83 protein-coding genes, 1 tRNA gene and 2 pseudogenes (1 of these 86 running past the window's edge) are annotated in these 81,449 nt (G+C 46.0%); 26 read left to right on the forward strand and 60 right to left on the reverse strand.

Translation table 11 applies throughout. From position 1 onward, the window contains the following. The 5 genes and pseudogenes from ICC18_RS18770 to ICC18_RS18790 form a co-directional block, all read right to left on the reverse strand. Window positions 1–182, reverse strand: the start of a protein-coding gene (locus ICC18_RS18770) for a polysaccharide deacetylase family protein (RefSeq protein WP_188175963.1). It extends 736 nt beyond the left edge of the window; the window shows 182 of its 918 coding nt (coding positions 1–182); it begins with the start codon at window positions 180–182; its stop codon lies off the left edge, out of view. Beyond that, window positions 151–1,458: an MFS transporter gene (locus tag ICC18_RS18775; RefSeq protein ID WP_188175964.1), complete on the reverse strand. Its 1,308-nt coding sequence runs from the start codon at window positions 1,456–1,458 to the stop codon at window positions 151–153. The genes ICC18_RS18770 and ICC18_RS18775 overlap by 32 nt, the downstream gene beginning before the upstream one ends. A 125-nt stretch (window positions 1,459–1,583) precedes the next feature. Next, a pseudogene (locus tag ICC18_RS18780) lies at window positions 1,584–2,173 on the reverse strand (DNA-3-methyladenine glycosylase). A gap of 26 nt (window positions 2,174–2,199) precedes the next feature. Continuing rightward, window positions 2,200–2,769 (reverse strand): uracil-DNA glycosylase, encoded by a 570-nt coding sequence (locus ICC18_RS18785; protein WP_188175965.1) that lies wholly within the window; start codon window positions 2,767–2,769, stop codon window positions 2,200–2,202. A gap of 243 nt (window positions 2,770–3,012) precedes the next feature. After that, window positions 3,013–3,708, reverse strand: coding sequence for a 3D domain-containing protein (locus ICC18_RS18790; protein ID WP_188175966.1), 696 nt, complete (start codon window positions 3,706–3,708; stop codon window positions 3,013–3,015). Between the two features lie 198 nt (window positions 3,709–3,906). Here ICC18_RS18790 and ICC18_RS18795 point away from each other — a divergent pair, with 198 nt between their 5' ends. Further along, window positions 3,907–4,704 (forward strand): helix-turn-helix domain-containing protein, encoded by a 798-nt coding sequence (locus ICC18_RS18795; protein ID WP_188175967.1) that lies wholly within the window; start codon window positions 3,907–3,909, stop codon window positions 4,702–4,704. 182 nt (window positions 4,705–4,886) lie between these two features. Beyond that, window positions 4,887–6,290 (forward strand): MFS transporter, encoded by a 1,404-nt coding sequence (locus tag ICC18_RS18800; RefSeq protein WP_188175968.1) that lies wholly within the window; start codon window positions 4,887–4,889, stop codon window positions 6,288–6,290. A 78-nt stretch (window positions 6,291–6,368) separates the two neighbouring features. On the opposite strand, the gene ICC18_RS18805 is transcribed toward ICC18_RS18800, so the two are convergent. Then, the gene (locus ICC18_RS18805) at window positions 6,369–7,319 is read right to left on the reverse strand and encodes a helix-turn-helix transcriptional regulator (RefSeq protein WP_188175969.1); all 951 of its coding nucleotides are present in this window, start codon (window positions 7,317–7,319) and stop codon (window positions 6,369–6,371) included. A 181-nt stretch (window positions 7,320–7,500) separates the two neighbouring features. On the opposite strand from ICC18_RS18805, the gene ICC18_RS18810 reads away from it, so the two are divergent. After that, on the forward strand, window positions 7,501–8,664 hold the full coding sequence (locus tag ICC18_RS18810) for an epoxide hydrolase family protein (RefSeq protein WP_223192684.1): 1,164 nt from the start codon (window positions 7,501–7,503) through the stop codon (window positions 8,662–8,664). A 61-nt stretch (window positions 8,665–8,725) separates the two neighbouring features. On the opposite strand, the gene ICC18_RS18815 is transcribed toward ICC18_RS18810, so the two are convergent. The 5 genes from ICC18_RS18815 to ICC18_RS18835 form a co-directional block, all read right to left on the reverse strand. Beyond that, window positions 8,726–10,282, reverse strand: coding sequence for an ABC-F family ATP-binding cassette domain-containing protein (locus ICC18_RS18815; RefSeq protein ID WP_188175970.1), 1,557 nt, complete (start codon window positions 10,280–10,282; stop codon window positions 8,726–8,728). A 149-nt stretch (window positions 10,283–10,431) separates the two neighbouring features. Then, on the reverse strand, window positions 10,432–10,890 hold the full coding sequence (locus ICC18_RS18820; protein WP_188175971.1) for a hypothetical protein: 459 nt from the start codon (window positions 10,888–10,890) through the stop codon (window positions 10,432–10,434). Between the two features lie 52 nt (window positions 10,891–10,942). After that, entirely contained in the window at window positions 10,943–11,332 is a 390-nt protein-coding gene (locus tag ICC18_RS18825) for a hypothetical protein (RefSeq protein ID WP_188175972.1), read from the reverse strand. Further along, window positions 11,329–12,522: a ParM/StbA family protein gene (locus ICC18_RS18830; protein WP_188175973.1), complete on the reverse strand. Its 1,194-nt coding sequence runs from the start codon at window positions 12,520–12,522 to the stop codon at window positions 11,329–11,331. Before ICC18_RS18830 ends, ICC18_RS18825 begins: the two co-directional genes overlap by 4 nt. Window positions 12,523–12,763: 241 nt before the next feature. Further along, entirely contained in the window at window positions 12,764–13,483 is a 720-nt protein-coding gene (locus ICC18_RS18835; RefSeq protein ID WP_188175974.1) for a Crp/Fnr family transcriptional regulator, read from the reverse strand. 93 nt (window positions 13,484–13,576) lie between these two features. On the opposite strand from ICC18_RS18835, the gene ICC18_RS18840 reads away from it, so the two are divergent. Next, window positions 13,577–13,927 carry a DoxX family protein gene (locus ICC18_RS18840; RefSeq protein WP_312029557.1) on the forward strand — a complete coding sequence of 117 codons (351 nt, stop codon included), beginning with the start codon at window positions 13,577–13,579 and terminating at the stop codon, window positions 13,925–13,927. 68 nt (window positions 13,928–13,995) lie between these two features. Here ICC18_RS18840 and ICC18_RS18845 read toward each other — a convergent pair whose 3' ends face one another. From ICC18_RS18845 to ICC18_RS18870, 6 genes and pseudogenes are all read right to left on the reverse strand, one after another. Further along, complete coding sequence (locus ICC18_RS18845) at window positions 13,996–14,175, reverse strand: hypothetical protein (protein ID WP_188175976.1); 180 nt, start codon at window positions 14,173–14,175, stop codon at window positions 13,996–13,998. After that, the gene (locus ICC18_RS18850) at window positions 14,172–14,852 is read right to left on the reverse strand and encodes a hypothetical protein (protein ID WP_188175977.1); all 681 of its coding nucleotides are present in this window, start codon (window positions 14,850–14,852) and stop codon (window positions 14,172–14,174) included. Before ICC18_RS18850 ends, ICC18_RS18845 begins: the two co-directional genes overlap by 4 nt. Window positions 14,853–14,883: 31 nt before the next feature. Next, window positions 14,884–15,651, reverse strand: a complete 768-nt coding sequence (locus ICC18_RS18855) for a GNAT family N-acetyltransferase (RefSeq protein WP_188175978.1) — start codon at window positions 15,649–15,651, stop codon at window positions 14,884–14,886. Window positions 15,652–15,792: 141 nt separating this feature from the next. Beyond that, window positions 15,793–15,888: pseudogene (locus ICC18_RS18860) on the reverse strand (PhnA domain-containing protein); the annotation flags it as partial. A 24-nt stretch (window positions 15,889–15,912) separates the two neighbouring features. Next, entirely contained in the window at window positions 15,913–16,212 is a 300-nt protein-coding gene (locus tag ICC18_RS18865) for a putative quinol monooxygenase (protein ID WP_188175979.1), read from the reverse strand. A gap of 118 nt (window positions 16,213–16,330) precedes the next feature. Continuing rightward, window positions 16,331–16,561 carry a winged helix-turn-helix transcriptional regulator gene (locus ICC18_RS18870; protein WP_188176063.1) on the reverse strand — a complete coding sequence of 77 codons (231 nt, stop codon included), beginning with the start codon at window positions 16,559–16,561 and terminating at the stop codon, window positions 16,331–16,333. A gap of 189 nt (window positions 16,562–16,750) precedes the next feature. Between ICC18_RS18870 and ICC18_RS18875 the strand changes: the two genes are divergently transcribed. The 3 genes from ICC18_RS18875 (at window position 16,751) to ICC18_RS18885 (ending at window position 20,064) form a co-directional block, all read left to right on the forward strand. Further along, window positions 16,751–17,545: an SDR family oxidoreductase gene (locus ICC18_RS18875; RefSeq protein WP_312029558.1), complete on the forward strand. Its 795-nt coding sequence runs from the start codon at window positions 16,751–16,753 to the stop codon at window positions 17,543–17,545. Window positions 17,546–17,601: 56 nt separating this feature from the next. Beyond that, window positions 17,602–18,312 carry a ThuA domain-containing protein gene (locus ICC18_RS18880; protein WP_188175980.1) on the forward strand — a complete coding sequence of 237 codons (711 nt, stop codon included), beginning with the start codon at window positions 17,602–17,604 and terminating at the stop codon, window positions 18,310–18,312. Between the two features lie 93 nt (window positions 18,313–18,405). Further along, window positions 18,406–20,064, forward strand: coding sequence for a GMC oxidoreductase (locus ICC18_RS18885; RefSeq protein ID WP_223192685.1), 1,659 nt, complete (start codon window positions 18,406–18,408; stop codon window positions 20,062–20,064). A 156-nt stretch (window positions 20,065–20,220) separates the two neighbouring features. Here the strand turns inward: ICC18_RS18885 and ICC18_RS18890 are convergent, their stop codons facing one another. The 4 genes from ICC18_RS18890 to ICC18_RS18905 all read right to left on the reverse strand — a co-directional run bounded on the left by ICC18_RS18890 (window position 20,221) and on the right by ICC18_RS18905 (window position 24,977). Continuing rightward, entirely contained in the window at window positions 20,221–20,898 is a 678-nt protein-coding gene (locus ICC18_RS18890) for a GNAT family N-acetyltransferase (protein WP_188175981.1), read from the reverse strand. 297 nt (window positions 20,899–21,195) lie between these two features. Further along, window positions 21,196–22,620, reverse strand: coding sequence for an L-arabinose isomerase (gene araA, locus ICC18_RS18895; protein ID WP_188175982.1), 1,425 nt, complete (start codon window positions 22,618–22,620; stop codon window positions 21,196–21,198). Between the two features lie 42 nt (window positions 22,621–22,662). Further along, window positions 22,663–23,358: an L-ribulose-5-phosphate 4-epimerase gene (locus tag ICC18_RS18900; RefSeq protein WP_188175983.1), complete on the reverse strand. Its 696-nt coding sequence runs from the start codon at window positions 23,356–23,358 to the stop codon at window positions 22,663–22,665. 2 nt (window positions 23,359–23,360) lie between these two features. Continuing rightward, the gene (locus ICC18_RS18905) at window positions 23,361–24,977 is read right to left on the reverse strand and encodes a xylulokinase (protein WP_188175984.1); all 1,617 of its coding nucleotides are present in this window, start codon (window positions 24,975–24,977) and stop codon (window positions 23,361–23,363) included. Between the two features lie 369 nt (window positions 24,978–25,346). On the opposite strand from ICC18_RS18905, the gene ICC18_RS18910 reads away from it, so the two are divergent. Continuing rightward, entirely contained in the window at window positions 25,347–26,438 is a 1,092-nt protein-coding gene (locus tag ICC18_RS18910) for a GntR family transcriptional regulator (protein WP_188175985.1), read from the forward strand. 235 nt (window positions 26,439–26,673) lie between these two features. On the opposite strand, the gene ICC18_RS18915 is transcribed toward ICC18_RS18910, so the two are convergent. Together ICC18_RS18915 and ICC18_RS34790 are read right to left on the reverse strand one after the other, a co-directional pair. After that, window positions 26,674–27,447: a MeeY/MeeF family manganese export membrane protein gene (locus tag ICC18_RS18915; RefSeq protein WP_188175986.1), complete on the reverse strand. Its 774-nt coding sequence runs from the start codon at window positions 27,445–27,447 to the stop codon at window positions 26,674–26,676. A 345-nt stretch (window positions 27,448–27,792) separates the two neighbouring features. Next, the gene (locus ICC18_RS34790; protein WP_446673944.1) at window positions 27,793–28,983 is read right to left on the reverse strand and encodes a hypothetical protein; all 1,191 of its coding nucleotides are present in this window, start codon (window positions 28,981–28,983) and stop codon (window positions 27,793–27,795) included. Between the two features lie 181 nt (window positions 28,984–29,164). On the opposite strand from ICC18_RS34790, the gene ICC18_RS18925 reads away from it, so the two are divergent. The 4 genes from ICC18_RS18925 to ICC18_RS18940 all read left to right on the forward strand — a co-directional run bounded on the left by ICC18_RS18925 (window position 29,165) and on the right by ICC18_RS18940 (window position 34,019). Further along, window positions 29,165–30,217: a YheC/YheD family endospore coat-associated protein gene (locus ICC18_RS18925; protein WP_188175987.1), complete on the forward strand. Its 1,053-nt coding sequence runs from the start codon at window positions 29,165–29,167 to the stop codon at window positions 30,215–30,217. 116 nt (window positions 30,218–30,333) lie between these two features. Then, window positions 30,334–31,284 carry a glycosyltransferase gene (locus ICC18_RS18930; RefSeq protein WP_312029561.1) on the forward strand — a complete coding sequence of 317 codons (951 nt, stop codon included), beginning with the start codon at window positions 30,334–30,336 and terminating at the stop codon, window positions 31,282–31,284. A 9-nt stretch (window positions 31,285–31,293) separates the two neighbouring features. Beyond that, entirely contained in the window at window positions 31,294–32,367 is a 1,074-nt protein-coding gene (locus ICC18_RS18935; protein ID WP_188175989.1) for a glycosyltransferase family 2 protein, read from the forward strand. 14 nt (window positions 32,368–32,381) lie between these two features. After that, the gene (locus ICC18_RS18940) at window positions 32,382–34,019 is read left to right on the forward strand and encodes a glycosyltransferase family 2 protein (protein ID WP_188175990.1); all 1,638 of its coding nucleotides are present in this window, start codon (window positions 32,382–32,384) and stop codon (window positions 34,017–34,019) included. 407 nt (window positions 34,020–34,426) lie between these two features. Here the strand turns inward: ICC18_RS18940 and rlmH are convergent, their stop codons facing one another. From rlmH to ICC18_RS18955, 3 genes are all read right to left on the reverse strand, one after another. Beyond that, the gene (rlmH, locus tag ICC18_RS18945) at window positions 34,427–34,906 is read right to left on the reverse strand and encodes a 23S rRNA (pseudouridine(1915)-N(3))-methyltransferase RlmH (protein ID WP_188175991.1); all 480 of its coding nucleotides are present in this window, start codon (window positions 34,904–34,906) and stop codon (window positions 34,427–34,429) included. 338 nt (window positions 34,907–35,244) lie between these two features. Next, window positions 35,245–35,412, reverse strand: a complete 168-nt coding sequence (locus ICC18_RS18950; protein WP_188175992.1) for a CxxH/CxxC protein — start codon at window positions 35,410–35,412, stop codon at window positions 35,245–35,247. Window positions 35,413–35,573: 161 nt separating this feature from the next. Then, window positions 35,574–36,800 carry a S1C family serine protease gene (locus ICC18_RS18955; protein ID WP_188175993.1) on the reverse strand — a complete coding sequence of 409 codons (1,227 nt, stop codon included), beginning with the start codon at window positions 36,798–36,800 and terminating at the stop codon, window positions 35,574–35,576. 142 nt (window positions 36,801–36,942) lie between these two features. Between ICC18_RS18955 and ICC18_RS18960 the strand changes: the two genes are divergently transcribed. Then, window positions 36,943–37,152, forward strand: a complete 210-nt coding sequence (locus ICC18_RS18960) for a hypothetical protein (RefSeq protein ID WP_188175994.1) — start codon at window positions 36,943–36,945, stop codon at window positions 37,150–37,152. Here the strand turns inward: ICC18_RS18960 and ICC18_RS18965 are convergent. The 6 genes from ICC18_RS18965 to ICC18_RS18990 all read right to left on the reverse strand — a co-directional run bounded on the left by ICC18_RS18965 (window position 37,121) and on the right by ICC18_RS18990 (window position 44,318). Continuing rightward, window positions 37,121–37,921, reverse strand: coding sequence for an MBL fold metallo-hydrolase (locus ICC18_RS18965; RefSeq protein WP_188175995.1), 801 nt, complete (start codon window positions 37,919–37,921; stop codon window positions 37,121–37,123). The genes ICC18_RS18960 and ICC18_RS18965 overlap by 32 nt on opposite strands. 51 nt (window positions 37,922–37,972) lie before the next feature. Then, window positions 37,973–38,797 carry a two-component system regulatory protein YycI gene (gene yycI, locus ICC18_RS18970; protein ID WP_188175996.1) on the reverse strand — a complete coding sequence of 275 codons (825 nt, stop codon included), beginning with the start codon at window positions 38,795–38,797 and terminating at the stop codon, window positions 37,973–37,975. Between the two features lie 32 nt (window positions 38,798–38,829). After that, window positions 38,830–40,119 (reverse strand): YycH family regulatory protein, encoded by a 1,290-nt coding sequence (locus tag ICC18_RS18975; RefSeq protein ID WP_188175997.1) that lies wholly within the window; start codon window positions 40,117–40,119, stop codon window positions 38,830–38,832. Beyond that, the gene (walK, locus tag ICC18_RS18980; RefSeq protein ID WP_188175998.1) at window positions 40,116–41,945 is read right to left on the reverse strand and encodes a cell wall metabolism sensor histidine kinase WalK; all 1,830 of its coding nucleotides are present in this window, start codon (window positions 41,943–41,945) and stop codon (window positions 40,116–40,118) included. The genes ICC18_RS18975 and walK overlap by 4 nt, the downstream gene beginning before the upstream one ends. Before the next feature lie 2 nt (window positions 41,946–41,947). Then, window positions 41,948–42,667, reverse strand: a complete 720-nt coding sequence (gene yycF, locus ICC18_RS18985) for a response regulator YycF (RefSeq protein ID WP_188175999.1) — start codon at window positions 42,665–42,667, stop codon at window positions 41,948–41,950. A gap of 112 nt (window positions 42,668–42,779) precedes the next feature. Further along, the gene (locus tag ICC18_RS18990; protein WP_188176000.1) at window positions 42,780–44,318 is read right to left on the reverse strand and encodes a M23 family metallopeptidase; all 1,539 of its coding nucleotides are present in this window, start codon (window positions 44,316–44,318) and stop codon (window positions 42,780–42,782) included. A gap of 412 nt (window positions 44,319–44,730) precedes the next feature. Here ICC18_RS18990 and ICC18_RS18995 point away from each other — a divergent pair, with 412 nt between their 5' ends. Further along, the gene (locus tag ICC18_RS18995) at window positions 44,731–44,994 is read left to right on the forward strand and encodes a hypothetical protein (protein WP_188176001.1); all 264 of its coding nucleotides are present in this window, start codon (window positions 44,731–44,733) and stop codon (window positions 44,992–44,994) included. Window positions 44,995–45,002: 8 nt separating this feature from the next. Here ICC18_RS18995 and ICC18_RS19000 read toward each other — a convergent pair whose 3' ends face one another. The 11 genes from ICC18_RS19000 to rpsF form a co-directional block, all read right to left on the reverse strand. Next, window positions 45,003–45,686, reverse strand: coding sequence for a hypothetical protein (locus tag ICC18_RS19000; RefSeq protein WP_188176002.1), 684 nt, complete (start codon window positions 45,684–45,686; stop codon window positions 45,003–45,005). A gap of 158 nt (window positions 45,687–45,844) precedes the next feature. Continuing rightward, window positions 45,845–47,131 (reverse strand): adenylosuccinate synthase, encoded by a 1,287-nt coding sequence (locus ICC18_RS19005; RefSeq protein ID WP_188176003.1) that lies wholly within the window; start codon window positions 47,129–47,131, stop codon window positions 45,845–45,847. Window positions 47,132–47,773: 642 nt separating this feature from the next. Then, window positions 47,774–49,138, reverse strand: a complete 1,365-nt coding sequence (gene dnaB / locus ICC18_RS19010) for a replicative DNA helicase (protein ID WP_188176004.1) — start codon at window positions 49,136–49,138, stop codon at window positions 47,774–47,776. Between the two features lie 47 nt (window positions 49,139–49,185). After that, window positions 49,186–49,632: a 50S ribosomal protein L9 gene (gene rplI / locus ICC18_RS19015; protein ID WP_188176005.1), complete on the reverse strand. Its 447-nt coding sequence runs from the start codon at window positions 49,630–49,632 to the stop codon at window positions 49,186–49,188. Then, window positions 49,629–51,590: a DHH family phosphoesterase gene (locus ICC18_RS19020; protein ID WP_188176006.1), complete on the reverse strand. Its 1,962-nt coding sequence runs from the start codon at window positions 51,588–51,590 to the stop codon at window positions 49,629–49,631. Before ICC18_RS19020 ends, rplI begins: the two co-directional genes overlap by 4 nt. Window positions 51,591–51,608: 18 nt before the next feature. Then, window positions 51,609–52,523, reverse strand: a complete 915-nt coding sequence (locus ICC18_RS19025) for a DUF2232 domain-containing protein (RefSeq protein WP_188176007.1) — start codon at window positions 52,521–52,523, stop codon at window positions 51,609–51,611. Window positions 52,524–52,529: 6 nt separating this feature from the next. Continuing rightward, window positions 52,530–52,841: a MazG-like family protein gene (locus ICC18_RS19030; RefSeq protein ID WP_188176008.1), complete on the reverse strand. Its 312-nt coding sequence runs from the start codon at window positions 52,839–52,841 to the stop codon at window positions 52,530–52,532. A 73-nt stretch (window positions 52,842–52,914) separates the two neighbouring features. Then, window positions 52,915–53,271, reverse strand: a complete 357-nt coding sequence (locus ICC18_RS19035; RefSeq protein ID WP_312029559.1) for a cupin domain-containing protein — start codon at window positions 53,269–53,271, stop codon at window positions 52,915–52,917. Window positions 53,272–53,349: 78 nt separating this feature from the next. Further along, window positions 53,350–53,634, reverse strand: a complete 285-nt coding sequence (gene rpsR, locus ICC18_RS19040; RefSeq protein ID WP_188176009.1) for a 30S ribosomal protein S18 — start codon at window positions 53,632–53,634, stop codon at window positions 53,350–53,352. 21 nt (window positions 53,635–53,655) lie between these two features. Continuing rightward, entirely contained in the window at window positions 53,656–54,141 is a 486-nt protein-coding gene (ssb, locus tag ICC18_RS19045; RefSeq protein ID WP_188176010.1) for a single-stranded DNA-binding protein, read from the reverse strand. Between the two features lie 36 nt (window positions 54,142–54,177). After that, window positions 54,178–54,465, reverse strand: coding sequence for a 30S ribosomal protein S6 (gene rpsF / locus ICC18_RS19050; RefSeq protein ID WP_188176011.1), 288 nt, complete (start codon window positions 54,463–54,465; stop codon window positions 54,178–54,180). Between the two features lie 238 nt (window positions 54,466–54,703). Here rpsF and ICC18_RS19055 point away from each other — a divergent pair, with 238 nt between their 5' ends. The 3 genes from ICC18_RS19055 (at window position 54,704) to ICC18_RS19065 (ending at window position 56,640) form a co-directional block, all read left to right on the forward strand. After that, the gene (locus ICC18_RS19055) at window positions 54,704–54,892 is read left to right on the forward strand and encodes a YjzC family protein (RefSeq protein ID WP_188176012.1); all 189 of its coding nucleotides are present in this window, start codon (window positions 54,704–54,706) and stop codon (window positions 54,890–54,892) included. 25 nt (window positions 54,893–54,917) lie between these two features. After that, window positions 54,918–55,184: a hypothetical protein gene (locus ICC18_RS19060; protein WP_188176013.1), complete on the forward strand. Its 267-nt coding sequence runs from the start codon at window positions 54,918–54,920 to the stop codon at window positions 55,182–55,184. A gap of 136 nt (window positions 55,185–55,320) precedes the next feature. Continuing rightward, window positions 55,321–56,640, forward strand: coding sequence for a right-handed parallel beta-helix repeat-containing protein (locus ICC18_RS19065; RefSeq protein ID WP_188176014.1), 1,320 nt, complete (start codon window positions 55,321–55,323; stop codon window positions 56,638–56,640). A 50-nt stretch (window positions 56,641–56,690) separates the two neighbouring features. Here ICC18_RS19065 and ICC18_RS19070 read toward each other — a convergent pair whose 3' ends face one another. The 5 genes from ICC18_RS19070 to ICC18_RS19090 all read right to left on the reverse strand — a co-directional run bounded on the left by ICC18_RS19070 (window position 56,691) and on the right by ICC18_RS19090 (window position 58,876). Continuing rightward, a complete protein-coding gene (locus tag ICC18_RS19070; RefSeq protein WP_188176015.1) occupies window positions 56,691–57,128 on the reverse strand; it encodes a hypothetical protein in 438 nt (145 codons plus the stop codon). 244 nt (window positions 57,129–57,372) lie between these two features. Next, window positions 57,373–57,460 (reverse strand) — tRNA-Ser (locus ICC18_RS19075). A gap of 69 nt (window positions 57,461–57,529) precedes the next feature. After that, a complete protein-coding gene (locus ICC18_RS19080; RefSeq protein WP_188176016.1) occupies window positions 57,530–57,745 on the reverse strand; it encodes a DUF951 domain-containing protein in 216 nt (71 codons plus the stop codon). Further along, window positions 57,746–58,621, reverse strand: coding sequence for a mechanosensitive ion channel family protein (locus tag ICC18_RS19085; RefSeq protein WP_188176017.1), 876 nt, complete (start codon window positions 58,619–58,621; stop codon window positions 57,746–57,748). Between the two features lie 18 nt (window positions 58,622–58,639). Beyond that, window positions 58,640–58,876 (reverse strand): putative Se/S carrier protein, encoded by a 237-nt coding sequence (locus ICC18_RS19090; RefSeq protein WP_188176018.1) that lies wholly within the window; start codon window positions 58,874–58,876, stop codon window positions 58,640–58,642. 115 nt (window positions 58,877–58,991) lie between these two features. Here ICC18_RS19090 and yyaC point away from each other — a divergent pair, with 115 nt between their 5' ends. Further along, window positions 58,992–59,612: a spore protease YyaC gene (gene yyaC / locus ICC18_RS19095; protein ID WP_188176066.1), complete on the forward strand. Its 621-nt coding sequence runs from the start codon at window positions 58,992–58,994 to the stop codon at window positions 59,610–59,612. Here the strand turns inward: yyaC and ICC18_RS19100 are convergent. The 12 genes from ICC18_RS19100 to rpmH form a co-directional block, all read right to left on the reverse strand. Next, on the reverse strand, window positions 59,587–60,078 hold the full coding sequence (locus ICC18_RS19100; protein ID WP_188176019.1) for a DUF4446 family protein: 492 nt from the start codon (window positions 60,076–60,078) through the stop codon (window positions 59,587–59,589). The two genes, yyaC and ICC18_RS19100, sit on opposite strands and share 26 nt — an antisense overlap. A 19-nt stretch (window positions 60,079–60,097) precedes the next feature. Continuing rightward, entirely contained in the window at window positions 60,098–61,255 is a 1,158-nt protein-coding gene (locus tag ICC18_RS19105; RefSeq protein ID WP_188176020.1) for an aminotransferase class V-fold PLP-dependent enzyme, read from the reverse strand. A gap of 81 nt (window positions 61,256–61,336) precedes the next feature. Continuing rightward, window positions 61,337–62,197, reverse strand: a complete 861-nt coding sequence (locus ICC18_RS19110) for a ParB/RepB/Spo0J family partition protein (RefSeq protein WP_188176067.1) — start codon at window positions 62,195–62,197, stop codon at window positions 61,337–61,339. Between the two features lie 8 nt (window positions 62,198–62,205). Continuing rightward, window positions 62,206–62,964: a ParA family protein gene (locus ICC18_RS19115; protein WP_188176021.1), complete on the reverse strand. Its 759-nt coding sequence runs from the start codon at window positions 62,962–62,964 to the stop codon at window positions 62,206–62,208. Window positions 62,965–63,248: 284 nt separating this feature from the next. Then, window positions 63,249–64,067 (reverse strand): nucleoid occlusion protein, encoded by an 819-nt coding sequence (noc, locus tag ICC18_RS19120; RefSeq protein WP_188176022.1) that lies wholly within the window; start codon window positions 64,065–64,067, stop codon window positions 63,249–63,251. 249 nt (window positions 64,068–64,316) lie between these two features. Further along, a complete protein-coding gene (rsmG, locus tag ICC18_RS19125) occupies window positions 64,317–65,045 on the reverse strand; it encodes a 16S rRNA (guanine(527)-N(7))-methyltransferase RsmG (protein ID WP_188176023.1) in 729 nt (242 codons plus the stop codon). A 9-nt stretch (window positions 65,046–65,054) separates the two neighbouring features. Beyond that, window positions 65,055–66,944, reverse strand: coding sequence for a tRNA uridine-5-carboxymethylaminomethyl(34) synthesis enzyme MnmG (mnmG, locus tag ICC18_RS19130; protein ID WP_188176024.1), 1,890 nt, complete (start codon window positions 66,942–66,944; stop codon window positions 65,055–65,057). Window positions 66,945–66,980: 36 nt separating this feature from the next. After that, window positions 66,981–68,357 (reverse strand): tRNA uridine-5-carboxymethylaminomethyl(34) synthesis GTPase MnmE, encoded by a 1,377-nt coding sequence (gene mnmE / locus ICC18_RS19135; protein ID WP_188176025.1) that lies wholly within the window; start codon window positions 68,355–68,357, stop codon window positions 66,981–66,983. 155 nt (window positions 68,358–68,512) lie between these two features. Beyond that, window positions 68,513–69,130 (reverse strand): RNA-binding cell elongation regulator Jag/EloR, encoded by a 618-nt coding sequence (jag, locus tag ICC18_RS19140; RefSeq protein WP_188176026.1) that lies wholly within the window; start codon window positions 69,128–69,130, stop codon window positions 68,513–68,515. Then, window positions 69,127–69,897, reverse strand: coding sequence for a membrane protein insertase YidC (gene yidC, locus ICC18_RS19145; protein ID WP_223192686.1), 771 nt, complete (start codon window positions 69,895–69,897; stop codon window positions 69,127–69,129). The genes jag and yidC overlap by 4 nt, the downstream gene beginning before the upstream one ends. A gap of 71 nt (window positions 69,898–69,968) precedes the next feature. Next, window positions 69,969–70,328 carry a ribonuclease P protein component gene (gene rnpA, locus ICC18_RS19150; RefSeq protein WP_188176027.1) on the reverse strand — a complete coding sequence of 120 codons (360 nt, stop codon included), beginning with the start codon at window positions 70,326–70,328 and terminating at the stop codon, window positions 69,969–69,971. A 135-nt stretch (window positions 70,329–70,463) separates the two neighbouring features. Next, window positions 70,464–70,598, reverse strand: coding sequence for a 50S ribosomal protein L34 (rpmH, locus tag ICC18_RS19155; protein ID WP_163947939.1), 135 nt, complete (start codon window positions 70,596–70,598; stop codon window positions 70,464–70,466). 628 nt (window positions 70,599–71,226) lie between these two features. Here rpmH and dnaA point away from each other — a divergent pair. The 8 genes from dnaA (at window position 71,227) to ICC18_RS19195 (ending at window position 81,216) form a co-directional block, all read left to right on the forward strand. Continuing rightward, window positions 71,227–72,591: a chromosomal replication initiator protein DnaA gene (gene dnaA / locus ICC18_RS19160; RefSeq protein ID WP_188176028.1), complete on the forward strand. Its 1,365-nt coding sequence runs from the start codon at window positions 71,227–71,229 to the stop codon at window positions 72,589–72,591. A gap of 179 nt (window positions 72,592–72,770) precedes the next feature. Continuing rightward, window positions 72,771–73,913, forward strand: coding sequence for a DNA polymerase III subunit beta (dnaN, locus tag ICC18_RS19165; protein WP_188176029.1), 1,143 nt, complete (start codon window positions 72,771–72,773; stop codon window positions 73,911–73,913). Between the two features lie 54 nt (window positions 73,914–73,967). Then, window positions 73,968–74,183, forward strand: coding sequence for a S4 domain-containing protein YaaA (yaaA, locus tag ICC18_RS19170; protein WP_188176030.1), 216 nt, complete (start codon window positions 73,968–73,970; stop codon window positions 74,181–74,183). 28 nt (window positions 74,184–74,211) lie between these two features. Continuing rightward, window positions 74,212–75,330, forward strand: a complete 1,119-nt coding sequence (gene recF, locus ICC18_RS19175) for a DNA replication/repair protein RecF (protein ID WP_188176031.1) — start codon at window positions 74,212–74,214, stop codon at window positions 75,328–75,330. A gap of 5 nt (window positions 75,331–75,335) precedes the next feature. Further along, on the forward strand, window positions 75,336–75,584 hold the full coding sequence (gene remB / locus ICC18_RS19180; protein ID WP_188176032.1) for an extracellular matrix regulator RemB: 249 nt from the start codon (window positions 75,336–75,338) through the stop codon (window positions 75,582–75,584). Between the two features lie 36 nt (window positions 75,585–75,620). After that, the gene (gene gyrB, locus ICC18_RS19185) at window positions 75,621–77,537 is read left to right on the forward strand and encodes a DNA topoisomerase (ATP-hydrolyzing) subunit B (RefSeq protein WP_188176033.1); all 1,917 of its coding nucleotides are present in this window, start codon (window positions 75,621–75,623) and stop codon (window positions 77,535–77,537) included. A gap of 51 nt (window positions 77,538–77,588) precedes the next feature. Beyond that, entirely contained in the window at window positions 77,589–80,069 is a 2,481-nt protein-coding gene (gene gyrA, locus ICC18_RS19190) for a DNA gyrase subunit A (RefSeq protein WP_188176034.1), read from the forward strand. Between the two features lie 85 nt (window positions 80,070–80,154). Beyond that, window positions 80,155–81,216 carry an HD-GYP domain-containing protein gene (locus ICC18_RS19195; RefSeq protein WP_188176035.1) on the forward strand — a complete coding sequence of 354 codons (1,062 nt, stop codon included), beginning with the start codon at window positions 80,155–80,157 and terminating at the stop codon, window positions 81,214–81,216. Window positions 81,217–81,449: the final 233 nt, after the last annotated feature.

Here is an 81,449-nt window from a genome sequence, read left to right on the forward strand (position 1 = left end):
AGTCCGATATTGGACTGCCCTCTGCGTTTGCACCACTCGGCGGCTTCTTCAAATCCGGGAGCCGGCGCCATAATCGTAGCCGATGACACCTTACGCTCCTCGAGCAGATGCATAATGGCTTGATTCATTGGTGAACTTTGGCCGAAGTCATCACAATTTATAATTAAGAATTTGGGATTCATGCTTGGGCGTCCTCTCCAATTTGACAAATAATGAAACGATAAAAGAAATGACAAGCAGCGTAAGCGGCACTATGCTAACCAAATAGCGGAACGTCGTCTCCGGGTCAGCCCCCGGGTTATCGCCGCTCTCATAGCCAAAGATCATCCCTACAAGGAGAAAAGCCAGCGCGGAAATAAGGCCGCTCGACCGGGTTATAAATCCGCCAATCGCCGTATACATACCCTCGCGTCGGCGGCCCGTTTTCGCAAAATCCTGATCGATAATGATACTACTTACAACAGGCGGCGTTACGAGGAATCCTGCGAGACCGAATCCGAATAAAATACCGGCAACTATCCCGCTGATTAGGCTCGTACTGAACCATAGCGGTATGACGGAAAGTGCATACGCAAGGAGCGAGAGACGCCATCCTCGGACTTGGTCCATTTTGCGAATGAGCCAGTACCATACACCGACGAGCGGAATGACCGAGATAAAAATAGAACCTAATAGAATGGACACTTGATATTCGGGGATTTGGAGCACATATTTGGCATAAAAGGGGATCATCGAACTAATGAGGCCGTTGACGGTCTGAGCAAAGGAATTTGCGATGTTGAAGATCCAGAACGGTTTGTTCTGGAGCGTCTCCTTGAACGATTCTTTGAAGCCCATCGGCTGCACGCTGCGTGCTTGTTCATTCTCTTTGACCGACCACATACATAAAAGCATAAATAGGGCAAAAGCTACCGCGAATATCATGGACATACGGCTGAAGCCCATGGCTCCAAATAAAATCGGCGTGAGCGCCGTACCGATCAGGAGGGCGATAATTTGAAATCCTTGCTGAATGGCGGAGGCTTTGGCCCGCGGCCGGTCACCTTGGAACAATTCAGGGAACAGGGCTCCATAGTTGACCCAAAGTACGGTCGCTACGGCTTCAAACAAAACCAATGCAATCAGGAACCATGCGAACAGCGCATAGCCCGCCAAACCCGGGGGAACCGTAAAGATGAAGATAAAGGAAAGCATAAACAGCGGAATCGCTCCGATAATCCAAGGCCGTCTCCGCCCATATCGGGTATTCGTCCGGTCCGATAAATAACCGAATAACGGTTGATTGACCGCATCCCATATGAGATAGATGGTTCGTGCTAATGTCGCCAAACCAATACCTAGCCCTAGTTTTTCTACATAAAAATAACTGTAAAAGGAGCCGAATGCCGTACTGGGAATCATCATGGCCAGCATCCCGAACGCGTACATGACCGGGGAGTTCCTAAGCCTTTCTCTCATCGCATAACCTCCGCCCACAAAATAAACCGCTTTCATAAATATGATATCGTTTCTGGGTAAGAGTCACAATTAGAATTTACAGCTGGAACAAGCTGCCCCCGCTACCATGCTGGTTCGTCTCGATCTTATCTTAAAACAAAAGGGTTGCCCTGTTCCCAATAACGCCAAGGGTACTCTTTGGCTTCGCCGCTATTCTCTATGCCTATTCTTGGACCGGCTGCAATAGCCCCTATTTCTCTTCCTTCCGCTATAAAAAGCGGCTGTTCGAAAAAGGCCCGGCCATAATCCTCTCTCGTTATCCCCAGAGCTTTGGTGAGCTTGCCCGGACCGTTCGTAAGATCGGTCAGCTTTTTTTCTTTTCCCCTGCGCTCATACATCCGTTCGATACCTGTGCAGGGTTCAACCGCTCGAATCAATACCGCTTCCGGGTGACCGGCGCCTTCCCGCTCACTACATTCACAAGGCAATGCGTATGCATCACATACGTATAAACATAGCCGGGAGGACCAAACATGACTTCCGTTCTAGGCGTTCTCCGGTTTCCAAAACTATGCGCAGCACGATCCTCAGGACCTATATAAGCTTCCGTTTCTACAATCCATCCCGACGAAGTGCCTGAATCCGTCTCCTTAACAAGCAGCATCCCTAGCAACGATTGAGCCAATTCCAATGTCGGCTGTTCGAAAAATGATGCATCTACAGGTCGAAACGTCAACTTGCTCCCCCCTTATGGCGGACTCATCAGAAGTTCTTCATCTGCTCGGCAACTAACTTCATATCTTCAACGAAATATTTCATAAGATTAGGTCTTCGGCGCACCGCCAACGGGTGATAGGAAACGGCTGCAGGTATACCTTGGACTGTATGCCACCTGCCCCTATAGCTCTTCACATCGGCCTCCTCCTCTGGGAACAAGGACTGGACAACGACATTGCCTAATCCAAATAGTAAGCGGGGCTGCTTCTCTTGAAATTGCAATTTTAAGTGCATTGAGCATGCTTCTCTGGCTGCCGGTTTATCGTATGCTCGTATCGGACGGCATTTCAGCAGGTAGCTCACATATACCAAACTGATATCTAATCCGGCCACCCGCATCCCATACTGAAGCGTTTCCCGAGTACCGCAAATAAATGAGTTGCCTTCCCGATCTTCCCTGGCTCCGGGATTATCTAACAAGATAAAAATCGGTGCCCGAGGATTACCTTCGCCCCAAATCACCCGATGGCGCTGCATGGAAAGCTCACATCGCCGGCACTCTTTGGCATGCGGGGGTGCAGATTCTTCTTCCAGAATTACCGGTTTGAAATCCATTATACTTCTGACTCCTTAGCCAACCAAAATGAGACTAAGTCTCATTTTTCCCTTTCCAATGCAGCAATATCCAAGTATTTCACCGTTTTGTTCTAAATAAACTTATCAATCGCTCGGCTGTAGCCGGTGAAGCGGTAAAAAAAATATCTATGGTGTCTAGGTTATCGAGGGCGATCGCGCTGATAACAGTCTCAATAAAAATAGCGGCAATCCAGATCATCCAGGCTGCCGCTGTTTTTATATTCAAACATTCCCTTTTTCCAACAAATAGACTTTCACGTTCTTCTTTACCCCGAATTCCTGAGCTTCGCTTAGATCGTTCATGAATACATCAATTCTCGATCCGCGAATAGCCGAACCGATATCCTCCGCTTTACGAATGCCGATACCTTCAATGAACACTGTAGAGCCCAATGGGATTACTGCTGGATCAACTGCAATCGTACGCCCTTCTTTTGCTTTTATGCCACTATATGTAATGCCGTACATGGGATGGGATTCCTTTTTACCTGTCGATTCAACTCCCGCCGTATAAGCAGTTAGGGTTGTGTTTAACACTTTTTTAATGACTTTACGTTGTCCGTCCGGCAAATCAATCCCTGATCCGCTTAACGGGATACTCAGAATCTGACCGATCATTAGCTGACGCGGATCCAGAATCGCATTGGCGGCCATAAGGTCATTGACGGAGACCCCGAAACTAAGCGCAATTTTGTACAAGGTATCGCCTCGGTTCACCTGATATTGCGACGCCGGAGGTAGCACAGTTTCAGCAGCTCCTCCCGCCGACTCCGCAGGACTTGCATAGGATGACCTGCTGTACGCAGGGGACAATTCTCCGCCATCTTCACTCGCAGGGTACGAATATGCCTTTTCAACATGAAATATACCGAGCAGCAAAGGAAGCACCAAAGTAATACTAATAATTTTACGAAACATAGTAGCTCCTCCTCTTAAAAAATTAATAGAGTTATAGCTACTAGATTCGTCCAATTTATTTATTTATATACGCTTCATTGACGATTTCTTAAAAATTAAGCCGTTCCCTAATCATGAAATATGTGGTAAAATGAAAAATGTAGATGCGAACAATTGTTCTGTACGAAAGCAATAGTTAAGTGTAAGGATGGTGTAGAAATGGTGACAGCCCTGCATTCGGAAATTGATGAGGTGATCGCATATATTCATCGACATATCTATGAACCGCTGCCGCTTTCACAATTAGCCAGCTATGTAGCCTATAGTCCGTACCACTTCACGCGCATTTTTAAAGAAAGAATCGGTCTACCGCCTCTTTATTATGTTTCTTCCCTCCGATTGCAAAAGGCAAAAGATTTGTTGCTGCGCACGAATTTGAGTATACGCGATATCGGATTGGAGATCGGGCAACAAAGTCTGGGAACCTTCACCACCCGATTCACCGAACGGGTAGGCGTGACGCCGTCCGAATTTCGGAGCTCGGCCTTGCAGGCAGATAACCACTTGCGTTCATTGCAGAAGCTTAATGATTGGCGTACGACGGATCTTGTTTTAAATCCATACTCCCGAATAGAAGGGATCGTTCAAGCGGAAACTCCTTTTGAGGGTATCATTCTGATCGGCTTGTTTGCCAAACCGATTCCTGAAGGACTTCCCCTGTATGGAACGCTGCTTGGTTCTTTAGGGGAGTTTTGTTTTACGGACGTCAAACCGGGCACTTATTACCTGATGGCTACATCGGTCTCTTGGGGGATGCAGGCCATGGATGTTCTGCTGCCGCAGGCAACCTTGCGCACCCGATCGAAGGAACCTATTATCGTCGGCCCCTATTCCAGCGTCCCGCATCAGAAAGTCACACTCTATCCTCCCCGTCTGGACGATCCGCCCATCCTGATCTCCCTGCCCCTGTTGATGAATAATTTCCTCGATAGGGTTCTCCAACACAGCAATCGATAAGAAATCATGACATAGGCTACATGTTAATATAGGGGGAATCTGTGAATCATACATAAATCAGGGAAACCAAATATCCATTGAGAGGAGAATTTCATGACAACGGGCACAATTGAGCAGTCCCAAAACCGTACAGCTAAAATCAAGCTTATCTATACCAAGAAGAAGGAAGGAAGTATGAAGATATGAATATTGTGGAGAGTAATACCAAACCTGCAGCGCAGTCTTCCGACATAAAGAAAAGTGTGCTGTGGATTTATTACGTCATCTTCTTTGCCGTACTGAACGAATCTGTATTCAACGTATCCACCCCAAACATTGCTAATCAGTTCGGGCTGGATGCTTCCGGTGTAAGCTGGGTGGTTACCATCTTTTTTATCGTATTCGGTATGGGAATGGTCATTTTCGGAAAACTTTCCGATATGTACAGTGTCAAGAAACTGATTACAATCGGAATCGTCCTGTATAGTCTGGGGTCTTTGCTGGGTTTTGTTTTGCAATCTTGGTACCCAGGAGTCGTCCTATCCAGGGCCATTCAAGGGGCAGGCGGATCCGCCATCCCGGCATTGGTCTTTGTCATGGTAGCCCGATTCTTTACGGCGGAAGAACGCGGAAAAATGTTTGGTATCATCACATCGACCGTATCCTTCGCAATTGGAATCGGTCCGGTACTTGGCGGCTATATCGCAGGATCATTCCACTGGGCCTATTTGTTTCTCGTTCCGCTTCCCGTGCTCGTCGCTATTCCTTTTTTCCGGAAGCTTCTGCCGCAGGAGCAGCGCGGAGCAGGAAAATTAGATATTATTGGGGCGGTTCTGCTGGGCATTGTAATATCCATGCTGGTTTTATTTACAACAGAAGCAAACTGGGTTTATCTGCTCGCAGCTCTTTTAGCTTTGATCTTATTTATTGTTCGAATTCGAAGCGCGAAAGATCCGTTTGTCGAACCCGCCCTTTTCACCAACCAGCTATACCGGAACGGACTTATCATCGGCTTCCTCATATTCGGCACCGTGATGTCTGTGATGTTCGTGATCCCACTCATGTTAAGCAAAATATATGGGTTGAACACGGAGAATATCGGGCTCATTATGTTTCCGGGAGCCATTAGCGCGGTCATTTTCGGAAGGGTCGCCGGCAATTTGACGGTCAAACGAGGAAGTCATTTTGTCGTTTACCTGGGGCTGTCCTTAATCGCGCTGAGTCTATTGATTCAATCTTCATCAATCGGGCTCTGGGTATGGTACATCGGGGTTGCCCTCATTATGATGTATATCGGATTTTCCTTCGTTCAGACGGCATTAACGGAAAGTGTAACGCAAATATTACCGGTTCACCAAATCGGCGTCGGTATGGGCTTTTTCAATATGACATCGACAATTTCCGGGGCAGTCGTGACGGCACTAGTCGCCAAAGCAATGGAACAAGAGTTGTTCGCTTTCCCGCTCCATCCATTGATTGCGGACTCTAGTTCATACTTGTACGGCAATCTCATTCTGATATTAAGCTTAGTTGTTGTTGCGAGCGCGATTCTGTATTTGTTATCATTCGGTAAAAAAGCCCCGCAGCCGGTCCATGAACCGGCCTAACATCGAACTAAGTAATAACGGCCTTTGTCCGCAATGATAGCGGAAAAGGCCGTTGTTTGTTTTTCACTGCTGCAAGGTTTAGGATTTCGCGATCTCATAACATTTATAAATCTGTTCAGCCTGGCTTTTGATAAATTCAGCGACAAAAGTCGGCTCCAGGACCTGGACATCTGGCCCATAGCTTAACAGCATGCCGTACATCCATTGACTATCAGGATAGCTGACCGTTACCTGAAGGGATCCGTCCTCTTGGACTTCGACAGCGTCCTGTCCAAATGCTTCCTCCACTCGTACCCTTACTCGCGCTCGAAATCGCAGAACAAGTTGTACGGTAGGGCCTGGCTCTTGAGTTCCCCATTTGGCATCAAGCTCCTCCAAGCGGACCCCTCTATTCTTGAATTGCTCCAAGCGAACCTGCAATTCTCTTATCCTCGAGAGCCGGAACGTCCGGTAGTCGTTGCGGAGCCTGCAATATGCATAAAGGTACCAAGAGTACCCTTTCCAAGCTATACCGATAGGCTCGACGGACCGCTGCTCTCCGATCCCTTCGGAATTCGTATATAAAAACGATACGACAGTACGATTTTTGGCAGCTTGCCGGAGTGCTGCCAACATCGACTTATCTCTAAGTCCACCGCCATGCCATAGATTCGTATCAAAAATGAGAGTCTCGCCAGACTCTTCCATCCGGTTTTGCTCAGACTTTGCCACTAGCGCTTTGACCTTGGTTAATAAGGTATCCATATCCTGATCGTTAAGCGAAGACTGTACCCCTTTTAATGCAGTCAGGATCGATTGCAGATCATCAAGTGTAACGATTTGTCGATCGATACGGAATTGCTCCATGATCTCGTATCCGCCGTCAGCGCCAGTATAAGAGACGATGGGAATACCCGCGGAATTGATCGTCTCCAGATCACGATAGATCGTGCGAATCGATACTTCGAACTTATCAGCGAGTGCCGGTCCGCTAATCCTCCGTTGGCTTAACAATAGCATAGTGATGGCGAGCAGACGTTGGATTTTCAAGCTCAATTCCTCCTCACGATTCATTCAACCATAATTTTATTTTACTTTTGGTCAAGGAGATTGTCGATGAAAAAAATTCAATCTTCTTTTTACTTATTAAAAACCCTGACAATTTGCTGTCAGTAAGGAGACAGTAAAATCTAAATATAAAGGCGAAACAATATATCTTCAGGAGGAAAAAATGATGAATTCATTTGATAAAACAATCCGTCCATTCCGCGTCGATATTCCACAAACTGAGTTGGACAGCTTGAAAGAGCGACTTGCTATGACGCGATGGCCCGATGAACTTCCAGGTGTTGGCTGGAATTACGGCGCACCTCTTGGCTTCGTTAGGGAGATAGCGGAGTACTGGCGAACCTCTTATGATTGGCGTAAGCAAGAGGCTCGCTTGAATGAGCTTCCACAGTTCACAACAACGATTGACGGAGCCCATATACATTTCTTGCACGTTCGCTCTCCAGAGCCGGATGCTATGCCGCTTATTCTAACCCATGGGTGGCCGGGATCGATTGTCGAATTCCTGGATGTGATCGGACCGCTCACGGATCCAAGCTCTTATGGAGGCGATTCGGCCGATGCTTTTCATCTGGTTATTCCCTCCATTCCAGGCTTTGGATTTTCCGGTCCAACGAAGGAAACAGGATGGACATCAACTCGTGTAGCCGGCGCATTCGCTGAGCTCATGAAACGATTGGACTACGAACGTTACGGTGCCCAAGGCGGGGATATGGGAGCGATCATATCACCGGAGCTCGGTCGTATAGCGACTAACCAAGTCGTTGGGGTTCATGTAAATGCAGCCACAGTAGGATTTATTCCTTTTGGTCCAGTCGCAGAAGAGGTACTTGCTACGTTTACGAATGCGGAGAAAGTACGTTTGGAACGCTTGACCCATTTCATGAGGGAACGGTTTGGATTCAATGCGATTCAATACACGAGACCACAAACCTTAGCCTACGGATTGACGGACTCTCCAGTTGGTTTGCTCGCTTGGAACTGTGAATTATTCTATGGATTTGGAGATGCTATAAAAGCGGTTGATCGTGATCAATTTTTAACTAACCTGATGCTTTATTGGTTGACGGGTACGGCTAATTCTTCTATTCGCATGTATTATGAGGGAGCTCATGATCCTAACGCATGGGCACCGAAGGAACCATCGAAAACACCCGTGGGCGTTGCTGTTTTCCAGTTAGCTGACGTTGCAATTCGTCACTATGCAGAGCAAAACAATCACATCATACACTGGAACGAGTTCGACAGAGGTACCCATTTCGCTGCCATGGATGCTCCGGACCTGCTTATAGCCGACATTCGCAGATTTTTCCGCCGATTGCGTTAAGACGAAGAAAAGCTTGCCTAACCACATAACGGATTAGGCAAGCTTTACGGTTAAATATCAATTAAAAAACCTTCGTCGTCCAAGACTCGCAATTCCATGTGTCTGTAACGACGTCGCGGTAAAATTCCGGTTCGTGGGAAATCAGAAGAACGCTGCCTTTGTACGCTTTGAGTGCACGTTTCAGCTCATCCTTGGCATCCACATCCAGGTGGTTGGTCGGCTCATCGAGCACCAGCAGGTTCGATTCGCGGTTGATCAGCTTGCAGAGGCGAACCTTTGCCTTCTCTCCGCCGCTAAGCACGACAATTTTGCTCTCGATGTGCTTGGTCGTGAGTCCGCACTTGGCCAGCGCAGCCCTAACTTCGAACTGCGAGAAAGAAGGGAATTCCTTCCACACCTCTTCGATACAGGTATTGTTATTGGCATCTTTCGATTCCTGCTCGAAGTAGCCAATATTCAAGTTCTCTCCGAGCTGAACGGTGCCGGACAAAGCCTTGATCTCGCCTAGAATACTCCGCATTAGCGTTGTTTTACCGATCCCGTTCGCACCCACGAGCGCAATCTTCTGACCGCGTTCCATGCGGAGATTCAGCGGTCTTGATAATGGATCCTCATAACCGATGACGAGATCCTTAGCTTCGAAGATCAGCTTACCGGACGTTCTCGCCTCTTTGAAATTGAATTGCGGCTTTGGTTTTTCCTTCGCCAGCTCGATGACTTCCATCTTATCGAGCTTCTTTTGCCTGGACATCGCCATGTTCCGTGTCGCGACGCTCGCTTTATTACGGGCTACGAAGTCTTTCAAATCCGCAATTTCCTGCTGTTGGCGCTTATAGGCAGATTCAAGCTGTTGCTTTTTCATTTCGTAGACCTGCTGGAAATAGTCATAATCGCCGACATAGCGGTTTAACTCTTGATTTTCCATGTGGTAGATGAGATTAATGACGCTGTTCAGGAACGGAATGTCGTGGGAGATTAGAATGAATGCATTCTCATACTCTTGCAGGTAACGTTTCAACCATTCGATATGCTGCTCATCGAGATAGTTCGTCGGCTCGTCGAGGAGCAGGATGTCCGGCTTTTCGAGCAGCAGCTTCGCGAGTAATACCTTCGTTCGCTGTCCGCCGCTAAGATCGTTGACGTCCTTTTCCAGGCCAATATCAGTAAGTCCCAGTCCGCGGGCGGTCTCTTCAATCTTGGCATCGATCAAATAAAAATCTTGATTCGTCAGTGTATCCTGAATCGTTCCGACATCTTCAAGCATTTGCTCAAGTTCTTCCGGAGAGACCTCTCCCATTTTGGCGTACATGTCGTTCATCTCTTGTTCCATATCGAACAGGTATTTGAATGCTCCCTTCAGGACGTCGCGGATCGTCATCCCCTTGCTAAGCACCGCATGTTGATCGAGGTAGCCAACGCGCATGCGTTTGGACCATTCGATCTTGCCGTCATCCGGCTGGAGCTTGCCCGTAATGATGTTCATGAAAGTGGATTTGCCTTCGCCGTTCGCTCCGATGAGTCCGATATGCTCGCCTTTGAGCAAGCGGAAGGATACATCGTTGAAGATAGCGCGATCTCCAAAGCCGTGGCTAAGTCGTTCTACGTTTAATATGCTCATGATCGACACCTTTTCTATTAAACTTGATTCTCGTTATATTATAAGCGCTAAGGAGCGCACAACTCAATGCGGGAAACGATACAAAAATCTTGGAAGGGATACAAAAAAGAAGACCGACAAAGTCAGCCTTCCTTGTTATGTTCATATATTTAGTTAGCAATTTGACGCCACTCAGGGTACTCTTCCAGGTATCCGTACTGGCTTAGCTCCCTAAGAGCCTTTCGAATGCTATGCTCATCCTCACCCGATTCGCCTGCCAATTCCAGCAGGTCATGCATATGAATCTGCGGATTCTCTTTGCAAAAGATGAGCAGACCTTTTGCAGCCCATGAGAGCCGATCATCCTGAAAATCGCCGACCATCCGCCGGAATAATTTATGCGGCAAAATTTTCAGCTCTACAAGACTTTGCAACGCCTTCATCGTCTGCTTCTCATTCATTCGCCCAAGTTTGGCAATGTCCGACAGCTCAGGCAAACCTGATTCGGATGAGAAGCTTCTCAAAATAATGAACACCATTTGCGAGTAGATATCTAATCCGGGCTGACGAAATATATCATCAGAAAGTGTAAAATTACGCGTACCCGTGTTTGCTTGTTCGGTAGACATTCGATGTCCTCCTTCTCATCATGATTGGAGTTCACCCCTTTAAACCATTCCTTCAATTCTCTATATCATTCAAAAGTTTACCGGCATTCCGCCCGGCTTGACGAAAGATTTGGTCCAGACTGAAGTTGTTCTGGCTGATAGCAGCCGGTTCAACTATAGATTCATGGTCTCCCTGATCTTCGAAAGATCCTGTTAGATCAACAGCCGTTTCATCCAGATACGATCCGCTGTCATTAGCCATAGCATCCCTTTCGGATAAAGCCGTGATAGCGCGGTCCTGGAGAATATATCTGGTCAAAATATCCATGATGCCATGGCTAAACATCCCGTCTGCTTTCAATTGGTTCATATAATCGATAACCTCTGGCCGCGTGTCGGTAGGGATATAAAGGGTCACATCCTTGCCCGGACTTACCAAAACCGTCGATCTCCGTTTCTTCAATCCGACCCGCTCCCACCCTCGGATCCTCTCTCGGTTTCAACGCTTGCCGCCGTTTCGACCGCATGTTTCAAGGCATGCTCCAGCAAAAAGAAAGTGCCGCGGGCATTGCGGAACTGGCTGTATGCGGAGTTATCAAAACGAATCGGCAACCCCAACTCGGCATTTAATTTCTCGATCCAAGGTTGAAGGACGATCGCGCCGCCGCCGATAAACCAGAACTCATTGGCATAGCGGACATGCTTCCAAGAGTTACGGGCGTATTTCAGCACCTTCTCCGCCAAGATACGCATATGGCGGTTGACAAGGTTGGTCATATCAAAGGCAACCTTACCCTCTGCGTATATTTCGTATTCCTTGTTGATGAGCATAAGCGTCAGCTCCGCCGTGCTTCCGATTAGTTCCTCACCTTGAGCATTGACCTCATTCCGGATGCTTTCCAAGGCATCGTTTAGATAGATTTTGGCGCCTGTAGAATGCCGTTGATCCAGATCAAGCCCAGGTCTAAAAAAGGCGATATCCATATCCACACCGCCAACATCCGCTATACCAAAACCTTTGTGCGACAACTGTGTCTTTGAAGTGGCTTCCATGTCATAAACACCGGACACATCATCAATGCTGATTCCGGTTGGGAGCGCGAACTCCATTTCAACGGTCACACCTTTAAATAAAGGGGTCGTCACAAACGTGATGGAATGAACGCCCCCCGTTATTTTTTGTGCAAATTCTTCACTGAATTTGGTGATCTCTCGGATCGGCAGTCCCGTACCTAAGTTCACCGCAGCCTTAATACGATTCTTGCCGCGTTTAATAGCATCCTCATGTTTGGTGGTAATCGCATAAGCTGCTGCCGTCAGGAGGGTAACCATCGTCTCAGGTCGCTGAGCTTTCTTTTGTACCGCTTTATCGCCAACGATTTCATGAACGATACCTTCGTCACCGATCGCCAAGTTACCTACATAGACGTGACGGTATTGCTCCATATCAATCGCAGGCGATGTGATCAGAACATCCAGGAAATCCAAAGGATCTCCTTGTTCCATCAGTAAAAAACGTTCCCCAAACGGTTGTGCCACCACATTAGGAAAAATAAAACTGTTATTCAAGTCATCATAAATGCCTTTGATATGACTACTGCCGTTATCAATGGATAAATCAATGGTTGTGGTAAGAATATCGTGCTTGGCCATGTCTATTTCCTCTCCCAACCTATCTGAGTTAGTATACAAGGTTCGATGAGTGGTATGAATTTGGGAGGGTTATTAGAAGTTTTTAACATTATTGTTTAGAGGGAGGCAATAAAGTTTAACATTTAAAGTTTAAGGTTTGAAGCTTAACATTCACGTTTAAATCTTAAACTTTAAAGCTTAAAGTTTAAAGTTTAGTTCCAATCTGGGCATGTTTTTCTCCTACTGGAGAAACAAGGCTTCATCATTTAGAAGCTTGCAAAGCCGTTTTCAAACTCTCGGGTTGTATCGATAAGGACCTTCGAGAACCTGACTTTTTCACGATACCTTCCGCAGCGAACTCATTGATTAAATGCGTTACGGTTTCACGTATGCTTCCCAACATGCTGGCTAACTCTTCGTGCGTAAGTTTCACATTAAGATCCAGCCAAACCGCATCTCCCTTTCCACCCTCGGCTATAGGTGAACGTACTCCGAATTTTTGTGAAAGTTTGTATAATAAAAAAAGCAGGCGCTTTCTTACACTGCCATATGCCAAATGTTCAAGCATCTCTTGAACTTCCCTTAGGCGAGAGGATACAATTTCTATAAATTTTAAAGCCATCACCGGCCTTTCTCGAATCAAATCTTTAAACTGTTCATTGTCAATGGTGCAGATGACGGAGTCCTCCAGCGTTTCAGCGTATGTATTATCAGACCCTGTCGTGAAGGACCCGATTTCACCAAACAGATGGCCTGCGCCCAACACGTCAAGTGTAAGCTCTTTACCGTCTTCCGTTAGCTTATATAAACGAACCGTCCCCGATTTTACTAAATATAAGAGCTTTTGATCCATATGGGGGGACGCGATGACGCTCCCTTTTTTGATAATATTCATAGGGGTAACGGGTTCAAGCCGCTTTAATTCTTCCATGGTCATCCCTTGAAACAGATCAATTCTGGATAGATACTTGGCCTTATCCACATCGCTCACTCCTTTTTGCTGAATGTAGTCTGCACCACATATTATAAGGTTTCAACTCGCTATACTTCTATTTGTCATTTCAAAAAGAGGAGCGTGGACGACTTGAGCCTAACACTAGTCATTCTTAAATGGATTGTAATCTGTATGTTTGCTTTTTCTTCCGCAATCAAATTTTTGCGAACTAAATCGATGGTCCGGCATTGGAACGAATATCGGTACCCGATGTGGTTTATGCATGTGACGGCGATATTAGAGCTTATCGGCTCGTTCGGCATCTTGATATCATCATGGGTCCCCGCAACGTTAATCTACGCTGCAGCCCTGCTTGCCGTGCTTATGCTTGGCGCCATTCATGCCCATCTGGCTCGTGCCAAGCACAGTCCGTTCATGGCGATCAATGCATGCCTAATGCTTATATTATCGATTACGCTTATCGTAGCATAGGCACTGACGCAATATGCAAAAAAGGATGGTCCCCGTTGAATCCTGGAACCATCCTCTTAAGAGTTCGTTTAAAACGGGTTCAATACATGGAAGAAGACGTTCGGCGGCGCCATCCGGTTATAATAACTGCACCAGCCTACACCTTTGAGCTGTAGAAATGCGTCGGCCGCGCATATACCCGAAATAAGGTTCTCCGCTGATGGCGTAAGATCGTATCGAATTGCTGTTTTCCCGAATTTGAAAATCACTTGTCCCCTTTTTTTTGTAACTGCAAATATCTTTCCGCATAGGACTTTAGGGTCTCCAACGGGTTCCCGATGCTGCTGTTTGTTTCTTTTTCAATTTGTCTAGCTGCATCCACCATGGATAATTGGGCTACGGAAATCGTTGTATTCTTGTCGGTTTCCAACAGATTATGCATGTATCCGGATAAGACCTGGAGATACTCCTCTTTCAACCCCTGCATGATGAGTTCGAATGTACCCTCAATGACTTGCACTTCTACTTGCGGGGATTTTCCAAGTGCTCCGGCATGTTCTTCAAGGCGTTTCATCGTCCCTTCGACCGTGGCGGGATTCGTAAAAAGCAAGACCTGAGGCTCTTCTTGTTCGCATATGTAGGTAAAGAAGGGCTCATCGATTTTAATAATGGGAATATTTATGGAGAGCCGGTCTTCCTGGAGCAACGCGATGTAATTCGTACAAGTGATCAGGATAGCGTCTACATTGCATTGGGCGATCCATGCGATCTGCTCTTTCACCTTGCGCTGTGCTTCCTCTAAACTAAAACTCTCGTCAGAAGTGACTCTGCCCACCAAACCAGGATCGACAAAATGAAGCAGTTCAGCGTCATAGGCAGAAAATGCCTGTTCAATATAAGCAATATTTGAATAATGAGCATGTAAGCAACCGATTCGTTTTTTCATAAAACTTCTAACCTCCGATAGGTATGTTTTACTAGTTTACCTTGATATTTAATAATCGGGTCCTCGTAACCATGCCCGCACTTTCTAAAGTCCGTTTGGATGACTCGTTGTAATACCAGCATCCGCTGATCGGTGTTAACGCGTGGTCGTAACACCACGTTTTTAATTTAAGAATGATATTTCGCCCAATGCCTTGCCTTCTATGGACTTCATTCGTAAACATGCCTATACTCGCCACTCCCTCAAGCATGCTGCTTTTTTCAAAGACTCCGATTCCAAGTAAGACGGACCCTCGATAATAGGTGAAGAGTTCTCCGTTCTCAATCCTTCTTTCATACTGATCAAGAAAATCCCCGCATATTTGCTGTATGTGCAAGAGATCCTCCAAGCCGGCAGGGCTAAAACGATCTTCTTTACATGCGTCATCCTCCGGTATATGAACCCGACTGTCTTGAAAAAAGTACGCCTGCTTGGTAATGGTAAAGTCTTTATCTAAAGCTAAGCTTATGAACAGTTCATCACAAGTCGGAACGAAAAGAGCTTTCACTTCATGATCGGCAATTACCCGATCAAAAAGCTCTTGAGCATGCTTTTGATAGGATGGACGGATGAAAAATTGAGTCAGCAGCCGATTATTGTGAATCGCATAATAACCGACTTCTTCCTGCTCATCAAGAACCATATAAAACGTAGATGAGCGAATATGCTCTTCCAAAAAAGAATCAAAAGGCGAAGATAACGTACGGATATATGCTTGAATGTGATGCTGCACTTCATGAATAAGACATTCTTTGATCATCAACCGGACCACCCTCTCACGATATTCACATTCAACATAGCGCAAACCGGATATCATGATCAATGGAGAGTATGGCTATAGTTATTTTGGATCTACGATGGCAAGCGTGTTGCAAACTCATTCGGTATATTAAAACCGCAATTATATCTTTTTTACAAACTCCGATTTTAATTTCATAGCTCCAAATCCATCAATTTTGCAGTCAATATCATGATCTCCATCGATCAAACGAATATTTTATAAAACTTATTCGGGTCTTGTTCATCTGGAGTTTTCAATAACGCTATAATGCTTCATCTCTAAGATCGCATTAAAGAAGGGTTTAACCAAGGCGAAGAAAGGCTGAAACTCAGGTCCCGCTCTAAACCCTTTCATATGCCCCTCTACCGAATCCCACTCTATTCTGACGATAAAATGACCAGGTTCCTCGATGCCTTGTACGACTTCGTAAGACAAACAATGCGTAGAGCGTTTTAAATACGTCCCGGCCTCTTTATACGCTTGGATAAAATGCTCTACTGATTCTGATGCGATGTCATACCGAATGATTTCCACGACCATGGGATATCCTCCTTCATAATATCTTTCAAACCTTTCGATTCTCCAAAATTATACAGTTCCTAACCATGGCCAACAATATGGCACATTATTGTTCGTTAAACTTCACCTTGGCTGCCGACTATCCGTCAGAAGCCTCCAACGACCTCACTTGCAAGTCGAATTCTTTCATTCGCCGTTTGCCCCATTCGCACAAGAACACAAGAATCGGCTCAACGCCCTTGCCATACTCGGTAAGAGAATATTCGACTCTTCTAAGTCGTTCGTCATACACGGTCCTTTCAATCAAACCATCCCGCTCCAACTCCTTCAATTGAAGGGTCAATATTCGCTGTGTAATATGCGGTATCAGTGGCTATCACCACAAATTGAAAATGGGCATATATTGATGGTATCCAACTTCCAAATACAATAATTGAGTTTAACCAAAAGGGGATTGTATATGATGAAATCTAAATATGGAAGCTACTCCAAATGCCAAGAAGTACCTATTTTCCACCCGCCACAATATCAGCCTTAGCAGCCCGGAATTGAATCCATCATGATTCCAAGACCCATTTCCGAAAAGCCTACATATCTCGGATCCGGAAAGTTAATCGACAAAGTGGCGATTATCACTGGTGGAGACAGCGGAATAGGGAGAGCGGTATCGTATGCTTATGCCAAGGAAGGAGCAGACATCGTCATTGTTTATTACAATGAACATGGCGATGCCGAGGAGACGCGGAATAGAGTGCAGGAGCTGGGGCAACGGTGCTTGACGATCGCCGGGGATATCGGTGATGAAGAATTTTGCAGGCAGATCGTGGATCAAACAGTAAGCACATTCGGGCGAATCGATATTTTGGTCAATAATGCAGCCGTGCAATTTTATCAATCCAGCATCGAACACATTACGCGAGAACAACTTGAACTTACGTTTCGAACCAATATTTTTGCCATGTTTTATCTCACCAAAGCGGTTCTCCCCTACTTTAAACCAGGAAGTGCGATCATCAATACCAGTTCCGCTACTTCAACAAGAGGCTTTAAAGAATTAATTGATTATTCGGCAACCAAAGGTGCTATCAGCACGTTTACCCGTTCCTTGGCATTATCACTCATTGATCGTGAAATCCGTGTTAATGCTGTTGCCCCCGGAGCAACGTGGACTCCCCTTGTTCCGGCATCATTGCCGCCAGATTATTATATGTCTGCCGGTTATAATAATCCCATTAAACGGGGAGGCGAGCCTACGGAGCTTGCACCGGCTTACGTATACTTAGCTTCTGATGACTCCTCCTATGTGGTCGGGCAAGTTATACATGTAAACGGCGGTGAGTACTTCAGTCAATAAAACTCTATCGATGAGAGCGCCACAATTTGTTTTGGCGCAACGGAGGAAGAATCCTAATGAAAAATCATTCTTTAATAATTAATATAAACTCGCAACCAACCCGAAATGGTTATCGCAAGCACAAAAAGGCGTTAATCATACAAGGAGGATATCAGCCGCATAAACCAAAAGAAATTGCAGCGATTCTGGCGGAATTACTGCGTCAGGAAAACTTTGAGGTGGAAATTTCGGATACATTGGACATTTTGCTTGACCGGGAGAAATTAATGCGGACGGATTTGATCGTTCCCGATTGGACGCTGGGAACGATCACGCAAGAACAATTGCGTTCCTTCCTTGACGCTGTCAACAACGGAACCGGTGTGGCCGGGATGCATGGCGGTATGGGAGACGCGTTTCGCTGCGAAATCGAATACCAGCTCATGGTAGGGGGACAATTTGTCGCTCATCCCGGAGAAGCGGGAGTAACCTACCAGGTCCACATTTGCAATCGGGATCACCCAATAATGGCAGGAATTCGTGATTTTACCGTTACTTCCGAGCAATACTACATGCTTGTCGACCCGGCCAACGAAGTGCTTGCAACCACTTTATTCAAAGTGCATCCCCCGGAAGTTTGGAGAGAAGTGGTCATGCCCGTCGTATGGACAAAAAAATACGGAAGAGGCCGGGTTTTTTATTGTTCTTTAGGACACTCTTTGGACGTTGTCACCATGCCAGAAGTTCTGACAATGATGAAACGGGGAATGGTTTGGGCTGCCCGATGAATGATCCGATCCGACAAGATTTGGCAAACAAAAAAAGCTGGATACTCTGTAGCGGCCGTAAGGTACAGAAGCAGCTCGAAAGGAAGTGATCGAATGAGAATATTCATTGCGAATGACGGGTATACCCTGCGGAAAATCGCGAATCAACATCAGAAGATTCCAGTCACAGAGCTATTGGCGCTGAACCCGAACATCGAGGATCCTGATCAGAACATTGGCGGCAAACCGGTGAGGCTCCCCTCGTTAAACGCGGCTGGCATGAGCCGACTATATATTCCTCCCACTTGTCCGCCTACCCCTCCGACAGGATATCTGGATCAATGGATCCCGCTTACCCCCATAGAGGAGATGGAGAAAACCGATTATGACGTACTCATCATCGGTACCGGGGCGGGAGGCAGTGCGGTTCTTTGGAGGCTATGCGAACAATTGGTGGCGAGCGGCAAACGGATCGGCATCATTGAAGCGGGCGATCTTTTATTGCCCATGCATGCACAGAATCTCCCTACGATAAATGTGGAGCGTTACGTACAATTATTTACAAACCCTAAAATTTCGATACCGATTGGCAAGGGAATCCCGGACTTTCCGGCGGCAACGCTTCTTTATGCGCTTGGGGGGAGAACGTTGTTTTGGTCTGGCGTCTCTCCTCGCATGCACCCTTCTGTGCTGAGCAAGTGGCCGCTTTCATTGAAAGAGATGAATTATTACTACAATATTGCCGAAGAGGTGATGAATGTTAGTCGGGATTACACCAAGGGTTCTTCAATCACGGAAGTCCTCGTGAACCGGCTTAGGAGAGGCGGTTTTATTGAAGCAGCGGGTTTTCCGCTAGCGGTTGATCTCGCACAGACAAAATATGGACGAATCCATTCCAATGTATTTTTCAGCGCCATGGATTTATTTGCGTATTCATTAAACCGCAGGTCTTTTGATTTGGCTGTGAATGCCCGAGCAGTGAAGGTACTCCACGAAAATGGGAAAGCTGTCGGCGTAGAAGTGATGAACCCTGACAAGAAATCATTTTTTCTCAAATCCAGGAACGTGGTCTTTTCGGCAGGGGCTCTTGATACTCCGCAAATTCTTCTTCATTCAGGAATTCAAGGAAGAGCAATCGGTCATTATCTTACCAATCATTCTTTTCTTATGGCGCATGGAGTCCTGGACAGAGCGGATTTTTCCGAGCTTTTAGGGACGCTAGGCATTTTAATCCCTCAAACGAACGAGCAGCCCTTTCAAATTCAACTCTACGGACCTGGGGTCGACTTTTGGTACAGTTATGAAGAACCGCCTTTGCGAAAGGAATTGGAGGTTCGTTTTGAGGGTTTTGGGATCGTGGAATCGCGGTTTGAGAATCAAGTGTATTTGAATCCGAATATCCGGGATGAATACGGGGTGCCGAAAATACAAATCGATTTCTCCTATAGTGAAAAGGATAAAGAAATTATTGATCGGGTTGCGCAGGGGATCAAACAAGTTTCTGAAGTCATTAAAGCGCCTTTGATTACTAGGAACGGCCAGTATGATCTTTGTCTGATGCCTGCGGGACAAGATAATCACGTTTCAGGAACTTGCCGGATGAGTCTTGACAGCTACGATGGAGCGACGAACCCCTATGGCGAGGTGTTTGGCGTGACCGGTTTATTCGTGGCCGATAATAGCATGCTCCCTCCCATGGGTGCCTCTAATCCGACTTTATCGACAATAGCGCTTGCCATACGTACTGCAGATTACATTATGACGAAACTTTGAAACATGCTCGCATTGCATGACCAGATAACAGCTGCGGCCAGCAACCGTGTAAAGGCTAATATTTCGCCTTACCGGTTCTCCGCGCTATCTGAAAACGGCAAGTTTAAGGCCATCCTTTGCGGGATGGCCTTTCTGTAAAATACACTTTTGCAGATCTTAATATATAGAAATATCCGTTCCATAAAGGTGCAACCGAAGGCGTTTTGCAACGGACTGCGAAGAGTAATTATCCCATGATGTACTATATAAAGGAATTCTTTGAGACTGGCGTATAGCTTGGGCCCAGGAAGATGCTACACGAATGGCATATGCTTTTCCTCGATAGTCCTCCAATGTCTCCACCCCGGCCTCTGCAGCTTTATCGCTATTTCTTGCGCTAAAGCAGACAGATACCGCTATGTTGTTTTCCGTCACCATATAACATGGTTCTCGAAACTTTAGTTCCGATAATAGAGAGGAAAATCCGTGTTCCAAGAAAAATTTATTGTCCTCAGTGACCAAGGTAGCGTCCGTGTAATCCGTTACGATTTCATTAAATGCATAAGCAGGGCCAATCCAAAAGCCGCTAATTCCTTTATCCTTTTCTAACACGTTAATCACATTGGCCAGCTGCTCAGTCGGTTCGTCCCTATCCATTATTTGCAATATGTCACGGACTACCTTATTTGGAACATCGCTTCGGAATCTTATAACGCGGCCAGTATTGGTTTGCCCCCAAAAAAATCGAGGTGCTGGCTGGTTCACATGCTCATTAATTGTTATGATACGTCCAGCATGATCATGAACATATAGAACTTCTGCTTGAATTTTCATTAATTCTAAATGGTTGTACAAAAACATTACCTCCTCTTTTGTGAGTCATTCACCCTTTCCCAGTATTTAATAATCATCAAAAATCACTCGCCCTCTCCATAGGGCGTAGCACCGCCCCCGCTTACAGTAAAAACAAAGAAACCGTTTCTTAGTAAATTGGCGTGCGATCAGCCATTTACGAAAGAAACGGTTTTTGTACATTGGGCTCAAGGAAGCGGCGACGGTTCCAGCTAGTCCGGTATTCCATTACGGGATCCGCCATCAGTTCTGAACTCCTCGATTGTCTCGGGTCCGCCTTCTTTTCGCCTTAATTATAGACTACTTAATAACGACGTATTCCAAGTTAACCAGCTTGGCGTAAGTTACGATTTGGTCTGTCGTCAGGTTCAAGGAAACGACGGTATGATGGCCGCCGCCATTCTCGATCCAAGCTTTCACGCCATCCTGGAAGTTCGGCTTCACCGTCCACAGGACGCGAGCGACAGGAAGGTTAGGAGCCGGAACCGTCGGCTCGAATGCGGAAACCTCGTTGATCAGTAATTTATAATGAGTGCCGAAGTCCGCCATGGATACGACGACGCCTTCGCCAGCTTTGCCGTCGAATACGAGGCGCGCTGGATCTTCACGATCGCCGATTCCGAGCGGGGAAACAATGATTTTCGGCCTGTTGCTTGCCAAGGACGGATCTACCTCTAGCATATGGGATTGTAGGATGGCTTCCTGACCGGCTGCCATCTCGTAGGTGTAATCCTCCATGAAGCCCGTGTTTTGATTGCGGCTCATCACTTTCAGCAAGCGATCGAGCGCTGCCGTCTTCCAGTCGCCCTCACCGGCAAAGCCGTAGCCCTGCGCCATTAGACGTTGGACGGCAAGACCGGGAAGCTGTTTCATTCCATGCAAATCTTCGAAGTTCGTCGTGAAGGCATTATAACCTTTCTCGTCGAAGAAACGTTTGAGGGCGATTTCATAGCTTGCTTGGACTCTTACGCTTGCTTCCCAGGCTTCTTTGCTGTTCGTGCCGTAATCGAATTCGTAGAGCTCCGCATACTGGGCCATCAGATCATCGACTTCCTGCTCTTTAACAGCATTCACGTATTGCACGAGGTCGCCGATGCCGAAGTAGTCCACGGTCCATCCGAATTGAATTTGGGCCTCGACCTTGTCCCCTTCCGTTACGCCAACATTGCGCATGTTGTCGCCGAAACGAGCGACTTTGATATTGAAGCTTTCATTATAGGCAACCGCTACATCCATCCAATCCGCAATCTGCTGCTGCACTTCCGGACGTTCCCAGTAGCCTACGACGATTTTATTTTGTTTCTTCAGACGGGCATTGATGAAGCCGTATTCGCGATCGCCGTGAGCGGCTTGGTTCAGGTTCATGAAGTCCATGTCAATCGTTGCCCAAGGAATGCTTTCATTGAACTGGGTTGCCAAGTGAAGCAGAGGCTTCTGCAGTAATTTCGTACCGCGAATCCACATTTTGGCAGGCGAGAACGTATGCATCCATGTGATGACACCCGCCACTTCGTCGCGATAGTTGACCTCTTTCATGATGCTTGTAATTTTATCGGCGCTGACAGCCAGGTCCTGCAAGACAAGCGGATAAGGGAGCACACCGCTATTATTTAAGGCATCAGTCATCGTCTGCGCGTGAGCTTTCACTTCCGCCAGCGCTTCTTCCCCATACAGATGTTGCGAACCTACGACGAACCAAAACTGTTTAGCTGCTGTTGTTGACATCTTAATCATCCTCTTTTCTGTATTTTATATTGGCTAAGGCTATTACTTCTGCCCGTAGTAGGCATCTTTCCCGTGCTTCCGAAGATAGTGCTTATCCAGAATGCCTTGCGGGAGTTCTTTGGCAAAATTGTTCAATTGCCGCGCGTACAGATTCATTTTGCACACTTCCTCCAGCACGACGCTGTTCACGACCGCCGACTTCACGTCTTTCCCCCAAGTGAAAGGCGCATGTCCCTGGAGCAGGACGGCCGGGATCGCCATGACATCCAATCCGCGCTTCTCGAACGTTTCGATAATAACTTGACCCGTCTCCGCTTCGTATCCCCGGTCAACCTCCTCTTGGTTCAAGAAACGGGCGCAAGGCACGGCGCCATAGAAGGTATCCGCATGCGTCGTTCCCATGACGGGTACGTCCAGTCCCGCTTGCGCCCAGATAGTTGCCCAGGTCGAGTGGGTATGCACAATGCCGCCGATTTGCGGATAATGTTTGTACAACACGGCGTGAGTCGCGGTATCGGAGGAAGGTCTCAACTCTCCCTCGACCACCTTACCGTCAAGATCCACAACTACCATGTCGCTTGGTTTCATCTTTTCATAGCTGACTCCGCTCGGTTTGATCACGAACAGGCCGCTTTCCCGATCGATGGCGCTCGCATTGCCCCAAGTAAATTTTACGAGTCCGTGCTTCGGCAAATCCAGATTCGCTTGATATACCTCTTCTTTCAGTTGTTCTAACAACGTTAGTCCCTCCTGTTCTCTAGCAGATGGTCTACTGCGGCCTGTTCGATGGCTAACCCTGCTTGGTATCGTTTGATGAATGCTTGGAACCCTTTTACATCCGTTGCATCCGGAGCAATCTCCTGTCCTTCGACATCTTTAAAGACCTTCTGCTCGAGGAAGTTATCCAGGCTCTCTTCTTGATCCTTGTTGATCATATAAGAAGCCAGAAGCGCCATGCCCCATGCCCCGCCTTCGCCAGCCGTGGACATGACCGAGATCGGTACGTTCAGCGCGCCCGCTAAGATTTTTTGTCCGACGACAGGAGTCTTGAATAAGCCGCCATGTGCTAAAATGCTGTCAATGGCCACTTGTTCGTTTTCGGTCAAAATGTCCAATCCGAGCTTCAATGCTCCGAAAGCAGTGAATAAGTGCGTTCGCATAAAATTAGCCAGATTAAAGTTGCTTTCCGGCGAGCGAACGAACAACGGCCGACCTTTGTCGATTCCCGTAATATTCTCGCCCGAGAGATAACCGTAGCTAAGCAAACCTCCGCCATCCGGGTCGGCTTCCAATGCCTTATTCAACAGCACGCTGAACAATTTGCCGGAATCTACGCCGTATCCCATGGCTTCGGAGAATTCACGGAACAATCCCATCCAGGCGTTGAGATCGCTGGAGCAGTTGTTGGCATGCACCATGCCAACCGGACTGCCGTTCGGCGTCGTGACCATATCGATCTCCGGATAAACCTTGGATAATTCTTTCTCCAATACAATCATCGCAAAAACGGAAGTGCCTACGGAAATGTTACCCGTACGCTTTCTGACGCTATTCGTCGCAACCATGCCTGTGCCGGCATCGCCCTCTGGAGGACATAGCAGAATACCAGGCTGCAGATCCCCGGCCAGGTCCAGAATGCCGGCTCCCGTCTCCGTAAGTTCACCAGCTTGCTCGCCGGAGAGACATACTTTAGGAAGAAGATCCTCAAGCTTCCACGGATAGCCTTTGGCTGCGATAAGTTCATCGAATTGCTTAACCATCGATGGATGGTAATTACGGCTTGCTTCATCAATAGGGAAGATACCGGAAGCATCTCCGATGCCGATCGCTTTATTGCCGGTCAACAGCCAGTGAATATATCCAGCCAGCGTCGTTACGAAATCAATGCGAGGCACATGTTCCTCTTGATTTAATATCGCTTGGTACAAATGAGCGATACTCCAGCGCTCGGGGATATTAAATTGGAACAAGTCCGTTAATTCCCTAGCTGCCGCGCCAGTTGTTGCGTTGCGCCAAGTCCGAAACGGCACCAGCAGCTCACCCGTGCTGTCGAATGCCATATAACCGTGCATCATAGCGGAAAACCCAATCGAACCCACGGTCCGGAGGGTGACCCCGTAATTCCGTTCCACTTCCTGCTTCATTTCACGATAAGCGGTTTGGAGGCCTTTAATAATATCCTCCTGGTTGTACGTCCAATATCCGTCTTTCAACAGATTTTCCCACTCATAACTTCCCGATGCGATGGTCTCGAAACGACCATCGATCAACACCGCTTTGATCCGCGTAGATCCGAATTCGATACCTAGCGAAGTTTCACCCTTGGTTATCGCTTCTTTCAAGTCTACATGACTCATAATCACGTATCTCCTCTCTCTGTTCGTGGCTTAAACCCAAACGATTGCGAATCGTATAATAGCCTGATTCCGATCGAACCGGTCACTCGATGAGACAAACGGACGATTTCGATCGAAAGAAGGCGCTTTCTCTTACTGATAGCCTTAGTATATTTTCTGTACGTACATTTGTCAATATAGTCTAATAGTTATACTAACATAAGCTGCAATTCCACCCCTATTCGTCTCACCATAGTGTCTTCCTGAGGATAAGTATAGAACTTGTACCATTGAAATCATAAATAAATATGACTTCATTTGCATTCCATGCAATTTATGTTAGAATATGTACGTACAACTTATTGAACAACGATGAAAGAAGTGGATTTCATGAAGCCAAAGTACCAGATCATCATAGATGATATCAAAAGTTATATCCTCTCGGGGACGTACAAAGCAGGCGAGAAAATCCCTTCGGAATTCGCTTTGCAGGAGGACTACAACGTTAGCCGGCAGACGGTTAGAAAGGCTATTCTGGAGTTATCGAACGAGGGTTTCCTAAGAAGCGAGAAAGGATCCGGCACGTACGTCAGCACCCAATACCGGTCCAGAACGGGTGGGAAAGCCATGAATAAAACGATTGGCGTCATCACGACCTATATCTCGGATTACATCTTTCCCTCCATTATCCGCGGCATTGAAAGCCGATTAAATGAAGATAACTATTCCTTGCTGTTAGCCAGTACAAATAACGATATCTCCCAGGAAAAAAAGGCGTTAGAAATGATGCTGTCCTACGGTGTGGATGGACTGATTATAGAACCTACCAGAAGCAATGTATACAACCCCAATATCGCTTACTACCTGTCTTTTAAGGAGCAGGAGGTTCCGTTCACGATGATCAATGCCTATTATGAAGAGTTGGAGGTTCCTTTCTTCTGTCTGGATGACGTGCAGTCCAGCTATCTAGCAACTCGGGAGCTGATTGCTAAAGGACATACCCAGATCGGCATCATCGCGAAAATGGATGATTTGCAAGGGAAGTATAGAATGAAGGGATTTATCAAGGCTCTTGGGGAAGCCAAATTACGGTTCCAGCAAGAGCATGTGCTTTCTTTCGATACGGCGACGAAGTCGGACCTGTCCGCTAACTTGGAAGTGTATCTGAATGACAATCGGGATGACTTGACTGCGCTTGTGTGTTACAACGACGAGGTAGGCTTAGAAGTCGTACATGTCTGCAGAAAACTGGGTATCTCCATTCCAGACGAGCTATCCATCATTGGCCAGGACAATTCATATATCGCCAAAAACGCGAATATCAAACTAACGACGCTGACCCATCCCCAAGAACAAATGGGACGCGACGCAGCTGACTGGGTCATTAAGAATTTACAAGGCAAAAAAGACTTGCCCACCAACACCTACTACCAGCCCGTATTAATTGAGGGCGAAACCGTAAAAGCGATCGAAGTGGAATAGTCATGGCTCATAAAGTGCATCGATATCTTTTTTATGATTGGAATAGAAAAAATGATCTTCTCGTTTTTAGAGAAGATCATTTTTCTGCTGGCGGAAAGCTTATTCTGTAAGGCTTTATTGAAAAATTTCGCTAACGGCAAGTTTTCAGTCTGTCGAAATAAAGCCCTCCGTACTTATACAAAAGGTACTCCTAAGGAGTACCTTTTCAACCCAACGACTCAGCACGAATCCTCCATTAGGCATTACCTGCCCTAGAAGGTTTGTTGCTGGGTGCAAACCACCCAAGTAGGGCTATCGCCACTAAAACAATATAGAAGACGGAAGTCCAGCCCGTGCTGTGGGGAAAATGATGATCCAGAACCCCAATATCCTCATGGGCAAGCGTAATTACAGCAAGCTTGACCCCAACCCAGGCAACAATTACATAAGCCGTTGTCTCAAGTGCCGGGCGTTGGCTAAGAAGCTTTACAAACCAAGTAGCTGCATATTTGATCAAGACCAACCCCGCGATCCCGCCAAGCACCACGACGATAAATTGGCCTCCGTCCATCCCGCCGAACTCGTCGAGCGGCGAATCCGGCAATCCGAGTGCGAGCGCGACCGCGGCGAGTATGGAATCGATCGCAAAGGCGAGATCGGCCAGGGCGATCTTTCCTACGGTCGGCCAAAAGCCCTTCCCTGCGGCTTCTTTCTCGTCCTCCTTGTGAATATCCTCGTTTTTCTTCCCGAATCGCGCCTTGATGATGTGCTTCAAGCCTAGGTACAGAAGATAGGCTGCGCCGATCGCCTGCACCTGCCACACGTTTGCGATAAAGGATATCGCAAAAAGAGCGGCAAAACGAAAAGCAAACGCCATTATGATTCCGTAATTAATCGCCTTTTTCTTCTGGTCATCCGGCAAATGCTTCGCGATCACCGCCAACACGAGCGCATTGTCAGCAGACAGCAATCCTTCCAATCCGATAAGAATTAGCAAAGCCCACGCATACTCCAACCACAATGATTCCAATTAGAATTCTCCCTTCTGCAACCATGTATGTAGATAATGTTTACTTGTCAGTAATGATATACGTAAAAAGTCGCCGAATGGGTTCAACCTGCACGCGACTTCGATAAAAAACTTGCCGTTACTTGTGGTATGGTTCAGCGTATCACAAATGAGGCGAATTTTTTTGGTGGCAGAATAAGTGCATCCGGAACAAGGTTGTCCTTATCAAGAATGTTCATGAACGACCACTCTTTCGTAATAATGGTTGGGTGATTTTTATTAAACAAAAAGATGAGTACTTCCCAAGATTCACAAAAAAAAGCGATTGCTCCCTGGTTAATACCAAGGAGCAATTACAGATTTATTTTATGGAATCAAATAACGAACGGAAACAGAGGTGAGGCCGACGAAGTTTGGATAACCACCCGCAACCGAGACTCTGTTGAACGTAAAGAATGCCCAGTCTCTTGGGTTTACTACACCGGGTGCAGTGTTGATAGTAAACGTTAAGAGATGATGCCTTACGCTCAATCCGCCGGCTGTTCCAGTAGGCTCAGTAACAACTACACTTGATAGAAGATTGTTTACTTCATAATTGACGTTGCCGGTACCTTGCCCCCATTGATCACCGTTGGATCGGAAGTCAGCCCGAAGTCTTAGTTGCACACTTCCGGATAATGGCGCCGCTTGATTTCTTTGTACCAAAAGGTGAACATCTACGGTGATCGGTGTGCCAGTTATATAGGAATTTGGAATTTGAAATTCAAGGTTTACTACTTCACTTGTAGAAGAAGGCGGCAAAGTCCAATATGCAATTCTTCCTCCCTCAGCAGTAGTCGGAGCAGGCGCATTATTGTACAAATCTTGGCTGAATGCTGCATCCGGATCAAAGCTTCCGTTTTTGTAAAGATCTTGAACCGTAAACACTAGGTCAACTTCTCCCAGACCCCTCGGCCCCGTTGGCCCTGTTGGCCCTGTTGGTCCCGTCGGCCCCGTTGGTCCCGTTGGCCCTGTTGGCCCTGTTGGTCCCGTCGGACCCGTTGGTCCCGTTGGCCCTGTTGGTCCCGTCGGCCCCGTCGGCCCCGTTGGTCCCGTTGGCCCTGTTGGTCCCGTCGGCCCCGTTGGTCCCGTTGGCCCTGTTGGTCCCGTTGGCCCTGTTGGTCCCGTCGGCCCCGTTGGTCCCGTTGGCCCTGTTGGTCCCGTCGGCCCCGTTGGTCCCGTTGGCCCTGTTGGTCCCGTTGGCCCTGTTGGTCCCGTTGGCCCTGTTGGTCCCATTGGCCCTGTTGGTCCCGTTGGTCCGGTTGGCCCCGTCAGTCCGGTCGGCCCCGTTGGCCCCGTCAGTCCCGTCGGCCCCGTCGGTCCGGTTGGCCCCGTCAGTCCCGTCAGTCCCGTCGGCCCTGTTGGTCCAGTAAGCCCTGAAGCGCCCGTCAGTCCTGTTGGTCCAATCAGCCCAGTAGCGCCAGTCGCCCCCGTCATCCCCTTCATACCAGTTGGTCCTATTGGCCCCTGAGGTCCCTGTGGCCCGGGAGGTCCCGGAGGACCAGGTTTTTGTCCCATTCATTTTCAGCCCCTCTCCAAACTTCTGCAATTAGTATATTGATGTATCGAACAACTTGTCTGGATTTTTACCTAGCTGCTATTGAAAAAAATTTTGGTAGATGTTAACCCACACTTCACCTAGGGATTGTACATATGCATATACAATATGTGTTGAACTCCCATTGATAAGGTGATCAATATGAAAATCGGCACTACCGTAGGCATTATGGTTCCTCGAAAAAGACAGAGAAAAGCGGTTTTGAGAACATATAATAAGTACAATAATCTCGACATCAGTCTTGCTTGTTTCATTCCAGAGGATATTAATTGGAAAAAGAAAAAAATACTTGCTCTATGTATGGATAAAGGTGTCATCAAAGAAAGAGTTATTTCTTTTCCTCAAGCCGTATACAACTGTTGTTATCTAAATCAACGAAAAACAATAGAACGTATGGAAAGAATCATTGGCAAGAACAAAACGTTCAATTATTTGAACCGGTTAAATAAGTGGGAAGTATACAGAATTCTGGAGAGTACACATCTAAGGAGGTTTCTTCCTCATACGTGTATATATAAGAGAGAACAATTACAAAAGACTTTTGATAAACACAAGCTTGTCTATCTCAAACCATGCCTAGGACATCATGGAAACGGGGTATTCCGTCTTGAGTTATTAAATGAAAATTTGAGGATTTCAGAAGACAGCTTACCACCGAGGTATATATGGCGACTAGATGACAAACAGCTTGCAGGGAAAGTGGAGAGGTTGTTGAAAGGAAAACAGTACATTGTTCAAAGCGGCATCTCAATGACACTATTCAATGACAAATACTTTGATCTAAGAGCACTTGTCCAAAAGAATGAGCAGGGGGACTGGGACATCACAAGTATTGTCAGCCGATTGGCATACAAACAATATTACAACACGAGCGTCTACGAAGAGGTTCATATCACTGAAGTCATCATGCACTCATTATTTCCTCCTGATGAATCTATAAAAATTATGAAAACAATCCAGGATGTAAGTATCCAGGCAGCTGCAGAATTAGAGAAAGGAATCGGTTTGATGGCAGAGGTAAGCGTTGATTACGGATTAGACATTAATGGGGCCTTGTGGATTATTGAGATGAACGGGAAACCTCAAAAAAAAATATATAACGATGTCGCAGGTATTGGAGATCGAAGTGCGATGTATCGACGGCCATTGGAATATGCATCTTATCTAGCGGCACAATCAACAACTTCTATTTGAGCAGGCGAATGCCTGCTTTTTTGTTATTTGCAAGCAGTTACAAGCCTACTTTAATACAATGAATAAGCAAGCAAACATCCGATTTTTTATAAGGAGGATAGAACGCATTGAAAATCGTGCAAATTGCTCCCGCTTTTTATCCAGTTCCACCTAAGCAATATGGCGGCATAGAACGAAGCATTTTCGACTTAACAGAAGAGCTTGTCAAGCTTGGACACGAAGTGTATCTATATGCGCTTAAGGGAAGCCGAAGCAGCGCAACAATTATCCCTTATGAACACGACGGCTTTAATGATACTGAGATAGCAAACTTCGTAATTCAAACACTGCGTGAAGACATTGATGTCATTCATGACCACACACATCACTCGGTCGTTGGCAAATTGAAACTGTCCGTTCCGACTGTTTGTTCGATTCGGATTCCAATAAATAACGGAGTAGAACATCCGATTTATTTAAGCGTAAGGGCACTTGAACAATATGGCGAAAATAAAGGGACATACGTATATAACGGGGTAAACCCGCAAGATTATCAATTTAGTGATCAAAAGCAAAATTATCTCCTTTTCTTAGGCATCGTAGGTTGGCATAAAGGAGTTCATCATGCTATGGAGATCGCTGTAAAGACAAAGAACAAACTTATTATCGCCGGACCTATTTGGGATAAAGATTTTTATAGTAAGCATGTAGTACCGGAAATAAATAATCATCCTGATTTAAGTTACATCGGGGAGGTAGGAGGACAAGAGAGACAGTATTTGTTGAAGAATGCAAAATGCGTCATATTCCCTACATTATGTGACGAGCCTTTCGGCCGGGTAATGATAGAGTCGATGGCTTGCGGCACTCCGGTAATTGCATTACCCAACGGTTCTGTTCCTGAGGTTCTCGCAGGTTTTCCCAACCTTATTTGTGACACTGTTGACGAAATGGTTCAGAAGGTGGAAAAGGACTCTTATCCCCCACCTAGCGAATTGCGTGAATACGTCCAAAAACATTTCTCCGCAAGTCTCATGGCCTCTCGGTACCTGGAAACATATAAAAGTGTAATTGAACTAAAGAGGTGATTTGATCCTGTGATTACGATTAGCCTGTGCATGATAGTGAAGAATGAAGAAAAAAGCATAGGAAATTGCTTGGAATCTGTAAAAGATATCGCTGATGAAATTATTATTGTCGATACCGGTTCTACAGATCGTTCAATAGAAATTGCCAAAGAATACACAGCACGAATAATTCCCTTTCAATGGATCGAAGATTTTTCAGCTGCACGAAATTTTTCATTCCGTCATGCATCCATGGACTATATTTTATGGCTTGATGCGGATGATGTACTATTGCCGGAGGATCAAGGGAAACTATACGGTTTGAAGAAAACGCTCAACTCATCTTTTGATGCCGTATCGATGATTTACCACTATGCCTTTGATGATTTCGGCAACGTTTCGCTTAGCTTCCGACGAAATAGGCTTGTTAGGAGAGATAAGCGGTTTCAGTGGAATGACGCAGTTCATGAGTATTTAGATGTTTACGGGAATGTGCTGGATTCGGATGTTACTGTCACCCACAGAAGAATCAATTCTTCTATGGGCAGAAATCTTGCAATTTATGAAAAGCGTATGGATAAAGGGGAAACATTTTCGCCCCGAGATCTTTACTATTATGCAAATGAGCTTAGAGACAATCATTTTTACGAAAAGGCCGTTCAATACTACGGAATGTTTTTGAATTGTGATCAAGCGTGGGTTGAGGACAAAATTACGGCTTGTGATAAAATGGCTGATTGTTATTATCAGTTGGGAGATCAGGAAAAGGAGAAAGAGGCGATTTACAAGTCATTCTCCTACGATTCACCTCGGGCGGAATTTTGTTGCAGGCTAGGCTTTCATTTTCTTAATAAAAGACAGTTTAAGACAGCCGCCTATTGGTATCGTTCTGCGATTCAATTAGAGAGACCTATAGATGGCTACCGATTTTGCAATGAGAGCTGCTGGACTTGGCTGCCTCATATACAACTATGCATTTGTTATTTTCATTTGGGTGATTACGAGAAATCAAATTCTCATAATGAGATTGCGCGAACGTATCGCCCTGCAGATGAGAATATTATTAATAATAAAGCATTGTTGGAACCATTGTTGGAAAAGTAAAAGGAGGTGGGTGAATGGATGTGAAATTTAGCGTTGTAATCCCTGCCCATAACCGTTCTCATCAATTATTGCTTACCTTGACGTCTTTTGAGAATCAAACTTACCCTAAAGATCAGTTTGAGGTCATCGTTGTGAATGACGGCTCAAATGACGTTACGAAAGAGGTTGTCGAAAACTTTAAGGCACCATTTCCATTAAAATACACTTCTACCGGGACTAGAAAAGGCAGGTCTACAGCACGGAATTTCGGCGTAAAGAATGCGCGAGGCGAGTATATCATCTTTTGCGATGCCGATTTTTTGGTATTGCCGAATTTTATTGAATCGTTCAATCGATATCACGTTCGATACGAAAATACAAGTGTATCCGGAGTTCCCGAATCATGGATTGGGGTCTATACACATTTGTATCCTGATTTTTCAACTGACACCAAAAAAGCCGCTCGAAACATATTATCCTACAATGATTTGTGGGAGGAATCTTATGAAGAAGCCGATAAGATAATAGAGATCATTACGCAAGAGGACGTTCGCAACAACTTGGATAAATTAAAGAAAGTCATTGCATGGAGAATGAGTCAAGATGTCAAGGCTGAATGTAAGAGAACGGATGTTGCACCATGGCTTCTATTTATTACACGATGTGTCTCTATAAGTAAGGAGCATTTTGATCTAGTAGGGGGATTTTACGAAGGGTTTGTAAAGTACGGTCTTGAAGATTGGGAATTAGGATACCGACTTCACCGTCTTGGAATACAATTTGTCAGTATTGATGAGACAATCGGCTACCACCAAGAACACCCTATCAGCTATAGAGGGGAAGACGGGAACGAAGAGAATCTGAAACTCATTTATAACATGCACGGTATTCAAGACCCTGAATTAACGATTATGGCTGTATGCCCTCCATGGTCGGATTATTACAGGTTCAAGAACACTTTACGAAAGTTGAAAAATGCTATAGAAGCTGCAGAGGCTACCCCAGTTGTAAGCACTACTACAAATGAAACAATGGATCTGGCAAGAAATCAACAATTCCAAATACCGCCACTGCAATTTGACACGAAGACACATACCCCCTTTTACTATTGGTCCAACCTCCCGGATATTCAATTAACAAACTTCAATTCTTCTGTTGTATCAGCCAAAAATGAAGAGGAGAATTGTATGTGGCTTAATCAACCGCCCTATGGAGGATGGGGAGAACCCAACGGATTGGTCGTTTATCGGAATACATTTCATTTGACAGCACAAGCTCTGATTAAGATTCAGATTCCTTATGCGGATGATATGGCAATTGCCTATATTGATAACAATCCGGTTGCTTATAACGGCACTATTGATTTACCTGCTCAATTAGATAAGGTTTTACTTGAAGAGGGGGAGCATAGCGTTATCGTCTTTGCTGCAAACGTATTTATTCCTATCGAGCAAAATAGAGCAGGTGTTCATGTACACGTCGTAAATCTTATTACGCGAGAAGTGTATGTGACATCTTCGAATCCTACGCAATGGCTGAGCACTGGCTACTTATCAACACTACCGATAAGCTCGTACGCGAATCCAGGGAATTATACTGTGGACCAACTATTGATAAATAACAGTACAGGCAGAATAGATCAGTGTAATAAATGGAACATTACAGTCCATTAATTGTTCCAATCATAATTACGCTTACAATAAGAAAAAAATGTTCACTACTCATAGTAAATCGCTGTGAAGCCAGCAGGCTCATAAGCTGAGTGAAGCGATGGTAGACTGCCTGGATTGGCTCGGAAAGGCCTTGAATAATCGGGAAGACAAGAGGCTAACGGAGGTTTTCTACGAAAGGAGAACCGAAGCGAACCGTCTGAACGTGCATGGCAGACATATAGAGGCAGTATCTTGTCTTACACAAAGGTCTAGAGTATGCCATACTCATCTTCAAGCTACCCCATCCATGCCACTCAATCCAACACAAGAGACCCTGCTCAGCAACCTTCCCCTGTGGCCTCACCCCCATCCTACCTTCGGGGGCAACTTTCCGTACCCAGCAAGCGGTTAAGGTCATAAATTTCGCCTCACTTATGATATGGTTCTCCCCGATTGATCCGCATCGCTCGATAAATCTGCTCCACCAGCACCAGCCGCATCAGCTGGTGCGGCAGCGTCATGCGGCCAAACGATAGCCGCATATCCGCACGGCGCAGCAGCTCGCTCGATAGTCCGAGCGAGCCGCCGATGACAAAGGCCACCTGGCTGCGCCCGTAGGTGGCCAGCTTATCGAGCGAGCCCGCCAGCTGCTCGCTCGTCCACATCTCGCCGTCGATGGCCAGCGCCACGACGTATGCATCCGGGGCGAGCTTCGCCAGAAGCCGCTCGCCTTCCCGTTCCCGTACCTGCCGCTCCTCGGCAGGCGACATGTTCTCCGGTGCCTTCTCGTCCGGCACCTCCACGATCTGCACCTTGGCATAAGGCCCAAGGCGCTTCACATACTCCGCGATCCCGTCGACGAGATAGCGTTCTTTCAATTTCCCTACGGTAAGTATCTGTATATGCATGACACTGATCCCCTTTTCTTTACAGCGGACCATTGAACCAAGTCCGCGCTTCGCTAACCTGCATTTCCTGCATGATATTCCACCGAAAACCGCTCTTTTCGGTCCACCACCTGTTTTTCCTACAGGTAATTTCCCCGAATCTACCCCAAATCGTGCGATTTCACTCTATTTACCTGCATGTTTTGCAGGACGATTGCCTCCAAGCAGCAAACCCCAGCAAATAACATGCACTTTTTACATCTTGACCAGCCGCCTTGGATGGGTATATGCAGCTGCAGCTCTGCATGTAAGTGATAATCCCAACATCCAAAAAACAAAAAAGGAGGCCTCCGCCTCCCTCATACAACTAGAAATCGCGCTGACTCCTTACAGTGATCGCAATGCGTCGGTGGTTCCCAATTGGCAAAGTAAGTCTTTTGCAGATCCACAATGTCCGGCGCTTCTTCGTATTCATCGACGAACTCATCGATCGCGATTTCGACATGATCTTTACATACTACATACATGCAAGTACCTCTCTCATCCACGTTGTCATTCAGTCACGTTTATCTCTCATTCGATCATCCATGTTGTCATTCACACACGTCCGTCTCTCATTCGATCATCCACGTTGTCATTCACTCACATTTATCTCTCATTCGATCATCAGCCGTTATCACTCACTCGTTTATTTATCGCTCGCTTCCGCAAGGGTAACCGAAGTGCTCAATTTTTTGCCGCCGCGATAGTAAATCACGTTGACTTTGTCGCCGATTTGCTTCTCATTGTACAAATACTTACGAAGCGAAATCGTGCTGTCGATCTTGCGGTCGTCCAGCTGAACGATGACGTCTTGTGCCTTAAGACCAGCATCTTTGGCAGGACCGGAGACGTCGAAGACGATAACTCCAGTTTTCACATCTGCAGGGAGCTTTAATACATCCGTCCCGGTAAAAGCTTGCAGCTCCTGTGTGGAAACCCCCATCAACGGGCGTTTCACCTTATGATCCTTGATCAGGCTCTCAATGACCGGCTTCACACTGTTGATCGGTATGGCAAAACCCAAACCTTCAACACCCGTATCGGCAATCTTCATCGAGTTAATCCCGATTACCTTGCCTTCGATGTTGACGAGCGGCCCGCCGCTGTTCCCCTGATTGATCGCGGCATCGGTCTGGATGACGTCCATCTCCCAGTCATAATCGCCGCCATCACGTGAAAGCGCCACCGGAATTGTACGCTTAGGCGAGGAAATAATTCCCTGCGTTACCGTAGGTGAGAAACCAAGCCCCAGTGGATTACCAACTGCAATCGCCGTCTCTCCGGCACGCAGCTGTTCGGAATCCCCGAAATCAGCAATCACTTTCACATCTTTTCCATCGGCTTCCAAAACCGCTAAATCGGTAATCCGGTCACGTCCGACCAAGGTCGCTTTGCTATGCTCACCTTGAAAATTAACGATTTCGAATTGATTCCCATTCTCCACGACATGGCTATTCGTGACGATGCGCACCTTATCGCCGTTGCGCCCGAATATGACGCCCGATCCGATGCCTTGCCCGGTTTCTTGACCGCCCTTATCGTCCTTCTTCGAGGAGATCACGCTGACGACAGCTGGCTTAATTTTTTCCGTTGCCGTGATGACCGAATCATTATTCATGGGATGCGTTTCGACCTTCGCAGAAGCCGGAACAGCAAGCGCCGTTTCTGTTACTTCATTTGTGGCCAAGCCGATGATCCACACGAGGATCAACATCAGCAGCGCACCGCCTAGACCAGCGATTAGAACTACATTCCGTTTTCGATCCGCAAAGCTTGTAAATTGTGCCGACCCTCTAAGCCGCCAAACCGGCTGCTTTTGCTGTCGCTCCCTTGACGTTTTGGTCGAGTAAAAATCATCATCAAACAAACTCATTCCGGATCCCCCCCTTTCGCTGACGGTGACGCGCTTCTTTTTTTTGCAATAAATAGGAATGTTTCGCTCACAACTTGCCTACAATAATAGTAAACCAAATCTCTTAAAGAAATACTAGAGAGTTCGCAAAGGAGCATGCACAATGAACCGTATTCATTCCCATCTCGATGAAATCAATATGATCGGCAAGCTGGCTGATCTCAAGGAAAGCCATTATCACCAATCCCTCATTCTTTCATCTCTCATCCAGGTTCTCATTGATAAAGGCATCATAACCGCACAAGAGCTCCAGCAGAAGTCCAAGGAACTGGACGCTGCGCTCACTCCGAATCCAGCACATCCCATTTCGTAGGCCGGTCAAAATATGTATCCATAAGACGCAGCTGCTTCGCCTCAGGGGCACGTTCTTGTAATATATTATTCACGGTCAGCCTGGCCAAATCCATTAAATTATGATCACGGCTGAGATGCGCCATATAGACGGACTTCGTCTTACCGGTCATCACGTCACAGAGCGCTTCCCCTGCGGCTTCGTTGGATAAGTGACCCTTATCCCCCAGAATACGACGTTTGATGCTCCATGGATAATGCCCCATGCGCAGCATTTCCACATCGTGATTCGTCTCCAGCACCATGGCGTCGGAATCCGTAATCTTCTCCTTCACCTTGGAGCTCATATAGCCCAAATCCGTGACGACGCTTAATTTCTGTTCCCCTTCATAAAAGCAGTACCCTACAGGCTCCGCTGCATCATGGGAAATCCCGAACGATTCAACCTTCAGCGTGCCAAAACCCTCCGCAGATCCGGTCTCCATCACGCGTTTATTGCCTTCAGCAATCTCACCGATTTGCCGGTTCAGCTCTTCCCACGTCTTCTCATTCGCATAAATCGGAAGATCATATTTGCGGGCAAAAGCACCTAGCCCTTTGATATGATCAGAATGCTCATGCGTGACCAGAATCGCATCGATACTGCTGGCCTCGAGCTCGCGTTCCTTCATCAATTGCTCCATCTTCTTGGCGCTGAAGCCGACATCCACAAGCAGCTTGACCTCTCCGTTGTCCACGATCGTCGCGTTCCCCGTCGAACCGCTCGACAGCACCGTAAATCTTACTCCCATGTAACCTGCTCCTCTATCTCATTCCTTGTTCGTCACCTAATACAGTCTGCTCTATTTACTATCCTTGCCTTTATCCGCCGCATCCTCTTTATTTCCATCTGCAGCAGGTGTAGCAAACGGTGACAATTCCGAACCTTTCTGAGGAGGCTCTACCGCCCCGTTGAATGCCTGCAGATAATAAATATCGATCGAATCGCCATTATCGATCGTCACGCGCCAATGCGGGAACATCGGCTGCGTTTGAGAATTATAATTTTGACCGTGGTAACCCAGACGCACTTCCGTAATAATCGATCCTTCGCTCAAATAATTATCCACCAAGCTGCGTACAGCCAGCTGAGCGGGAATAAGCTTCTGCTCCGTCTGCTCTACTCCTGATTCTACTTCAACATACGCTTGTCGGTAACTGGTAATTTCTCCATTTTGCTCATTGAGTTTTAAATTGACATCAAACAGCGGGAGCTTCCCGAACACTTGATTGAATAAATAAACCCCATTTTTACTCGTAACCGAGTCGAATTGATACAGCTCAAAATGCGGAATCTCCGACCGTGCCTGCACTTCTTTGCTAGCGCCTTTACCTAGAATCATGGTCATCGTCATCGGCGTTTTCAGCGTCTTCTCCTCGCTGGGCTTTATGCTCTCATCGAACTTCACGGTAATAACCTTCAGCTTCGGCAGATCAGTCGGCAAGTCTTCCGTTAATCGAATGTTTTTGCTGCGCAGAACGCGGTTAAGCTCCTCTACGGTTCCAGATGTATCAGAGGCAATTTCCGTCCGATTGGATCGATTGGCGGACCATAACTGGAAGCCGAGAATCATATTTAACATCAAAAAAGAGAGGATTAAAATCGTTTTGGCCCGACCCCAGTTCATGGCCCTCACCTGCCTTCGCTCATCATCGAAATTCATTCCATAAAATCAAACGTGCCATCCCGCAGCTCCAGCGCCCATGTCGGCGCAAACACAATCGTTTTCTCCGATATAATCGGCCGGTACGCCGGGAAAATAGAAAGAATACTCGTCCGACGCTGATAATACTGCAACCGTTCTTCCAGTACGTCGCCAGAGATCAGCTCGGCATCCCGACGCTGCCCCGTCTTGAGATCCGGAATAATCATTGAACGCTCGAAGCCGGATACGAGGCCTTTCTGAACTTGCAGCTTCAGAGATCCGAAGCCTTCCAACTGATTTGTAATAATCGGAAGGGATTCATAATACTGACGGAACGTAAACGTATAGTTATCATAAGACTGCTTTTGCGGCGTGCGGGCAACTACGTATTTCCCGTCCCAACCAATGTGCTGATTGATGAACTTAATCCCCGCCAGCAAATCATCCTTCACATCGCTTTTTGTCTCGACCGGAGCGACGGGATCCGAATACGTAATCCACCGCTGATCCCGATTGATTTGGAATCCGCGCTTACTGTCTGTATAGATCTCCGAGCCGTCCCGCTCCTTCAAATTCCTTGTAATACCCGGATCAACGAACAGGCTCTGCTTCAATTGCTCGGCCGTCAGCAGGCTATAGTTGAACGAGTAGCTAGGTACTCGAAGCGGTTTAAGCGGCAAGTAGTAATCGCCATTGTTGGTCGTTTTGTATAGGTTGGTCAAATCGCCGTAGGCAGCGAAATTCTCCACGTCTTTACTTGTAAAATCGGCCCGTACGACTTCATACCCAACGCTTGGGGAGTCTGTAAAAAAGAACGCGCGCACGTCCTCGTTATTTCCTTTTGAAAAAATCCATACCCGTGTTATTTTATCATTCTCGACGGGAATTTCGCCTTCAATACGAAGCAATTGCTGCATCACGCTAAACGGAATGCCTTCCCGAAAGCGCATTTCCACGCCTTGCTGTTTCGTTCGAACGTCCTCCCAATTCACATTGGCCAAATACATCGTTGTTTTGCGAAATCCATCGAAACTGCGCTGCTTGATATTGTCCAAGAGGCGAGTGTAGTAATAATTGCTCGGGTACAAAACAGAGTGCTGCTGATTGCCCAGATGCACAATCATCTGATCAGGAAACAGCATATCCTGCAGCTCCGATTGCTTGCCCAGCGTTTCCGTTTGGACGTAATTGCTTGGCTGAATCGGCTCGCCTCTCGGAGGGCTATACGAAGAGAGCAGGAAGCTCTGATACAAGCTGAACCCGATTAGAACGACGAGAAGAACCGATTTCAGGCTCTCTATCATACCTTTTCGTCCTCCTCTTGCCCCATCGGGAGCGTGAATGTAACGCGAGTTCCTTGTCCCAGCTCCGAATCCAGAGCTATTGTACCGCCATGCGCTTTGACTATTTCCCGGGCAATAGAAAGACCTAGTCCTGTTCCGCCCATGTTTCGGGAGCGTGCTTTGTCCACGCGATAGAATCGATCAAAGATGCGGGACAAATCCTTCTTTGGAATGCCGATCCCATTATCCTGTACCGAAATTTCCAGCATCTCTTTGTCGATTTTCCTCGCGCTCAGACGGATTGATCCTTCGTCGCCGGTATATTTGATCGCATTCGAAACGAGATTATCGAGCACTTGGTCGATTTTGTCCCGGTCCAGAAGCAGCCGTGTTACCCCCGGCTCTACCTGAATGTTGATGCGAATCTTCCGCTGCCGCAGCTGAAACGAGAAGCGGTCCGCTACCTCTTCCAGCATCTCGCTCACGAGCGTTGACGATTTGCTCATCATCGATTGCTTCGAATCGAGCCTCGACAGATGCAGCAGATCCGTCACCAGACGGATCATCCGCTCCGTCTCGCTCCGTGTTACGCTGATGAAGCGCGACGCGAGCTGCGGCTCCTCAATCGCGCCGTCGTCCAGCGCCTCCAGGTAGCTCTTGATCGTCGTCAGCGGCGTCCGCAGCTCGTGCGACACGTTCGCGACGAACTCGCGTCTCGCCTGCTCCAACTTCTCCTGATCGGTGACGTCCTGCAGTACCGCAATGATCCCGTGCTGCCCTTCACCCCGGCGGTGAATCGGTGTGAACGTAATCCGAACCGAGAGCTGCTCTTCCTCATCGGGGAGCTCAATATCAAGCAGCGTCGTGTTCACTTGCCCACCGATAAATTCGCGAATCGTATCCATCGGAATTCCGAGCACCTCAGAGATTTCCCTTCCAATCGTCGCCTCTTCCTCCGTCTGTAGAATCTGCTTCGCCCGCCGGTTGAGCACGATGACTTGTCCCCTATCATCCGTCGCGATAACGCCGTCGTTCATATTGGTCAAGATCGAAGCCAGCTTCTCCTTCTCCTCTTCGTTGAGCGAGAGCGCTTCTTTCAGCCGGTTCATCATAAAATTGAATGTAGACCCCAGCTGTCCGATCTCATCCGTCCCTTGTACACGTACCTGCTGATCAAAATTCCCCTCTGCAACCGCCGTCGCTTGCCTCGTAATCTCTTTGATCGGATTCGTAATCGTGCTCGACAGGATAACGCCTAGAATAGCTGTCAGCCCGAGCGCAATCAGGGTACCGGAGATCAGAATGCGGTTGATCGAACTGATCGTTTGATAAACATCTTCCATCGACGCGATGATATAAACCGCTCCCAGCACACGAACACCGCTGCCTACCGGCTTCGCAATAATAACCTTGCGATGGCCATCCTCATCCGTGAAAATCCGCTGGTTGTCTTTGATCCCCTGCAGGGCACGAATCACCTCAGGCTGCGTATTCCGCTGCTTCAAATGACTGGGCACCGATGTACTGATCACATTACCGTTGGCATCGATAATCTGTATTTCCGCGTTATTAATGGAGAATAAATTGCTGACGAACTCGTTCAAATCGGCATACGTTTTCTTACCTTCCGCATTCTTGCTATCTTGATCTCCAGTTAGATAAGGCCCCACGAAACCGGCGAGCAGCGTCGCCTGGCTATTGCGAGAAGCTAGGAAATCATTTTTGAAATATGTCTCCACCGTCTTGTAGAAATATACGCCAATGAGCTGCATGGCAATAAGAATAAGCAGTACGTAGATGATAATCAGCTTCGACTGAATGGATTGAAAGAAGCGGATGCCTTTCATGCCTAGAAGCCACCGGCTTTCGGGCTCCGCATCATATAGCCGAGTCCTCTTCGCGTCATAATATACTCCGGACGGCTCGGATCGGTTTCCAGCTTCTCACGCAGACGCCGAATCGTCACATCCACCGTACGCACATCGCCGAAATATTCGAAGCCCCATACCGCCTGCAAGAGATGCTCACGCGTCATCACTTTGCCTGAATTTTTAGCCAGGTATTGAATCAGCTCGAATTCCCGATGCGTCAAATCAAGAGGAGTCTCATCTTTATACACCATATACATGTCGTTATCGATAAAAAGTCCATGAATCCGCATCCCATTACGCTGCGTATCAAGCTCCGGAGGAGCGGCTTGAGCTTTGGTCTGTCTGCGCAGGTGTGCCTTCACCCGGGCAAGCAGCTCCCTCGTGCCAAAGGGCTTGGTCACATAGTCGTCAGCACCCATTTCCAGGCCAAGCACTTTATCCAGTTCTGTATCTTTGGCAGTCAGCATAATGATAGGAGTATTCAGCTTCGAGCGAACCTCCCGGCACACATCCATGCCATCCTTCACAGGCAGCATAAGATCGAGCAAAATCAAGTCCGGCTGCTCCGAAAAAGCAAGCTCAACCGCGCTGCCGCCATCGTATGCGCATATGACTTGATAGCCCTCTTTTTCCAAATTAAATTTCAAAATATCTGCAATCGGTTGTTCGTCATCCACCACTAGAATTTTGCCAAACAAACGTACCACCGCCTACTTCATAAAGTCGTCTATCTGTCTATTTTACCATAACTTCATGCAAAAAGAGACAAGGTCCCCGTGATGTCCGGTTCGACCTCGCCTCTTCTTCTAGCTAGCGATTCAAATATTTCAAAGGATTTTGGACCCCCCCACTCTTGTGCACTTCGAAATGCAGATGCACGCCTGTGGAATCGCCTGTACTCCCCATAATGCCGATTTTATCGCCCTTCTCCACAATGGTGCCTTCGGAGGTGGTGATTTTGCTTAAATGTCCGTAAAGCGTCTCGTAACCGTTCAAATGATTAATAATAATATAATTGCCGTAATCGGATTTGTAGCCGGTTTCGATGACCTTGCCGTTGTCGGCCGCCATGATGTTCTTATTTCCTGTAATATCGATACCCTTATGCAGCTTGCCCCAGCGCATGCCGTATGTGCTCGAAATACTCGGTGAGACGACCGGCCATGCAAACTTACCGGAACCTTCGCCTTTAATGACTTTCGTGCCCTTCTTCACTTTGGCGGTTACAGGTTGATCAATGATTTCCTCATTAACTACCGTCTCTCCTGTCATTAAACCGTTAACCTTCGTGACTTGAATCGTCACCTTTTTCAACCCGTTCTTGCCTGGGGAAATCGGTTGAACGACGCCAACACGCATCGAATCGTCCTTCACATACTCGGTGTCGTATTGAATCTCTTGATTCTGGACAACCTTTTCCGTCGTTTTGACGGAGAGTGTCGGTTGTAATACGGTAACATCCAGCTGATTGCCGATCTTCAGCTTATCATCTTGAATGCCTGGATTCTTGTCATAAATAAATTGTTTGGAAATACCCAGTTTCTTGGCGATGCAAGAGACACAGTCTCCTTCGACAACCGTATATTTAGCTGGCTGTACATCACCGGTTTGCAGCTTTTTGACGACGTCGTCCGGATTGGCTAAATCCTTCGGTTCAATAGGAACTTCAACCTTTTCAACTTGCTGGACAAACTCGACTTTATCGAGCTCGGATGGCGCTGTGCTGATATCCTCATTCGAACTGGTCGAAAGAACAGCTACCTTAGCGGATTCCTTGGCTTTGGTAATAAAAGGTGCCTGCACCTGTTCAAGAATACGATCCGCCGTTTCTTGATCCTTCACAATCGCAACGACTTTGCCATCTACCTTCAGCTCAACGCCGGTTGGCTGAGGAACTAAAAGCGAGTTCAATGAAGCAATGACGGCTTCGTTATCCGTCTTAGCATTGTAAGCCCTTTCAGCCCTATAGGTGATACCATTGGTCTCGAGTACTACATGGACATCCGGATAGTTCTTTTGTACTTCCTGCGGTCTGTTCTGCTTATATTCATCGATAATTTTACTGTCGCTTACGAGTCCGATTTCTTGATTATTCAGCATCACATGGTACACATTCTCCATGTTTGCTTCTACATATTGATGTCCAGCAATTGTGATTGCCCCTGTCAGAGCGATTGCGCCCGCTCCCAGAATAAGAGGCCATTTATGTCGTTTCATTACCGCCAGCGTTGTCGTTGTCGTCGTTTCATGTTGCTGCTTGTCTGATTCATTTCCGGTCAAGCTTTCTCGCTTAGCCTTGAATCTCTCGATGAGATCCATGACAAAGCGCATTCCCCTGAAACCTGTCATGATCTTCTCCCTTTAGACGGTTTTGCATCCACAGATACATAAATCAACCTTGATTAGACATAATATCCATTAAGGATATCTTCCTTTTGTTAAATTTACCACAGATTCTCTGCCAATTTCAACATCATCTCAGACAGGCATGTGATAGATTCGTGTCAAACGCCAAAAGCCGACGCCGATTGCTCGATATTCTTGTAGACAAACCCAACATTTTGAACCTCGAGCAAAAATTGTGGCGAAAGTTCGTGCTGACGATTTCCGTTTTCTGGCGAAAACGATAAGCTTACGCTTACGATGCCTGTTTTTCGGCATGAATAATCGGCATATGCTTCCGCTGTCAGTTTTTCTGGCGAAACAAAAGGAGAGACTTTGATCTCCGATCAAAGATCCCTATATTAGGAGGAAACCCCAAATGGAAAAAAATCTAACGGCGACATTTCATAACGTGGACAACCTGGAACAAGCGGCGGAGCAGCTCAAACAGCAGGGTGTATTGTATATTCAGTTCAACAATCATAGCTCGTTATTGGTAGAGTACCAATCAGAATCAATGGTTCAAAGTATGGAACACGCTGCGGCCTCCCCTTCTTATGAGTTGAGGGTTTGCGTCCAAAAATCGCGCTACCGCCAAGCCGAGGATACGATCACCAAATTCGGCGGTCAGCTCCACGAATAACATACCATCTAATATTTGCTGATAATGTCCGTAAGCTGTTTATATTCTTGTTCATTCAAATATTTTTTCAGCGTTTGATCGACCTCCTTCACCTCATCCGTCGTAACGCCGTTCTCCAGAATGGCTGACAATTGCTGAACTTCATCTTGCGGCAGCTTAGCGACCACAAGCGAGAATATTTTCATTTTATCATCGCTGGAGAGGGCTTCCTTCTTCTTGGCAAAATCCTCGGTAGAGAGAACGAGGTCCTTCTTCTGGGTTTCCGCATCGCTATGGGCTCGCCCCATAACGGCAACCGCGTCATCCTTCGCATCGCCATCCGCACCCGCTGCAGTATCGGATCCCGTTGTTCCTGCTCCGGATTGTGACCCAATCATCGAATTTTGATTACCCGTAGAATGGTTGCTCGATGGGCTTGGGTTCGCCCCAGGCTGCGGAGACTGAGAGGCAGCGTCGGTCTGCGTCGTTCCCGCTTGTTTCCCCCCGTCTCTTGGCTTAACTATATTCAACTCTCCCGCCAATCTTGCAGCAAATTCGGAAAATTGAACCTTTTTACCTAGTGGCGGGATGTTCAATTGTCGAAATATATCTTCAACGTACATGTTCACCACATACCACGTCGTAAATATCGTTATCGATGTAATAAGGACAGTTCCAACCACAATTTTGCTTAACCATTGCACGAATTTCATTCCCTGCATCACTCCTGCCGCATATTCGACTACCTCCTTCCCAGTATTGACGAATTCATCTCCATTAAATCCCATTACAGAAAAAAGAAATCCTCTAAGCTGATGGACAGCCTAGAGGATGTTTATAAAATTCCACTTTCAGAACCGAGAAGTTGGAATTAAGCGTAGATTGGGCGTACTAGGTTCGTTTGTTCCCGATTACGGCCTACGGAGAAAATCGCGATCGGAATACCTGTCAGCTGGGACACGCGCTCGATGTAATGTCTGGCATTCTCAGGCAGGTCGCTGAGTGAGCGTGCTTCGGATACGTCTTCGGTCCAGCCTGGCAGCTCTTCGTAGACAGCTTCGCACTCGGAAATGGCTTTCAGGCTCGCCGGGTAGTGCTCAATCAGTTCACCGCGGTACATGTAGCCTGTGCAAATTTTAACCGTTTCTAGCCCTGTCAAAACGTCGATAGAGTTCAAAGACAGGCCTGTGATGCCGCTTACGCGTCTTGCATGACGCACCACTACGCTGTCGAACCAGCCGACACGGCGCGGACGGCCTGTGACGGTACCGTATTCGAAACCTTTTTCACGAATCCAGTCGCCGATTTCATTGTTGAGCTCTGTTGGGAACGGACCGTCGCCGACACGAGTCGTGTAGGCTTTGGCTACGCCGATAATATTATGGATCTTCGTTGGACCCACGCCGGAACCAATACATACGCCCCCAGCCGTTGGGTTCGATGAAGTTACATACGGATACGTGCCTTGGTCGATATCCAGCATGACGCCTTGTGCGCCTTCAAACAGGACGCGGCGGCCTTCATCGATGTATTCGTTCAGAACAACGGACGTATCCGTCACGTATTGACGAAGAATTTCCGCATAGCCAAGGTATTCTTTCAGGATCGGCTCAACGTCCAAACCTTTGGAACCGTACACTTGTTCGATCAAAACGTTTTTCTCCGCAACAATACGTCTGAGTTTAAGCTCAAACTCTTCTGCATCCATCAGGTCCGCGATGCGGATACCGTTACGGGCAGCTTTGTCCATATAGCACGGGCCGATCCCTTTGCGGGTCGTGCCGATTTTGCTGTCGCCTTTGCGGTCTTCTTCCAGACCGTCCAGCAGCAAATGATACGGCATTATGACATGCGCACGGTTACTGATGTGCAAGTTCGTTGTCGTAAATCCATTATCATGAATGTAATTAATCTCTTCAATAAGTGCAGCCGGATTGATAACCATACCATTCCCGATTACACACGCTTTATCTTTATAAAAAATACCGGAAGGAATCATCGTCAACTTATATTTCTTACCGCTGATAATAATCGTATGGCCTGCGTTATTCCCGCCTTGATATCGAGCAACAACCTCTGCGGACTCGGCCAAGAAATCCGTGATTTTACCTTTACCTTCATCTCCCCATTGCGTACCGACAACAACAACCGTTGACATGTGCACATACCTCCGTACGGTGACGAGTCACCCATAATGAGCCGCTATGGCTTTTGTGCCACCCAGGAAAGTTGGACTTCGTTAAAGCACTAAAGCATGGAGTCCGTCAAACTTTCCCTTTGGCGATGTAACTACCTCCAAACGCTGGCCGGCGTGCTATCACAAACCGGGTTAGAGGGCTTACTCACCGCAAAGGAACACGTAGGTATCCTGAAGCAACTCATCTTGAGTACTCGAGGGAACCCCTTCCTTTCGGCATGAAAAACGACCTCTACTCGAACTTGCCTTGTTTCTACAAGCGTTCGATCAAGGTTTTTTCCACCGTCTTTAGTGTAGCAGTACCCCTAATCAAAGTCAATGAAAAACGAACGATTATAGAGGTGCTTATAGAATTGTTCGGAATTTGCTCATATTAAATAATTGGCAGACCACTCCATTCACGAAGCCAATAATGTTCAACAGCTACTCAATTTTTCATTGTATGTGCATGCCATTGGATTCCATCCCATAGTTTTGCCTCCAAAATAGATTCTCATAACAAAAAGATGGATTCTATGGGAAAATTTCCAGTTAAACCTATGTTTAGCATGGATCTCATTCAGTCTGCCGGACAAAATCCAATGGCATGAAAAATGGCAGCCGTTAGTATTGCCCGGCTGCCACTTCCTGATGACTTCGATCCATATTCACGAATTTATTGAATTGCTTTAAGAATGCAAGCTCTACGGTACCAACCGGACCATTACGCTGTTTAGCAATGATAATCTCAATGATATTCTTCTTCTCCGATTCCTTATCATAATAATCGTCCCGGTACAGGAACGCTACGATGTCGGCATCTTGCTCGATCGAACCGGATTCCCGAAGGTCGGACATCATCGGACGCTTGTCCTGACGTTGCTCCACGCCCCGGCTGAGCTGCGAGAGCGCGATGACCGGCACGTTCAGCTCACGCGCGATCTGCTTTAGCGTACGGGAGATCTCGGAGACCTCCTGCTGACGATTGTCGCCCTTACCGCGGCCGGCAATCAGCTGCAGGTAGTCGATAAGGATCATCCCGAGCCCCTTCTCCTGCTGCAAGCGGCGGCATTTCGCGCGGATGTCGGCGACTGTAATCGTCGGCGTATCATCGATGTAGATATTCGCCTCTGACAAGGCGCCAATCGCCATCGTCAGCTTTTCCCAATCGTCGCCCTCGAGGTAACCCGTCCGCATGCGGTTCGCGTCGACATTGGCCTCGGCGCAAATCATACGCGTGACAAGCTGTGCCGCGCCCATCTCGAGCGAGAAGATGGCGACGGTTTCTTTCGCCCGGACGCCGACGTTCTGCGCGACGTTCAGCGCGAAGGCGGTCTTACCGACCGAAGGACGGGCGGCTAGAATGACAAGGTCCGAACGCTGGAAGCCGGACGTCATCTTATCGAGGTCCACGAAGCCCGAAGGGATTCCTGTGGACCCGCCTTTATGCGAGTAGAGATGCTCGACTCGCTCGAATACCTCCATGAGCACGTCGCGAATGGAGATGAATCCGCTCGACGTACGGCGCTGCGAGATCTCGAGGATGCGCGCCTCCGCTTCGCTGAGCATGGCCCCCACGTCTTCGGAATTGGCGTAGCCATCCGAAACGATCTGGGTGGCCGTGCGGATGAGACGGCGGAGCATCGACTTCTCCTCGACGATCGCCGCGTAGTAGTCAATGTTTGCCGCCGTCGGCACGGCATTGGCCAGCTGCGAGAGATATGTTACGCCGCCGATCTCCTCCAGCTGCTGCTTGTCCTGCAGACGCGCAGTCAGCGTAATAAGATCTACGGGCTCCTGCTCCTCTGCCAGTTCGACGATCGCCTCAAAGATGCGCTGATGCGCACCGCGGTAGAAGTCGTCGCTCGTCACCCGCTCCATGGCGGTAATCAGTGCCTCGCCTTGAAGCAAAATAGCGCCGAGCACGGCTTGCTCGGCTTCTATATTTTGTGGGGGTACGCGATCCATAAACATGTTATCCCCGCTCATTTCATGGTACCCACCTTTCTTAGATGTAATTTAAAAAGACCACAGTATTACTTCTCTTCCGTCACCTGTACGCTAAGCGTCGCTGTCACTTCACTGTGCAGCTTCACCGGCACCTTCGTTACGCCAAGCGTACGAATCGGATCTTCCAGCACGATTTTGCGCTTGTCGATGACGATCTTCTGCTTCTCCAGCACTTCTGCGATTTGTTTGCTCGTAATGGCGCCGAACAAACGTCCGCCTTCACCGGCTTTGGCCTTGATCGTTACCGTCAGTTCATTCAGCTTCTCGCCCAGTGCCTGAGCGTCGGCTTTTTCCTGCTCCTTGCGGCGCTGCTCTGCTTTTTTCTGGTTATCGAGCGTCTTCACCGCTCCTTGCGTGGCTGGTGCAGCAAGTCCTTGTGCAAACAAGAAATTTTGTGCGTATCCCTCGGATACCTCTTTAATTTCGCCTTTTTTCCCTTGGCCTTTAACGTCCTTCAACAATACGACTTTCATTCGAAAAGTCCCTCCTCTTCTTGCATATCCGCAAGCACTTGTTTGAGCCGTCTCGTTGCTTCCTCTAAAGTGCCCTCGATTTGAGTGGCTGCATTCGTTAAATGCCCGCCGCCTCCTAATCGCTCCATAACGAGCTGAACGTTCATCTGTCCCAGCGACCTTGCACTGATGCCGATGAGACCGTCTGGTCGCTCACTGATGACAAAGGAAGCCATAATATTCGTCATATTCAACAATGTATCAGCTACTTGCGCTATCATCAACTGAGAATATTTGCGATTTGGTTCAGCAACTGCCAATGCGACGTGCTCATAGATCGTTTCTGTATGCTTGATAATCTCCGCTTTCTCGATATAAGCATCGAGATCTTCCTTCAATAAACGCTGAATTAAGCTGGAATCTGCTCCATTCCGGCGCAAATAAGATGCTGCCTCGAACGTTCTCGCCCCAGTCCGGAGACTGAAGCTCTTCGTATCAACGACGATCCCGGCTAGCAATACTGTAGCTTCCAGCACTTCCATCGTCAACTTTTCGTTAATGTACTGAAGCAGCTCAGTCACCAGCTCGCACGTGGAAGATGCATATGGCTCCATGTAAACGAGCGTGGCATCGTGAATGAACTCCTCGCTGCGGCGATGGTGGTCGACGACCACGACCCGATGCGTCTGCTGCAGCAGCTTCGGCTCCGCCACCATCGACGCCTTATGCGTATCTACCACGACGGCCAGCGTACGCTGGGTCGTGATTTGCATCGCCTGCTCGGGCGTTATGAACCAACGGTATAAGCGCTCATCGGCCGAGATGGTTTCCATTAGCTTTTGAATGGATGGGTTGACCCCTTCAAGCACGATATAGCCTTCTTTGCCTATGACTTGGACAGCCTTCAACACACCGATCGCAGCACCGACGGAATCCATATCGGGAAAACGATGCCCCATAATGACCACTTTGTCACTATCCTTCATCAGGTCGCGCAGCGCATGTGAGATCACCCTCGCTCTTACGCGCGTCCGTTTCTCTACGGCATTCGTTCTGCCGCCATAGAAAGAGAGACGCTGTCCAACCTTGACCGTAACCTGGTCGCCTCCGCGTCCGAGTGACATATCGAGCCCCATTTGCGCCATTTGACCAAGCTCTGTCAGCTCTTCGGCCCCCGAGGCAATCCCAATGCTCAGCGTCAATGGCAGCTTGTTCTCAATCGTCAAATCACGTACATCGTCCAGAATCTCAAAGCGCGTCTGCTCCAGCTGGCGCAGCCCCTTCTGGTCCATCAGGATGAGGAAGCGGTCTGATGAGGTCCGGCGTAGATAAATGTGATGCTTCTGCGCCCATTCCGTGATCTCTCCCGTCACCTTGGCCAGCATAATGCTGCGTGTCTGGTCATCCATCCCTTGGGTCGCCTCATCGAGATTGTCCATCATGACGATCCCGATCGCCGGTTTCTCATCCTCGTACTTTTTCGCCAATATCGCTTGCTCCGTAATCTCACGGAAATAGAGCAGCCGCTCTTCGGGACGCACCCATACCTGGTAGATCATCTTCCCTAAGGTCAGCTCGATCTTTTCGTTCTTATCCTTCTTACTTTTGAGGTCAGGGAAATGTTCGTATATGGACTCCCCGATGACCGACTCTTGATCGAGCATTTTGGCCACGAACGGATTGTGCCATTCGATTCGTTTCTCTTCATTATATAAAATAATTCCGATCGGAAGGCCGCTCAACACTTCATTGCCTGCTTTTTTCACGCGATGTGTGATCGTTCCAACGTATGCATTCAGTTCTCTGCGAAATGCAGTCTCCGCTTGCAGCGTAAAATAGGCCAGTAATCCGCAAATCACTAATGCCACTAGACCCAATATCCACTGATACGTAAAAATGATTGCGGTCAATGCGATTAGCAGAACGAAAATCCACACGATGTGTTGGCCATGCCACCGCTTTAAAAGGAACTTCGGCATTCGTACTAGCTCCTAATCCTATAAATTTTTCTTAAACCGTTCTCGGATTGGAAACGCAACATCAAATACCCCTAATAAGCTATATACGAACAAAAACGGAGGCATAAAGCAAACTAACACAATCGCACTAATGGGCAGTATCGGTTTCCATTTGTTTGCGTGAGCAATGAAAAATAGAAAGCATATTGCCTGAATGGCGAAGGCCAGCACCAAAAGCGGCAGTAAGTTCATGAGCAAAGTTGCAATTAATGAACTTGAAGCCGGATCTACAAACAAATCCATAACGAAAGCAAGCAAGTAAATCCAGACAAAAGACCGGGGAAGCATTCTTTCCCGCATAGGACGAAGCCCAGGGATCCCTTCACCGGTTTTGTTCAGCAGCCAGCGGCTAATGCCATGTGATACGAACGCGTAGAACAAAGCGAAGAAGATAAAATATAACGGAATGACCTGCACGATCAGATTGACGTACCAATCCTGATCTTTGGGCAGCAGCTCTCTTAATGCAGGAGGCATGGCGGTCACGTAATCCATCATAAATTGCTTGAATTTAGCGATCGGATCGAAGCCAAGCGCATAACCGATTACGAGACTTATCAACGATTCCGCTAATAATGTCACGGTCCCTGCTGTAAGCACCGTACGGGCTGCCGCTTTGCGTTTATATAAATTCCCCATTACCAAGACAGGCGGCAGGAAAAATAACGATACCGATAAGAGGAATATTCCGTGCAATGCTGTGAGCACATAGACAATTAGCAAGCTCAGAACATACAAGAGAGCAAATCGTTTCGTGCTGGATTTCACGTACAACATAAGAACTGGAACCATGAGAAAACTAACGGTAAAAATAATAAAAGGAGTCATTAAGGATAGCAGTACAACGATCGTAACTACACTCCATAAGATGCCTTGCCAACTTCGATTCCCCAACCGGGATCACCTCTTACGTAAATGTTCTTCCAAAGATGAAATATCGCCATACCACTCTTCAAGCTGATGGCCGTCTTGGCGGTGCTTCTTCATTTTATCCACAATGGCTTCATCCAGACTGTGGTATGAAATCCCCAGCCTTCTGCCCAATATGTATCCACAGGAGATCAAACTGGCTAATCCATCCACAATTTTCGCATGGCTTCCTTCCCAGATCCCCTTCAGCAAATGGGCAACATGGTCCACGACTTCGGTCTTGAGCCATTCGATCACTTTGGCTCGCCGCGCAAGGTCTACTTCCTTCTCCCGATTTGGCAACTGTCCTCTCCCCCAACCCAAAAAAGGCTATGCATTCAATTATACCACAAAAGCGGGCAAGAAAATAAAACCTCTACAGCTCCGTGCGATCTCCTCTTGTTGAGGGTGTGGATATGACAATAAATTCGTTATCCACATGTGAATCATTTCGAATTTGGTGAGGCGTACCGGGATTTATTGTGCATCCATCATGCTTCTGAAGCGTAGTCTCCTGCCCATCGATCCACATCACGGCTTCCCCGCTAAGCATGAAAAAGAACTGCTTCGCCTTCTGATGCACATGCAACGCTTCGCTTGTGCCTGCCGGCATTCGCTCCTGAATGATTGTACGTTCTGTATCTTTCTCCAGAAACCATCCATCGCAACCCTCTCCCCAGATGTAATGGTCAACATTTGCTTTGTTTACTTTCATTCCAATCTGTCCCTTCATCCAATACTTCCATCATTTATCGCTGCAAAAAAAGAAGAACGTATGGATTCATCCATACGCCCTTCATTGAACCTACTCTTATTCCGTTGTGTAAGGAAGCAAAGCGATTGTACGAGCACGTTTGATCGCGATCGTCAAAGCGCGTTGATACTTCGCGGAAGTACCAGTTACACGGCGAGGAAGAATTTTTCCACGCTCGGAAATGAACTTCTTAAGTGTCTCGATATCTTTATAATCAATGTGCTTGATTTTGTTTACAGTGAAGTAACAAACCTTCCGACGTTTGCCTTTACCGCCTTTGCCACGAGGAGCAAATTTACGGTCGCCGCGGTCTTCACCACCATCGTTTCTTTTGAAACTCATTCGTCTTCAGTCCTTTCTACTTTAGAATGGCAAGTCATCATCTGAAATGTCGATCGGTTTTCCGTCATCGATGAAAGGATCTTGCTGCTCGCGTGATCCACCGTTCCGATTGCCCCCGCCACCGCCGCCGTAGCTAGCGTTTGCGTTCGATGATCCAGCACCCTCTTCGCGATTGCCGCCGCTATTGCTTGATTCAAGGAAACGTACATTATCGGCAACAATTTCAGTGACATATACTTTCTTGCCTTCATTGTTGTCGTAGTTGCGTACCTGAATGCGGCCTTCAACTGCCGTTAGACGACCTTTACGCAAATAGTTCGCGCACGTCTCGGCAAGTTGCCTCCACGTCACGATATTGATAAAGTCGGCCTCACGCTCTCTCGACTGAGAATTCGTGAATGGACGGTCTACAGCAAGTGTAAATTGGGTTACAGCTACTCCGGCTGGAGTATAGCGAAGCTCCGGATCTCGGGTCAACCTGCCGATAAGAATGACACGGTTCAACATGGTAAATCCCCCCTGACGAAAATACTGGCATGCAATTTAAGCTACGTCGTTTACGATTAAGTGACGAATGACTTCGTCCGAAATCTTCATTACGCGATCAAGTTCAGTTACAACAGTAGGCTCTGCGTTGAAGTGTACCAACACATAGTGACCGTCACGGAACTTATTGATCTCATACGCAAGACGGCGTTTACCCATCAGGTCATGCTTGGAGATTTCTCCCCCACCGTTCGTGATGATGCCTTGGAACTTTTCTACAGTAGATTGAACAAGCTCTTGTTCAATATCCGTACGAATGATGTACATCAGTTCATATTTGCGCATGTATTTCACCTCCTTTTGGACTAAGCGGCCCCTATTCAAGCTTGAAAAAGCTGCAGGAGCAAGGAGCGAGGATTCTTATTCAAAACTCGCACCTAAATACTATAGCAAATTCGCCATCATATTACAAGCTCTGCAGTAAGGATATAAAAGGATGAAGCTGGCAGTGCGAGAAATACATGTATCCTCTCCACTTGGGTACTCTAACTATGAGTGACAATGACAAAGAGAGGTGATCACAATGGGCGAGTGGACACATTACAATCCCGGCGATCATGCACCGAACGACGGGGAGTATATCGAGATTGGCGAGAACGCCTTTCACATGGGGATTAACAATCCCAAGAGAGTTGTTTTGAAAAAGGGTGATGCCTTCCCGGAAACAAGCAATCATAATCGCAAGTGGAAGCGCAAGGATATGAAGCAGTAATCTGCGAGGCAAGGAGAATTGCGCCATGAGAACTACCTTTACTTGGCTGTTTACCTTCATAGGTGCGGCATTGTGCTTGATCCATTTTTGGTTTCATGATCACGATGCCATTTACATGCTCTTCTACGCACTGAGTATTCCTGCATGGTTCGCTTCAGTTTTTACTAACATCTACGAAGTCTCTATGCTACAAATACTCGTCATCTACGCACTGACCATTGCCACGTGGGCGCTAGTTGGTTATGTTATCGACCGTTTTGCCGCCGGCTATCGGAGAAAACGCAACTATTAATGGATAAGTCTTGACATGAGATTTGTTAATTAGCCCTGAACAATAGTTCAGGGTTTTTCTGCTTTTCTCTTTTCGTCCCAGCTATTATCCTATATAATTTACTATATCTACCATTCCTTCTATGAGGTGAAATTCTTTGAGTGAAATATCTCCCGCTTCTTCTTCACCGATCAGCCGCAGGAAGCTGCTGTCCTCTCTTGGGGCTGCCGGCTTTGCTTTAGCTGCTGGAGGTTTATTATCGGATGGAACTGCGCAAGCGGCACCGTCCTCTTCTATCCTTTTTAATGTGAAAGATTATGGAGCTCGAGGAAATGGGCGCTTCGATGAAGATGACGCACCCTTCATTCAAAGTGCACTTGATAGTGCTTCAGTATCCGGCGGCATCGTATTCATTCCGGCCGGGGTCTATTATTTAAGAATGCCGCTTCGCGTTAATTCGAATACCACGTTGATGGGCTCGGGGAGCAATTCGATTCTCCGCTCGGCTATGAATAAATTTGGTATCATCAATCTATCCGCTGTGAACCATGTACATATCCACCATTTATCCCTGCAAGGACAAGGTACTTTCGGAACTTCTTACGTTCCTCGTATTGAGAGCGGCATCTCGTTGATCAAAGCTAGCGATATCCGCATTACAGACTGCGTCTTTACCATGATTGATAATGGCGTTACCTCTATGGATTCCAGCCGAGTTATCGTAGAGAGTTGTACATTCGATAAAATCATTGGAACTCTGGACTATGACACTCAAGGATATGGCATATGGTGCAGCAACGCTTCAGACCATAACATTCATCAGAACCAGTTCTCAATGTTATTCCAATCTTGTATTTCCTTAACCACTGGAAGCAGCAATTCAGTCATCGCCCGCAATCGTATGCAAAAGTGTTACCAATCCGGTATTGAACTTATCTCTCTGCCGACTGAAGCTCCTTGTAAGAACAACACCATCTCGGACAATATTCTGGAAGGCTTCGTGAACACAAGCGGCAAGTCCGGATACACACACGGCATTCGTATCAAAGGAAATTGCGCTTCAAATATCATAAGCGGAAACACGCTAACCGATATTGATGATTTTGCGATAAAATGCGAGTCCAAAGGAGATAAAGAAAAAGAGCGCCCTCGTTACAATACGTTCGCAAACAACCAAATTCGTGATATCCGCAACACGGGCATCGTACTTGTGAACAGTTACGACAATCGCATTAGCGATAACAGCGTCCGCGACTGCAAAGCAGACGGCATCTCCCTTTCTTCAGACGGCAAAGAAAAGGGTTCATCTTGTAATAACAATCATATCGCGGGCAACAGTCTGGTTCGATGCGATAAATCGCCTATACGCATTTCAGATGCGAATTGCCAAGACATCGTCGTCTATGGAAATATTGGCGCCGGCAATGGCGATAAAATCATCGATAAAGGCAAGAACACAATCACCTCCTCTCTCTAAAAATAAACGCCGCAGTCCCCGCTCATCATGCAGCTGGACTGTGGCGTTTTCTATTTTTGATACACTCTTTTCTCAGAAATCTTGCCATCATCAAAATAAACAATAGCCACGTAATATCCGGGTTGATTGGATATCGCAAACTCATACGTCTTCTTCCCGTTCTCTTCTTTCACTAATTTCCCTTTGGAGCCGGTCAGTTTCACCATATCAGCGTACGTGCTGGTCATGCTGATCTGCTCCACTTGCTCTTTGGTCATAGTAGGCAGTGGCTCTTCCTTAGCGGGAGTACCGCCGCTTGGGGTAGCTGTCGGCGTCCCACCGCCACCAGTCGTTCCGCCAGTCTGAGCGTCCCCTGTTGCGGGTGTAGCCCCTGGGGAGGGCTGTACCGTAGTTGTGGCGACTGGGCTTGCTGTATTCGCTTCCTCTTTATTTGCGCACCCAGAAGCAACCACAGCCATTATCAGCACGATCATTAGCCGGATCCTCATGCTCAATAACCTCCTTTGCCTATTCGCAGAGTCATGCCTCTTCGGCTTTTTAATTAACTTTTTACAGCTAGAGAATATTTTGCTTCCTTCTCTTCGCTTTTATCCCTTGGACATTACATATCCTCTAATGGTAATAAAAAAATCCTTCCCAATTGTGTTCAGAACACATTAGAAAGGATCATCTTTATATCACTGAAATTGAAAAAATGGCTCCGCCCTAGAGCCACTTACTTTGAAACTTGTACGGAAAGAGTGGGATTCGAACCCACGCACGCCTCGCGACGCCTAGCTGATTTCGAGTCAGCCCCCTTGGGCCTCTTGGGTACCTTTCCACAAAAGTGAGAACAGGACTTATTGTATCAAAAAAGTCAGGCTCTCGCAAGTCCTATTCTCTATCAATTTTACGATGAAGCTTCTTCCGTATCGGCGTTCGATCTAAGCACTTTTTTCAGCTTGCTTTCGAACTTAGTTCGCGGAACCAAGACGCTGTGTTTGCACCCTACGCATTTAATTCGAATATCCATGCCCATCCGAATGATTTCCATCTCATTGGTACCGCACGGATGGGGCTTTTTCATTTGTACAATATCGCCAAGCTGGTACTGTTTCTTCTCCATCTAGTCCGCCCCCGCCTTCTCCGATTTTACGAATGTGACTACCTTCGGATATGGAATCTCGATGCCGCTGGCATCCAACTGCTTCTTAATCTCAGCATTCATCAGTCGCGCTACATCCGCATGAGTATTCGGTTTGCATTCGGCGATAATCCGTATTTTCAACTCAGAATTGCCGATCATTTGGACGCCAAGCACTTCAGGTGCTTTCACTATATTGTCCGTATTCTCATGGACGCTTTTCACGGTTTCCTTCAACACTTCTGTAGCACGGTCAATGTCTGATTCATAGGATACCGCCACGTCTACAACAGCAAGTGAATTGTAGGTGGAAAAGTTGGTCACCTGTTTGATATTCCCATTCGGGATAATGTGAACTTCACCGGTCCAGCTTTTGATACGGGTGACTCGGATCCCGATTTCCTCAACAGTTCCTTTGAATTGATCAATCTGAATGACATCACCCACTCCGAATTGATCTTCAAAAATGATGAAAAATCCCGTTATGACATCCTTCACCAAGCTCTGCGCCCCAAAACCGATCGCTAACCCTAGAACCCCGGCACCAGCTAATAGAGGCCCTAAATTCACGCCAACTTGTCCGAGTATCAACAAAATGCATATTAAATTCACCGTGTACGAAATCAAATTATGTACGAGTCTACCAATCGTATTCGTTCTTCTTGCATCAAATTTCAAAGGTGAATTTTCTCTGGCCGTCATCATGTGAGCAATCATCTTATCTGCAATTTTAATGCAAAGTCTAGCTGCCAGATAAATGATCAGTATTTTTACGCAAATCCAAAATATCGAAGCAAGCATTTCAGGCTTACTAAAATGTTCTCTGATCCATTGAACGACTTCCGATGCATAGGTCATCCTTTGGCCCTCCTAGTTTCATTCCATGGTAACATATTTATCGTCTTTTTTGAAATAAATGCCTCTGATCTCTACTTTTTCAGATTCGATAATCTCTTTGACTTGCGGAAGATCCTCCCCCGGGAATTCGATAGACAGCGCACAACCTGCTGTTACCTCTTTGGGAGTCGGCCTTATATCAATCTCAATATCTGCATATTCTAGCAGCATTTCAGCACGTAACGCCTGTTGAGTAGAATCGAAAGCAAGTAACATTATTGAAAGGTTCAGGGAAAATCCTCCTCTCGCTACGTATAAATGTCCCTATCTCTCCATATACTAGTAATAATCTTTATGTGATAAAAAATGACGCAGCACTTGGAGGGATATGATGAAATTCCAGTTTGGTTTCGATTCATCTAATGATAAAACGCTAGAGCCTCTAAAAATCCAGCATACCGATGCCGACACGCCTGCCCTTCTCACTAAACATTTGCACGCGATTTTCAGCAAGCTACCAACCTATCAACCTATCGTTATCATTTGTGTTGGTACGGATCGTTCGACCGGCGACTCACTTGGTCCTCTTGTAGGCTCTCATTTGAATAAAGCCAGCCTGCGTCACCTGCATCTTTTCGGCACCTTGGACGAACCGGTACATGCTATGAATTTGGCAGAGACCGTGAATAAAATCCATAGCCAATTTCACAATCCCTTCATCGTAGCTGTTGATGCTTGTTTAGGCCAAGTATCTAGCGTTGGCTGTATCCAAGTTGCAGATGGCCCGTTGAAACCGGGAGCAGGCGTCAATAAAGATCTGCCTCCAGTAGGTGACATTCATGTGACTGGTATCGTCAATGTTGGCGGATTTATGGAGTATTTTGTTCTGCAAAATACTCGCCTTAGCTTGGTTATGAACATGGCAAGCGTTATAGGTGATGCCATTCATACTGCATTACGACGTGTTCAACCCTATACCCCTAATGCTACGGCTGCCTTAAAGTTTGATTAATCGCTTCTTTTTCTTCAGGACTTAATGTATAAGTCGATTGTGCTTTTTGAACCGGTTTAGCATATACATAGGTTTGTTCGCGGCTATGAATACCTGTCAGCACAACACCATCTTGCTGTTCATCCAAAATCGCAATAGTAAAGCTCAGATCGCTCCCGCCTTCTGCGAAAGCATTATATCGGTGAATGCCGACCTTGGATTTCATTGTTTTCATAGCTTCTCGAATTTCATCAACTCTGGCTGAATTCGCTGCGGACTCGGCCTTTTGGTGATTCAATTTTTGCTGGATCTCTACTAACAATTGCTCGATATTTTCAGCTTGCGATCCGTTCATCATTTGCATATACTGTTTCCGTAACTTAGATAATTTAGACCATAGTGCGATTATTAGGATAAACAAAACTACAATGAGACCCAAACAAACTAGTACAATAATACCGCCATCCACTCCAAACAGTTCCCCCATGAACCTTCCCTCTTTCTACTTATGCATACTGTAAGCGGATCTCATGAACAGCGTCTATAAGAGCTTCCACTTCTTCATCTTCCGTAAAATAACCGATACTTGCTCGAACCGCCCCCGTTGCCAACGTACCGGCTGCTTCATGTGCCAGTGGAGTACAGTGATAACCGGCTCGCACTGCAATTTGAAACGATTGATCCAGGATAAAAGCTACCTCTGATGAATCGACTTTGTTTATATTAAAAGAAACGATCCCTGTTTTATTTTGTCCAAGCCCAGGCCCTAGTACCGTCACTCCTTCAATTCCCAGCAGCCCTTCCATCAATCTCTGCGTTTGACGCCATTCTTTCTCGTGGATCTTCTCTACCGTTTCTGCCAGCACAAATTTAATACCTTCATTCAATCCTGCAATGCCGACGGTATTCTGAGTGCCTGCTTCATATCGATCAGGTCGTACAGTTGGTTGATTAATCGCTTCAGACTGACTGCCTGTTCCACCATGAAGCAACGGTTCCAAATCAATATCCGGATTAACGTACAACCCACCCGTCCCCTGAGGCCCTAGAAGCCCTTTGTGACCCGGAAAGGCTAACATATCAATTGACATATCACCCACTTGTATCGGAAGGACTCCAGCGCTCTGAGCAGCGTCTACAAGCATCCTTACTCCACGACGACGGCATATCTCTCCTATCTCTCCTACAGGCAGAATAGTACCTAATAGATTGGAGCTATGATTAACTACAACTAATGTTGTGTTGGTTTGAAATGCTCTTTCTAGTTCACTGAGTTCCATATGTCCTTCAGCGTTATGACTTATATATGTAAGTTCAACTTTGGAAGTTGATTTTAAATACTCCAGTGGTCTACGTACAGAATTGTGTTCAATGTTCGTGCAGATAACATGATCGCCTTCGCGTACAAATCCTTTAATCGCTTGATTTAGAGCATGTGTCGTATTTAGAGCAAATGAGATATCGTTCGGGTTTTTGATACCAAATAACCTAGCTGCATGTTTCCTTGTTTCAAACAGTACCCTGCTAGCTTGTACGGCCATCTGATGACTGCCTCTACCTGGATTTGCCGCGTATTCCTGCATACATGTCATCATCGCTTCCGTAACAGCCGGTGGCTTAGGCCAGGACGATGCCGCTTGGTCAAAATACATAATTTTTCTCATATTTAATCTCACCTCATAAATATAGCATACCTTAGTTTGATCCTTCTGCTCGAAAGAAAACCATCGGTATGCTATCTAATTTTAAGAGATTTTCCCTTGAAGAAGCTCGAGCAGGCGATTCAGATCATCTTTGGAATAGTATAACAGCTCGATTTTCCCTTTATCTTGTTGATGCTTAATTTTCACAGTCGTCCGGTATATATCTCTCAGTTGGTCTTCGGCTTGGTGGATATAAGGATCTCTATTTTTTTCTTTTTGTTTACTTTTTTCTTTTTCTTGACCCGACTGTTCCTCGAGTCGTTTTACGGCTTCTTCAAGCTCGCGAACGCTCCACTGCTTACTTATCGTTGCCTCTGCCAGCTCTTTCTTTAACTTATCGTCCTTTACACCGACAATGGCTCTCGCGTGTCCCATCGATAATGTTCCACGTGAAACATATTGTTTAATTGATTCAGGCAGCTGCAGCAAACGTAAGAAGTTCGCAATGTGTGATCTGCTTTTGCCAACTTTAGCTGAAAGTTCTTCCTGTGTGAGTGAAAATTGATCAATAATTGCTTGATAAGCTACCGCGATCTCTAATGCATTTAAATCCTCGCGTTGCACATTCTCGATAAGAGCAATCTCCATAACCTGCTGGTCAGAAAAGTTTCGCTCAACCGCAGGAATCGTTGGCAACCCGCACAGCTGCGAAGCGCGATATCGGCGTTCCCCAGCAATGATTTCAAAACCTTTGAGAACTTTACGAACAATAATCGGTTGAATGACACCGTGTTCCTTGATCGAGTCCGAAAGTTCTTTCATGCTATCTTCGTTAAAATTCTTCCGAGGCTGGTAAGGATTCGCTCTCAGCTGTGCAAGAGGAATTTGAATGACCTTATCCGATTCATCAATATGTAACGATGTAATGAGGGCGTCCAATCCTTTGCCAAGCCCTTTTCCCATACCTTTCGTCATACAGAGATCACTTCCTTCGCGAGCTCCAGGTATACTTCTGCTCCTTTAGATCTAGGATCATAAGTGATAATGGACTGCCCATGACTTGGTGCCTCACTTAAGCGCACATTCCGAGGAATAATCGTTTGATAAACCTTTGTTTGAAAATACTTCTTCACTTCTTCAATAACTTGAATACCCAGATTCGTTCTTGCATCAAACATCGTAAGTAAAACGCCTTCAATTTGAAGACCTGTATTGAGATGCTTTTGAACTAAACGAACTGTATTAAGCAATTGACTTAGTCCTTCAAGCGCATAGTATTCACACTGAATAGGAATAATGACAGAATCAGAAGCAGTTAAAGAATTAATCGTTAAAAGACCCAGTGATGGCGGGCAATCGATAAGAATATAGTCATACATATGTTTGACTAATTGAAGCGACTTTTTCAATCGAACTTCTCTGGAAATGGTCGGTACAAGTTCAATCTCAGCTCCAGCGAGTTGAATCGTAGCCGGTATAATCTTAAGATTTTCAACATTTGTATCTACTGTTGCATCTTTCGGATGAACATCATTAATAAGTACGTCATAGATACAATTAACCACATCCGCTTTATTAACACCTATTCCACTTGTCGTATTGCCTTGCGGATCGATGTCTACTAACAGCACTCTCTTCCCTAAAGAGGCCAGAGATGCTCCCAGGTTTACAGAAGTTGTCGTCTTCCCGACGCCACCCTTCTGATTCGTTATTGCAATGATTTTAGACAAAACCTGTTCACCTCAATCGCTTTTGTTCCAGATGCGAAAAACAAAGAATAATACTATCTTACCATATCTTCCATCTTGTTACCTTATCAATATTTACTAGAGCATAAGAATAGAGAAAAACGTCTATCAACGTACTTCGAAGAAAAGCGAACAAGTTCAGCGGAATTTTTCATCACCAGTAGGAATGCAATTTAATGCACTTTTGTGTTTTAATGAAGTTAAACTTTTCTATGTGGTAAGAAACAAAAAAACGGCTTGCGCCGTTTAAGGTAGCAAAACTTGCTCTATCTTTTAGGGATTTTAATGATAATTTCATAATGATCTTCATGATCTTGCTCTGATGTATTAATATTTAAACCGGAGCTTGTAACCATCTCAACCGATTGACGAATCGTATTCAGAGCCAAGCGTACATCTTTCGTGAATGATACTCGCTTAGACTTTTTAATCTTAGCAGACTCCTTAAGGAAATTGATTCTCGCCTCAGTTTGCTTAACATTAAGTTCCTTAGCGATGACTTCCTCAAGGACTTTCACTTGAAGTTCTTCTTGATCCAATGAAAGCAAAGCTCTGGCATGACGCTCAGTTATCTTGCGTTCCATTAGAGCAAGTTTGACAGGTTCACTTAACTGAAGTAGGCGAATCTTATTCGCAATCGTAGATTGACTCTTGCCTAGGCGCTGAGCAAGACTCTCCTGTGTAAGGTCATGCATCTCTATTAATTGTTGATAGGCAGCCGCCTCTTCAATCGCAGTTAGCCCTTCTCGCTGCAGATTTTCGATCAATGCGATAGAAGCTGCCTGAGAGTCGTTAAAGTCTCGAACAATCGCAGGAATGGTATCCATACCTAGCTTTTTAACAGCTCGGAGTCTCCGTTCTCCCGCAATTAATTCGAATGTATTATTTTTCACTCTTACAACAACAGGCTGAATCACGCCATGTGTGCGAATCGTTTGACAAAGCTCTTCGATACGATCATCATCAAAAACGGTTCTTGGCTGATAGGGACTTGGTAGAATACTAGAGACTGGTATATTCTTAACCTCGTCTGTAGTCGTTGTACGATCGGATAGACCGAATAACTTAGAGATTTGTTCTTTCATAGGAAAACTTACCACCAACTCTTCCCGTAGTTTAACTACCAATACGAACTTATGAGCCATACTGGCAAAAGAATGACGAGAAAACTCATTCTATAGATAATTCTCCATAAAAGAAGAAGTTCCTGCTGTATAATTATGAACGTTTTTGTAAACGTATATGAAATTTTATTAGTGTACCCGAATTAATTTGGGAAATCACTGTTTGAAAACATCGATAAAGTTTGTATTAATGTTTCACGTGGAACATCTTTACAACTTCACCAAAGGACTCTTCAGCGGTAGCCCAGCTTTGCGCGGGTACTTACCTGGAGTAGCAGCAGTTTTTTCGATTCGGACAAAGTGGCGAACAGATTCTTCAATAGGCAGCTGCATACGATCAACCTTAATCAATTTTCCTTTTAGTTCCGCCAAACTATAAGAAGCTTCAACCAATTCCTCTTCGATCTCCGAGCCTTTCATAGCCATGAAAGTGCCGCCTTTTTTGACAAATGGAAGGCAAAATTCATTCAATACACTAAGTCGAGCAACTGCACGCGCAGTCACCAGATCAAAATGATCTCGATAAGCTGGCATTCGGGATATATCTTCAGCTCTTCCATGCACACATTCCGTGTCACTCAATCCTAAGAGAGAAACCAACTCTCGTAAAAATAGAATCCGTTTATTCAATGAATCTACGATCGTCACTTGAATATTTGGGAAAGCGATTTTTAATGGAATGCTGGGAAACCCGGCGCCAGATCCAATATCAGCGAGTGAAGAAACTTGTCCCATCGAATAGTAGAAAGAAAGAGAGAGAGAATCATAGAAATGCTTCATATATACTTGTTCTCTCTCCGTAATAGCTGTAAGATTCATTTTCTCGTTCCACTCTACTAGTGTCTTATAGTATTGCTCGAATTGATCAAGCTGTTGTGGAGTTAGAAAAATATCATGTTCCTGCAAAAGTTGAACGAATTGTTGTTGAAAAGCATCCATAAGTTTTGATTACCCTCTAGCAGCTGTGACTCGGTTATAGTGTTCCAAGTACACAAGCAGAATGGAAATATCAGCTGGCGTTACACCGGAAATACGTGAAGCCTGCCCGATCGATACAGGGCGAATTTTTGCAAGTTTTTGCTTAGCTTCAGTTGCAATACCATGAATATCGCTATAATTGATATCATCCGGAATCTTCTTCTTTTCCATTTTGCGCAAACGGTCCACTTGCGCGAGTTGCTTTTCAATATAGCCAGCATACTTCACTTGAATTTCAACTTGTTCCTTCATTTCCTCGGTAAGTTCCAATGTAGAAGGAGACATTTGCTCAATGTGACGATACTCCACCTCTGGACGACGCAACAAGGAAATAATATCAACCGAATTGTTCAACTGTACACTTCCTAGGCTTTCTAATAACTCTTGTACTCCTGGCTCGGGTCTTACTTTCGTCGTTTTCAAACGTTCAATCTCTTGATCAACTAATTCCTTTTTGTTCAAGAAAGATTCGTAGCGCTCCTTTGTGATCAAACCAATATCATGACCGATTGGCGTCAAACGTAGATCCGCATTGTCATGGCGAAGCAGAAGTCTATATTCAGCACGGGATGTTAAAAGTCGATAAGGTTCACTCGTACCTTTTGTCACGAGATCATCAATGAGTACCCCGATATAACCCTCGGAACGATCCAAAATAACAGCTTCCTTCTCTTGCACTTTACGAGCTGCATTAATTCCGGCCATTATCCCCTGACCGGCAGCTTCTTCGTAACCGGAAGTACCGTTAATTTGTCCTGCCGTAAATAAACCACTTACTAACTTCGTCTCCAAAGACGGTTTTAGCTGCGTAGGAACAACGGCATCGTATTCGATCGCATAGCCGGTACGCATCATTTCAACTTTTTCCAAGCCCGGAATCGACCGAAGAATGCCGAGTTGGACATCCTCAGGCATACTTGTAGAAAGACCCTGAACATAATATTCAGAAGTGTTGCGTCCTTCCGGCTCTAAAAAGATTTGATGTTTCGGTTTATCGGCAAAGCGAACGATTTTATCTTCGATAGACGGACAATATCTCGGCCCCGTACCTTCAATCGCACCGGAGAACATCGGGGCTCGATGAAGATTCGCGTTGATAATATCGTGAGTTTCTGAAGAAGTGTATGTCAACCAGCAGGGCAGTTGATCAGGTATACCCGTCTTCGTTTCATACGAGAAAAACTTCGGATCACTATCGCCCGGTTGAATCTCAGTTTTATCAAAATCAATCGTATCCTTATGGACACGCGGCGGCGTTCCGGTTTTGAAACGAACCAAATCAAAACCAAGCTTACGCAGCGACTCGGATAGTTTTACAGAAGGCTGCTGATTATTAGGACCACTTTCATACATCAACTCACCCATAATAACTTTACCGCGCAAATAAGTACCTGTTGTTAATACTACAGCTTTCGCATAATACTCTGCACCCGTTTTAGTAATAATACCCTTGCAAATACCATCTTCAACAATCAATTCTTCAGCCATGCCTTGACGAAGTGTCAAGTTATCCGTAGCCTCGATAGTTTCCTTCATTTTATGCTGATACAGAAACTTATCCGCTTGTGCACGAAGTGCATGCACCGCCGGACCCTTCCCAGTGTTCAACATTCTCATTTGAATGTATGTTTTATCGATGTTACGTCCCATCTCGCCGCCAAGCGCATCGATCTCCCGGACAACGTGGCCCTTCGCAGGACCACCAATAGACGGATTGCAAGGCATGAATGCAACCATATCCAAATTGATGGTTAGCAGTAGCGTATTACAGCCCATCCGTGCAGAAGCTAATGCCGCTTCACATCCGGCATGCCCTGCTCCGATGACGATAACATCATAATCACCCGCATGATATCCCATTAGAATCGTTCCTCCCTCTTTTATGAAAACTCATTTTCATTTTCCCAAACAAAATTGCGTAAAGATCTGATCAATCAAAGACTCACCGACCGAGTCGCCAATAATTTCACCTAACTGCTCCCAAGCAGCTCGAATATCAATCTGTATCATATCAATGGGCACATACTGCTCATTCGCTTCCAAAGCGTCTTCGAGAGATTTCTTGGCTTGTTTGAGCAGTGAAATATGCCGTACATTACTTACATATGTTAAATCGCCTGCTTCTAGTTTACCCTCAAAGAAGATAGCGGCAATCGCTTTTTCCAAATCTTCAATCCCTTTATTCTCAAGAAGTGATAATTCAACCACACGTTCCTTCGCAAAGTAGCTATATACTTGATCAATATCAAGCTTCCGCTCCAAATCGATCTTGTTTAAAATAACAATCGTCTGCTTATTCGCAAGCTGCTGCATCAATACGACTTCATCCAGCTGCAGTTCCTCGCTGCTGTTCAGCACAAGCAAGATCAGATCCGCTTCGGCCAAAGCGGTCTTGGAGCGCTCCACCCCGATTTGTTCTACAATATCGGTCGTTTCGCGAATGCCCGCTGTATCTAGCAGCTTCAGCGGGATCCCGCCAACATTGACGAATTCCTCGATGACATCCCTCGTCGTCCCTGGAATATCCGTCACAATCGCACGGTTCTCCTGCGCCAATTCATTGAGCAGCGAGGATTTGCCGACGTTTGGTTTTCCCACAATAGCCGTCTCGATTCCCTCGCGCAGGATCTTTCCTTGCTGCGCTGTATGCAATAATCGATCGATCTCACCCGTGACTGCTTCACATTTTGTCCGGATGAACGCATTCGTCATCTCTTCGACATCATGCTCCGGATAATCAATGTTCACTTCCACGTGAGCCATCAACTCAACGAGCTGATGCCGCAGCAATTTAATCTGTTTCGACAGATTGCCTTCTACCTGCTTGAGCGCAACTTTAAAAGCACGATCCGACTTCGCCCGGATCAAATCAATAACGGCTTCGGCTTGCGTCAAATCAATCCGGCCATTTAAGAATGCACGTTTCGTGAATTCGCCTGGCTCTGCAAGACGAATCCTTTGCTGAAGAAGTAAATCAAGCACTTTTTTTACCGAAACAATCCCGCCATGGCAGCTGACCTCCACCACATCCTCCGTCGTAAAGGATCGCGGAGCTTTCATAACCGTAACGAGAACCTCCTCCAACCTTTCGGAAGAAGCAGGTTCAACAATATAACCATAATGCACCGTATGTGTAAGCGCCTCTGACAGCTTCGTCTTCGAACGAAATACACGTTCCACCAGGGGAATGGATTGATCGCCACTCACACGAATAACCGATATCCCACCCTCTCCGAGCGGAGTCGAAATAGCGGCAATTGTATCTTTTAACATAGTCCTAACACCTCGAATGTACCTCATACTGAGAAAACCTCTATCGTAGTCATTCAAGGACGAGCGACCACGTCTAGAGGCAGGTTTTATCGCTTACTTATCAGGTAAAGGTAAAGAAAAAGCAATGACATGTACCAAGTCATTGCGGCTTGACGTTATTTTAAAGCGATGACCACTCTGCGGTTCGGTTCTTCGCCTTTACTGTACGTTTTAACAACGGGGTGACCTTGAAGCTCAGCATGAATAATTTTGCGTTCTTGAGAGTTCATTGGTTCAAGAATAACTTCTTTCTTCGACTTGAGGACACGGTTAGCTAATCGCAGAGCCAATTCCTCCAGCGTCTTCTTCCGTCGCTCCCGGAAATTCTCCGCATCTAAAATAACTCGGAAGTGAGAAGTCGCGTAGCGATTCGCTACAATATTAACCAAATACTGCAGCGCATCAAGAGTTTGCCCTCTTTTCCCAATGAGCATTCCTAATTCCGAACCGCTCAAATTCAAGATGGTGCCTTCGCGATCTTTATGCTGATCTATGGTGATGGAAATTTGCATCGTCCTGAAAATATCTTGTAAAAAAAGTATCGCTTCCTCAAGCGCATCCGGGATCAATTCGAGCTCGACTTTAGCTTCTTTCGAACCAATGAAACCGAACAGCCCCCTAGAAGGCTGCTCCAAGATATGAATCTTTACACGATCCTCAGATACCTGCCATTGAGAGAGTCCGGACTTTACCGCGTCCTCAATGGTTTTTCCAGTCACCACGATTTTTTTCATTTGGACAGGCCACCCTTATTATTTTGAGATCCTTGGGATCCTTGAGATCCAGGAGAACCATAAATAAAGTAAGACTGAATAATGGTGAAGATATTACCGTATATCCAATACAGCGGCAGAGCCGCGGCAAAATTCATCGACATCACGAAAATCATAACAGGGAAAATAAATAGCAAGCTTTTCATTTGCTGAGTCATTTGGGCAGACATAAATTTTTGTTGAATGAACGTTGTCAACGCGGCAATGAGCGGGAGAATGTACAAGTGGTCCGGCTGACCCAGGTTCATCCATAAGAATGTATGCTCACGAATATGATCATTTCGCATAATCGCTTGATAAAGCGCAATCAGAATCGGCATTTGAACAATGATCGGGAAACAACCGGCAAGCGGATTGACGCCATTTTGTTGAAAAAGCTTCATTGTCTCTTCCTGCTGCTTTTTCGCATCATCTTTATACTTTTCTTTCAGCTTCTTCATTTCTGGCTGTAAATCCTGCATGCGCTTGGAGCTCTTATACTGCTTCAGCGTGAGCGGCAAGATGATTAAACGAATGATAATCGTAACAACCAGAATAGACAACCCGTATTGACCCCATAAATTAGTGGCGAACCAGTCAAGCGTTTGAGAAAGCGGGTATACAAAATATTTCGTAAAAAAACCAGCCGTGTTCGGATCAATGGGTGCTGTAGCAGCTTCCATGCTGCAACCCGAAAGCAAAAGAACCAGGGCTGAGACTGCTGTTAGCAAATAGAGTCGACGAGTCAAAATGAGGTCCTCCTAAATATCTTTTCCAACATAAACTATACCACAACTTTCCCCGGCAAGGAAATAATTCGCTACTTTTTTATCAGCTCGTTTCTTTTATTTAAAGAAGCTTTGCGAATAACGTGAAAAATGCTCTTCTCCATCTGTGCATAATCCATGTCTGCGGCGGGTTTTCTTGCAATTAATATGTAGTCATAGTGATCAGTCATGCGGTCTTTATTCAATCTAATAATTTCTTTGATCATCCGGCGAAGCCGGTTCCTGACAACTGCATTGCCAACTTTTTTGCTAACCGATATGCCTAGGCGGAATTGTTCCAATTTCGGCTGCGCCAAATAATACAGAACAAATTGATGGTTCGCCATCGATTTTCCATACCGGTATACTTTATTGAAATCTTCCCTCTTGGCCAATCTATATGTTTTTTCCACAAGTATGTACGCTCCAGACAGGTTACATCCAAGTATATATTACGAATGGTTCATCTTAACATCATTAACAGAAAGAGCAGGATTCAAACTTCCCCTTCTATAAGCACAAAAAAAAGCCCCTTTCGGAGCCTCTCTTTATGCGCTAAGAACTTTTCTTCCTTTAAGACGACGAGCGCTCAGCACTTTACGGCCGTTCTTCGTGCTCATTCTTTTACGGAAACCATGATTTTTCTTACGCTTTCTCGTATTCGGGTTAAACGTCGGACCCATCTATAGCACCTCCCTGCATGAGGATATCCATCCTACTAAATTTCTTTACCCATTAAATCATTTTCGCGACCGAAAGTCAACCTATGCAAGCACGCAGAGGGACTAAGCATTTTTGGAAATTCAATCGTAAAAGAATAACCTGTGTATAATTTTACCGCAGCCAAAAGAGAACCTTGTCGAAAATTAACAAAATATCAACAATATCTTGTGGTGTGAATAAAACATATGCACAACTTATGGAGATTGTGGATAATATCAAACATTCCGTTGATTAACAAGTAATCTTTTGATAAGATGATAATGTTTCTGTTGTGGATATACCCCAACTATCCTCCGATTTATCAACAGCCTGTGGATAACATTGTGAACAATTTTCCCTCTTTAAGAATAAGTCATTTCAACCGATCCTTAATAATGTGGATAAATCGACAAAAGCCGTGTTATTTTGACCAAATCAGACTTCCAGTGCTTTTCCGTGCTAAGCGGAAAGAAAGAAGTTCTGATTGGCGTCTAAACCAACCGCTTACCGCGGTCGCTCACCTTCGATTTACTGCGATAAGGGTTTATACACAGAGCTTTCTTTGCTGGCCTTTCGCCACATGTTCGAATTTTAAAGGAGTGAAATATTGTGGATGGCCATTCTACTGACTTATGGCAGCAAGTTTTAACGATCATACAAACCAAACTCAGCAAACCCAGCTTCGATACATGGCTAAAATCAACCAAAGCGACGGTATTTACCGATTCTACGGTTGTTATTTGTGCGCCCAACAATTTTGCTAGGGAATGGCTCGAGAGCCGTTATACCAAACTCATCGAAGGAACGATCTACGACTTTACAGGCAAACATGTCGAAGTAAAGTTCACGATCGAAACGGACGAACAGAAGTCTCAATCGGCTGCCGCCGCGCAACCCGTCATTCCGCCCAAAGGCCCGGCGATCGTCGCTGGCGAAGAGAATTTTACGAATATGATGAACGCCAGATACACATTCGACACGTTCGTCATCGGCTCCGGCAACCGGTTTGCCCATGCCGCGTCACTTGCTGTAGCGGAAGCACCGGCTAAAGCTTATAATCCCCTATTTCTCTACGGAGGAGTCGGATTAGGCAAAACGCACTTAATGCATGCGATTGGCCATTATGTGTTGGAACATAACCCTGAAGCGCGTGTTTTATATATTTCATCCGAGAAATTCACGAATGAATTCATTAATGCGGTCCGTGATAACCGTGGTGAAGGATTTCGTAATAAATATAGAACGATTGATGTACTGCTCATCGACGATATTCAGTTCCTCGCTGGTAAAGAAGGTACGCAGGAGGAATTTTTCCATACATTTAACGCGCTGCATGAAGAAGGCAAACAAATTATTATTTCCAGTGATCGCCCTCCCAAAGAAATTCCAACATTGGAGGATCGTTTGCGCTCCAGATTTGAATGGGGGTTAATTACCGATATCCAACCGCCGGATCTGGAGACGAGAATCGCCATTTTACGCAAAAAAGCAAAAGCGGAGAATCTCGAAATCCCGAATGAAGCTATGATTTACATAGCAAATCAGATCGACACGAACATCCGTGAATTAGAGGGCGCACTTATACGAGTCGTCGCTTATTCATCGCTTATCAATCAAGATATTAGCGTCCATCTGACGGCCGAAGCGCTGAAGGATATTATTCCTTCCAGCAGGCCCAAAGTGATCACGATTCAGGATATTCAGCAGCGCGTAGGCGAGTTCTATGGATTGAAACTGGAAGATTTCAAAGCACGCAAGCGAACGAAAGCTGTAGCTTTCCCAAGACAAGTCGCGATGTACCTGTCTCGTGAGCTCACCGACTTTTCGCTGCCGAAGATAGGCGAGAATTTCGGCGGACGGGATCATACGACAGTCATTCATGCCCATGAGAAAATAACCGAGTCGTTAAAAAACGATCAGGAACTATATAAGATTATTCATAATCTAACCGAACGCATCAAAAACCCATCTTGATAACTCTTCAATAACGATAAGCCTATGCACAATCTATTCACATGTGGATAGGCTTGATTTTTGAAGGATTCATCCACATATCCACATATCCAGCGCCCCTACTGCTATTACTAATAAAAAATGTTATTATAAAATGAATATGCTTACGCATCGAAAAAAAGAACCACAGGAGTGAAATCATGAAATTAACCATTCTTAAGGACCATTTGATCGAATCCATTGGTCACGTTTCCAAAGCAATATCCAGTCGTACAACCATTCCTATTCTCACGGGGATCAAAATAGATGCAACATTAAGCGGTGTAACGCTCACAGCCAGCGATACCGATATTTCCATTCAAAGCTTTACGCCAACGGAAAATGGAAACATTAAAATTATCGATCTGATTCAAGCTGGCAGTGTTGTTCTTCCTGCTAAGTTTTTTGTGGAGATCATACGAAAATTACCTTCTCAAAACATTGAAATTGAAGTCGGTCAACATTTCCAAACGACGATACGTTCCGGATCTTCCGAAATTCAAATCATGGGCCTTGATCCTGATGAGTATCCGCTTCTTCCGGAAATTGAAGAAAGCAAAATGATTCGCCTTCCCAGTGATCTGCTCAAAACGATGATTAAACAGACATCCTATGCGGTTTCCACGAATGAATCAACACCGATTTTGACAGGCGTTCTGTGGAACATTTCCGGTAACAAACTGAAATTTATCGGCTGTGACCGCCATCGCCTAGCCAGCAGAGAAGTAACAATCGATAATGATTCGACACAAAACCTGCAAAATATCGTCATCTCCGGCCGCACGCTGAATGAATTAAGCAAAATTTTGCCGGATCAAAATTCCCTTATAGATATCGTTATTTCGGACAACCAGGTTTTATTCAAAATTCATTCGATTCTTTTTTATTCTCGTATCTTGGACGGCACTTATCCGGATACTTCGAAGCTTATTCCGCAGTCCTATCAAACGGAAATGGTCGTTCCAACCAAAGAACTTGCCGAAGCGATCGACCGCGCCTACCTCCTCTCCAGAGAAGATAAAACGAACATTGTCAAAATGGTTATGCATGAGGATCAAACTATCGAGATTTCCTCCAGCTCCTCAGAGTTAGGAAAAGTAACGGAACAAATTGACCTGCAAAGCATTAAAGGCGAATTGCTGCGAATTTCTTTTAACTCAAAATATATGCTCGACGCCCTGAAAGTATTGGATTCAGACTTTATCCACATCGGATTTACGGGTGCCATGCAGCCGATCATCATGAAACCGGAAGATACGTCGAACATCATTCAGTTGATTCTGCCATACCGTACGACCAGCTAAGCATTTGCTTCCAACGCCAGTTTTCTGGTGAAAAACTTATAGGAGTTAACGCCGATGAAACAAATCGCGATAAACACCGAATACATTACGCTGGGGCAGTTTTTAAAGCTGGCGGACTGTATATCTACAGGTGGACAAGCTAAATTTTTTGTGAAAGAAGAAAAAATAGAAGTAAACGGGCAAGCTGAAAACCGCCGAGGACGAAAACTGGTACCGCGCGATGTGGTGAGCGTAGAGGGTTTCGGACAATTTGAAGTGGTTAGCTCCTGATAGGATCAAGCCCCCAGGAGGATGGCCCATGTTTTTAACGAAGCTAGCGCTTAGTCACTACAGGAACTACGAGCAGATTGAGTTGACCACAGACAGCAATGTCAACATATTTGTCGGGCCTAATGCACAAGGCAAAACGAACTTGCTAGAATCGATCTATGTTATGGCTATGACTAGATCGCATCGAACGCATCAGGATAAGGAATTGATCGGCTGGAACGGTGAGCAGACGCAGCTGCATGCAGAAATTAATAAACGTTATGGGAACTGCAAGTTGGATCTCGCCATCTCTACCAAAGGGAAAAAAGCCAAGATCAATGGACTTGAGCAAAAGAAACTAAGCAATTTTATCGGCGCGCTCAACGTGGTCATGTTTGCGCCGGAGGATCTCGAAATCGTCAAAGGAACCCCTGGCGTCAGAAGACGGTTTCTCGATATGGAGATCGGTCAGGTTCAGCCCTCCTATCTCTATGATTTGTCCCAATATCAAAAAATATTGCTGCAGCGGAACAATTATTTAAAACAATCATTCCCCGGAAAAGGTTCACCTGACGCTATGCTGGACATATGGAATGAACAATTAGCCCAGTATGGTGTTAAAATTATGAAAAAACGTCAAAGCTTTATTAAGAAACTCCAACAATGGGCGGAATCGATCCATAGAGGGATCACAAATGATAGTGAGGAGCTCCGGATTCGCTATGCTCCCTCTTTTGACATGGGGCAGTTTGAAGATGAATCTGTTTTATTAGAGCAATTTATGATAAAGTTAACACAGGTCAAAGAGCAGGAATTCCGAAGAGGCGTCACTTTGGTAGGCCCTCATCGCGACGATCTACTTTTTTACATCAACGAAAAAGAAGTGCAAACGTTTGGTTCACAAGGACAACAGCGGACAACGGCGCTATCGCTGAAGCTCGCCGAGATCGAACTGATTCACGAAGAAGTTGGAGAGTACCCTCTCCTGCTGCTGGACGATGTGCTCTCCGAACTCGATGAATACAGACAGACGCAATTGATTCGTACATTCCAACAAAAAGTGCAAACGTTTATTACGACGACAGGTCTGGAGAGCGTCCATTTGGACCAGCTGGATCATGCTTCCGTGTTCCATGTTTTGAAAGGAAATGTAAGCGGCAGGAGCTGAAGAACATGTTTATCCATTTGGGCGGCGAAAAAATTATAAGAGCTTCCGAACTGATTGCTATTTTTGACATCTCGGTAGAGAAGTCTTCCAAAATATCGAAACAGTTTATTCAGCAAGCTGCAAAAGACAAAAAGATAGAGCATATCGGAGAAGAAGAATGCAAATCGCTAGTCGTTACGCAAAACAAGGTTTATTACTCACCTATTTCCTCTACAACGCTTAAGAAAAGAGCGCACCAATTGTTAACGAACTAACCGGTTTTGACTATAAAAAAGCAGGTGAAGCATAACATGTCTGTGAATCAAAATGCCTATGATGAGAATCAGATTCAGGTACTGGAAGGATTAGAGGCTGTTCGTAAACGGCCGGGTATGTATATAGGTTCGACCAGTTCCCGCGGCCTTCATCATCTCGTGTGGGAAGTTGTCGATAATAGTATTGACGAGGCTTTGGCTGGATTTTGTACGAAGATCGACGTCATTGTTCACAAAAACAACAGCATCACCGTCATTGATAACGGGCGGGGAATTCCAGTCGGGATGAACGCCAAACTGCAACGGCCTACGCTTGAAGTCGTTCTTACAGTTCTTCATGCCGGCGGTAAGTTCGGTGGCGATGAATCCGGATATAAAGTATCCGGCGGTCTTCATGGCGTAGGTATCTCCGTTGTGAATGCACTTTCCGAATTGGTAACCGTACAGGTTAAGCGTGAGGGTAAAATTTATCAGCAGGAATACCGCCGCGGTACACCCCAATACGATGTAAAAGTCGTCGGTGAGACGGAAGATACCGGTACCACGGTTACATTCCAGCCGGACCCGGAAATCTTCAAAGAGACGACCGAATACGATTACGATATTCTCCAATCGAGGATCCGTGAGCTTGCTTTCTTGAATAAAGGAATTGAAATCAACCTTGTTGACGAACGTACGGATACTTCCAATACATTCATGTATGAAGGCGGTATTATTTCTTTTGTCGAGTATTTGAACCGCAATCGCGAAGCTGTCAACCAGACGCCAATCTATGTCGAAGGTTCGAAGGATAATATATCGATCGAGATCGCGCTGCAGTACAACGATAGCTATACAGAAAATATCTACTCGTTTGCGAATAACATTAACACGCATGAAGGCGGAACTCACGAATCCGGCTTTAAGAGTGCATTAACTCGGATTTTGAATGAATACGCGCGTAAATCCAACTCGATCAAAGAGAGCGATTCCAACCTTTCCGGTGATGATGTGCGTGAAGGATTAGCTGCAATCATCTCTGTGAAAATTCCGGAACCGCAATTTGAAGGGCAAACGAAAACGAAGCTCGGCAACAGCGAGGTACGTGGTATCGTTGAATCATTATTTGCAGAAAAACTCCAGGAATTCATGGATGAGAATCCTGCAATTGCCAAAAAAATCATTGAAAAAGGGGTTCAAGCCGCCAGAGCCCGGGAAGCTGCACGCAAAGCGAGAGAGCTTACTCGCCGTAAGAGTGCTTTGGAAGTCAGCTCTTTGCCTGGTAAACTGGCAGACTGTTCGTCCAAGGATGCTGCCATCAGTGAGATTTACATCGTAGAGGGTGATTCTGCCGGCGGATCGGCTAAGCAAGGACGGGATCGCCATTTCCAGGCTATTCTCCCGCTGCGCGGTAAAATTTTGAACGTAGAGAAAGCGAGATTGGATCGCATTTTGTCCAATACGGAGATTCGCGCCATGATTACGGCCTTTGGCACCGGGATTAGCGATGATTTTGACATTGCCAAGGCTCGTTATCACAAAATTATCATCATGACCGATGCCGACGTCGACGGTGCACATATTCGTACGCTGCTCCTTACCTTCTTTTACAGATATATGAAAAAACTAATCGAAGTCGGCTATGTCTATATTGCCCAACCGCCACTATTCAAGCTGGAACGCAATAAAACCGTTCGCTATGCTTATAACGAAAAACAAAGAGAAGCGATCATGCAGGAATTCGGTGATAGCGTGAAAGTGAATGTACAACGATACAAAGGTTTGGGCGAAATGAATCCGGAGCAGCTATGGGAAACAACGATGGATCCGGAAAGCCGTACGCTCTTGCAAGTAACGATTGAAGACGCGATTGAAGCGGACTCCATTTTTGATGCATTGATGGGCGATAACGTGGAACCGCGAAGAGATTTTATCGAAGAACATGCGAAATACGTGAAAAACTTGGATTTCTAAATTCGACGTTTTAGGCGTTGCCTACGATGCAAGCTTTCAGGAGGAACAACCATGAGCGAAGAATTACATTCGCAAGTCAAAGAGATTGATATCGGTACGGAAATGCGCACCTCCTTCTTGGATTATGCGATGAGTATCATCGTCAGTCGTGCACTGCCCGATGTAAGAGACGGCCTGAAGCCGGTTCATCGACGTATCTTGTTTGCGATGTCCGAGCTGGGCATGTCACCAGATAAACCATACAAGAAGTCGGCCAGAATCGTCGGCGAAGTCATCGGTAAATACCATCCGCACGGTGACAGCGCCGTTTATGAAACGATGGTTCGTATGGCGCAGGATTTCTCTTTGCGTTATATGCTCGTTGATGGACATGGTAACTTTGGGTCCATCGATGGTGATATGGCCGCGGCCATGCGTTATACGGAAGCGCGTTTGTCCAAAATTGCGATGGAGCTCCTTCGCGATATCAATAAAGAGACGATTGATTATGCGCCTAACTATGATGGTGAAGAGCAAGAGCCAGTCGTCCTTCCTTCCCGTTTTCCGAATTTGCTGGTGAACGGAAGCTCAGGTATTGCGGTAGGGATGGCAACCAATATCCCTCCACATAATCTGCGCGAGGTCATCGATGGCATCCAGATGCTGATTGAGAATCCGGATGTTACGCCCCTTGAGCTAATGCAAGCTATCAAAGGGCCTGACTTCCCGACAGCCGGTTATATTCTCGGCCGCGAAGGGATCAGACAAGCCTATTCAACAGGCAGAGGCTCAGTGACGATGCGTGCCAGAACCATGATTGAGGAGAATAACAATAAAGCTAGAATTATTGTCAATGAACTCCCCTATCAGGTTAATAAAGCTAGATTAATTGAGAAAATTGCCGAGCTCGTTCGCGAGAAGAAAATCGAGGGTATTACCGATCTTCGTGACGAATCCGACCGTAACGGCATGCGTATTGTTATCGAACTCCGTCGTGACGTGAATCCGAACGTTGTTCTGAACAACTTGTTCAAACAAACGGCGATGCAGTCTAATTTCGGTATTATTATGCTGGCATTGGTGAACGGTGAGCCAAGAGTTCTTAATTTGCGTGAGATGCTGCACTACTATCTCAAGCATCAGCAAGAAGTGATCCGCCGCAGAACCGAGTATGATCTACGCAAAGCGGAAGCAAGAGCTCACATCTTGGAAGGTTTGCGTATCGCACTTGACCATCTGGATCAAGTCATCGCATTGATTCGTGCTTCTCAAACAACGGATGAGGCTAGAGAAGGTCTCATGAGTACCTTCAATCTCAGTCTTGATCAAGCTCAAGCGATTCTCGATATGCGCTTGCAGCGATTGACTGGTTTAGAGCGTGAGAAGATCGAGGCCGAGTACGCGGAGCTGATGAAGAAAATCGCCGAGTATAAAGCCATTTTAGCTGATGAGCAGTTAATTCTTGCGATCATTAGCGAAGAATTAAAAGAAATCAAAGATAAATTCGGAGATGACAGACGTTCCGAGATTACGATTGGTGAGGAAAGCATCGAAGATGAAGACCTTATTCCTCGTGAAGATGTCGTTATCACGATTACGCATACTGGCTATATCAAGCGCCTGCCAGTCACTACGTACCGCAGCCAAAAGCGCGGAGGACGCGGTGTTGTGGGCATGGATACGAAGGATAATGACTTTGTCGAACATTTGTTCGTAACGAATACGCATCATTACCTGATGTTCTTTACGAACAAAGGAAAAGTGTATCGTCTGAAGGCTTACGAGATTCCTGATCTTAGCCGAACAGCTCGAGGAACGCCGATCATTAACTTGATTCAAATAGAGCAAGGCGAAACGATCAACGCGGTTATTCCTGTCGAAAGCTTTGAAACCGAACAATACCTCTTTTTCGCTACAAAGCAAGGGATTGTGAAGAAAACACCAATCGATGATTACTCTAACATTCGTAAAGGCGGCTTAATTGCCATTAACCTGCGCGATGACGATGATCTAATCGGTGTCAAGCTGACAGACGGTAACCAAGGTATCATTATGGGAACCAAGCTCGGTATGTCCATTCACTTCCCGGAGCAGGATGTACGCTCGATGGGTAGATCCGCAACCGGGGTTAAAGGTATTCATTTGGATGAAGAGGATACCGTGATCGATATGGACGTTGTTCATGAAGATAACAGCGTTCTGATCGTAACATCCAAAGGTTTCGGTAAACGGACGCCAGTTTCTGAATACCGGATTCAATCCCGCGGCGGTAAAGGAATAAAAACCTTGAATGTGACCGAAAAGAATGGTCCAATCGTCGGACTTAAAGTCGTTCAAGAAGATGAAGATCTGATGATCATCACGGCATCGGGTACTGTTATTCGTACGAGTATGGGCGGAATCTCCATGATGGGTCGAAATACGCAAGGCGTTAAATTGATCAATATTCGTGAAGATGACGAAGTCGGTACGCTCGCACGTGTTCAGAAGAGTGAAGAGCAAAACGATAATGACGAAGACGGCGAATGGGAAGAAAACGAAAGCACAGAATGATAAAATGTTGGGATGGGGCTTACAAACCCATCCCTTTTACTTTACAATATGAAGTATACGAAACAAGTAAGGTGAGTGAATATTTGTGCCGACAGTAGCCGTTACTCAATTAAAATATGGGGAAAAGCTTGGCGACAATGTGCTAACGAAGCTTGGCAATACACTTTTCAACAAAGGAAAGGTGTTAACAGAGAGAGATATTGATATCTTGAAAGCTTTTCTGATTCCATCTGTCTTTATCGAATCTAAAGCTGGTGAAGAGCCTGAAGCAAAATTGGAGGAGACGAAGCTTGCAGAAAGCTCCGCACGACTTCCTTTTTATGAAGAGTATCAGAACATATTGACCCTGCTAAAACGTATTTTCCGTCTTGCTAACGGGGGACAGCCACTCCCAATCTTAGATATTCGTACCAGATTGGAAGCACTCATTCAACATATTGATACCTATCAAGTACTCACTTTTTTACCCAAAAATACAAATCTTCAAGATTACATTTATCATAAAAGCATTATGGTAAGTTTGACATCCTATTCTTTAGCCAGATGGCACGGACTCCCTCAAAAAGACTTAATGCAGATCGCATTAGCCGGTCTTCTGCACGATATTGGTACAGCTAAAATAGACTATGCCATTTTGGAAAAAAAGAAACCGCTAACGGTCTCAGAAATGGATGAGGTCAAGCAGCATACGTTAATGGGCTATCAAATTTTAAAAAACATTCCAGCCATTAATGAAGGAGTGAAACTAAGCGCCCTTCAGCATCATGAACGTGAAGATGGCTCTGGATATCCACTCGGTGTGAAAGGCGATAAGATTCATTTGTATGCAAAAATTGTTGCCATAGCCGACATCTATCATGCCATGACGAATGACCGATTCTATAAGACGGCAGTATCCCCTTATCTAGTGTTGGAACAGTTGTTCACCGAATCGTTTGGAAAAGTGGATCCTACTCTTGTGCAAGTATTCATTAACAAGTCAACACAGATCAGCAATGGAACTCTTGTAAAGCTAAGTGACAATCGAGTCGGGGAGATTGTTTTCTCGGATCGGGCACACCCTACCCGTCCTTGGGTCAATGTGAACGGAACTATTATTAATCTAGCTATAGAAAGAAGTTTATTTATTCAGGATGTACTCGGGTGATTTAAATATACGTAAGACGAGAAACTCCTTCTTTTAAGGGGTTTCTATTTATTTTTGAAAACTATCGAAAAAATCTTGCAATCCGTTTTAAGTTTTGGTATATTACTCTTTGTCACTTCGGAGCCGAACGAAAGAACAAAAGAAATTAAAAAAAGTTCTTGCAATCGAGTAGGCAAATGTGATATATTAATTAAGTCGCCTTTGAGGGGTGGCGAGGTTAAAAAACGAAAGAA

This window comes from Paenibacillus sedimenti, assembly GCF_014534655.1.
Taxonomy (GTDB): Bacteria; Bacillota; Bacilli; order Paenibacillales; family NBRC-103111; genus Paenibacillus_E; species Paenibacillus_E sedimenti.

Excerpts from the sequence above, each read along its gene's own strand:
- recF (WP_188176031.1), top strand. The coding sequence starts at position 74,212 with ATGTTTTTAACGAAGCTAGCGCTTAGTCACTACAGGAACTACGAGCAG.
- ICC18_RS19000 (WP_188176002.1), bottom strand. The coding sequence starts at position 45,686 with ATGAAATTCGTGCAATGGTTAAGCAAAATTGTGGTTGGAACTGTCCTT.
- jag (WP_188176026.1), bottom strand. The coding sequence starts at position 69,130 with ATGAAAAAAATCGTGGTGACTGGAAAAACCATTGAGGACGCGGTAAAG.
- rsmG (WP_188176023.1), bottom strand. The coding sequence starts at position 65,045 with ATGGATGCTTTTCAACAACAATTCGTTCAACTTTTGCAGGAACATGAT.
- rplI (WP_188176005.1), bottom strand. The coding sequence starts at position 49,632 with ATGAAAGTCGTATTGTTGAAGGACGTTAAAGGCCAAGGGAAAAAAGGC.
- ICC18_RS18995 (WP_188176001.1), top strand. The coding sequence starts at position 44,731 with ATGGAAAAAAATCTAACGGCGACATTTCATAACGTGGACAACCTGGAA.
- ICC18_RS18810 (WP_223192684.1), top strand. The coding sequence starts at position 7,501 with ATGATGAATTCATTTGATAAAACAATCCGTCCATTCCGCGTCGATATT.
- ICC18_RS18785 (WP_188175965.1), bottom strand. The coding sequence starts at position 2,769 with ATGGATTTCAAACCGGTAATTCTGGAAGAAGAATCTGCACCCCCGCAT.
- dnaN (WP_188176029.1), top strand. The coding sequence starts at position 72,771 with ATGAAATTAACCATTCTTAAGGACCATTTGATCGAATCCATTGGTCAC.
- ICC18_RS18820 (WP_188175971.1), bottom strand. The coding sequence starts at position 10,890 with ATGTCTACCGAACAAGCAAACACGGGTACGCGTAATTTTACACTTTCT.
- yyaC (WP_188176066.1), top strand. The coding sequence starts at position 58,992 with ATGAAATTCCAGTTTGGTTTCGATTCATCTAATGATAAAACGCTAGAG.
- yycI (WP_188175996.1), bottom strand. The coding sequence starts at position 38,797 with ATGAACTGGGGTCGGGCCAAAACGATTTTAATCCTCTCTTTTTTGATG.
- mnmE (WP_188176025.1), bottom strand. The coding sequence starts at position 68,357 with ATGTTAAAAGATACAATTGCCGCTATTTCGACTCCGCTCGGAGAGGGT.
- ICC18_RS18940 (WP_188175990.1), top strand. The coding sequence starts at position 32,382 with ATGGATGTGAAATTTAGCGTTGTAATCCCTGCCCATAACCGTTCTCAT.
- ICC18_RS18865 (WP_188175979.1), bottom strand. The coding sequence starts at position 16,212 with ATGGTCGTGGAAATCATTCGGTATGACATCGCATCAGAATCAGTAGAG.
- ICC18_RS19105 (WP_188176020.1), bottom strand. The coding sequence starts at position 61,255 with ATGAGAAAAATTATGTATTTTGACCAAGCGGCATCGTCCTGGCCTAAG.
- ICC18_RS18850 (WP_188175977.1), bottom strand. The coding sequence starts at position 14,852 with ATGAAAAAACGAATCGGTTGCTTACATGCTCATTATTCAAATATTGCT.
- ICC18_RS18910 (WP_188175985.1), top strand. The coding sequence starts at position 25,347 with ATGAAGCCAAAGTACCAGATCATCATAGATGATATCAAAAGTTATATC.
- dnaB (WP_188176004.1), bottom strand. The coding sequence starts at position 49,138 with ATGAGCGGGGATAACATGTTTATGGATCGCGTACCCCCACAAAATATA.
- ICC18_RS18965 (WP_188175995.1), bottom strand. The coding sequence starts at position 37,921 with ATGGGAGTAAGATTTACGGTGCTGTCGAGCGGTTCGACGGGGAACGCG.
- ICC18_RS18830 (WP_188175973.1), bottom strand. The coding sequence starts at position 12,522 with ATGGCCAAGCACGATATTCTTACCACAACCATTGATTTATCCATTGAT.
- ICC18_RS19110 (WP_188176067.1), bottom strand. The coding sequence starts at position 62,197 with ATGGGAAAAGGGCTTGGCAAAGGATTGGACGCCCTCATTACATCGTTA.
- ICC18_RS18790 (WP_188175966.1), bottom strand. The coding sequence starts at position 3,708 with ATGTTTCGTAAAATTATTAGTATTACTTTGGTGCTTCCTTTGCTGCTC.
- ICC18_RS18975 (WP_188175997.1), bottom strand. The coding sequence starts at position 40,119 with ATGATAGAGAGCCTGAAATCGGTTCTTCTCGTCGTTCTAATCGGGTTC.
- ICC18_RS18925 (WP_188175987.1), top strand. The coding sequence starts at position 29,165 with ATGAAAATCGGCACTACCGTAGGCATTATGGTTCCTCGAAAAAGACAG.
- rlmH (WP_188175991.1), bottom strand. The coding sequence starts at position 34,906 with ATGCATATACAGATACTTACCGTAGGGAAATTGAAAGAACGCTATCTC.
- ICC18_RS18880 (WP_188175980.1), top strand. The coding sequence starts at position 17,602 with ATGAAAAATCATTCTTTAATAATTAATATAAACTCGCAACCAACCCGA.
- ICC18_RS18960 (WP_188175994.1), top strand. The coding sequence starts at position 36,943 with ATGAACCGTATTCATTCCCATCTCGATGAAATCAATATGATCGGCAAG.
- remB (WP_188176032.1), top strand. The coding sequence starts at position 75,336 with ATGTTTATCCATTTGGGCGGCGAAAAAATTATAAGAGCTTCCGAACTG.
- ICC18_RS19060 (WP_188176013.1), top strand. The coding sequence starts at position 54,918 with ATGAGAACTACCTTTACTTGGCTGTTTACCTTCATAGGTGCGGCATTG.
- ICC18_RS19090 (WP_188176018.1), bottom strand. The coding sequence starts at position 58,876 with ATGTTACTTGCTTTCGATTCTACTCAACAGGCGTTACGTGCTGAAATG.
- ICC18_RS19005 (WP_188176003.1), bottom strand. The coding sequence starts at position 47,131 with ATGTCAACGGTTGTTGTTGTCGGTACGCAATGGGGAGATGAAGGTAAA.
- araA (WP_188175982.1), bottom strand. The coding sequence starts at position 22,620 with ATGTCAACAACAGCAGCTAAACAGTTTTGGTTCGTCGTAGGTTCGCAA.
- ICC18_RS18990 (WP_188176000.1), bottom strand. The coding sequence starts at position 44,318 with ATGACAGGTTTCAGGGGAATGCGCTTTGTCATGGATCTCATCGAGAGA.
- ICC18_RS19035 (WP_312029559.1), bottom strand. The coding sequence starts at position 53,271 with ATGAAGGGACAGATTGGAATGAAAGTAAACAAAGCAAATGTTGACCAT.
- ICC18_RS18955 (WP_188175993.1), bottom strand. The coding sequence starts at position 36,800 with ATGAGTTTGTTTGATGATGATTTTTACTCGACCAAAACGTCAAGGGAG.
- rpsF (WP_188176011.1), bottom strand. The coding sequence starts at position 54,465 with ATGCGCAAATATGAACTGATGTACATCATTCGTACGGATATTGAACAA.
- ICC18_RS18905 (WP_188175984.1), bottom strand. The coding sequence starts at position 24,977 with ATGAGTCATGTAGACTTGAAAGAAGCGATAACCAAGGGTGAAACTTCG.
- gyrA (WP_188176034.1), top strand. The coding sequence starts at position 77,589 with ATGAGCGAAGAATTACATTCGCAAGTCAAAGAGATTGATATCGGTACG.
- ICC18_RS18855 (WP_188175978.1), bottom strand. The coding sequence starts at position 15,651 with ATGATCAAAGAATGTCTTATTCATGAAGTGCAGCATCACATTCAAGCA.
- ICC18_RS18815 (WP_188175970.1), bottom strand. The coding sequence starts at position 10,282 with ATGAGCATATTAAACGTAGAACGACTTAGCCACGGCTTTGGAGATCGC.
- mnmG (WP_188176024.1), bottom strand. The coding sequence starts at position 66,944 with ATGGGATATCATGCGGGTGATTATGATGTTATCGTCATCGGAGCAGGG.
- yaaA (WP_188176030.1), top strand. The coding sequence starts at position 73,968 with ATGAAACAAATCGCGATAAACACCGAATACATTACGCTGGGGCAGTTT.
- rpsR (WP_188176009.1), bottom strand. The coding sequence starts at position 53,634 with ATGAGTTTCAAAAGAAACGATGGTGGTGAAGACCGCGGCGACCGTAAA.
- rpmH (WP_163947939.1), bottom strand. The coding sequence starts at position 70,598 with ATGGGTCCGACGTTTAACCCGAATACGAGAAAGCGTAAGAAAAATCAT.
- ICC18_RS19100 (WP_188176019.1), bottom strand. The coding sequence starts at position 60,078 with ATGGGGGAACTGTTTGGAGTGGATGGCGGTATTATTGTACTAGTTTGT.
- ICC18_RS19055 (WP_188176012.1), top strand. The coding sequence starts at position 54,704 with ATGGGCGAGTGGACACATTACAATCCCGGCGATCATGCACCGAACGAC.
- ICC18_RS18795 (WP_188175967.1), top strand. The coding sequence starts at position 3,907 with ATGGTGACAGCCCTGCATTCGGAAATTGATGAGGTGATCGCATATATT.
- ICC18_RS18800 (WP_188175968.1), top strand. The coding sequence starts at position 4,887 with ATGAATATTGTGGAGAGTAATACCAAACCTGCAGCGCAGTCTTCCGAC.
- ICC18_RS18950 (WP_188175992.1), bottom strand. The coding sequence starts at position 35,412 with ATGTATGTAGTATGTAAAGATCATGTCGAAATCGCGATCGATGAGTTC.
- ICC18_RS19070 (WP_188176015.1), bottom strand. The coding sequence starts at position 57,128 with ATGAGGATCCGGCTAATGATCGTGCTGATAATGGCTGTGGTTGCTTCT.
- walK (WP_188175998.1), bottom strand. The coding sequence starts at position 41,945 with ATGAAAGGCATCCGCTTCTTTCAATCCATTCAGTCGAAGCTGATTATC.
- ICC18_RS18775 (WP_188175964.1), bottom strand. The coding sequence starts at position 1,458 with ATGAGAGAAAGGCTTAGGAACTCCCCGGTCATGTACGCGTTCGGGATG.
- ICC18_RS18885 (WP_223192685.1), top strand. The coding sequence starts at position 18,406 with ATGAGAATATTCATTGCGAATGACGGGTATACCCTGCGGAAAATCGCG.
- ICC18_RS34790 (WP_446673944.1), bottom strand. The coding sequence starts at position 28,983 with ATGGGACAAAAACCTGGTCCTCCGGGACCTCCCGGGCCACAGGGACCT.
- noc (WP_188176022.1), bottom strand. The coding sequence starts at position 64,067 with ATGAAAGAACAAATCTCTAAGTTATTCGGTCTATCCGATCGTACAACG.
- gyrB (WP_188176033.1), top strand. The coding sequence starts at position 75,621 with ATGTCTGTGAATCAAAATGCCTATGATGAGAATCAGATTCAGGTACTG.
- ssb (WP_188176010.1), bottom strand. The coding sequence starts at position 54,141 with ATGTTGAACCGTGTCATTCTTATCGGCAGGTTGACCCGAGATCCGGAG.
- ICC18_RS19020 (WP_188176006.1), bottom strand. The coding sequence starts at position 51,590 with ATGCCGAAGTTCCTTTTAAAGCGGTGGCATGGCCAACACATCGTGTGG.
- ICC18_RS19080 (WP_188176016.1), bottom strand. The coding sequence starts at position 57,745 with ATGGAGAAGAAACAGTACCAGCTTGGCGATATTGTACAAATGAAAAAG.
- ICC18_RS19085 (WP_188176017.1), bottom strand. The coding sequence starts at position 58,621 with ATGACCTATGCATCGGAAGTCGTTCAATGGATCAGAGAACATTTTAGT.
- ICC18_RS18875 (WP_312029558.1), top strand. The coding sequence starts at position 16,751 with ATGATTCCAAGACCCATTTCCGAAAAGCCTACATATCTCGGATCCGGA.